Below are 112,061 nucleotides of genomic sequence, written 5' to 3' on the forward strand. Positions count from 1 at the left end.
GTTTCCAGTTGGCGCCCAACCAGCAGTACGGCAACCGGCTGGTGGTCGACCTGGTGGACGAGAACGGTACGCGGGTTGAGCAGGCCACCCGTCCCACGGTCACCCACGAGTCGTCCGGCAAGCGGGACATCATTGTGGTGGTGGATGCCGGCCATGGGGGGGAAGACCCTGGCGCCCGTGGCCCTCGGGGCACCCGGGAGAAAGACGTTACCCTGCGCCTGGCCAAGACCCTCGCGGATCGCATCAATGGGATGCCCGGTTACACCGCCAAGCTGACCCGCACGGGCGATTACTACATTGGCCTGCGGGAGCGCACCGTCCTCGCCCGCAAGTACAGCGCCGATTTGTTTGTGTCCGTTCACGCCGATGCGTTTCGGGACCCGGAACCCCGTGGCGCTTCCGTGTTTGCCTTGTCTCAACGGGGTGCCACCAGTGAGACCGCCCGCTGGCTGGCCCAGACCGAAAACCGCTCCGATCTGATTGGCGGTACCGGTGGCGTGTCCCTGGACGGTCGGGACGAAATGCTCGCGGGTGTCCTCCTGGACCTGTCGATGACGGCAAGCATCAACGCCAGCCTGAACGTCGGCGGGGACGTGTTGAACTATCTGGACGACGTGGCACGTCTGCACAAATCCCGGGTGGAGCAGGCCGCATTCGTGGTTCTTAAGTCGCCAGACATTCCGTCGATTCTGGTGGAGTCCGGGTTTATCTCCAACCCCACCGAGGAGCGGGCGCTCGGGTCGGAGCAGTATCGCCGCAAGATCGCCGGTGCTATTGCCAGCGGCATTGATCGTTACTTCCGCAAGACCCCGCCACCGGGCACGCTGCTGGCCTGGAAGAAGCGGCAGGGTCAGGCCGATGCCAGCGTCAGCCAATACCGCATTCAGCGGGGCGATACGCTGTCCCAGGTGGCCAGGGACAACCAGGTGTCCGTGAACGAGCTCATGCGATTTAACGGGCTGGACGACGACCGTGTTATGGTAGGGCAAACCCTTCGAATCCCCGCGTCCTGATCCACTAAGGTTGTTCTGAACATGCCCCACATTCATTTGCTTTCCCCCCGCCTGGCGAACCAGATTGCGGCGGGGGAAGTGGTGGAACGTCCCGCCTCCGTCGTCAAGGAACTGGTTGAAAACGCCCTGGATGCCGGCGCGTCCCGGGTGGACGTGGACATTGAGCAGGGCGGCGCCAAGCTGATCCGCGTCCGGGACGACGGTTCCGGCATCGAGGAAGACGACCTGCCGTTGGCGCTCAGCCGCCATGCCACCAGCAAGATCACTAGCCTGGACGATCTCGAGGCGGTGGCTTCCCTGGGCTTTCGGGGTGAGGCCCTGGCCAGTATCTGCTCGGTCTCCCGCCTGAGCCTGACCTCCCGGACGGCGGACCGGGAAGCCGCGGCCCGGGTAGAAGTAGAAGGCCGGGATATGGACGCTCGCATTTCCCCGGCAGCCCATCCGGTGGGCACCACGGTGGAAGTCCGCGACCTGTTTTTCAACACGCCGGCCCGGCGCAAGTTCCTTCGCACCGAAAAAACCGAATTTAACCACGTGGAAGAGTGCCTCCGGCGCCAGGCCCTGAGCCGGTTTGATACCGGGTTTACCCTGCGCCACAACCAGCGGGTGGTGCAGAGCCTGCGGCCGGCGGCTTCTCCGGTGGATCGTGAGCGGCGCATTGGGGCGCTGTGCGGGCAGCAGTTCATCGACAACGCGGTGGTTATTGATGCCGAGGCCACCGGCCTGCGCTTGTGGGGCTGGGTAGCGCTGCCCACGTTTTCCCGCAGCCAGGCGGACCTGCAGTATTTCTTTGTCAACGGCCGGGTCATCCGGGACAAGCTGGTGGCCCACGCCGTGCGCCAGGCGTACCGGGACGTGCTCTACAACAACCGGCATCCGGCTTTTGTACTGTATCTGGAGGTGGATCCGGCCACCGTGGACGTGAACGTGCACCCGACCAAACACGAGGTGCGGTTCCGGGACAGCCGGCTGGTGCATGACTTTATTTTCCGGACCCTGCACCGGGCGCTGGCGGACGTGCGGCCGGACGATCAGTTCCGGGGTGCCGTGGCCCAGTCCATGGTCCGGGAGTCGGCGGTGGCCCCTGATGTCGCCGGCACACAGGCTGCGGGCGCCTGGGCGCCGTCGCCAGGCGCCGGCGCGGGTTATGGCCCGTCCGGGTTCGGCGGTGCCCGGCCGGCACCGGCACAGGAATGGCGGGCCAGCGACCAGATGGCGTTTTACCAGTCGTTGAACGGGGGCGGAGGCGTTGCGGAACCGGCAGGCGCCGGCGCCACCGAAACGGCTCAATCGCCGGTCGCGCCGTTTTCACCGGCACCCGGCGTCACGCCGCCAGCGGACAGCGGCGATGAGCCGCCCCTCGGTTACGCCATCGCCCAGCTCCATGGCATTTACATTCTCGCCCAGGGCCGGGCCGGGCTGATTGTGGTCGACATGCACGCCGCCCACGAGCGCATTACTTACGAACGCATGAAGCGGGCGCTGGCGGAGCAGGACCTGAAAAGCCAGCCGCTGCTGGTGCCGGTCTCCCTGGCGGTGAGCCAGAAAGAGGCCAGCCTCGCGGAAACCCACGGCGACGAGCTGCGCCAACTGGGTCTGCACGTGGAGCGCCTGGGGCCTGAGACCCTGGCAATTCGGCAGATGCCAGCGCTGCTGCGGGGCGCGGATGCCGAGCAACTGGTGCGGGATGTGCTGTCGGATCTGATCGAGCACGGCCAGAGCGACCGGGTGGAGGCGGTCATTCACGAGCTTCTGGGGACCATGGCGTGTCACGGCTCGGTGAGGGCCAACCGCCAGCTCACCATTCCCGAGATGAACGCGCTGCTGCGGGACATGGAAGCCACCGAACGCAGCGGCCAGTGTAACCACGGCCGGCCAACCTGGACGTTGGTCACCCTGGCCGAACTGGACAAGCTGTTCCTCCGTGGCCGCTGAGCCGAGCGCCGGCAACCCGTCCCTGCCGCCTGCGATTTTCCTGATGGGGCCGACCGCGTCCGGCAAGACAGACCTGGCCATGGCCCTGTGCGAACACCTGCCCTGTGACATCATCAGCGTCGATTCGGCGATGATCTACCGGGGCATGGACATCGGCACCGCCAAGCCGACGGCGGAGGAACTGGCCCGGGCGCCGCACCGACTGATCGACATCTGCGACCCGGCCGATACCTATTCCGCCGCCGATTTCCGCCGGGATGCTCTCGCGGAGATGGCCCGCAGCGCGGCGGCCGGGCGCATACCGCTCCTGGTCGGCGGCACCATGATGTACTACAAGGCGCTGCTGCACGGCCTGTCCGGCCTGCCGGCGGCGGATGCGTCGGTACGAGCGACCCTGCAGGCGGACGCGGCCCGGCGTGGCTGGAGCGCGCTGCATGAAGACCTGGCCAGGGTAGATCGGGTGGCCGCGGAGCTCATCCATCCGAACAACCGGCAACGTCTGCTGCGGGCGTTGGAAGTCATCCACTTGACCGGTCGGCCAATCTCAGAGCTGTGGCGGGCGGAGGGCACGGTCGAGGATTACACCTATTTCACCCGCTGGCAGGCAGACGACGGGGCAGGCCTGCCGTATACTGTGACGCAGCTCGCGCTTGCGCCCGGCGAGCGGCATGTGCTCCATGAGCGCATTGGCCAGCGTTTTCTGGCCATGCTCAACGCCGGGTTCCTGGCCGAGGTGAGAGGGCTGATGGCCCGGGGTGACATGACTCCGGAACTTCCGTCCATGCGCTGTGTCGGATACCGGCAGGCGTGGTCGCACCTGGCTGGAGAGACGGACTACGATGAGTTTGTCCGCAGGGGCATGGCCGCCACCCGGCAACTGGCCAAACGACAGCTGACCTGGCTGCGCAAGTGGGACCAAGTCCACTGGCTTGACAGCACGGGCAGCGGGGTGCTTGAGAAAGCCTTGAAAAAAGTCGGGCCACGCACCACATTGATTTCTGGACAATGACGATCTGCATCCACTAAAAACAGGAGAACACACATGTCAAAAGGGCACTCATTACAAGACCCTTACCTGAACGCCTTGCGCAAGGAACGCATTCCGGTTTCCATCTTCCTGGTCAACGGCATCAAGCTGCAGGGCCAGATTGAATCCTTTGACCAGTTTGTGATCCTGCTGAAGAACACGGTCAGCCAGATGGTGTACAAGCACGCGATCTCCACCGTCGTGCCTGCCCGCAACGTTCGTCTGCCGCAGCAAAGCCCGGTAGGCGAGGGTGAGTCCGAAGACTGATCCACCCGGCTGATTGGGGTTTTGTCACCCGCGATTCCAAGGGCCTGCCCTGGCCTGAGGAGCGCGGGTGTTTCTTTTTCTGACGACGATTATTACGTGATCGGGGAGTGCGCCAACTTTGTTCGAACGTCCTGATGTGGGAGAACGGGCGGTACTGGTCCACATCGAGTTCACCGCCCACGACGATGTGGAAGACCCGGGCGAGTTCCGGGAACTGGTGACGTCCGCCGGCGTCGAGCCGGTCGCGCTGGTGACCGGTACTCGCAAACACCCCAGCCCCCGGCTGTTTGTCGGCGAGGGCAAGCTGGAGGAAATTCGCGATGCGATGGTCGCCCACGAGGCCGACGTTATTCTGTTCAACCACGCCCTGAGCCCGAGCCAGGAGCGGAACATTGAACGGGAGCTCAAGTGCCGGGTGCTGGACCGGACCGGTGTCATCCTCGATATCTTTGCCCAGCGCGCCCGCACCCACGAGGGTAAACTTCAGGTCGAACTCGCCCAGCTGGAGCACATGTCCACCCGCCTGGTGCGGGGCTGGACCCATCTGGAGCGGCAAAAGGGCGGCATCGGCCTGCGCGGGCCCGGCGAGACCCAGCTCGAGACCGACCGTCGGCTGCTTCGGGAACGCATCAAGTCCATCCACAAACGCCTTGAGAAAGTGCGCCGCCAGCGCAATCAGGGCCGCCGCGCACGGCACCGGGCCGATATCCCCACGGTGTCCCTGGTGGGCTATACCAACGCCGGCAAATCGACGATGTTCAACCGGCTGACCGCCGCTACGGTCTACGCCGCCGACCAGCTGTTTGCCACCCTGGATCCGACCCTGCGCCGGCTTGAACTTCCGGACATCGGGCCGGTCGTATTGGCGGATACGGTGGGATTCATCCGGCATTTGCCCCATAAATTGGTGGAAGCCTTCCGGGCGACCCTGGAGGAAACGGCTGACGCCACGATCCTGCTGCACGTGATCGACAGCCACGACCCCCGGCGGGACGACAACATCGAGCAGGTGGAAAGCGTCCTCGCGGAAATCGGTGCGGATGAAATTCCGGTGCTCCAGGTGTTCAACAAGATTGATCTGTTGGACGGTTTTGAGCCCCGGGTCGACCGCAACGAAGAGGGCGTGCCGGTGCGCGTGTGGGTCTCGGCGGTAACCGGCGCCGGGCTGCCTCTGCTGTTTGACGCCATTGCCGAGCGGCTGGCCGAAGACGTCGTGCACCACTGTGTGGTGTTGGGCCCGTCCGATGGCAAGCTGAGGGCGCTCCTGCATGAGGCCGGTGCGGTGCTTGGTGAGCGGTATCGGGACAACGGCGACGTGGCGTTGGACGTGCGTCTGGAGAACCGGGACTGGCAACAGCTGCTGAGCCGGGCCGGCCTGGCGGAATCCCGGGTACGGCTGGAGCCGCCGGGCGCCTGACCCCTGCTATTGCCGGGGCCGGGATAAATCCCTAGTATTTGCAGCCATTCGACTTATAAAGAAACGGAGAGCGCTATGGCCTGGAACGAACCGGGTGGGAACCGCAACGACAACGATCCCTGGGGTAACGGGGGTGGTCGTCGGGGCAATGATCAGGGGCCACCAGACCTCGATGAGGCCCTGAAAAAAGGCCTCGATAAGCTCAACAAGATGCTGGGGGGCAAGGGCTCCCGCTCCGGCGGTGGCGGCGATGGCCAGTCCTCCGGCGGCAGTGCCGGCGGTTATGGCGCGATCCTGGCGCTGGCGGCCATCCTGGTGGTGGGCTACGTGATCTACCAGTCGTTCTACACTGTGGACGAACAGGAACGGGCCGTGGTGCTCCGCTTTGGCGAATACTCCCGCACCGAAGACCCCGGCCTGCGCTTCAAAGTGCCGCTGATTGACGACGTCTACAAGGTCCGCTTCACCAGCGTGCGCACCGCCGAATCCCAGGGCCAGATGCTGACCCAGGACGAAAACCTGGTGTCCGTGGACCTGCAGGTGCAGTACCGGGTCAGCAATGCCCGGGACTATGTGCTGAACGTGCGGGATTCCAACGAAGCCCTGGCGTTCGCCACCGACAGCGCCCTGCGTCACGAAGTGGGTAACGCCACCATGGACCAGGTGCTGACCGAGGGCCGCGCCGAGCTGGCCCGCAACGTGGAACGCCGCCTCCAGGCGTTCCTGGAAGACTACGGCGCGGGCCTGCAGATCATTCGCGTGAACGTGGAAAGCACCCAGCCCCCCGAACCGGTGCAGGATGCCTTCCGGGAAGTGCAACGGGCCCGGGAGGACGAGCAGCGGCTGATTGAAGAGGCCGAGACCTACACGAACAAGGTGGTGCCGGAAGCCCGCGGCCAGGCCAAACGAATGATCGAAGAAGCGCGGGCGTACAAGTCCCGCGTGGTGGAGACCGCCCAGGGTGAAACGGCCCGGTATCTGGACCTGCTGTCTGCCTATAACACGGCGCCGGCCGTCACCCGGGAGCGCATGTACCTGCAGGCCATCGAGAACGTGATGTCCAATACCTCCAAGGTGTATGTGGATACCAAGTCTTCCAACAACATGATGTACCTGCCGCTGGACAAGCTGGCCTCCGGCCGCAGCGCGGCGTCTGCCAGCACCGATGGCATCTCGGGCTCCGGAACCGGCAACAGCGTGGACGTCCAGAACCTGACCGACCAGGTGCTGCGTGAACTGCGCGCCCGCCAATCCACCAATTCCAGGACGGGGAGATAAGCAATGGGTCCGAAAAGCATTATCGGCCTGGCAGGGGCCTTGATCGTTGTTCTCGTGGTGACCTCCAGCGTCTACATCATCCCCGAGACCCATCGCGGCGTGCTGCTGCGCTTCGGCCAGCTGATTGAGACCAACATCGGCCCCGGTATCCACTTCAAGGTGCCGGTGGTGGACAAGGTCCGCCAGTTTGACGTGCGGGTGCTGACTCTGGATCTGCCGTCCCGGCAGTACCTCACAGTCGAGAAAAAGCCGCTGGACGTGGACTCGTACGTCGCCTGGCAAATTGAGGACGTCGACACCTTCTACCGGGCCACCGGTGGCAACGAATTCAGCGCCCAATCTCTGCTGTCGTCCCGCATCGACAACGGCCTGCGCAACGAGTTTGGTGTCCGCAACATGCACGAGGTGGTCACTGGCCAGCGGGACGAGTTGATGCACCAGCTGCGGGATGAGGTAAACCAGACGTCCGTGAAGGAGTTTGGCATCCGCGTTCTGGACATCCGCGTGAAGGCCATTGAGCTTCCCCAGCAGGTGAGCGAGAACGTCTATCGACGGATGGCCACCGAGCGCCAGAAGCTGGCCCAGGAATTCCGGTCCCGCGGTCAGGAAAAGGCCGAAGGCATTCGAGCCGACGCCGACCGCCAGAAGACTGTGATCCTGGCCGAGGCCTTCTCCCAGTCCGAGAAGACCCGGGGTGAGGGTGACGGCCAGGCGGCGCGGATCTACGCCGAGTCCTACAGCAAGGACCCCGATTTCTACAGCTTCTACCGGAGCCTGACCGCGTACCAGAAGGCGTTCTCCAGCAAGGACGACATCATGGTGATCGATTCGGACAGCGACTTCCTCAGGTTCCTGAAAGATCCGAAGGGCGCCACCAACTGACGGCGGCCCCGCGTCAAAAACCGGAATACGCCCGTATTCCGGTTTTTTTGTGCCTGACAACCGTGTAGAATTTGGCCGGTTTTGTTCTGGCAATACCCGATATCAATCGAATCTCAACTCCTGCGCACCTGCCGCGGCTTCCGCCTGGGGCGGGCCGCGACAGCCAATGGAATCTCATGACAGTATCTGATCGCTGGTTACTGCCGGACGGGGTGGAGGATATCCTGCCGCCGCTGGCCGGACGGATCGAATCGCTTCGGCGGGATGTGATGGACACCTGCCAACGGTGGGGCTACAAGCTGGTGATCCCGCCACTCATCGAATACCTCGAATCCTTGTTTACCGGCACCGGCCACGATCTGGAACTGCAGACCTTCAAGCTCACCGACCAGCTCACCGGGCGGATGATGGGTGTGCGGGCGGACATGACGCCGCAGGCGGCCCGCATTGATGCCCATACGCTTGCCGAAGAAGGCATCACCCGGCTGTGCTACGCGGGCCATGTGCTCCATACCCGCCCGCGCCACATGCTGGCCAGTCGGACGCCGATCCAGGCCGGCTGCGAGTTGTTTGGCAGCCGTTCCGAATCGGCAGACCTGGAAGTGATCAGCCTGATGCTGGAAACCCTCCGGCTCGCCGGGCTTCCGCGCATTCACCTGGACCTCGCCCACGTGGCCATCTACCAGAGCCTGATGGACGCGGCGGATTTTGACCGGGACACCGAGGCGGCGATTTTTGACGCCATGGCCCGCAAATCCGTGCCCGAACTGGACCAGTTGCTGGGCCACTGTCAGGCCGGGTCAGCGGGAGCGCGCCTGCGCCAACTGGCGCGGGTCAGTGGCGGCGCCGCCGCTCTGGCCGACGCCCGCGCCATTCTTGAGGGCGCGTCAGAGGCTCTGGACGCGGCGCTGGCGCAGCTTGAGCGGGTCTTCGAATTCATTGCGGCGCGCTACCCGGAAGTCAGCGTCGGCTTCGATTTCTGCGAACTCCGGGGCTACAACTACCACACCGGTCTGGTGTTCGCCGCCTACGTGCCCGGGCACGGCGACGCGGTGGGCAAGGGCGGCCGCTACGATGCCATCGGCGGCGATTTTGGCCGCGCCCGGCCGGCCACCGGTTTTAGCCTGGACATCCGCGCACTGGTCGCCCTGGGCACCCGCCCGTCGCCGGCCAGCCCCGCGGTCTGGGCGCCGAGCAGCGATGATCCGTCCCTGGCGGGCGTGATCGCGGGGCTGCGTCTCACCGAGACGGTGGTGCAGGCGCTCCCGGAGGACGAAGGCTGCAACCCCGCCGACCGGGGCTGCGACCGTCAATTGGTAATGAAAGATGGCCAGTGGGTCGTCGAGACCCTGGACTGAACTGAGAGAGCATCATGGGCAAGAACGTAGTTGTGCTGGGCACCCAGTGGGGTGATGAAGGCAAGGGCAAGATCGTGGATCTGCTGACCGAAAATGTGTCCGCGGTGGTGCGGTTCCAGGGCGGTCACAACGCCGGTCACACCCTGGTGATCGAGGGCCGCAAGACCGCGCTTCACCTGATTCCCTCCGGCATCCTGCGACAGGACGTGCAGTGCCTGATCGGCAACGGCGTGGTGCTGTCCCCGGAGGCGTTGCTCAAGGAGGTCCGCGAGCTGGAAGCGAACGGGGTAGCCGTGCGCGAACGCCTGAAGATCAGCCTGGCCTGTCCGATTATCCTGCGCACCCACGTGCGCATTGATCAGGCCCGTGAGCGCGCCCGGGGCAACGACAAGATCGGTACCACCGGCCGTGGCATCGGCCCGGCCTACGAAGACAAGGTGGCACGCCGTGGCGTGCGCCTGGGTGATCTGTGCAACGCCGGCGCCTTCGAGGCCCAGGTCCGCGAAATCATGGGCTATCACAATTTCGTGCTGTCCGAGTACTACAAGGAAGAGCCGGAGGACATTGACGCTGCCCTCGCCGAACTGAACAAGATGGGTGAAGAAATCCTGCCCATGGCGGCGGACGTCACCGACATTCTTCACGACCTGCGTAAGCGGGGCGAACACATCATGTTCGAGGGCGCCCAGGGCTCCCTGCTGGACATCGATCTGGGCACCTACCCGTACGTGACCTCCTCCAACACCACCGCCGGCGGCACCGCCACCGGTTCCGGTTTTGGCCCGCTGTTCCTCGATTACGTGCTGGGCATCACCAAGGCCTACACCACCCGGGTGGGTTCCGGTCCGTTCCCGACCGAGCTGTTTGACGACATGGGCAAGCACCTGGCGGTCAAGGGCAACGAAGTGGGCACCACCACCGGCCGCGCCCGTCGCTGTGGCTGGTTCGACGCCGTGGCTCTGCGCCATGCCATCCAGATCAACAGCGTATCCGGCATCTGCCTGACCAAGCTGGACGTGCTGGACGGACTGGAGACGGTGAAAGTCTGCGTTGGCTACAAAACCCCGAACGGCATGATTGGCCGCCCGCCCATCGGCTGTGAGCACTTTGCCGAGATCGAGCCGGTGTACGAGGAGCTGCCGGGCTGGAGCGAAAGCACCGTCGGCCTGACCTCCCTGGACCAGTTGCCGGAGAACGCCAAGGCGTACATCCGTTTCCTGGAGGAACAGATCGAAGCCCCCATCGACATCATTTCCACCGGCCCGGACCGGGTGGAAACCATCATCCTGCGGCATCCGTTCGGCGCCTGAGACGAAAAAGCACTAGCCTTGGCGTCCCCATCGGCGCCGGGGCTGGTAGCCTTCTGTCTGTTCCCGTTGTTAGGGCTTGGTCGCAATCACCGTCGCCCGAACCGGCCCCGGATAGCCTTCAATGGTGCGAGTCGGGTCTGCTGGATCCAGAAAGTCTTTCAGCGAGTTGAATCGCATCCAATCGGTGCTGCGCTGTTCGTCCGTGGTGGTGGCGGTCACGTCGACCACCCGGGCGTCCCGAAAGCCGGTGCGCTGGAGCCAGCGCAGCAAGGTATCGCAGCTGGGCAGGAACCAGACGTTGCGCATCTGCCCGTAGCGGTCCTCGGGCATCAGGCTGTAGCCTTCCGGCCCCTCCACCACCAGGGTTTCCAACACCAGCTCGCCGCCCCGCCTCAGGGTGCCTTTCAGCTCCAGCAAATGGTCCAGCGGTGAGCGGCGATGGTACAACACGCCCATCGAAAACGTGGTATCGAAGGCTTCCAGGTCGGCGGGCAGGTCTTCCATTCGCACGGGTAGCAGGTCTACGGGCACCGTTCCTAGCGCCGGCTCCAGGTAACGTTTCACCGCCAGGAACTGGCACAGGAACAGCAGCCCCGGGTCAATGCCGATTACCCGCCGGGCGCCGGCGCCGAACATGCGCCAGCAGTGGTAGCCTGAGCCGCAGCCCACGTCCAGCACCTGCCGTCCCGTCAGATCCGACAGGTGTGGTGCCACCCGGTCCCACTTCCAGTCCGAGCGCCATTCAGTGTCGATGTCCACATCAAAGAACCGGAAGGGCCCCTTGCGCCAAGGCATCAGCCCCCGGAGCGCCGCTTCGAGCTGCTCGTGGGTGTCCGGCGCGAGGGCGTCTGCGGCCATCAGCGTGACGGCGGCGCGGTTCAGCCCGGGCGCGGACTGTGGGATGTCCGGGAGGCTGCGCAGGGCCGCGTACCAGCGGGACAGGTCGCCGTGGGGGCGGTGTTCGAATCGGTCGGTCAGTTGCGCCTGGAGGCGGTCGGCCCAGTCGGCCAGGCCCGTCTCGCGCAGCTGGGACAGGATCGAGCCAAAAACCTCGGGCCATTGGAATTCGGGATGGTCAAACATAGGGCGTTACGGGTTTTTCAGGGCGAGGATGGACACGAAATTGAAGCACTGGTACCAGAGCACTACCTGGTCAAACCCCGCCTCCAGCAGCCGTGCGCGGTGGGTGGCCAGGGTTTCCGGAATCAGCACGTTTTCGATGGCGGAGCGCTTCTGGCTGATTTCCAGGTCAGAGTAGCCGTTCGCCCGTTTGAACTCGTGGTGCAGGGTGGTCTGGATGGCCTGTTCGGCGTCCGACTCGAAACGCAGCTTTTCCGAGAGAATCAGCACGCCGCCGGGGCGGGTGGCGCGGGCAATGCGGGCCAGCAGCCCCGAGCGCTCGGCCGGTGGCACAAACTGCAGGGTGAAGTTCAGGGTGGTCACCGAGGCGTCGCTCAGTTCGGTGGTCAGGATGTCCTCGCAGCGCAGGGTGACCGGTAGGGGCGAATCGTCCAGGGCGATGTAGTGCTGGCAGCGCTCGATCATCGCCGGGGAGTTGTCCACGCCCACCAGGGTGCAATCCGCCGAACCGATGCCGTGGCGCATCGCCAGGGTGGAGGCGCCGAGGGAGCAGCCCAGATCGTAGCAGCGGGAGCCGGGCTGGGCGTACTGGCCGGTGATCACCTCGATCATGGGAATGATGGTGGTGTAGCCGGGCACGGAGCGCCGGATCATGTCCGGGAAAACCCGGGCAACGGCGGCATCGAAGCGGAAGTCCTCGGGGTTACGCTCGGTGGCGAACAGTCGATCGGTCATGGGGACCGGCGGGGTGCTGTTGTCGGGCTGTTTTGATGTCGGGGCTTTCTCGGTCATGAGTGGCTCAGTCTGTACGGATCCGATGTTGGGTCTGGTGGCTCTCGGGGCCGGGCGCGCGGCTCAGTACTGGCCCGGCACGCTGATGGCCGGTGCCTGCAGCGCCGCCATCTGTTCCCGGAGCGACAGGATCTGGTCCGACCAGAATCGGGGCTGGCCAAACCAGGGGAAGAAACGAGGGAAAGCCGGGTCTTCCCAGCGCCGGGCCAGCCAGGCGCAGTGGGCGATTTGCCGGTAGCAGCGCAACGGTTCAATCAGGTGGCGCTCCCGGCGGTTGAATTCCCGAAACAGTTCATAACCTTCCAGCAGTTCGCCAAGCTGGGCGCCGCGTTCGTGGTCGTCGCCGTTGAGCAGCAGCCACATGTCCTGAATGGCCGGACCGTTCTGGCAGTCGTCGAGATCGACAAACAGCATCTGCTCGTCCCGGCACAGGATGTTGCCTGCATGGCAGTCGCCGTGCAGGCGCAGGGTGTCGACGGGCCCGGCGTCCGACAGCCGGGCGGCGCACAGGTCCCGGAGCTGGGGCATCAGGCTGTCCCAGGCTGGGCGTAGGTCGTCGGGAATCCAGCCGCCATCAACGAGCAGGTGATTGTGGGCGTCCAACCCCTCCAGTAGAGACAGCGTTGGCCGCTGGGCGAATGCGCGGCGGTCGCCGATGTTGTGGATCTGGCCCAGCCATTGCCCAAGCCGGTACAGGGTGTCCGGCAGGCTGGTGTCCGGCGCCTGGCCACCGCGCTGGGGAAACACCGCAAACCAGAATTCGCCGTCGTGGCCCAGGGTGTCGCCGCCGGCGAGGGGCTGGGGCGCAACCACCGGGATGTCCGCGGCCTGAAGTTCCAGCGTGAAGGCGTGTTCTTCCCGGATCGCCGCTTCCGACCAGCGCCCGGGACGGTAGAACTTGGCGATGACCGATGGTCCGTCGTCGATGCCGATCTGGTACACGCGGTTCTCGTAACTGTTGAGAGCAAACAGCCGGCCACTGACGGCCAGCCCGGCTTGCTCAAGGGCGTCCAGGATGCGATCCGGCGTGAGGCTGGTGTAGGGGTGCGTGCTGGCGCCCGCGTCGGATGGCCCAGTGGCGGGCGGGGCGGTGTCAGGGTATCCGGCGTGCTCGACCATGGCGGGTTCAAACCTGGGAGAATTTCGGGAATTATACGTGTTTGAGGCCGGCGGCGTAACGGCTCCGGATCGAACGGGAGATGGAATGACTGAGGTATTGAGCGCGCAGACGGTGGTGATTGGTGCGGGCGTGGTTGGGCTGGCGACCGCCCGGGCGCTGGCGATGGCCGGCCGTGATGTACTTGTGCTGGAGGCGGGTGACCGTTTTGGCGAGGGCATTTCGTCCCGGAACAGCGAGGTGATTCACGGCGGACTGTATTATCCGGAAGGGTCCCTGAAGGCCCGTCTGTGCGTGGACGGCCGCCGCGCCCTGTACCAATTCTGCGATGAGAAACACGTTGGCCACCGCCGCTGCGGCAAGTGGGTGGTGGCGACCGACGCGGGCCAGTTGCCGTCACTGGAGCGCGTGCAGCGGTCCGCCGCGGGCAACGGTGTGCCCCTCGACTGGGTGGAGGGGGCGGTCCTGGCCCGGGCGCTACCAGACGTTCAGGCCCGGGCGGCGCTCTGGTCGCCTGAAACCGGCATCGTGGACTCCCATGGCCTGATGCTGGCCCTTCTGGGGGATCTTGAGCGCTACGGCGGGCAACTGGTGTTGAGGGCGCCGGTGAGGGGGGCCGAGTCGGACGGCGGTGGGCATTTACTTGAGGTGGGCGGTGATATGCCATGTCGGCTCAGGGCCCGGGAGGTCATCAACGCAGCGGGGCTTGGGGCGCCGGCCCTTGCCAGCGTCTGGCAGGGGTTGCCGCCATCGAGCCGCCCGCGGCAATGGCTGGCCCGTGGCGTGTATTTCACCTATCAGGGGCGGCATCCGTTTACGACGCTGGTGTACCCGCTGCCGGAGGAAGGTGGATTGGGGGTTCATCTGACCCTGGATCTGGCGGGGCAGGCGCGGTTTGGGCCGGATGTTGCCTGGATTGAGACGGAAGATTACACCGTTGATCCAGCACGGGCCGACGCCTTTGCGACGAGCGTTCAACGCTGGTGGCCCGGTCTGGACCCGGCCCGGCTGCTGCCAGCCTATGCCGGTATCCGGCCAAAACTGGCGGGCCCGGGCAGTGGCTTCATGGACTTCCGGATCGACGGTCCGTCAGAGCACGGCCTGCCGGGCCTGGTGCATCTGTTCGGCATTGAATCGCCGGGCCTGACCGCGTCCCTGGCACTGGCCCGGACGGTGGTGGATACCCTGGGCTGATCCCCGGTGTGGGCGGTCAAGACGGCGTTCTGGCCAGCGCCCAGAGTTCCACCGAGTCCGCTCCTGAGGCTAGCAGTGTCGCGGCCATCGCCCGGGCTGTTGCCCCGGTGGTGACAACGTCGTCCAGCAGGGCAACGTGACCAGTCACCGGGCCGGTGGCGGCGTAGACCCCCTCCAGATTGCGCAACCGCCCGGCCCGGTCCAGGCCGCGCTGGCTCTCGGCCGCCCGCACGCGTGTCAGAGCGCCGGCATTCACCGGCAGGTTCAGGCGCTGGCCGATCTGTTCGGCGATGTCCTGGGCCTGGTTGAAGCCCCGCCGGCGCCGCCGGGCCGCAAACATGGGCGCCGGGATGATCTGCTCCGGGGGTTCCGCCCCGGGCAGGTCCAGCATCGCTTCCAGAAAATCCGCCAGACCGGCGATCAGGGGGCGGCCGAACGCCAGTTGATTGCGGTATTTGTAGCGGCCGAGCAGGCCATCCATCGGATACTGGTATCGCCACGGGATGTGGGCCCGGTGAAACGGGGGCGGTTGGCGCAGGCACTCTCCACACCGCTGCCCATCGCGGGCCCGGGGCAAGGGCAGGGCGCATTGGTGGCAGCAGGTTTCGTTGATCGGCAGGTCGCTCCAGCAGCCGTCGCAGAGGCCCTCACGGGCGCCGTGGGCGAGGCAGGCAACGCACTGGTCGGCGCGGGTCCCTCGGTTAACCTTTGGTCCAATCCAGGTTGACAGCATGGCCAGTCCCTTTATCATCGGTTCATCCGTAAACCAAAAAGCCTGCAAAGGTTAACAGGACCCGGCCATGACCGCGAACGACACCCGTCACGATTGGACACTCCAGGAAGCCCGCGCGCTGTTCGAGCTGCCCTTCAACGACCTGCTGTTCCGCGCCCAGACGGTGCACCGCCAGCATTTCGACGCCAATGAAGTGCAGGTGAGCACCCTGCTGTCCATCAAAACCGGCGCCTGTCCGGAGGACTGCAAGTACTGCCCCCAGAGTGGGCACTACAACACCGGCCTCGAGAAAGAGAAGCTGCTGGAGATTGAGAAGGTGGTGGCGGAGGCACGGGCCGCCCGCGACAAGGGCGCGTCCCGGTTCTGCATGGGGGCCGCCTGGCGCAGCCCTACCCGCAAGGACATGCCCTACGTGCTGGACATGGTCCGCCAGGTGAAGTCCCTGGGGCTGGAAACCTGCATGACCCTGGGCATGCTGGACGCGGGACAGGCCCAGGAGCTGGCGGATGCCGGGTTGGACTACTACAACCACAACCTGGACACCTCCGAGAAGTTCTACAACCACATCATCACTACCCGGACCTATCAGGACCGCCTCGACACGCTGGACCACGTTCGTCAGGCCGGCATGAAGGTTTGCTGCGGAGGCATTCTCGGCATGGGCGAGGATGAGGACGACCGGGTTGGCCTGCTGGTCCAACTGGCGAACCTGCCCCAGCATCCGGAGAGCGTGCCGGTGAATATGCTGGTGAAGGTCAAGGGCACGCCGCTGGAATCCGTGGACGATATGGACCCGTTCGATTTTGTCCGAATCATCGCGGTGGCGCGGATCATGATGCCCCGGTCACACGTGCGCCTGTCGGCCGGGCGCGAGCAGATGAACGATCAGATGCAGGCCCTGTGCTTCTTCGCCGGCGCCAATTCGATTTTCTACGGCGAAAAGCTGCTGACCACCACCAACCCGGAGGCGGACGCGGACCGCCAGCTGTTCCGCCGGCTGGGGATTCGCCCTGAGCAGCGCCAACAGTGCGCGACTGAGGCTCAGGAAGAGGCGGAGATTGCCGAAGCGGTGCAGCACGAAGCCACCCGGGACCTGTTCTACGACGCCACCCGCGCGTCCGCCTGAGTGGTTGACGCCCGTGCGTGATTTTGCCACTGAGCTTGAGGCCCGGAAGGCCGAGGGCCTGTACCGTGTCCGCCGGCAGGTCTCCGGGCCCCAGCAGCCCCGTTTAACGGCGGACGGCGAGCGGCGGCTGTCGTTCTGCAGCAACGACTACCTCGGCCTGGCGAATCACCCAGCCACCCGGGACGCGCTGGTGTCGGCGCTGTCGGAGACCGGGCTGGGCGGTGCGGCGTCGCACCTGATCTGCGGCCATCACGACGCGCACCATCACTTGGAGGAACGGCTCGCCGCGTTCACCCGGCGCGAGTCGGCCCTGCTGTTTTCAACCGGCTACATGGCCAATCTCGGGGTGATCTCGGCCCTGGCCGGCCGGGGCGACACTGTTTTTTCCGACCGGCTCAATCACGCGTCCATTATCGATGGCTGCCTGCTGAGCCGGGCCACCGTTCAGACCTATCCCCATGGCGATGTCGCCACGCTGGCGGCGAAGCTGTCCGCAACGCCGGGCCACAAGCTTGTGGTGACCGACGGGGTGTTCAGCATGGACGGGGATGTGGCACCGCTGAAAGAACTGGCTCGGGTGTGCCGGCGGTACGATGCGCTGCTGATGGTGGACGACGCCCACGGGCTGGGCGTGCTGGGGCCCCAGGGGCGCGGCAGCGTGCTGGCCGAGGGGCTGTCCACGGACGACGTGCCGCTTCTGGTCGGTACCCTGGGCAAGGCGGTGGGCACCAGCGGCGCGTTTGTGGCCGGCTCCGCCCTGATGATGGATTACCTGGTGCAGAAGGCCCGGACCTATATCTACACCACCGCCATGCCGCCGGCGCTGGCACGGGCCACGGCCGCCAGCCTGGACGTGATCGAGCAGGGGGATGAGCGGCGCATCCATCTGCGGGCTTTGACGACGCGGTTTCGGGAGGGCGCCCAGGCCCTCGGGTACACTCTGATGCCCTCGAACACCCCAATTCAGCCAATCCTGGTGGGCGGCAATGAGGCGGCGCTCGCCCTGAGCCAGGCGCTAGAGGCGAAGGGGCTGCTGGTTACCGCCATTCGACCGCCCACTGTCCCCGTGGGCGAGGCCCGCCTCCGGGTGACCCTGAGTGCCGCACACACTGAGGCGGACGTAGACACGTTGCTGGCCGCCCTGGCCTCTGTGGCGCCGCCATCACCGTCAACCCTCTCAACCCTTTCGATGCCCATCCGGAGTGTGAGCTGATGGCCAGAAAAACCTACTTTGTGACCGGCACCGACACCGGGGTGGGCAAGACGCTGGTGTCGGCGGCGATCCTTGAGTGCGCCCGTGACATGGGCAAACGCACCCTCGCGATGAAGCCGGTGGCGTCCGGATGCGACGATACTCCGGAGGGCCTGCGCAATGAAGACGCACTTGCCCTGCAGGCGGCAATGACCGAATCCCTGTCTTATGAGCAGGTCAACCCGATTGCCCTGGCGCCCGCCATCGCGCCGCATGTGGCCGCACAGCAGGCGGGCCGGGCATTGAGCGCCGAAAGGCTGGTGGGGTTTGCTCGAGGCCTGCAAATTCGTCCGGCGGACCTGATGCTGATTGAGGGGGCCGGCGGCTGGCGGGTGCCGCTGAACGACCGGGAGACCTACGCGGCGGTGCCGGCGGCGCTGTCGCTGCCGGTGATCGTGGTGGTGCCCCTGCGGCTGGGATGCATTAACCATGCGCTGCTGACCGTCGAGGCCATCCGTGCGGATGGCCTGACGGTGGCGGGCTGGGTGGCCAATCGTCCGGACAGTGCTGTTATGGCGTGCGAGCAGGACACGCTGAACTACCTGATCACGCATCTGCGGGCGCCGTGCCTGGGGGTGTTGCCCTGGGCGGAGGAGGCCGCGCCCGAGGAACTGGCCCGGTATCTGAATATCGAACCTCTGTTTGAAAATTGACCAGAACTATGGCTTACTAGCGTCAATATCCCATCGATAGAGACAGGCCGATGATTTCCAATACACTAGGTATCGGTGTTCAGGGTGTGCAGAACGGCATGGCGGGCATGGAAGGTGCGGCGCGCCAGATTGCCCGCGCCGGCATTGACGGTCCACGGGGCAGCGCAGAGCAACCGTCGGGCGGACTGATTGAGCCCATTGTGGATCTGAAGCTGTACCAGCGCAGCGTTGAAGCCTCCGCCCAAGTGGTCCGCACCGCGGACGAAACCCTGGGCAGCCTGCTGGACATCATGGCCTGAGCCCCGGCTCGTGAACGCACCCCAATCTCTGTCGTCGCTGCCACCCCAGGCTCCGACCCTTTCCCGTTCCACTGCGCCCGCACGGCCAGGATCGTCTTCGCCAGATCCGTCGCCGGGCGCAAGCCCATCCAGCCGGCTGGCGGAATCCGACCTCAAGATGCTGTCCCAGCTCAAGGCCCGGGACCGGGAGGTTCGGGCTCATGAGGCGGCGCATCAGTCCGTCGGTGGCTTGTACGCGGGTTCTGCCTCGTTTACCTACCAGAAGGGTCCGGACGGCAATCAGTACGCCATTGGTGGTGAAGTGCCGGTGGACGTCTCTCCCGTTCCCGGGGACCCCCAGGCCACCATCGACAAAATGATGACCATCCGCGCCGCGGCGCTGGCGCCGGCTCAGCCCTCGGGCCAGGATCGAGCCGTCGCGGCAAAAGCCGTCCAGGCCCTGTTCAAGGCCAGGGCCGAACAGGCCAGTGGCGAGTACGGCTCCGTCTCTCGGCTGTCGCTGGATCGCGCGGACGGCCCAACCCTGACCGTGCGGGCCTGACGCCTCGCACCGGCGACAGGCGTTTTTCCGCGCGCATTCTTTCTCGATTCCCCCCCCCACGAGTTCGTTCATCCCCGATTTGGGTCCGTCACCGCCGGTAAGCGCCTGAGGGATGCCCGCTGTCGTAAGGCAATCGGGCGGCGGTGTTCAATGCACAAAATTTTCATCCGCCTATTGACAATTCCGGTGGCGTAAACGTATGTTTCAAACAAGTGTTTAATTCATGCCGGAGCGCCGTTGGTGAGCCGGTTGCTGTGTAAACCCCGTTCCGTGCCGACACTGCCGTCCGGCCGGAGCTGTGAACCGAGGTAGACTCCATGCCGGAATACAAAGCCCCCCTGCGTGACATCAAGTTTGTCATGAACGAACTGCTCAACAGCGAGCAGCACTACGCCAACCTGGCGGGTGCCGAAGACGCCACCCCGGACATGGTGGACGCGATCATCCAGGAAGGTGCGAAATTCTGTGAGCAGGTGCTGTCACCGCTCAATCAGGTGGGTGACCGGGAAGGGTGTACCTGGAGTGAAAACGGCGTGACCACGCCGACCGGTTTCAAAGAGGCTTACCAGCAGTACGTAGAGGGCGGCTGGCCGTCCATGACCGCCGATCCCAACTACGGCGGCCAGGGCCTGCCGCACTCCATCGGTCTGGTCGTCAGCGAGATGGTGGGCACCGCCAACTGGTCCTGGGGCATGTACCCGGGCCTGAGCCACGGCGCCACCAACACCATTGAGGAACACGGCACCGAAGAGCAGAAGCAGGTCTACCTGACCAAACTGATCAGCGGTGAGTGGACCGGCACCATGTGCCTGACCGAGCCGCACTGTGGCTCCGATCTGGGCACCCTTCGCACGAAAGCCGAGCCGAACGCCGACGGCACCTACAGCATCACGGGCACCAAGATCTTCATCTCTGCCGGTGAGCACGACATGGCCGAGAACATCGTGCACATCGTGCTGGCGCGCCTGCCGGGCGCCCCGGAAGGCACCAAAGGTATTTCCCTGTTCATCGTGCCCAAGCAACTGCCCAACGAGGACGGCTCCGCCGGTGAGCGCAATGCCGTCTCCTGTGGCTCCATCGAGCACAAGATGGGCATTCACGGCAACGCCACCTGCGTGATGAACTTTGATGGCGCCAAGGGCTGGCTGATCGGGCCGGAGAACAAGGGCCTTAACTGCATGTTCACCTTCATGAACACCGCCCGGATCGGCACTGCCATCCAGGGTCTGGGTGCCGCGGAACTGGGCTTCCAGGGTTCCCTGGCCTACGCCAAAGAGCGCCTGGCCATGCGCTCCCTGAGTGGTCCCAAGAACCCAGACGCCGCCGCTGACCCGATCATCGTGCACCCGGACGTGCGCCGCATGCTGCTGACCCAGAAGGCCGTCGCGGAAGCATCCCGTGCGCTGATTTACCTGGCCGGCCAGCAGGTGGACATCGTCCACAGCGGCAAGACCGACGAAGACCGCCAGAACGCCGACGCGCTGCTGGGCTTCCTGACGCCGATTGCCAAGGCCTTCCTGACCGAGATTGGCTACGAATCCGCCAACCTGGGCATGCAGGTCTTCGGTGGCCACGGCTTTATCGCGGAGTGGGGCATGGAGCAGAACGTCCGTGACGCCCGTATCGGCATGATCTACGAAGGCACCACCGGCATCCAGGCGCTGGACCTGCTGGGCCGCAAGATCCTGATGACCCAGGGCGAGGCCCTGCGGGTGTTCACCAAGCAGGTGCACGTGTTCTGCAAGGAAAACGCTGAGAACGAACAGCTCAAGCCGTTCCTCGAGCCGCTGGCCGCCATCAACAAGGAGTGGGGCGAGCTGACCACCAAGATCGGCATGGCCGCCATGAAGAACCGTGAGGAAGTGGGTGCCGCCTCCGTGGACTACCTGATGTACTCCGGTTACGCCGTGTTCGCGTACCTGTGGGCGCGCATGGCCAAGGTTGCCCTGGACAAGCTGGTGGAAGGCACCACCGAAGAGAAGTTCTACACCGCCAAGGTGCAGACCGCGCGCTTCTACTTCAGCCGCATGCTGCCGCGGGCCAAAGGCCACGCCGAGGCCATGCTGGCTGGCGCTGACACCCTGCTGGACATGCCGGAAGACGCGTTCGCTCTCTGATCACCGGGGCGCGTATCGGACGGTAAGTGATCCAAAGCCCGCGCTCGTTCCGAGCCGGGCTTTTTTCATGAGTGGGTGGCCCCGGATGGGGTACACTGGCACCCTAAAAATCACAATTCCGCCAGCGGTCCGGCTGGCCGGGCGCCCGTCGCGGCCTTGCCCCACGAGCGACCGAACGACATTTGACAACGAGTTTGGAGAGCTGACATGGCTGATTATCAGGCACCCCTGCGTGACATCCGGTTTGTGCTGAACGAGGTCTTTGACGCCCCGTCCCTCTGGGCGTCCCTGCCCAAGGTGGCCGAGCATGTGGACCCGGAAACCGCCGACGCCATCCTGGAAGAGGCCGGCAAGATAGCCAGCGGCGTTCTCGCGCCGCTGAACCGCGAGGGCGATGAGGAAGGCTCACACTGGAACGACGGTGAGGTGACCGCGCCGGAAGGATTCAAGGAAGCCTATCAGACCATCGTGGAAGGCGGCTGGAACGGCCTGGGTGGCAACCCGGACTTCGGCGGCATGGGCATGCCCAAGACGCTGGTGGCCCAGTTCGAGGAAATGATGCAGGGCGCCAACATGGCGTTCGGCCTGGCGCCAATGCTCACCGCCGGCGCCTGCCTGGCACTGGACGCTCACGGCAGCCAGGAACTGAAAGAGAAGTACTTGCCCAACATGTACTCCGGCGTCTGGTCCGGTGCCATGGACCTGACCGAGCCCCACGCGGGCACTGACCTGGGCATTATCCGCACCAAGGCCGAGCCTAACGCCGACGGTTCCTTCAGCGTGACCGGCACCAAGATCTTCATTACCTGGGGCGAGCACGACATGGCGGAGAACATCATCCACCTGGTGCTGGCCAAGCTGCCGGACGCGCCCAAGGGTCCGAAGGGCATTTCTCTGTTCCTGGTGCCCAAGTTCCTGGTCAATGAGGACGGCTCCCTGGGCGAGCGTAACGCGTTCAGCTGCGGTTCCATCGAGAAGAAAATGGGCATCAAGGGTTCTGCTACCTGCGTGATGAACTTCGACGGCGCCAAAGGCTGGCTGGTGGGGGAGGAGAACAAGGGCCTGGCGGCCATGTTCACCATGATGAACTACGAGCGCCTGGGCGTGGGCATTCAGGGCATCGGCGCTGCCGAGGCGTCGCTGCAGAGCGCCCGTGAGTACGCCCTGGACCGTATCCAGAGCCGGGCGCCCACCGGTGCCCAGCAGCCGGAGAAAGCGGCCGACCCGATCATCGTGCACCCGGACGTGCGCCGGATGCTGCTGACCATGAAGAGCTATGTGGAGGGCGGCCGTGCCTTCTCCACCTACGTGGCCCAGTGGCTGGACATTGCCAAGTTTGCCGAAGACGACGATCGCCGCCGGCACGCCGAGGGCATGGTGGCGCTGCTGACGCCCGTCGCCAAGGCGTTCCTTACGGATCGTGGCCTGGAAGCCTGCATTTTTGGTCAGCAGGTGTTTGGCGGGCACGGATTCATCCGGGAGTGGGGCCAGGAGCAGTTGGTCCGGGATTGCCGGATTACCCAGATCTACGAAGGCACCAACGGTATTCAGGCGCTGGACCTGATGGGTCGTAAGGTCGTCGGCAGCCAGGGCAAGCTGTACGAACTGTTTGCCCATGATGTCGCGAGCTTCCTGGAAAGCAACCAGGACAATGCCGCGCTCAAGCCGTTCCTGGAGCCGTTGGCGGCCGCTGTGGAGCGCCTGGACGATGTGACCGAGCACGTGCTGGCTCAGGCCGGGGACAACCCGGACGCCGTCGGTGCGGCGTCCGTGGACTATCTGGACCTGTTCGGTTACACCGCTCTGGCGTACATGTGGGCCCGCATCGCCGGCGCCGCCGCCAAACAGGCGGAGGGGGACAGCTCCGGTTTCTACACCGGCAAACTCAAGACCGCCCGGTTCTACTACGAGCGCCTGCTGCCCAAGACGGTCTCACTGGCCGAAGGCATTCGCAGCGGCAGTGGCAGCCTGATGGCCCTGGCCGCCGGCGAATTCTGATCGCCGCATAACGCAAACAGGCAGGCCTCAGGGGCCTGCCTTTTTTGTGTCCGGCAACGGTACTGTTATCCGGCGCGCTAGCCGGACCTGAGCCGTTATTTCAGCTTGTCACGAATCCGTTGATAGCCGGTTTTCAGATCTTCACCCAGCTTCTGGGCGGTCTGGCGGGCTTCCTTGGAGGCACTTTCGGCGTCGTGGAGCACCTGGTTCAGCTTGTTCCGGAACTGCTCCCAGTCTTTCTCAAGATCGTCCCATTCGTCCTTGACGTCCTCGCGGGCCAGGTGCATCTGCACACGGGCCTCATCCCGGTACTGCTTGATCTTCTCGGACAGCGTTTTCATGTCGTCTTGCAGGGTCATACCTGTTCCTCCTTGGATTCCCACAATGATCGTACAATGCGCCCTGTGACAAAACGCTGTCAAGAGGGGGAATGATGGGTAAGTTCGGGGTAATGCGGCGTTTTTGACGCAGGTCAGGCGGTGGCGGCCAGCAGAACGGACAGATCCCGCAGGTGGTGCCAGGGAGAGTGATCATCAAAGCCTTTGGCGGCTCGATCCACCTGGCTGCACAGGGCCATGGCCTGGCGTACCTGGGTTGGCTTCAGGCGACGGGCCGCGCGCTCAAGAGCCCGTGCCCGCTGGGGCTGGAACACGCCCCGCTTTTTCAGGAAGGCTCCGGGCGCCTCGCCCTGGCCGGACGCCCTCAGCTCGGCCAGCAGGCCCAGATCCCGATACAGGACGGTCAGCAGCCCAAGGGGGTTTTCCCCTTCCTGCTGAAGCACGCCCAGAATTCGGTTGGCATGGCGGGCATCCCCAACCAGCAGCGCCTGCACCAGCTCGAAGCCGTTGAAACGGGCGCTGTCTTGCACCGCCTGCTCAATGACCCCCTCATCCACCGTGCCCGAGGGCGCCAGCAGGGACAGGCGATCCAATTCCTGACTGGCGGCCAGCAGGTTGCCTTCCAGTCGCTCCGATAACAGGGCAAGCGCTTCGCGGGTCAGGGTCAGGCCCTGGCGGCTGGCCCGTTGCTGCAGCCAGCCGGGGAACTTATCCAAATCAATGGGCCAGACAGGCACGTGGACGCCGTGCTCCTGGAGCTGCTTGTACCATTTCCGGCGGGTTTCGGCAGCATCCAGGCGCGCGCTGATCAGCAGCAGGACAATGTCATCGGCAGGCGAGGCCAGGATGCGCTCAAGCACGTCCCGGCCATTGCCCAGCTTGCCGGTGGGCAGGTGGATTTCAATGCGGCGCTTCTCGGCAAACAACGACAGAGCGTTGCATTCGTCGGCGATGGTGTTCCAGTCGAGGTGCTGGTCTGCGTGAAAAGTGAGCCGGTCCTCATGGCCGGCTTTACGGGCCGCCTGGCGGATCTGATCACAGCATTCCTGCACCAGCAGCGGCTCGTCGCCGGAGACCAGGTACACCGGCGCCAACCGGCTGCCGAGCTGCTGAGTCAGCTGGGCCGGCTGGAGCTTCATGGCGAGGTCTGGCCGGAGCCGTCGCCGGCTGCCTTGGCGTCTGCCTGGCTGGCGGCGTACTCGTCCCGCAGGGACTGGATACGCTGTGCGGTCATCGGCGCCAGCCGGAACAGGACCTGCTGGGCCAGCAGGTCGTTCAGGTTCTGCTCCAGATCCTGCTGCTCCCGCTGCTTGGCCAGCACATTGTTCTCGTCGTAGCGGTAGCGTTCCTTGACCGATAGGGTGGTATCGGCAATCAGAGGTACCTCATCCCGGGTCTTGAGCGAGACCGCCACCGTCTGGGTCAGGATATACTCCGCCGCCGCCGCCCGCGCTGTAATGGCCGAGGCGCGTCGGTCCTGGCGGAAACCGTTCAGGGTCAGGATATAATCCGCGTCTTCCCCCTCGGCGGTTTTGACGCCGCCCAGGTCGAGCTGTTCTTTCAGGGACAGGCACAGGGTCTGGGGCACGGAATCGCAGTTGACCGCCAGCGGCTGGACGGCGGCGGGCACCGGCGAGGTGCCCCGCAGCTGGAAGCCGCAACCGGCCAGCGCTGCCGTGGTTAGCAGGGCAACGGCGGTCAGCAGACGGCGGGCGGACACGATGGCCATGTCAGTTCGCCACCACGTTGACCAGTTTGCCCGGCACCACAATCACCTTGCGCACGGTCTTGTCGTCGATAAACCGCTGCACGTTCTCGTTGGCCAGCGCGAGGGCTTCCAGATCGGCCTTGGCCATGTCGACCGGCACGTCGGCCTTGCCACGAACCTTGCCGTTCACCTGCAGCACCACGGTGATCTGGCTGCGAACCATCGCCTTCTCGTCGGCCACCGGCCACTCCGCGTCCACCACCGGAATCTCGTGACCAAGCACCTGCCAGAGTGCGTGGCAGACGTGGGGCACGATCGGAGAAAGCACCAGCACAGCCGTGTTCAGGGCTTCCTGACGGACGGCTCTGCTCTGGGGCGCGTCGCCTTCCAGTCGGCTCACTTCATTGAGCAGTTCCATGACCGCGGCGATGGCGGTATTGAAGGTCAGGCGGCGGCTGATGTCGTCGCTGACCTTGGCAATGGTCTCGTGGGTCTTGCGGCGCAGGTCTTTCTGGGCATCGTCCAGGGCGGCCACGTCCAGAGTGGGCGCCGGGCCCGCCGCCGCATGCTCGTGCACCAGCCGCCACAGGCGCTTCAGGAAGCGATGGGCGCCTTCCACGCCGCTGTCGGACCACTCCAGGGACTGCTCAGGCGGCGCCGCGAACATCATGAACAGGCGCACCGTGTCGGCACCGTGCTGGTCGATGATCGCCTGGGGATCAATGCCGTTGTTCTTGGATTTGGACATCTTGGTGACGCCGCCGATTTCCACCGGCTGACCGTCAGACTTCAGGATGGCCTGGACCGGTTGGCCCTTGCTGTCTTTCTCAACGGTAACGTCCGCCGGGTTGAACCAGGTCTTGCCACCGTTGGCGTCGTTCCGGTAGTAGGTTTCCGCCAGCACCATGCCCTGGCACAGCAGGCGGTTGAATGGCTCGGAGCTGGTCACCAGGCCCACGTCCCGCAGCAACTTGTGGAAGAAACGGGCGTACAGCAGGTGCAGGATGGCGTGCTCGATGCCGCCGATGTACTGGTCCACCGGCAGCCAGTAGTTGGCGGCGGCCGGGTCCAGCATGCCCTTGTCGTAGTTCGGGCTGCAGAAGCGGGCGTAGTACCAGGACGACTCCATGAACGTGTCGAAGGTGTCGGTTTCCAGGGTCGCGGCCTGGCCGTTAAGGCTGGTTTTGCACCACTCCGGGTCGGCCTTGATGGGCGACTGCACGCCGTCCATCTCCACGTCCTCGGGCAGGCGTACCGGCAACTGGTCGTCCGGCACCGGACGCTCAGTGCCGTCGTCCAGGGTCATCATGGGGATGGGGGCACCCCAGTAACGCTGGCGGGACACGCCCCAGTCCCGCAGACGATAGTTCACCGTGCGCTTGCCGATGCCCTCGTGTTCCAGGAAATCGGCGATGGCCTCGAACGCTTCCTCGCTGGTCATGCCACTGTACTTGCCGGAGGACACCAGCACGCCTTTTTCGGTAAACGCCTGCTCCTGAACGTCGATTTCCCGGCTGTCGTTCGGGGCAATGACCTGCTTGATGGCCAGTCGGTATTTGAGGGCGAACTCGTGATCCCGCTCGTCGTGCGCGGGCACCGCCATGAGCGCGCCGGTGCCATAGTCCGTCAGCACAAAGTTGGCGATCCAGACCGGAATCTCTTCCTGGGTCAGCGGGTGGATCGCCTTGAAGCCGGTGTCGATGCCTTTCTTTTCCATGGTGGCCATGTCCGCCTCGGCCACCTTGCCGTTGCGGCACTCCTCCACGAATTCCGCCACGTCCGGGTGGCGTTCGGCCGCGGCTTTCGCCAGCGGGTGCTCGGCGGCGACGGCCATGTAGCTGACGCCCATCAGGGTGTCCGGACGGGTGGTGTAGACGGTCAGGCCCTCATCGCGGCCCTTGAGCGGGAAGGTCAGCTCGGTGCCCACGGACTTGCCGATCCAGTTGCGCTGCATGGTCTTGACCTGTTCCGGCCAGTCCTCCAGCGTGTCCAGGTCGTTCAGCAGCTCCTCGGCGTAATCGGTGATGCGGATAAACCACTGGGGAATCTTCTTCTGTTCGACGATGGCGCCGGAACGCCAGCCCCGGCCGTCTACCACCTGCTCGTTGGCGAGCACGGTCTGGTCCACCGGGTCCCAGTTCACCGTGGCCATTTTCTTGTAGACCAAGCCTTTCTCGTACAGGCGGGCGAAGAACCACTGCTCCCAGCGATAGTAGTCCGGGTCGCAGGTGGCCAGCTCTCGGCTCCAGTCATAGCCGAAGCCCAGCTGCTTGAGTTGCTTCTTCATGTAGTCGATGTTGGCCCGAGTCCAGGTGGCCGGCGCGGTCTTGTTGGCAATGGCGGCGTTTTCGGCGGGCAGGCCGAAGGCGTCCCAGCCCATCGGCTGCATCACATTCTTGCCCTGCATACGCTGGTAGCGGGAGATCACGTCGCCGATGGTGTAGTTGCGCACGTGGCCCATGTGCAGCTTGCCGCTGGGGTAGGGGAACATCGACAGGCAGTAGTACTTGGGTTTGCCTGGCTCCTCGCGGACCTTGAACGTCTCATTGGCTTCCCAGAAGTCGCGGGCGGTCTGTTCTACGTCGCGGGGCGTGTATTGCTCGTCCATTCCTGCCATTACCCAAGTAACCCTGTGTCGGAAAGTGTTCGAAGGGCGCCCGGTCTCGCTGCTTCGGCCCCGGGGCGCTGTGCCTCGTGACGTCGCCCGGTAACCGGCGCCCGGCGTCACGACTGCGTGAATGCTGATTGCTAAAAAGGGCCGAACATTCTAACGCACCCGGCACGCAACAGGTAGTCTGCCAAATCCCTGCCGCTGTGCCAGACTGTCATTAGGTCCCTTCGGGGACGGTCTCAGCGGCAACGCCACGGCAATGGGAGAATCGCGATGACCCAAACAGAACGCCAACACCTGTCCGGAAAGGCCCTGGAAGCTTACGACCGGATGCTGGCCCGGGTGCAGGCCCGGCTTGAGGAACTCGGTGAGGTCACCGTCCAGAGCCTGGACCGGGAGATCGCTCGAGTGGTAGAGCTGGAGTATGAGCTGGAGGCGTTGACCCGGGAGGAGGCCGATCTGCTGGGGGCCTATCTGAAACGGGACCTGGAGCACCTGCTGAACTTTGTCGACGAAACCGGCGAGGGCCTCAGCGAGTGGCTGCAGCTGGATCTTTCTCTGCTGGAGCACCAGTTGGCCGACAGCCTGCTCTCGGTGGCGGACCGGACCCTGATCGATAACCTGGAGCTTCGGCAGAAGCTGGAGAACGACGACCCGGTGCACTACATCTCGGGCGAGGTGGCCACCGCCGGCATGTTTCGCTGCCTGAACTGCAGCCACATGCTGTGCCTGACCGCCACCAGCCACCTGACGCCCTGCGAGGCCTGCGGTTCCCACTACTACGAGCGGGTCACCGGGCGCTGGCCCCGGCCGTCGGCGGAGCAGGGGGAGGGCCAGGCCGGGGGCTAATCGGCCCGCAGGGGTGGAATCCGCCGCTCCCGCACAAACACCACCAGGATGGCCGCCAGGATCAACACCGGCCAGGAGCCGGTTTCCATGAACGGCGTGTTGCCGGTGGCCGTGCGTATCTCCCCGGTCAGGGTGGCTTTCTCGAAATGGGGCACCCGGCCGGTGATTCGGCCCTTCTCGTCAATGACGGCGGTCACGCCGTTGTTGGTGCCGCGAATCATGTAGCGGCCGGTTTCCAGGGCGCTCATCCGGGCAATCTGCAGGTGCTGCAGAGGCCCGATGGAATCCCCGAACCAGCCGTCGTTGCTGATGGTGACCAGCAAACCGGCGCCCCGGCTGTTAGCGGCCACGAAATCCGGGTAAGCCACTTCGTAGCAGATGAAGGGCCGCACCTTGATGCCGTTGGCTTCCAGGGGCTTCTGGTAGGCCGGGCCCCGGCTGAAGCTGCTCATGGGCAGATCAAAGAAGCCGATCAGCCCCCGCAACACGCTCTCCATGGGGACATACTCACCGAAAGGCACCAGCTTCTGCTTGTAATACATGCCATCGCCGTTGCCGATGGCCATGATGCTGTTGCGGTAGGTGAAACCGTCTTTTTCCTCGCTGTAGCCATACCAGGGAATGCCGGTGATCAGCGTGCTGTGTTCGCCCAACTGCTGGCGGATTTCCTCAATGATCGGACCGGCTTCGTCCTGGGGCAGGGGGATAGCGGTTTCCGGCCACAGGATCAGGTCTTTGTCCCAGTGGTCGGCCGTCATGGTCAGGTAAGTGACAATCTGGTGCTTGAGGAATTCCGGGTCCCATTTGATCAGCTGCGGAATGTTGCCCTGCATGGCGGCAAAGGACACCGGCTTGTCGCTGAGGGTGGTCCAGGCGACGCGATTCAGGGTCGGTGCCGCCAGCCAGGGTGCCAGGGCTAGTACGGCCACCAGCAGGGCGGGGTGGGGGCGTTTCTGCAACGCCAGCCAGAGCACGGCGTAGGCGGCAGCGCCGGTGGCGGTAATCCAAAGGGTGATGCCGTGCACCCCGGTCACCGGCGCCAGCCCGGCCAGGGGGCCGTCGGTGTGCGCCGTGCCGAGGTAGAGCCACGGGAAGCCCGTGAGCAGCCAGCTGCGCAGCCAATCTCCGAGCACCCAGGCCGCGGGAAACAGGATCAGCCGGCGAATCCGGCTGGTGCGGGCCAGCCGGCCCCAGAACCAGAACGTGAGGCCGTGAAACAGGGCCAGGCCCGCCACGAACAGGACCGTCAGCAGAATGGCCACCGGCACAGAGGTGTTGCCGTACTGGCTGATGCTGATGTACACCCAGCTCGCGCCGCTGGCAAACAGGCCCAGACCGGTCAGCCAGCCGGCGCGAAACAGCCGCGCGGAATCCATGGGCACGGTGACCAGCAGAATCACCAGGATCGACACCGGGCCGAGCCACCATTGGTTGAACGGCGCGAAGGTGAGAGTCTGGGCGGCGCCGGCGCACAGCAGCGCCAGCGCGGCCAGCCAGGGGTTTCGATTCAGGGCGGATTCGGGGGCGGAGACCTCAGGCGTCACTTCGGGTTACCTGCAACAGACGGATCACGCGGTTATCGGCGTTGGCAATGGTAAAGCTCAGGCCGCCAAACGCAACCGTTTCGCCCCGTCTGGGCAGGTGTCCGAACTCTTTGAGCACCACGCCGCCGATGGTGTCGAACTCTTCCTCGTCGAGTTCGGTGCGGAAAAACTCGTTGAAGTCTTCCACCGGCGTGACCGCCTTGACCGCATAGATGCCGTCGCCCCGGGCCTTGATGTTGGTCTCTTCGTCGACGTCGTGCTCGTCTTCGATTTCGCCAACAATCTGCTCCAGTACGTCTTCAATGGTGACCAGGCCGGCGGTACCGCCGTACTCGTCCACCACGATGGCCATGTGGTTGCGGTTCTCCTTGAATTCCTTGAGCAGCTGGTTCAAGCGCTTGCTCTCGGGCACGAAGGTTGGCGGCCGCAAGACTTCGCGAATGCGGGTCCAGTTCAGGTCGTTGTTCAGGGCCAGGGGCAGGAGGTCCTTGGCCAGCAAAATGCCGATGACGTCGTCCTGGCTGTCGCCGGTCACGGGGAAGCGGCTGTGGGCGGAATCCATGATCTCGGCGAGAAACTCCCGGGGGTCCTGGGACGCCTTGACGGTGATCATCTGGGAACGGGGGATCATGATTTCGTCGACGCGCATGTCGATGACCTGCATGGCGCCTTCGATGATGCTCATGGCATCGACATCGATGATGTTCTGGGACTCGGCGTCCCGGAGGATTTCCAGCACGTCCTCAACGGACTCCGGCCCGCTGGAGAAGGCCTGGGATATACGTTCCAGCCAGGACTTGCCGCCCTGGCTGCGACTCGACGGATCGTCGCTCATGAGTCTGGTTCCGTTTCCTCTGTCTCATAGGGATTGGGGTAGCCCAGCTGATGCATCAGCCGGATCTCGAGGTTTTCCATGACCTCGGCATCGTCGTCGTCCACATGGTCGTACCCTTGGAGGTGCAACATGCCATGTACGACCATATGCGCCCAATGGGCTTCTGGTGTCTTTCGCTGTTGTTCGGCCTCATGGGCAACAACGGGCGCGCAAATGACGAGATCTCCCGCCAATGGCACCGTTATACCCGCTGGTGCTTCAAATGGGAAGGACAGTACGTTGGTGGGTTTGTCCTTGCCCCGGTACTCGTGGTTCAGGGTCTGGCTTTCCAGGGCGCCGACGATGCGGATGGTGACCTCGGACGGCGAGTCTCCCAGCCAGGCCGCGCCGGCCCAGCGTTCGAACAGGGCAGCCGTTGGTACGCCGTCGCCTTCATAAACGTTCTGCAGATCGACGATCAGCTCGCTCATGGCCGGTTGCCACTGCCGTCGTCAAGGGCATCGTAGGCTTCAACAATGCGCTGTACCAGGGGGTGGCGCACCACATCCCGAGCATCGAACCGGGTGAAGCCAATGCCGGGCACCTTGCTGAGAACGCCGGCAGCGTGGATCAGACCGGAGTTCTGTCCCCGGGGCAGGTCCACCTGGGTGGTGTCGCCGGTGATGACGGCGGTTGAGCCGAAGCCGATCCGGGTGAGGAACATTTTCATCTGTTCCCGGGTGGTGTTCTGGCTTTCGTCGAGAATAATAAACGAGTTGTTGAGGGTGCGACCGCGCATGAACGCCAGCGGTGCAATCTCAATCACGCTTTTTTCGATCAGCCGGGTGACCTGGTCAAACCCGAGCATCTCATAGAGCGCGTCGTACAGAGGCCGCAGGTAGGGGTCCACTTTCTGGGCCAGGTCGCCGGGGAGGAAGCCGAGCTTTTCGCCCGCTTCCACCGCCGGCCGCACCAGCAGGATGCGTTTGACCTGTTCGTCCTTGAGGGCTTCCACCGCGCAGGCCACCGCCAGCCAGGTCTTGCCGGTGCCGGCCGGCCCGATGCCGAAATTGATGTCGTGGGTGCGGATGCTGTGGACGTACTTCTGCTGGTTCCGACCCCGGGGCTTGGCGGTGAGCTTCGGGGTTTTGATGACGGTCACGTGGCCCTCGTCAAAGGGCACGTCGTCCGGCAGGCGCTCCAGCCCGGTCTCGCGGATGAACAGGTGCACGGTGTCCGCCGGGATGTCGTCGGTGGCGTCGGTTTCCCGGTACATGTGCCGGATGACTTCGGTGGCGGCGGCGACGTTTTCGGTAGCGCCCTCTACCCGGAAATGATGCCCGCGCCGGCCCACTTTGACCTCGAGGCGCTTTTCGATCATTTTCAGGTGTTCATCAAACTGCCCGCACAGGGTGGCCAGACGCTTCTGGTCTACCGGGTGCAGGTCGAATTGTCTTGAGTCGTTGGCGTTCAAAACTGCTCCGTTTTGGTTTACTCCCTTTTTTGGGTTCGGGAGTGCGATTTTCTCATGTTCGGCTAACGGACAAGGGAAGGGCGGACGTTCCCCTTTTCATGTTATGTGCAGGCCCGGATACTGAAAAACAAGTAGGTCGGATAAGCCGAGTCAACAAGGGGTCAGATGAGTTTCATCTGACCCCGTTTTCGCCGGTCGGCACCAGAGTCAGAACCTGGGGTCAGATGAAAGCCTTCATCTGACCCCTGATCTCGACCCCCGATCTCGACCCCCGATCTCCAAGTGCCGAATCCAGACGCTTAGGAAACCAGGCTTAAAACAACGCCGAATCAACCGGCACACCGCGTAGGGAATTGGGATACGCCTCCACAATCTCCACATCAATAAAGTGCCCCACCACCTCGGGATTCTCATGGCGGAAGTTGACGATGCGGTTGTTTTCGGTGCGGCCCGCATATTCGCCCGGGTCTTTCTTGGAGAGGCCGGTCACCAGGATGCGCTGGGTGCTGCCCACCATCTTACGGCTGATGTCCATGGCCTGCTGGTTGATGCGCTGCTGGAGGATCGCCAGGCGCTGCTTCTTGACCTCCATCGGAGTGTCGTCCGGCAGGTCCGCGGCCGGGGTGCCGGGGCGGGCGCTGTAGACGAAGCTGAAGGAGACGTCGAAGCCGATGTCGTTGATCAGCTTCATGGTGTCTTCAAAATCCTTTTCGGTTTCCCCGGGAAAGCCGATGATGAAGTCGGAGGAAAAGCTGATGTCCGGGCGGATCTTGCGCAGGCGGCGCAGCTTGGATTTGTACTCCAGCGCGGTGTGGCCCCGCTTCATCGCCGCCAGGATGCGGTCGGAGCCGCTCTGGACCGGCAGGTGCAGGTGGCTGACCAGCTCCGGAACCCGTTCGTAGACGTCGATCAGGGCGTCGCTGAACTCCACCGGGTGGGAGGTGGTGTAGCGGATGCGGTCGATGCCGTCGATGGTGGCGATCAGTTCGATCAGCTCGGCCAGGTCCATGACGTCGCCGTCATGGGTTTCGCCCCGGTAGGCGTTGACGTTCTGGCCCAGCAGGTTCACTTCCCGCACGCCCTGGTCTGCCAGGTGCGCCACTTCGGCGATCACGTCGTCCACCGGGCGGCTGACTTCCTCGCCCCGGGTATAGGGCACCACGCAGAAGGTGCAGTATTTGCTGCAGCCTTCCATGATGGAGACAAACGCGGACGGGCCGTTGGCGCCGGGCTCCGGCAGGTTGTCGAATTTCTCGATTTCCGGGAAGCTGACGTCCACCACGCCCACGCCGTTCCCCTTGGCGCGGACTTCGGTGATCATGTCCGGCAGGCGGTGCAGGGTTTGCGGGCCAAACACCATGTCCACGTAGGGCGCCCGGTCGATAATCGCCTGGCCTTCCTGGCTGGCGACGCAGCCGCCCACGCCGATGATCAGTTCGGGCTTTTTGCTTTTGAGACCTTTCCAGCGGCCGAGCTGGTGGAACACTTTTTCCTGGGCTTTTTCCCGGATGGAACAGGTGTTCAGCAGCAGAATGTCGGCGTCTTCCGGGCTGTCGGTCATTTCGACGGCGTCGCCGGTCTTGAGCAGATCGGCCATGCGGGCGGAATCGTACTCGTTCATCTGGCAGCCGTGGGTTTTGATGTACAGCTTCTTGGCCATGGGTCTCACGAACTCTGGGGTTTGGCGCCGGGGTGCGGGAGCAGTACGTCGGGCGCTGAAAAATGGACTGCGTATTATAACGGCGTGTCTAAAGTTCAACCACCGTTGTCTCGGTAATCCCGGGACGGCTGTGTGTTATTATTCGCGCCTTCGCAAATTTGGTGCATGAAGGGCTGTGGCGGTGGCTTTCCAGAACACGCTGTGATTACTTCCATGTACGCTCTGCTCCGCCATCCATGGCTCCGCAAGGTTTTGGAAAGCCACCGCCACAGCCCTTCCCGAACGCTTCGTTGGCCTAGGTTTTACAAATATGACTCCCGAACGCCTTGCCCGCATCAAGCAGGTTCTCGACACCCGCCAACCCGATCTCCGGGTGCTCACCGATCAGGTCCATAAGCCCCGCAACCTGTCAGCCATTATCCGCTCCTGCGATGCGTTTGGGGTGTCCGACATGCACGTGGTCTGGCCCCGGGAAGGGTTCCGCGCGTTCCGAAAGACGGCGGGCGGCAGTTTTCACTGGGTGACGACCCACACCCATCCGACCATGGATGAGGCCGTGTCGGCGCTTAAGGCGCAGGGCCACAAACTCTATGCGGCTCAGCTGTCTGATCGGGCAGTGGATTTCCGGGATGTGGACTACACCGTGCCCTGTACCATCATCATGGGTAATGAGGTCGACGGCGTGAACCCGGTGACGGCGGCGCAGGCGGATGAGCACATCGTGATCCCGATGATGGGCATGGTGGAGTCGCTGAACGTGTCGTCGGCGTGCTCGATTATCCTGTCGGAAGCCCAGCGGCAGAGAAAGCTCGCCGGGATGTTCGACCACCGGCGTATGCCGGACGAGGAATACCAGCGGCTGCTGTTCTGCTGGTGCCAGCCCACGGTGAAGCGCTACTGCGATGACCGGAACCTGCCGTACCCGCCGATTGATCCCGAGACCGGCGAGCTGGTGGACGGCGTAGGCTGGATGCAGGGGGTTCGGGAGCTGCGGGCGAACCGGCCCCGGTGGCAGGGGCCGGCTGACGGTGAGGTTGAAAACGGGGTCATGAAGACGGGGTCAGATGAGATTCATCTGACCCCTGACTCCGATGTCTGCCGGTGAAACGGGGTCAGATGAGTCTCATCTGAGCCCTGCCCCTTAACCCCACCCCGGGACCCGCCCGCCAAGCTAAACGGCAGAGCGGTCCATCACCCGTTCAGCCAACCAATCACTCCTCCCGAGTCTCCAGATACCGCTGCAACTGCTCCCGCAACGCCTTGGGCAGCCGGGTAATGGTCAGCGCGTCCTTGTCGCGGTCGTAATAGACCGCCTGATTCACCAGATCGGAGGAGAACGACACGCTCATGCCGCCGCCGGAACCGGCGATGCGGACCAGTTTCTTGACCTTGCGGTGGTCCGGATGCAGCACGCCCGTCTCGGGCAGCTCGGTGGTCTGGCTGGCAAACTCCCGGAAGCGTTCCGGCTGGCTCTCATCCAGGTAGCTGGACAGGGCGTTGATGTCCACCGGCTCGCCCAGGGCGTGCTGATCCTTGCAGAATTCGTAGGCCCGGTTGCGCACCTCACCGGCCTTTTCCGGGGCGCTGTTCTTGGCGAAGGCTTCCACCGCGTCCAGGAACGTCACCGTCTCCTTTTCCACATCCACGCTGTTGGTAAACCCGCACAGGCGAATGAACAGGTCACCGGGATCGCCGGTGCCGCGGCCGTGGAGCAGGGTGAGGTAGTTGGCGCCAGGGGAGTCGCCGCGCCAGTCGTCCAGTTCGATGCGCAGGGCCAGGTTGAGGCGGGACAGGCTCAGCACCTCGGTGGTGTCCAGTCGCTGGCTGCCGTCGAAGCGCAAGGCGCTGTCGGTCTCGGCGATGAACAGGTAGACCACCTCGGCGTCGGCGAGGGCGTCGTGCACCACCACCAGGTGGCCATCAAACTCTTCCTGGCTGGTATTGAGCAGTTCCTGCCACTGGCCAAACACGCGGTCGGTGAGGGCGGTGAAGGTCTGCTTCTCTTCCAGGTAATCCTTCAGCCAGGCGCTGAACGGGCACTCGCCAAGGTCCTCGGAGAAGCGGCCGTATTTCTTGCCCGGCTTGCTGTTGAACAGCCGCTTCATCTGTTTGTGCAGCCCTTCGTAGTCGCCGCCGGGTTCCTGCAGAGGTTCCCCGGCCACGAGGCGGGCGGGTTGGCCCGGCTGGTACTGGCTGGCGAAGGCGGTGCGCAGGTGTCTGATGGCCATGGGTGGCGTCTCCGTAGCGTGTGATAGGGCGTTCTGGACGGGCGGGATTCTGCCACAGAAACCTCCGGGGATAAAAAAAGACCCCGAGCCATCGGACGATGACGCGGGGTCCTTTTCAGGCCGACAGGTGTGGCGGCCGTGAGCCGCCGCCGGATCAGAGCCGCTTGCCGGTGGTCAGGCTTTTGAGCAGGCCAGCCACTGCCTCGGGAATGCCGGCGTCGGCGTCCGCCGTGGCGCTTGCGTGGGCGATGTCGGTGCCGAGGTTCACGGCAATGGCGATCAGGCCATGGGCCATCAGCAGCTGAGCCACGCGACGGCGCTCGTCGGCGTCGCCGGTGTTTTCCTCGGAGACCACGACCGCGGTCTTGCCGAGATCAAACAGCGCCCGCTCAACGGCCAGCGCCAGTTTGGGTGCCTGGCTGCCGTTGCAAGCGATGATGACCGGCTTCTGAGCCAGGCGACGAGCCCGCTCGTCTGGGGTCACCGGGTCCAGGGACTCGACGCCATCCGTCCGGCCCTCGATCATGCCGGCGCCGACGGTGACGTTGGTCAGTCGATCGATAACAATGAAGCTGCCGGTGCTGTGCTGGCGCGGGTAGGCGTCGAACGCCACCGGCTGATTCAGGGTGAGCTCACACAGGCCGATCTCGTTCAGGGCCAGTTGGCCCGGTTCAGGGCGTTGCTCCAGGGTATTCACATCGGTCTGGTGGAGGATCGTCTTGACCGTGCCGGAGGTGTAGTTCGGGCCCAGCTTGATGTCATACAGCCGCCCGGTCTCCAGTGGCGCATCCGTCATCCAGACGATGTTGGCCCGGAACCGGTTGGCTACATCGGGCTCGTCGCCGACCTTGACCAGCATGTCGCCCCGGCTGACGTCGATTTCGTCTTCCAGGGTGAGGGTGACCGCCTGATCGATGTAGGCCTGGTCAAGGCTGCCGTCGAAAGTGACGATCTCTTTCACTGTGCTGGTGCGGCGGGACGGCAATGCCATCACCGCATCGCCCGGACGAATGACACCGGAGGCGATGGTGCCGCAGAAGCCCCGGAAATTCAGGTTCGGCCGATTGACGTACTGTACCGGGAAGCGGAAGTGCTCCAGGTTCTTGTCCCGGGACACCTGCACCGTCTCCAGGATTTCCATCAGCGGCTGACCGTCGAACCAGGGCGTGTTTTCACTCCGGCTTACGACGTTGTCGCCTTCCAGGGCCGACATCGGCACGAAGCGGATATCCTTCAGGCCCAGCTTGGCGGCAAACGCCAGGTAGTCGTCCCGGATCTCGTTGAAGCGGTCTTCGCTGAAGTCCACCAGGTCCATCTTGTTCACCGCCACCACGATGTGGCGGATGCCCAGGAGCGAGGCGATGTAGGAGTGCCGCCGGGTCTGGGTCAGTACGCCATAACGGGCGTCGATCATCAGGATCGCCAGTTGCGCGGTGGACGCGCCGGTGGCCATGTTGCGGGTGTACTGCTCATGGCCCGGGGTGTCGGCAATGATGAACTTGCGCTTGTCGGTGGAGAAATACCGGTAGGCCACATCAATGGTGATGCCCTGTTCCCGCTCGGCCTGCAGGCCGTCCACGAGCAGGGCCAGGTCCAGCTTCTCGCCGGTGGTGCCCATTTTGGCGCTGTCGGATTTCAGGCTGGCCAGGTGGTCTTCATAAATCATCTTGGTGTCGTGCAGCAGGCGCCCGATCAGGGTGCTCTTGCCGTCGTCGACGCTGCCGCAGGTCAGAAGGCGCAGCAGTTCCTTGTTTTCGTGCTGTTTCAGGTAGGCCTGAATGTCGTTGGCGATCAGCTCGGACGTGTGGGACATCAGAAGTAACCCTCGCGCTTTTTCTGTTCCATGGAGCCGGCCGAATCGTGGTCAATCACCCGGCCCTGGCGCTCAGAGGTCTTGGTCAGCAGCATTTCCTGGATGATGTCGGTCAGCGTGGCCGCTTCCGACTCCACCGCGCCGGTCAGCGGGTAGCAGCCGAGGGTCCGGAAACGCACGGATTTCATCATCGGTGTCTCGCCTTCTTTCAGCGGCATCCGGTCGTCGTCCACCATGATCAGCGTGCCGTCCCGCTCCACCACCGGGCGTTTGGCGGCGTAATACAGGGGCACGATTTCGATGTTTTCCAGGTAGATGTATTGCCAGATGTCCAGCTCGGTCCAGTTGGACAGGGGAAAGACGCGAATGCTTTCGCCCTTGTTAACCTTGCCGTTATAGATGTTCCAGAGCTCCGGACGCTGGTTTTTCGGGTCCCAGCGGTGGTTTTCGTCCCGGAATGAGTACACGCGCTCCTTGGCGCGGGATTTTTCCTCGTCCCGGCGGGCGCCCCCGAACGCGGCGTCGAACTTGTACTTGTTCAGCGCCTGCTTGAGGGATTGGGTTTTCATGATGTCGGTGTGCTTGGCGCTGCCGTGGGTGAACGGCCCTACGCCCTGTTTCACGCCTTCCTCGTTGATGTGCACGATCAGGTCCAGATCGTGCTCCCGGGCCATCCGGTCCCGGAATTCGATCATTTCCCGGAATTTCCAGGTGGTGTCCACGTGCAGCAGGGGGAAGGGCAGCTTGCCTGGGAAAAAGGCCTTGCGCGCCAGGTGCAGCATGACCGCCGAGTCCTTGCCGATGGAATACAGCATGACCGGGTTGTCGAATTCCGCCGCGACTTCCCGAATGATGTGGATGCTCTCGGCTTCCAGCTGCTTCAGGTGTGTGAGGTTATAGATGCTCATGGTCGTCCATTGCCGTTTGGCCGTTGTGGCTGGAGTCGTTCAGAGCTGAACTATACCAGAGCCATTCACGGCATAAGAAGGCCCGAACCTAGAGCATTGTGTTATAAACCTATAGCGCGTCCATTGATCCGGCGCGGGACACCGTGACGGCCTGGGGAAGTCGGGGGCGGCCCGGCGATGAAGGGGCGGTGTGGCGATTAAGGCAATTTACCGGTTGCTGCAGCTTTCCGTGAGCAGGGTAGAAACGTAGCGGTCCACGTAGTCGAATCCGTTACCCTCGAACTCGGCAAACTGGATGCCGACATGGAACTCGTCCCTCGCGACCCGTCGCAGGTGAACGATATTGCCGTCGGCGACAATGGCGACCGGCTGGGTGGGCAACACCGGCACGGAGAAGCGGGTGCGCACCGGAATCCATTGCCCCGGTACGGGTGCCGCCTGACGCGGCAGCAGTTGTCTGACCGTTTGCATGTTACAGGAGATCATCACGCCGCTGCGGGACAGATTGGCCACCGCGCAGGTGAGGGATTCGCCATCCGGCTTTTCAATGGTGATGTCGGTGGCGACGTCCACGCGCTGCTGGTTGCGAAGATTGGGTTTCGCTGCGAGGTTCTTCATTCTGACTCTTCTGGCGTGGCCCGTCTGAAAAGAAGCGACCTTACCCATTTCATTCCTTCCAGATAAAAAGACTGACAACACCAAAGTTTAGGTGTTTGTTTTGTGTACAGCAAGAGGTCTGTATCCTATAGCGGTGAATTCGTAGCTGAATCCGGCGCCGCCGCTGGGGTAAACTGCGGGGCCGAATTCACCCATTTTCTTGCAACAGGGACGGCGAGGCCGTTCCGGGAATCCTGATCGCATCATGACCGATACACGCCAGATCTCCGTCGATGGAAACGCCAGCAGCACCGGCGGCAAAGTGGGTTTTATCAGCCTGGGTTGCCCCAAGGCCCTGGTGGACTCAGAGCGCATCCTGACCCAGCTTCGCCTCGACGGCTACGACGTCGTCCCCAGCTATGACGACGCGGATATCGTCGTGGTCAACACCTGCGGCTTTATCGACGCTGCCAAGCAGGAGTCACTGGATGCGATCGGCGAGGCGCTGAGCGAAAACGGTAAGGTGATCGTCACCGGTTGCATGGGCGTCGAGGCGGATCGCATCCGGGAGGCCCACCCGGGCGTCCTCGCGGTGTCTGGCCCCCACGCCTACGAGGAAGTGGTCGGTGCCGTCCATCAATATGTGCCTCCGAAAAAGCAACACGATCCGTTTGTCGATCTGGTTCCGCCCCAGGGCATAAAACTCACGCCGCGGCATTACGCCTACCTGAAAATTTCCGAGGGCTGCAACCACCGTTGCACCTTCTGCATCATCCCGTCGATGCGGGGCGATCTGGTGAGCCGTCCGATCGGCGATGTGATGGACGAGGCGCAACGCCTGGTGGATGCCGGCGTCAAAGAGCTGCTGGTGATCTCCCAGGATACGTCCGCCTACGGTGTGGACACCAAGTACCGCACCGGCTTCTGGCAGGGACGCCCGCTGAAAACCAAGATGCAGGCGCTGTGTGAGGCCCTGGGCGATCTCGGCGTCTGGGTACGGCTGCACTACGTGTACCCGTACCCGCATGTGGACGACATCATCCCGCTGATGGCCGAGGGCAAGATCCTGCCGTACCTGGACATTCCGTTCCAGCACGCCAGCCCGAAGGTGCTGAAGGCGATGAAGCGGCCGGCCCACGATAGCAAGACACTGGAGCGGATCCGCAAATGGCGGGAGATCTGCCCGGACCTGACCATCCGGTCGACGTTCATCGTTGGCTTCCCCGGCGAGACGGAGGAGGACTTCCAGTACCTGCTCGACTGGCTGGATGAGGCGCAGCTGGACCGGGTGGGGGCGTTTACCTACAGCGCGGTTGACGGTGCCAAGGCCAACGAGCTTGAAGGTGCGGTTCCTGAGACGGTTAAGGAAGAGCGCCTCGCTCGTTTCATGGAGAAGCAGGCGGAGATTTCAGCGGCCCGCCTGCAGGCCAAGATCGGCAAGACCATCGATGTCCTCATCGACGAAGTGGACGAAGAAGGCGCGATTGGCCGCTCCAAGGCGGATGCGCCGGAGATTGACGGCATGGTGTATCTGAACGGCGAAACCGGTCTGGCGCCGGGCCAGATCGTACAGGCGGTGGTGGAGCACGCCGACGAGCATGATCTTTGGGCTCGGCTGGTTTGATCGAGAGTTGCTGCGTCCGGCGTAATGCCCGCGCCTTTAGATTGTGGGAGAGCGCCCTGGCGGGTGGCGCCTCCCAAAAAACGCTCCTTCGGCCATCCATGGGCGCTTGAGCTCCGCCATCCCTGGCTCCGCACATTTTTGGGAGGCGCCACCCGCCAGGGCTTGTTAGCCCTATCGTGCCTAAATTGTGCGTTGAAGAATGGAACGAGTGCGGACCCGTCCGCGACGTGTTTAGACGGGCAGCCTCAACTTTCTCTATCCAGTGTTCCGTTTCCTGTCTTTCAACTGGCGGTTACTCCGAAGCTCAACCGTGCGGGTGGGTCAGGCCTTCCAAAACTGTGCGGCGCCAGGGATGGCGCCGCTCAAGCGTCACAGGGACGTGCCGAAGGAGCGGGTTTTGGAAGGCCTGACCCACCCGCGCGCCGCAACCAGCCAAAAAGCCCAGTAACAGCCGGCAGGCTGGTATCGAGCCTAAAGGAAAAACGTCAGCCCCCCAGCTTCTTCACCAGAATCTCGTTGAACAGCTTGGGGTTGCCCTGGCCCTTGGAGGCCTTCATCAGCGGTCCCATGAAGCCGCCGAGCATCTTCTTGCGCTTCTTCGGGTCTTCCTCGTTCTGGTACTGGGCCACCTGATCCGGCATGCCGGCCAGCACCTCATCCACCATCGACTCCAGGGCGCCGGTGTCCGACACCTGCTTCAGGCCCTTGGCCTCGATGATCGCGTCCACGTCGTCGTGCTCGCCCGCCCACAGCGCTTCAAACACCTTCTTGGCGCCAGCGGAGGACAGTGTGTTGTCAGCGATGCGAGTGACGAGGGCACCGAGTTGCGCGCCGGTGATCGGGGCCTCGGCCACGGAGGTTTCTTCCGCGTTCAGGCGGGCGGAAAATTCGCCCTGAATCCAGTTGGCGGCCAGCTTGGCGTCCTTGCCGTGCTCCACGGTTTGCTCGAAGAACGCGGCCAGTTTGGCGTCCGCGGCCAGGATGCCGGCGTCGTAGTCGTTCAGGCCGTACTGGTCCTTGAAGCGGGCCTTGCGGGCGTCCGGCAGCTCCGGCAGGCGGCTGCGGGCGTCTTCGATGAAGGCGTCGTCGATCTCCACCGGCAGCAGGTCCGGGCAGGGGAAGTAGCGGTAATCGTTGGCTTCTTCCTTGGTACGCATGGAACGGGATTCGTCGCGGTCGCCGTTGTACAGGCGGGTTTCCTGCACGATGGTGCCGCCGTCTTCCAGGATGTCCATCTGCCGCTCCACCTCGTGGGCGATGGCCTGTTCCATGAACCGGAAGGAGTTCAGGTTTTTGGTCTCGGTGCGGGTGCCCAGGGTGTCCGAGCCTCTCGGCTTCAGGGAGATGTTCACGTCAAAGCGCATGGAGCCCTGGGACATGTCGCCGTCGCAGATGCCCAGCGAGGTGACGATGCTGTGCAGCTTCTTGGCGAAAGCGACGGCCTCCTCGGCGCTGGTCATGTCCGGCTCGGTGACCACCTCGATCAACGGCGTGCCGGCCCGGTTCAGGTCGATGCCGGACATGCCGTGATAATCCTCGTGCAGGGATTTGCCGGCGTCCTCTTCCAGGTGGGCGTGGTGAATGCGCACGCGCTTGGTGCGGCCGCCGGCCAGGTCGATGTCCACGTAGCCGGGGCCGACGATCGGCTCGGCCAGCTGGGTGGTCTGGTAGCCTTTCGGCAGGTCCGGGTAGAAGTAGTTTTTGCGCTCAAACACCGAACGGCGCCCGATCTCGGCGTTGGTGGCCAGGCCGAACATCACCGCGTAGCGGAACGCCTGTTCGTTGGGCACCGGCAGGGTGCCGGGCATGGCCAGATCCACGGCGTTGGCCTGGGTGTTGGGCTCGGCGCCAAAGGCGGTGCTGGAGCCCGAGAAAATCTTGGTCTGGGTGGCGAGCTGAACGTGAATTTCCAGCCCGATCACGATATCCCACTGCATGTGTTCGTCTCCTAGTCCGGGCTTATTGGGGTTCACGCTGGTGCCAGTCGGTCACCTGCTGGAATTGATGCCCCGCATTCAGCAGGCGCGCCTCGGAGAAATAATCCCCGATGATCTGCAGCCCAACGGGCAGGCCGTCCACAAACCCCGCCGGCACGGACATGGCCGGCAATCCCGCCAGGTTGATGGCGATGGTGAACACGTCCTCCAGATACATGGTGACCGGGTCGGTGGTCTTCTCACCCTGACGGAACGCCGGGGAAGGGGTGACCGGGCTCATCAGCACGTCCACCTCTTTGAACGCGTTGATGAAATCCTGCTGGATCAGCCGGCGCACTTTCTGTGCCTTGAGGTAGTAGGCGTCGAAATAGCCGGCGGACAGCGCGTAGGTGCCCACCAGAATCCGCCGTTTGACCTCCTCGCCAAAGCCCTCGGCCCGGGTGCGGGTATACATGTCCATCAGGTCTTTCGGCTCGGCGCAGCGGTAGCCGTAGCGCACACCGTCAAACCGGGACAGGTTGGCCGAGGCCTCCGCCGGGGCAATCACGTAGTAGGCGGCAATGGCCAGTTTGGCGTTCGGCAGGGAGACTTCTTTTACCGTCGCTCCCAGCTTCTCGTATTCCCGCACCGCGTTGCGCACCTGCTCCTCCATGGCGGGGGAGAGCTGGTCGCTGAAATACTCCTTCGGCAGGCCAATCTTCAGGCCCTTGAGCGGCTCGTTCAGGGTGGCGGTGTAGTCCGGCACGTCCCGGTCGATGGAGGTGGAATCCTTCGGATCATGGCCCGCCATCACGTTCAGCATCAGCGCCGCGTCTTCTGCCGTGCGCGCCATGGGCCCGCCCTGATCAAGCGAGGAGGCAAAGGCAATCATGCCGTAGCGGGACACCCGGCCATAGGTCGGCTTCAAGCCGGTAATGCCGCATAACGCCGCCGGCTGGCGAATGGAACCGCCGGTGTCTGTGCCGGTCGCCGCCGGTACCAGGCGCGCTGCTACGGCTGCTGCCGAGCCGCCAGACGAGCCGCCCGGTACCCGCTTGTCACCGCTGGACAGTCCCCAGGGGTTGGTGACCGCGCCATAAAAACTGGACTCGTTGGAAGACCCCATGGCGAATTCGTCCATGTTGGTCTTGCCCAGGCACACCGCGCCGGCGGCCTTGAAATTGGCCGTCACGGTCGCGTCATACGGTGGCACAAAGTTGTCCAGCATCTTCGAACCGCAGGACGTGCGAATGCCGCTGGTGCAGAAAATGTCCTTGTGGGCAAACGGCACCCCGGTCCACACCGTGGCCTTGCCGGCGGCGCGCATCTCATCGGCGGCCTTCGCCTCTGCGAGGGCCTGTTCTTCAGAGATGGTAATAAAACTGTTGTACTTGCCGTCTTCACGCTTGAGACGGTCGAGGAACTGCTGGGTCAGCTCCACGCTGGAAATTTTGCCGCTGTCCAGCTCTCTGGAAAGCTCTGCTACGGATTTGTTATGCATCGTGAATCCTGAAATCGCTGATCGTCAGAAGGCCTGCTTCAACGCCTTATACACGGCCACACCGTGCCGGCGCGTTATTCGATGACCCGGGGAACCAGATACAGCCCATCTTCCGTGGCCGGCGCGATGGCCTGGAACGCCTCCCGCTGGTTGGTCTCGGTGACCACGTCCGGGCGCAGGGTCTGCACCGCGTCCAGCGGATGGGCCATGGGGGCCACCGCCTCGGTATCTGCGGCGCCCAGCTGGTCCACCAGGTCCAGGATATTGCCGAGGTCCTTTTCCAGGGCGGAGACCTGGGCGTCGTCCACCTGAATCCGGGCAAGCACCGCTACTTTTTCGATGTCCTTGCGGGAAATGCTCACGTTGCCTCCAAAAGATGGTGCGTGAAAACTATTTAATAGAGCGGGAGTTCGGCCAAACAGACCGACGTGTCCCTTCAGCGCAATTAGCGCGGTGTTCCGGAAGCGACCATGGGTTCTGGAGGGGCTTGCGGGGCAGGCTGTCCAAAACTGTGCGAAGCCAGGGATGGCTGAGCTCAAGCGTCACAGGGACGTGCCGCCAGGAGCGGGTTTTGGACAGCCTGCCCCGCAAGCCTCTGCGCACCGTTGCTCGTCACACCTGGAACATCGTCTGTAATAAAGCCCGATATAGTACCAGAATCGGCCCACAAGTTGGCCCGCCTGCCGCAGCAAATGTGTGACAACGGTAAGCCGCGGGCCCCGATGGCGCCTTGCCTGAGTAGGTGCTCACTGCTAAAGTTGCCGCATTCTTCTCCGCAACCGCAACGCTCAGGTTGAAACTACACGAATGTTAATCAAACGACTCCGAGGCATCTTCTCCAGCGACCTTTCCATCGACCTGGGTACCGCCAACACCCTGATCTACGTCCGAGAGCGGGGTATCGTCCTGAACGAACCGTCCGTTGTCGCCATCCGCACCAGTGGTTCCCAGAAAATGGTCGCCGCCGTCGGCGCCGAAGCCAAACGCATGCTCGGCCGTACTCCCGGCAATATCACGGCCATCCGCCCGATGAAGGACGGCGTGATCGCCGACTTTGTGGTCACCGAAAAAATGCTCCAGCACTTCATCCATAAAGTGCATGAGAACAGCTTCATTACCCCGAGCCCCCGCGTACTGGTGTGCGTGCCCAGCAAATCCACTCAGGTGGAACGCAAGGCCATTCGGGAATCCGCTCTGGGCGCAGGTGCCCGTGAAGTATTTCTGATTGAAGAGCCTATGGCCGCTGCCATCGGCGCCGGCCTGCCGGTGGAAGAGGCCAGCGGCTCCATGATCGTCGATATCGGTGGCGGCACCACCGAAATTGCCATCATCTCCCTGAACGGCATCGTCTACGCGGAATCGGTCCGGGTGGGTGGCGACAAGTTCGACGAGGCGATTGTCACCTACGTGCGCCGCAATTACGGCAGCCTGATCGGCGACTCCACCGCCGAGCGCATCAAGCACGAAATCGGCTGCGCCTATGAAGGTCTGGAAGTCCGGGAAATCGACGTTCGCGGCCGCAACCTGGCCGAGGGCGTTCCCCGGGCATTCACCCTGAACAGCGAAGAGATCCTCGACGCGCTTCAGGAGTCCCTGGCCCAGATCGTCCAGACCGTCAAGAGCGCCCTCGAGCAGTCCCCGCCAGAGCTGGCCTCCGATATCGCCGAGCGCGGCATCGTGCTCACCGGCGGTGGCGCGCTGCTGCGCGGGCTCGACAAACTCATCAGTGAGGAAACCGGCCTGCCGGTGATCATCGCCGAAGATCCGCTGACCTGTGTTGCCCGCGGTGGCGGCAAAGCGCTGGAAGTGATCGATCGTGGCGGGATCGGGATGTTCTCCCAGGAGGGGTAAGCCCCATGGGGAGGACGTGCCATTAAAACCATCTTCGTGCAGGGGCCGGTGCCCGGCCTCCGTCTGTTCCTGGTGGTGGTCGTGTCGGCGGCGCTGATCGTGGCGGACGGACGCTTTGGCAAGCTGTCCGAGGTTCGCAGTACCCTGGCCACCGGCCTGGCGCCGGTGTACTGGCTGGGCAACGCCCCGGCCAACCTGTCGGACTGGTTTGCCGGCCTGTTTGTCTCCAAGGACGATCTGCAGCAGGAAAACGAGGACCTTAAGGCCCGCCTGCTCATCCTGGAGCGGCGGGCGCTCAAATACGCCGCCCTGGCCTCCGAGAACAATGAGCTCCGTCAACTGCTCAATTCCGCCGAAGTGCTGGACGATCGGGTTATCGTTGGCGAAGTGGTGGGCGTGTCCCCGGATCCGTTTTCCCACGAGCTGGTGATCAACAAGGGCTCCAACGACGGCGTTCGCGAAGGGCTGGCCATTCTGGACGCCCACGGCCTCATGGGCCAGGTGATCCAGACCAGTAAGTTTACGTCCCGGGTGCTGCTGGTGTCTGACAGCAGCCACGCCGTGCCGGTGGAAGTGGTCCGTAATGGCTTGCGGGCCATCCTGCTGGGTACCGGCGACCCGAATACCCTGGATCTGGTGCATGTACCCAATACCGCGGATATCCGGACCGGCGACCTGCTGGTGAGTTCCGGGCTGGGTGGCCGCTTTCCCCGCGGCTACCCGGTGGCGGAAGTGAGCGACATTTCTCAGGAGCCCGGGGACCCGTTCGTGTCCATCAAGGCAACCCCAATGGCGGAGCTGAACCAGAGCCGCATGGTGCTGGTGGTGTTCCCGGCGCCCAAGGCCGACGGCGACCGGTCTGATCCGAACGCGTTCAACGGGGATCTGCCGCCCGCCGAAGGGGAGGCGCCGTAATGCTCTCGGTCATCAGCTACCCCCTCTTTGCGGTGTCCATCCTGCTGGCCCTGGTGTTGAGCATTTCCCTGTTCCCCTTGGACTGGCTCACCTTCCGGCCGGAATGGCTCGGGTTGATGGTGTTTTACTGGACCTTCCGGGCGCCGGGGCGTTTTGGCATCCTCCTGGCCTGGTGTCTGGGGCTGCTGCTGGATGTACTTGAATCGACGCCGCTGGGTGTCAACGGCCTGGCGATGGCGGTGATCGCCTTCCTGGTGCTGACCATGCACCAGCGCCTTCGCATGTACCCGCTGATCCAGCAGTGCCTGATGGTGTTCCTGGTGCTGGGCATCAATCAGATGCTGGTGCATTTTCTCAAGCAGCTGCTGGGCGCTGATAACACCGGTTTCAGCTACCTCTGGCCGGCGGCCACGGGCGCGCTGATCTGGCCGTTCCTCTCCGGCCTGCTGGATAACCTGAATCGGAAGCTGGGCTGATGTGGAGGCAACCCTGATGCCGCTGGTACTCGCCTCCCAGTCACCTCGCCGTGCCGATCTTCTCAAGCAGATGGGGCTCAGCTTTGAGGTTATGCCGGCCGACGTCGATGAAACGCCACGCCCCGGCGAACCGGCCGCGGAGTATGTGGCCAGGCTCGCCTGCGACAAGGCGCGGGCGGTGTCCCAGGCGCGGCCGGAGGCCTGGGTGCTGGGGTCGGATACCTCCGTGGTACTGGGCAATGAGATTCTGGGTAAGCCCGCCGATGCCGACGAAGCCCGCGCCACGCTGGCCCGTCTGTCTGGCCAGACCCACCAGGTGATGACGGCGGTGGCCCTGGCCCGGAGGCAGGATTGCCAGGTCCGGTTGGTGGTCACGGACGTGCGGTTCCGAACCCTGACGGCCGAGGAAATTCACGCCTACGTGAACAGCGGCGAGCCCATGGACAAGGCCGGTAGTTACGGTATACAGGGGCTTGGTGGTATTTTTGTCGAGTCCCTGCAGGGCAGTTACAGCGCGGTGGTCGGTCTGCCTCTGCTGGAAACGGCCGCCCTGCTCGCCAACGCCGGATGCCCGGTCTGGACCCACTGGCCACGCCATCTGGAGAGCTAAACATGAGCGAAGAAATCCTGATTAACGTGACGCCGGTGGAAACCCGGGTGGCCCTGGTCGAGAACGGCATGTTGCAGGAAGCCTACATTGAGCGGACCAGCCGCAAGGGCATTGTCGGGAATATCTACAAGGGCAAGGTCGTGCGGGTGCTGCCGGGCATGGAGGCCGCGTTTGTCGATATCGGTCTGGAGCGGGCCGCGTTTATCCACGCGTCGGATGTGATCACCGGCCAGAACGCCGGCGACGAACTGGCGGACGCCCCCAAAACCATACCGGACATCCGCACACTGTTGCGGGAAGGGCAGTCGCTGGTGGTTCAGGTCACCAAAGACCCCATCGGCACCAAAGGCGCGCGCCTGACCACCCAACTGTCCATCCCGTCCCGCTACCTGGTATTCATGCCCGGCGTCAGCCACATCGGTATTTCCCAACGCATCGAGGACGACGGTGAGCGTGAGCGCCTGAAAACCATCGTCGAGCAGGCATCCCGGGAGGATGAGGACGTAAACGGCGGCTACATCATCCGCACGGCCGCCGAGGCCGCGCCCGCCGACGACCTGATTGCCGATATGGCGTATCTCCACCGGTTGAGCCAGTCGATTGAAGAGCGGGTGGAGCGGGTGCAGGCGCCGGCTGTGGTCTATCAGGACCTGCCGCTGTTTATCCGCACCATCCGGGACCTCGTGCGCCCGCAGACCGAAAAAGTGCGCATCGACAGTCGGGAGAGCTACCAGCGCGTCATCGAGTTCGTGCAGGAGTTCGTCACGGAATTCTCCGATAAGGTGGAGTATTACCCGGGCGAGCGGCCGATTTTCGATCTGTACTCGGTTGAGGACGAAATCCAGAAGGCCCTGAGCCGAAAGGTGCAGCTCAAATCCGGCGGCTATGTGATCATCGATCAGACCGAAGCGATGACCACCATCGACATCAACACCGGCGCCTTCGTGGGGCACCGGAACCTTGAGGAGACCATCTTCAAGACCAACCTCGAGGCGGCTCGCGCGATCAGCCGGCAACTGCGGCTACGCAATCTCGGCGGCATCATCATCATTGATTTCATCGACATGGAAGACCCTGAGCACCAGCGCCAGGTGCACCGGATGCTCGAGAAGATGCTGGAGCGCGACCACGCCAAAACGAAGATCACCGGCGTGTCCGAACTGGGCTTGGTGGAGATGACCCGAAAGCGCACCACCGAGAGCCTTGGACAGGTGCTGTGCGAGCCGTGCCCGATCTGCGATGGCCGGGGTTTCCTGAAAACCGCCGAGACCGTCTGTTACGAGGTGTTCCGGGAAATCCTGCGGGTCAACCGGGCCTACGAGGCGGAAAGCTATCTGGTGATGGCCTCCCAGAGTGTGGTCGACCGCCTGCTCGACGAAGAGTCCGACAACGTTGCCGACCTGGAAACCTTCATCAGCAAGAGCATCCGCTTCCAGGTGGAACCCTTCTACAGCCAGGAGCAGTTTGATGTGGTGCTGCTCTGAGGCGGCCGGCCGCGGACGCTGACGTGCCATGGCTGCCACCGAACCCTCTCCGTCCGGCTGGGCCGCCCGCCTGGCCAGCCTGGTCTGGTGGCTGCTGCTGGCGCTGCTGTTGCTGTTTGCCCTGTACGTGGGCATTGGTCGGCAACTGACCGCCAACATCGACCGGTTCCGCGGGGATCTGGCTGAAGCACTGACCGTCCGTCTCGGCGAGCCCGTTACCGTTGGCCATCTGTCCGCCCGCTGGAACTGGCTTGACCCCACGTTTGAAGCAGAAAACATCCGCGTGGGTGAGCCGGGCGACGGCCGCGCGCCACTGCGGCTGGACAACCTGCGTATCCGCCCATCCTTTCTCGCCTCCCTGGCGCGCCAGCGTCTGGTGTTCGCCGAGTTTCAGGCCGACGGCCTGTCCCTGACGCTCAAACAGAGCGAGCAGCAAGGCCTGTCGATACGGGGGCTGGACGTGCCAACCGATGGCCAGACCCGGCTGGAAGACCTGGTGGCGGTCGCGGGCGAATGGCTGTCCGAGCCGTCGGTGCGCCTGACCCGGGTGCACCTGAGGATTCTGGACGACGCCCGAAATGCCCGTGACCTGGATATTCCCCAACTTGACCTGGTGTACCGCCGTGGCCTGTTTCGGGCCACCGGGCGGCTGTTTCAGGCAGGCACGACCCAGCAACTGGCCCGGTTCGCCCTGGTGGGCCAGCAATTTTTCCGGGGCGGTTTTAACGGACAGGTGTTTGTCGACGTCAATTCCGGTCGGCTGTTTGATGCCCTGGTGGACGGCTATCGGTGGCGCGGCCTCAGCGTGCAGGGCTTTGATCTTGGCGGGCGGGTCTGGCTGACCTTCCGGGACGGGCAACTGGAGCAGGCGAACGGCCAGGTAAAGACCCCGTACCTTCGGCTGGGCAAGGACGGCGAGACCGTGGCCACCCTGGAGGACATCCAGGCGAAGATTGGCTGGCGACGGACCGCGGATACCGGCGCCAGCGGTTTGGCATCCCTGGGTGAGTGGCACCTTCGTGACCTTCAGTGGCAGTGGAACGGAGAGCCGGTGCCGCCGTTCAGCGCCCGGCTGAGCCCGGGCCCGGCCGGTGAGGTCCGGCTGGCAGCGGATGCGGTGCCGCTGGAGCCCCTGCGTCGCCTGCTCACCACGCTGCCGGTGTTGTCGCCGGCGGTGTCGGCGGCGCTCTCCGACTACAAGCCGGCCGGCTACCTGGACGACGCCCGCCTGCGGATTCCGGGCGATGGCGACCCCGGCTTCGACCTGACCGGGGCGCTCCGGGACATTGACGTGCAAGCCCATGGCGGGGCCCCAGGGGTGTCCGGTATCAACGGCCAACTGCAGATGACGGCGGAGGGCGGCTCGGTGCGACTGTCCGACGGAGGTGGGCCAGTTGTCCTGGCGTTCCCGGATCTGTTCCAGGGACCCTGGACCTTTGACCGCCTTACCGGCACGGTCGCCTGGTCCTTTGATGGCCTCACCACCCGCGTCTTCGCGGACAACCTTGCCATGCAGTACCAGAAGGATACCGGGCTGACCGGCGCCTTTGATCTCAAGCTGGTGCAGGGCGGAGAGGACGTCCTGGGCCTGCGGATCGGCGTGGACAACGGCAACGCGGGCATGCTGGCCAGCTTCGTGCCGGTGCATCTGGTGAGCCCGGGCCTGTACCAATGGTTGACGGAATCTATCCAGAGCGCCCGGATTGTGGAGGGCGTCTACTACGGCTTTGGCCAGATTGGCGCCCAGGCACCCCGGGGCAGCTTTGACTCCTCCATGCGCTATCGGTTTGATCAGGCGACGGTTCAGTATGACAAACAGTGGCCGCCGGTGACGGAAGCCCGTGGTGAGGTGACGGTTCACAACGGCGATACCCGGGTGGCCCTGGAAGGCGGCCTCACCGGCGGGCTGACTCTGGACCCGGGGACAGTCACCGTCACGTCCGGCCCGGATGGCGGGGTGGTGGACGTTGATGCCTCCGCGTCGGTCCCGGGGGACGCGGTATCGTTCTGGCTTGATAACAGCCCGCTCGGGGGCATGGCCGGGAACTCGGTCCGGTCACTGACGCTGGACGGTCGGTTCCTGCTGGACTTGTCACTGTCGCTGCCCCTGGCCGAGGGCAAAACGCCTGTCGTTGAGGCTCGGGTACGGCCTCAGAACGCCACGGTTCGCTACCCGGAGGCGGGCCTTGCCTGGCAGTCGGTAAGCGGCGACCTGGTCTATCATTCCCGCCGGGGCTTCTCCGGCACCCCCCTCAAAGCCCGATTTCTCGGAGAGCCGGTGACCGTGTCCTTGCGCTCGGCCAGGGACGGGCTCGAGATTTCCCAGCAGGGGGCCGTGACCCTGCCCCAGGCGTTCCACCAGTGGGGTCTGCCGGGGGACCAGGGCTTCGGCCTGTCCGGCCGGATGCGCTACCGGGCCGGACTGACCGTATCCCGGGGCACCGCCTCGCCGATCACCTTTACCTCGGATTTGTCCGGCGTCGCCGTTGACTGGCCGGAGCCCCTGGGCAAGGCGGCCGCCGAGACGGCTCCGCTGACGGTGACCCTGGACCCGGCCAGCACCGATGGCCTGGCCATCGGTGCCGATTGGGGAACGCGTCTGGCCGCGGACCTGCGCTGGAAAGACACGGGGTTTGATCTGATGGTAAAGCGGCTGGCCCTGGGGGATCGCACCCTCCACCATATCGCCGTTAATGGCCTGTCCCTGCCGGACCGGTGGGTGGTCACCACCGATTCCGCCCGGGCTAAAGGCCGGCTGGTTATCCCCTCGGACGGTGGCCCGGTGGTGGCAGACTTCGAACGGGTGCATCTGCTGCGGGCGAAGTCGGACGCGACCGCCGGCAACGCGCAGGAAGAGTTGTTGACCTTTGAGGACCAGCTGCGGGCGTTCCGTAAGCTGGACATGGGCTCATGGCCGGATGTGAACGTCGCCATCGCCAGCCTGCAGATCAACGACAGCGATCTGGGGCACTGGGCCTTCCAGCTGCGCCCGGAGCCTTACCGGCTGAGGGTGATCAACATGGAGGCCCGGCTCAGTTCCCTGACCCTGCTAGGGGACCTGACCTGGAGCGTGCTCAGGGATCGGGAGATGAGCCGGTTCAAAGGCTCGATCACCGGTGGCCAGTTGGCGGATCTGAACCAGCTGTTTGGCGCGGAGATTCCGCTGACCAACAAGAAAACGGACATTGAGCTAGACATCGACTGGCCGGGCCGGCCTGACGCCTTCAGTGCCCGGAAGCTGAGCGGGTCGGTAAAAGCGAGACTGGACGACGGGGTGATCCTGCAGCAGAGCAACACCGCCCAGGTGTTCCGTATCTTCAACCTGCTCAACGCCGACACGCTGTGGCGCCGCCTCAAGCTGGATTTCTCGGACCTGTACGAGCGGGGGGTGGCCTTTGATGCGCTTTCGGGCAAGGCGCAGATTCTCAACGGTCTGGTCACCCTGGACCCCGAGGTGCAGATTGTCGGCCCCTCGGGCGCGTTCAAGCTCAGCGGCACCACCGATCTGGGCCAGGAAACCCTGGATATGAATCTGGTGGTGGTGCTGCCGCTGACCCAGAATCTGCCCCTGGCGGCGCTGCTGATGGGTGCGGCGGCCCCGGTGGGCGGGGCCCTGTTTGTGCTGGACAAACTGCTGGGTGACCCGCTCAGCAAACTGACCAGCGCCAGCTATGGCGTGACCGGCACCTGGGACGATCCGCAGGTGAAGCTGCGGCGGGTGTTCGACAACGGCCAGTAGCCGCGGACGTTACTCGACCTCGTCGATGCGCTCCCGCAGGTAGCGGAACAGCTTGCGGGCGTGGCCGGTGTTCTTCTGCTTTTCCGCGTCCCGCCGGGCATTTCGGGCCAGGTTGCGCAGGTGCTGAACGTCGGCGGACGGGCAGTAGTCAATGAATTCCGCGACCGCCGCATCGCCCTCGGTGATCATCCGGTCCCGCCAGCGCTCAGCCAGATGGTGACGCCGGGTGTGCTCGGCGCTGCCCGCGTCGAACGCGGACAGTGCCCGGTCCAGCGCCTCCACGTCGTCCTCGTGGCGAATGATCTTGCCGATGTATTGCAGGTGGCGCCGCCGGGCTTCGTTCTGCCGGATGCGGCGGGACTCCACGATGGCCGCCCTCAGCGGCTCGCTGACCGGGAGTCCGTCGAGCTGTTCGTCGCTCAGATCCAGCATGCGTTTGCCCAGATCCTGCAGGGCGTGCATCTCCCGCTTAAGCTGGGACTTGCTGGGGCCCAGATCGTCTGGATGTTCGCTGTCCATGGGGTCTGTCATTGTCGATACCGTTGCGTAAGCGGGTTATTGGTAGAACCAGGTGGCCAGCCCCAGGAACGACAGGAAGCCAACCACATCGGTGACGGTGGTCAGGATGACGCTGCCGGCCAGGGCCGGATCAATGTTGCGGGACTTCAAAAACAGGGGCAGCACGGTCCCCACCAGCGCCGCCGCCAGCAGGTTGATGATCAGCGCCGCGGCGATGATGCCGCCCAGAAGAAGATCCCCGAACCAGAGCGCCGCCGTCACGGCCACCGTCAGCGCCCAGAACACGCCGTTCAGGGCACCCACCAGGAATTCCCGGTTCAGCAGCCAGCCCACGTTGCCGGAACTGATCTGGCCCACGGCCATGCCCCGGATCACCAGAGTCAGCGTCTGGCTGCCGGCGATGCCGCCCATGCTCGCCACGATGGGCATCAGCACCGCCAGGGCCACCACTTTGCTGATGGTGCCCTCGAATAGACCGATCACCGCCGAGGCGATGAACGCCGTAATCAGGTTGATGCCCAGCCAGACGGCCCTTCGGCGCGCGGTTTTCAGCACCGGTGCAAAGGTGTCTTCGTCTTCATCGAGGCCGGCCATGCTCATCAGGGAGTGGTCCGCGTCCTCCCGGATAACGTCGACCACGTCATCGATGGTGATACGCCCGAGCAGCCGGCCCTGGTCGTTGACCACGGGCGCGGAGATCAGGTCATAGCGTTCGAACAGGGTCGCGACCTTGTCATCGGACAAGGTTACTGGAATCGGTTCGATTTCCGTATCCATGACCTCCCGCACGGTGGCGGTCGGGTTCGACACCAGGATGCGACTGATCGGCAGCACGCCAATGTAGTCGTCTTTCCGGCTCACCACCACCAGGCTGTCGGTCATCGGGGGCAGGGTACGGTGCAGCCTCAGGTAGCGCAGCACCACGTCGATGCTGATGTCCGGGCGCACCGTCACGGTGTCCGTGTTCATCAGGCCGCCGGCGGTGTCGTCCGGGTAGGACAGAACGGCCTCGACCCGCTGCCGGTCCTGCTCGTCCATGGCGTCCAGGACTTCCTGAATGACCGTGTCCGGCAATTGCTGGAGCAGGTCCGCGAGGTCGTCGGATTCGAAGTCCTCGAGCAGGCCCGCCAACTCCTGGGCGTTCAACTGGCTGAGAAAATAGCCCCGGATGTCGTCGCTGAGGTATTGCAGGACCTCGCCTTCGAGGTCTTTTTCCACCAGGCTCCAAAGCAGGGCGCGCTGACGCGGCGGCGACGATTCCAGCAGGTGGGCGATGTCGCTGGGGCTGAGGCCGCCGTTAAGGATGCGGGCAACCTGACGCAGGGCACCGCTGTCGAGGGCTTCGTTGAGCGACCGGAGACGCTGTCTGGCCTGGCTCTTTTCGAGCAGGTCGGTCACTCGCCTTCTCCGAAGTAATCGTCAATCAAGGCCACGAGGGCGGCAATGGCGTCGGACTCGTCCGGCCCCTCGGCAATCAGCTCCACGTCCGTGCCTTGGCTGGCGGCCAGCATCATCACCTGCATGATGTTCTTGGCGTCCACTTCCCGGCCGTTGCGGGCAATCCGCAGCTGGCTGTCGAAGCGGGACGCGGTGGCCACCAGCTTGGCGGTGGCGCGGGCGTGCAGGCCGAGTTTATTGATGATGGTAATGGGCCGACGAATCATGGTGCCTCAGATCTCTCCGCGGGCTTGCAAATGGGGCAGCTCGGAGTGGCGGACCTGAACGTTGGCGTACTGCGCCCGGAAATGCGCCCCCAGCTGCTCACAGATGTACACCGACCGGTGCTGGCCGCCGGTGCAACCGATGGAAATGGTCATGTAGGTGCGGTTGCTGTCGGCGAAGGAGGGCAGCCAGCGGTCCAGGAAGCCGGTGATGTCCGAGACCATGTCCCGGGTGGCCGGTTCCCGTTCGAGGAACTCGATGACCGGCGGATCAATGCCGGTGAATTTGCGCAAGCTGTTGTCCCAGTATGGGTTGGGCAGGCAGCGAACGTCGAAGACGTAGTCGGAGTCCAGTGGCACCCCGTGCTTGTAGCCGAACGACTGGAACAACAGGGCCAGCTCCTGACCCTTGCGGCCGGCGACCCGCTGCTTGATCTGGTCGCGCAGCTCGTACATGGACATGCCGGTGGTGTTGACGTACAGGTCCGCCAGCTTGGACAGCGGCTCCAGCAGCGCCTTTTCGTGGCTGATCGCTTCCCGCAGGGAGGTGCGGTCGTCACTGAGCGGGTGCTTCCGGCGGGTGGCGTGGAAGCGCTGCAGCAGGGCCTGTTCGTCCGCGTCCAGATAGATGATCTCGACGTTGACGCCGGTCTGCTGGAGCTGGGCGTAGATCTCACCAAAATTGGCGATTTCGCCGGACAGGTTGCGGGCGTCGATGCTAACCGCCATGCGGTGCAGCCGTCCGGTACTGGCCTGACTGGTGGCTTCCCGGGTCAGCGGGAACAGCAGACCGATGGGCAGGTTGTCGATGCAGTAAAAGCCCAGGTCCTCCAGTACGTGGAGGGCGGTACTTTTGCCGGAACCTGACCGGCCACTGACAATGATCAGCTTCATGTCCGGGACCCTCGTTGGTGGCCGCCTCAGGCGGCGCTGCCCGTCATCCGCTCATACAGCGTCCGGGCACTGTCGCTGGCGCGCAGCTGCTCGCAGAACGAGCGCTGGTTGAATTTCTCGGCGAGCTGGCTCAACAGCTCAAGGTGCTCGCTGGTCGCCTCTTTGGGCACGATCAGGGCAAACACCAGGTCCACCGGCTGGTTGTCGATGGCGTCAAACTCCACGCTTTCCTCAAGGGTCAGCAGGACGCCAATCACCCGGTCCAGGCCCTCAAGCCGACAGTGGGGTATGGCAATACCCTGTCCGATGCCGGTACTGCCCAGGCGCTCCCGGGCCACCAGGTTGTTGAACATCTGGGTATCATCGAGCGTTTCATCACGCTGGTGGATCTGCTCGGCGATGAACTCCAGTACCCGCTTCTTACTGGACGCGGGCACCCGGCACAGGGTCAGCTCGGGCGAGAGGATGGTGTCTATGGTCAGGGATGGGTCGCTCATGGGATCGACTGCAGTCTGGTAAAAAAAGGCTGCGGCACCTCGTCAGTGCCGCAGCGCGTTTTGTCAGCGGATCGAATGGGAAACGGCGGCGCTCAGCGCTGGCCGTTGCCGTGCATCCGCTCCACGTTCTTTTCCTTGTGCTTGAGGACCTGCCGGTCCAGCTTGTCAATCAGGGAATCGATGGCCGCGTACATGTCCTGATCTTCCGCCTTTGCATGGATTTCTCCGCCAGACACATGCATGGTGCCCTCCGCAATTTGCCGCACCTTATCCACCTCCAGGGTCACCTGGCAATTGGAGATGTGATCAAAGTGGCGCTCGAGCTTATTGAACTTTTCGATGACGTAGTCCTTCAGGGAGGGGGTCAATTCTACATGATGGCCTGAAATGTTGAGTTGCATAGGCGTCTCTCCTGTTTTACACCAATCGTTTGCGTTCATTGGAAGGCGGAATGTGCATTGCCTCCCGGTACTTGGCCACGGTGCGTCGTGCCACCTTGATGCCCTGCTCCCCTAGCATGGCTGCAATTTTGCTATCGCTCAATGGCTTTTTTGGGGTTTCCGCGCCGATCAGTTTGCGGATCATCGCGCGGATGGCGGTGGACGAGCATTCGCCGCCCTCATCGGTGCTGACATGGCTGGAGAAAAAGTACTTCAGCTCGAAGATGCCCCTCGGGGTGTGCATGTATTTCTGGGTGGTCACCCGGGAGATGGTGGACTCGTGCATCTCCACTGCCTGGGCGATGTCCGAGAGAATCAGCGGCTTCATGGCTTCCTCGCCATGGTCCAGGAAACCCTGCTGGTGCTCGACGATGCGGGTGGCCACCTTCAACAGCGTCTCGTTGCGGCTTTGCAGGCTCTTGATGAACCACTTGGCTTCCTGCAGCTGGTCCCGAAGGTAGGTGTTGTCAGCACTGGAGTCCGCCCGGCGAATCAGCGCGGCGTATCCGGCGTTGACCCGGATGCGCGGGGCAATTTCCGGGTTCAGCTCCACACGCCAACGGCCCTCGTTCTTGCGCACGATCACGTCCGGAATCACGTAATCCGGTTCGCCCTGGTCGATCACATCTCCCGGGCGCGGGTTCAGGCTGGTAATCAGCGCCAGTACGTCCCGCAACTGGTCTTCCTTGAGGCGGCTGCGGCGCAGCAGTTGCGCGTAATCCCGGTTGCCCAGCAGGTTGATGTAGTGGGTCACCACCAGCCGCGCCTGGGCCAGCCAGGGGGTGTCGGGCGGCAGCTGGTTGAGTTGGATCAGCAGGCACTCCTGCAGGTCACGTGCGAACACCCCCGGCGGATCGAAGTGCTGCAGCCGGCGCAGCACCGCTTCCACCTCGTCCAGCTCAAGGGGATCCTCGTCGGTCTCGTCAGACAGCCCGGCATGGATGTCCTCAAGGGTGCTGGTCAGGTAGCCCCGGTCGTCCACGGCGTCGAGCAGGGAGTGGGCCACGGCCCGGTCCCGGTCACTCATGGGCGTGAGGTTCAACTGCCAGAGGAGATGGTCCTGAAGGGTTTCGGTGGCGGAGTTACGGCTTTCAAAGTCGCCGTTGTCGCCTTCGTCGTCGTTGCGGGACGAGGAGGCCGGCGCGGACTGGTAGATGTCGTCCCAGGCGGTGTCGACAGGCAGGTCATCCGGAATGGTGCTGTCCGCGTTGGATTCCGGCGTCCAGTCTGTGGTGATGTCCTCAGCGCCCCAGTCGTCCTGGGGATCGCTGCCAGTCTCGGTATCCGTCGTTGCGGTTTCCCGCGCCTCGGCGCCGTCGTCCCGGGCGTCATTGCCCTGGCCGTCCTCGTGATCGCCGTGGTCGTCGTCCTCGCTGGTTTCCAGCATCGGGTTGGAGTCGAGGGCCTGCTGGATTTCCTGTTGCAGATCGAGCGTGGACAGTTGCAGGAGCCGGATGGCCTGTTGCAGCTGGGGGGTCATGGTCAGGCTCTGACCCAGCTTTAACTGTAGGGACGCTTTCATCACCATGATTCAGGAACCGTCGCTCGTGGCGCGTATCGTGTTGGAACAAAAGAAAAAAGCCTTTATCTGCCCGTTACTTGGGCAGATAAGCAAGTTCTTTGCCGAGTTTACTGGTTCCGACCCGGCAAGACAATTGGGCCGGTGGTTCAGAGTCGGAATTCGTCGCCTAGATAGACGTCCTTGACCTGCTGATTGGCCAGGATGTCATCGGCGTTGCCGGACGCGATGATGTGGCCGCCGGAGACGATGTAGGCGTTCTCGCAGATGTCCAGGGTCTCGCGCACGTTGTGGTCGGTAATCAGCACGCCGATGCCCTTGTCGCGAAGGTGGCGGATGATGTGCTTGATGTCGCTGACGGAGATCGGGTCCACACCGGCGAACGGTTCGTCCAGCAGAATGAACGCCGGCTCCATGGCCAGGGCGCGGGCGATCTCCACCCGCCGGCGCTCCCCGCCGGACAGGGCCATGCCGACGCTGTCACGGATGTGAGTGATGTGGAATTCTTCCAGCAGTTCCGTCACCCGGGCCTCCCGATCCGCCCGGTTCAACTCCTTGCGGGTTTCCAGAATGGCCATCAGGTTGTCCCGGACGGTCAGTTTGCGGAACACCGAGGCTTCCTGGGGCAGGTAGCCAATGCCGGCGCGGGCTCGCCCATGCATGGGCAGCGGCGTGATGTCTCGGCCGTCGATGGTGATGCGGCCATTATCGGCCGCCACCAGGCCAACAATCATGTAAAAGCAGGTGGTTTTCCCGGCGCCGTTGGGGCCCAGAAGGCCGACGATCTCACCGCTCTGGATTTCCAGGGAGACGTCGATGACCACCTGCTTTTGCTTGTAACTTTTTGCCAGGTTACTGGCCCTGAGGACTGCCATTGGATTCCTGCTTGGTGCTGCGTGGCTGAATGACCATCTCGACCCGGCCACCGTCGCCGGACGTGCTGTTGGGGTTGCCCTGGCCGGTGACCACCCGGTTGGCGGTGTCGTAGTGCACCACATCGCCCTTGAAGACATTGCCGTTCTGGGTGATCACCGCCTGCCGCTCAAGAATCAGCAGCTCATCCTTGGCGGACCAGGTGATGGTCAGGGCCTTGGCGTCGGTTTCTCCCTGGTCATTCTCCGCGGGTTGGCGGTAATGAGCGGGTTTGCCCTCCGCCTCCATTCGGGTCAGGCCCTCGGCGTTCCGATAGAGAACCACTTTGTCGGCGTCCAGGCGGGTGTCGGCCTGGGTCACGATGACGTCGCCGGTGTAGGTGGCGATGCCCTTGTTGTCGTCCAGCCGGGCGTGGTCGGCCTTGACGTTGATGGGCTCGTCCGAGTTCAGGTCGAAGGCGTGGGCGGGCAGGGCGGTCACCAGGGTGGCCGCCGTCAACGCGAGCGCGGGCAACAGGTTATCGAGCGGTTTCATAGCGTCCTTCCACTTGGGCATTCAGCTCCAGGATTCGGTCGTCCAGCCAGGCCTTCATGCCAACCGCGTCGGTGACGCCGGTCGGGTCGGTGAGGGTTACCGGAGCATCGGTATAGAGGATGTGTTTGGCGTTGTCCAGGGTCAACCGGGTGGTGGCCAGTTTGGAGACGCCCGCGGTGGAGTCCCGCACCGCCAGGACGTGACCGATCAGGTGCAGCCGGTCCCGGTCCTGCAGCAGGCGGCCACGATCGGCGGTCACGTGCCACGGCTCGGCAGCCGGGTCGGTGTAGTAGCGGGCCTCGGGGGATTCGATGGTGGTCAGGCTGTTGCTCTCGAACTGCTCAATGCGCGGGCTGTTAAAGCGTATCTTCAGATTGCCGTTGGCGTCGTAGGAGGTGTAGTGGGCGTCCACCACAAAGCCGTCCGGCTCGGAGGGGCCCCGGAGCGCTTCGTTGGCCAGGTTGGTGTCACGGGGCGTCTCACTGCGCCACAGCAGGACGATCGCGGTGCCGATCAGCAGGGCCAGCGCCGGATACCGAACGAACGGGCGGTCGCCCAGCCGCTGCAGGGCCTCCAGAATCGCCATCAGCCCTGAAGCTCCAGATAGGGGGCGAGGGCGTCGTCCAGCCGGCCCTGGGCGGTCAGGATCAGGTCGCACACTTCGCGCACGGCGCCCTCGCCGCCGCCGGCCAGGGTGCAGTAGTCCGCGTGTTCCTGCACCAGCCAGTAGCCGTTCGGTACGGTCAGGCCCAGGCCGGCAAACCGGATGGCGGGAAGGTCCGGCAGGTCGTCACCCATATAGGCGATGTCGTCGGCGGAGATGGGCATGCCGTGGATCAGCTCCTGCAGAGCGACGCGCTTGTCTTCCCGGCCCTGGAGCAGGTGGGTAATGCCCAGGTTAGCCATGCGTCGCTCGGTCAGCGGGGAGCGGCGACCGGTGATGACGGCCACGGTGATGCCGGCGGCCATTAGCTGTTTCAAGCCCAGGCCGTCAAGAATGTTGAAGCCCTTGAGTTCGTCGCCGGTGGCGCTGAAATAGAGCCGGCCGTCGCTCATGATGCCGTCCACGTCAAAGGCGATCAGCCGGATCCGGGCGGCCTTGGCGAGCAGTTCGGGCGACCAGCGTGCATTGAGGGGCGAGGACAACCCCGGTTTCGCTGCCATCACAGCACCCCGGCGCGCAGCAGGTCGTGCATGTTGATGGCGCCCACCAGTTCGCCCTGGTCATTGACCACAGGCAGGGCGTTGATCTTGCGCTCTTCCATAATGTTCAGGGCTTCCGCGGCCAGATGGTCGCCGCCGATGGTCTTGCCGCCCCGGGTCATCACCTGCTCGATGCTGGCGGTACGGATATCGATGGCTTTGTCGAGGGTGCGACGCAGATCGCCGTCGGTGAACACCCCGACCAGCTTGCCAGCGCCATCCACGACCGTGGTCATGCCCAGCCCTTTCCGCGACATCTCCAACAGCGCGCTGCTCAGGGAGGTGCCCTCAGTAACGGTGGGCAGGCGCTCGCCGGTGTGCATGATGTCAGAGACTTTCAGCAGCAGGCGCCGCCCCAGGCTGCCGCCGGGATGGGAGAAGGCGAAATCCTCGGCGCTGAAGCCCCGGGCTTCCAGCAGGGCCACGGCCAGGGCGTCGCCCATCACCAGGGTCGCGGTGGTGCTGGAGGTGGGCGCTAGCCCCAGGGGGCAGGCCTCCATCGCCACGCTGACATCCAGGTTGGCCTCGGCTTCCTTGGCCAGCACAGAATCCGGGTTGCCCGTCATGCTGATCAGCGGGGCGCCCATGCGTTTGATCAGGGGCAGAATGGTGACCAGCTCGCTGGTGTTGCCGCTGTTGGAAATGCCGATCACCACGTCTTCGCCGGTGATCATGCCCAGGTCCCCGTGACTGGCCTCACCCGGGTGCACGAAAAACGCCGGTGTGCCGGTGCTGGCCAGGGTCGCGGCGATTTTGTTGCCGATGTGACCGGATTTGCCCATGCCGGTCACCACCACACGCCCCTTGCAGGCCATAATGACGTCGCAGGCCCGGGTAAACGCGCCATCGATGCGGCTCTCCAGGGCTTCAATGGCTTCCCGTTCCGTACGGATGGTGCGCAGTGCGGAGGTACGGTAATCCGGGCTGGTCGTTGCGGTCATCGGGCTTGCGTCTCCCCTGGTCGTGAACGGCCGGCGCAGCGGCGCGCCATGGGCCTGTGGCTGGTTCATTACAATGGCCGGAAGTATATCATTTTCCGCCTCCATATCCGCCGGGATTGCGTAAAGGATTACGTAAACTTCAGTGAGCGGACGGCAATCGGTCAGCGTATTTGTGCGACAACGTCAGGATAATTGTGTACCCAACCGTTGAGCTTCGTAATGGGTTGGCATAATGTACCGGCTCTCCAGGAAGGACAGACTATGGGTTCCAGCGCATACATCACTCTTGAAGACGTCGTGTTTTCCCGGTCCGGAAGGCGGATCTTTGACGGGCTGTCGCTCTCCATTCCGCGGGGCAAGGTCACCGCGATCATGGGGCCAAGCGGTACCGGCAAGACAACCCTGCTGAAGTTGATCGGCGGCCAGTTGCGGCCTGAATCCGGGCGCATCGTCGTGGACGGCCAGGATGTCCCCAAGCTTCGTCGCGACGCCCTGTACACCCTGCGCCAGCGCATGGGCATGCTGTTTCAGAGCGGCGCCCTGTTTACCGATCTGAGCGTGTTTGAGAACGTGGCCTTTCCGCTGCGTGTGCACACCCGCCTGCCTGAAGACATGATCCGGGACATCGTGTTGATGAAGCTGGAAGCCGTCGGGCTGCGCGGTGCACGTGATCTGATGCCGTCTGAGCTGTCCGGAGGGATGACCCGGCGGGTGGCTCTGGCCAGGAGCATCGCGCTGGACCCGGAACTGATCATGTACGACGAACCGTTCACCGGGCAGGACCCCATTGCCATGGGCGTGCTGGTCAAGCTGATCCGGGACCTGAACCGCAGCATGGGGCTAACCAGCGTGCTGGTGTCCCACGATGTGCCAGAGTCCCTGAGTATCTGCCACTTTGCCTGCATCATTGCGGACGGCAAGGTGATCGGTGAAGGCTCGCCGGAGGAATTGCGGGCGCACCCCTCCGAGCGGGTCCAGCAGTTCCTGCAGGGGCAGCCGGATGGCCCGGTGCCGTTTCACTATCCGGCGGCGGACGCAGCCGCCGATTTCGGTCTGGGAGGATCCGCCCGATGATGGATCGCGTTGCCTCGCTCGGTCGTACCGGGCTCAACATCCTGTCGTCTTTCGGCCGTTCCGGGCAGTTCCTGTTCGGCGTGCTGCGCGGCGCCCCGAACCCCCGGGTCGGTTTTCCGCTGCTGGTGCGTCAGATTTATTCGGTCGGGGTGCTGTCCCTGGCCATTATAGTGGTTTCGGGCCTGTTCATCGGCATGGTGCTGGGCCTCCAGGGCTACACCATTCTGTCCGATTACGGCTCGGAATCGGCGATCGGCCAGATGATTGCGCTGACGCTGGTTCGGGAGCTCGGACCGGTGGTCACGGCGCTGCTGTTTGCCGGCCGGGCCGGTTCGGCCCTGACCGCCGAAATCGGCCTGATGAAAGCCACCGAGCAACTGTCCAGCATGGAAATGATGGGGGTGGACCCGTTGCGCCGGGTGATCGCTCCACGGCTGTGGGCGGGCTTCTACACCATGCCGGTGCTGGCGTTGATTTTCTCGATGGTGGGCATCTGGGGCGGCATGCTGGTGGGCGTGGACTGGCTCGGCGTCTTCGAGGGCTCTTTTTGGGGCAACATGCAGTCCTCGGTGGACTTTGTGGATGATGTCCTGAACGGCGTGCTCAAGAGCGTGGTGTTCGGATTCGTGTGCGCCTGGATTGCGGTGTATCAGGGCTACGACTGCGTGCCCACGTCCGCCGGCATCAGCTCGGCCACCACCAAGACCGTGGTGTATTCGTCCCTGGCCGTGCTTGGGCTGGACTTTGTCTTGACCGCCGTGATGTTCGGCGATTTCTGAATCTGGAGAACGGGAGCCGGCTATGGCACAGAGAACCGTAGAAATCATTGTGGGGCTTTTCATGGTAGCCGGGCTGGCGGCGCTGCTGTTCATGGCGCTCCAGGTCAGCGGCCTGTCGCCGAAGGCGGCCGAAAGCACCTACACGCTGTACGCCAATTTCAACGACACTGGCGGCTTGACACCCCGTGGCCGGGTGTCCATGGCCGGTGTCACCATCGGCACCATCGATGAGATTACCCTGGACCGGAAGACCTTCCAGGCCCGGGTAAAAATGTCGATTCACGGCGACGTGGACAACATTCCGTCCGACAGTGCCGCAGTTATACGTACATCCGGCCTGCTCGGCGAGCAGTACATTGATGTATCCGTTGGAGGTGATCTTGAGTCCCTGAAGGACGGCGACACCTTCTATTCGACCCAGTCCGCGATGAATCTGGAACGGCTCATCAGCAACTTTGCGTCGGGCAAGTGACCGGCGCTGGGCAACGAACAGAGAAGAGGAAAACCCATGCGAGTAACCACCCGGTATGTGATGCTGCTGCTGACGCTGTTGGCGGTCATGTCCGGCCAGGCGCGGGCGGATGAAGCCGACGACCTGAAACAGTACGTGGACACCAATACCCAGCGCCTGGTTGAGAAGCTGAACGAAGAGCGGGGGCTGTACAAAAAGGACCCGGAAGCGTTTTACCAGAGCATGGACGACGCCCTGAGCGATTTCGTGGATTTCCGCCGCATCGCCGCCCGGGTGATGGGGCGGTACGCCCGGCAGGCGTCACCGGAGCAGCGGGATGCCTTTGTCGAGGCGTTTAAACGCAGTCTGTTTGACAGTTATGCCAAGGCCCTGGTCAGCGCCGACAACTTCAAGATCAACGTGCAGGAAGCCACGTTGCTGCCCCAGAACGAGGGCCGCGCGTCGGTGCAGATGGAAGTGGTCAGCGCCTCCGGCAACCGTTACCCGGTGACCTACTCCATGTACCGCCGGGACGACGGCCGCTGGATGATGGAAAACGTGATCGTCGAGGGCGTCAACATCGGCCTGGCGTTCCGGGATCGGTTTGCCCAGGAAATGGAGCAGACCCACGGCCAGGTCCAGGCGGTCATTGATGGTTGGGGCAGCGCCGTTGACGCCCTTGATCTGGACAAAAAGGACAAGAGCGCGTCATGACCGCCGCCACCGCGCAATTGGATAACGGCGTGCTAAAGGTGGCCGGCGCCGTGGACGCCGATTCGGTGCTGGCCCTGCGCGCCCAGGGCGAGGCCGCCATCTCCGGCGCCAACGCCGATCTCGAGGTGGATCTCTCCGGCCTGGAGACCGCCCACAGCGTGGTGCTGTCCATGTTGATGTGCTGGCAGCGCCTGGCGGCCAGCAAGCACCACCGTTTGACCTACACCGGCATGAGCGACCGCCTGCAAGAGTTGGCGGCGCTGAGCAATCTCACCGCGCTGTAACCCGACCGCACGCCTGGCTGGCTGACCCGCGCCGTCGAATTGGTTACAATCTCACCCCCGAAATTGAAAACACCCGAGGATGAGTTATGGATGCCGCAGCAGTCACCGAACTGGTCGAAGATGCCTTCCCGGAATGTGAGGTTCAGGTCCAGGTGGACGGGAACCACTATCTGGTGGTGGTGATAGGTGACGTGTTCGACGGCCTGCCCACCATCAAGCGTCAGCAACTGATCAACAAGGCGCTGTTCCAGCACGTTATGGACGGCACCATTCACGCCCTCCATCCCCGGGCCTTCACGCCGGCCGAATGGGCCCAGCGCCAGAGCTGAGCCGCACCCTCCAGCACACAGGACTTCTATTGTGGATAAACTTCTGATCCGGGGGTGCCAGCCCCTCGACGGCGAAATCCGTATCTCCGGCGCCAAAAACGCCGCGCTGCCGATCCTGGCCGCCACCCTGCTGGCGGACGAGCCGGTGACCATCGGTAACCTGCCGCACCTGCACGACGTCACCACCATGATCGAACTGCTCGGGCGCATGGGGGTGGAACTGACGGTGGACGAAAAGATGAGCGTGGAAGTGCGCGCCAACGCCATCAAGCAGTTCCACGCGCCGTATGAGCTGGTGAAAACCATGCGGGCCTCCATCCTGGTGCTGGGCCCGCTGGTGGCACACTTTGGCGAGGCGGAAGTGTCCCTGCCCGGTGGCTGTGCCATTGGGACACGGCCGGTCAACCTGCATATCCACGGCCTGCAAATGATGGGTGCGGACGTGCGCGTGGAAAACGGCTATATCAAAGCGAAGACTAACGGCCGCCTGAAAGGTGCGCACATCTTCCTGGACACCGTCACCGTGACGGGTACCGAAAACCTGATGATGGCGGCGGCCCTGGCCGACGGCAAAACCATCCTGGAAAACGCGGCCCGGGAACCCGAAGTGGTGGACCTGGCCGAGTGCCTGATTGCCATGGGCGCGGACATCAAGGGCCACGGCACCGCGACCATTGAGATCAACGGGGTGAAGCGGCTGCACGGCTGCCACTACAACGTGCTGCCGGACCGTATTGAAACCGGCACCTACCTGGTGGCGGCGGCAGCCACCGGCGGTCGGGTCAAACTCAAGGACACCCGGGAAGACCTGCTCGAATCGGTCCTGCTCAAGCTGCAGGAGGCGGGTGCCCACATCAGCACTGGCGCCGACTGGATCGAGCTGGACATGAAAGGCAACCGGCCCCGGGCCGTCAGCCTTCGCACCGCGCCCTATCCGGCGTTCCCCACCGACATGCAGGCCCAGTTCGCGGCGATGAATACGGTGGCTGAAGGCACCGGTACTATTGTTGAGACGGTGTTCGAGAATCGCTTCATGCACCTGCAGGAGTTGGGTCGCATGGGCGCGGACATCCGCCTGGAGGGCAACGCCGCCATAATCCGTGGCATCGACCGCCTGACCGGTGCGCCGGTGATGGCGACCGACCTGCGGGCCTCCGCGAGCCTGGTCATCGCCGGCCTGGTGGCGGACGGCGACACGGTGGTGGATCGCATCTACCACATCGATCGCGGCTACGAGTGCATCGAGGAAAAACTTCAGCTCCTGGGCGCCAGCATCCGGCGCCTGCCGGCGTGACAGTCACCCAAGGGAAACCGGACACAGCCATGACCGATTCCATCACCATTGCCCTGTCCAAGGGACGTATCCTTGAGGAAACGCTGCCGCTGCTGGCGGAAGCGGGCATCGAACCGCTGGACGATGTGCAGAAATCCCGAAAGCTGGTGTTTGAGACCACCGATCCGCAGGTGCGGGTGCTGATCATCCGCGCCACCGACGTGCCCACCTACGTGCAGTACGGCGGCGCGGACCTGGGCGTGACTGGCAAAGACGTGCTCATGGAGCACGGCGGTGAAGGCCTGTACGAGCCCCTGGACCTGAACATCTCTTGCTGCCGTCTGATGACCGCTGGCCCCAAGGGCCAGACGCCGCCCGCCGGGCGCATCAAGGTGGCCACCAAGTTTGTGAACCTGGCTCGGCGCTACTACGCCGCCCAGGGCCGCCAGGCCGACATCATCAAGCTCTATGGCGCCATGGAGCTGGCCCCGATCCTGGGCCTGGCGGACGAAATCGTCGACATCGTGGACACCGGAAACACCCTTAAGGCCAACGGCCTGGAGCCGCGGGAACTGATCGATCACATCAGTTCCCGCCTGGTGGTCAACCGGGCCTCCATGAAGATGAAACACGAGCGTATAAACCCCATAATCGAGCAGATGGCGGCCGCCGTCGACAAGCGCCGGGACGCGTAGGCCGGGGGTCAGATGAAACTCATCTGACCCCAAGGTTACTCCTGGAGTTCGAGGCAAGGGGTCAGATGAGCTTCATCTGACCCCAGGTCAACTGGCCCTGGCTTTATCCAAAACCTGGTTCTGGAACACATGACATGACCGACGTAACGATCAAGCGACTGAACGCCTCCCAGAGCGACTTTGACAGCGCCCTGGCCAAGCTGCTGGCCTGGGAGGACAGCGTGGATCATCAGGTGAACGAGTCGGTCCGTCATATCCTGCACGAGGTCAAAACCCGGGGCGACCAGGCCGTGCTGGAATTCACGGAGCGCTTTGACCGGCTTTCGGTGGCCTCCGTGGCCGAGTTGGAAATGGGGCAGGATCGGCTGCAGCAGAGCCTGGCGGCCATTCCCCAGGCCCAGCGCGAAGCCCTGGAACAGGCCGCCCAGCGCATCCGGGACTATCACCAGCGCCAGAACCAGGCGTCCTGGCAGTACACGGATGAGGACGGCACCGTGCTGGGCCAGAAAGTCACCCCGCTGGACCGGGCCGGGCTCTATGTGCCCGGCGGTAAGGCGGCTTACCCGTCGTCCGTGCTGATGAACGCGATTCCGGCCAAGGTCGCCGGGGTGGCCGAGGTGATTATGGTGGTGCCGACCCCGGACGGCGTGGTGAACGAGCTGGTGCTGGCGGCCGCGGCCATCGCGGGTGTTGACCGGGTGTTCACCGTGGGGGGCGCCCAGGCGGTGGCAGCGCTGGCCTACGGCACCGAGACCATTCCCCCGGTGGACAAGATCGTCGGCCCCGGCAACATTTTTGTGGCCACGGCCAAGCGGGAAGTGTTTGGCGTGGTGGGCATCGACATGATCGCCGGCCCGTCCGAAATCCTGGTGATTTCCGACGGGAAGACCGATCCGGACTGGATTGCCATGGATCTGTTTTCCCAGGCCGAGCACGATGAGCAGGCCCAGAGCATCCTGATTAGCCCGGACGCGGCGTTTCTCGATGCGGTTGAAGCCAGTATCAACCGGCTGCTGCCCACCATGGAGCGGGCCGACATCATCCGCACCTCCATGACCGACCGTGCGGCGCTCATTCAGGTCGAGGATCTGGAACAGGCAGCCGAGGTGTCCAACCGCATTGCCCCGGAGCACCTGGAGCTGTCGGTGGAAAACCCGGAGTACCTGGTTGAGCGTATTCGTCACGCCGGGGCCATTTTCATGGGCCGATACACCGCCGAAGCCCTGGGCGACTACTGCGCCGGGCCAAACCACGTGCTGCCCACCAGCGGCACGGCCCGCTTCTCGTCCCCGCTGGGCGTGTACGATTTCCAGAAGCGCTCGTCGCTGATCGGTTTCAGCGCCGAGGGTGCCGACCGGATGGGGCGGGTGGCCTCGGTGCTGGCCCGGGGCGAAGGCCTGACGGCCCACGCCCGGTCGGCGGAATATCGCATCAAGGATTAATGGGCCTGCCGGCCCGGAGCACACCATGAGCAAATTCTGGAGTCCCCTGGTCAACGATCTGGTGCCCTATGTGCCGGGCGAGCAGCCCAAGATCGCCAACCTGGTCAAGCTGAACACCAACGAAAACCCCTTCGGTCCCTCGCCCCGCGTGGTGGAGGCCATCCGGGCCGAAGCCGGCGACAACCTCCGCCTGTACCCGGACCCGGAAGGCGACGCCTTGCGCCAGACCATCGCCGGCTACCACGACGTGCGCCCGGAGCAGGTGTTCCTTGGTAACGGGTCGGATGAAGTCCTGGCCCACGTGTTTTTCGGCCTGTTCCAGCACGGCGAGCCGATTCTGTTCCCGGACGTCACCTACAGCTTCTATCCCGTGTACTGTGGCTTGTATCAGATCGAAGGCGTTCCGGTGCCCCTGACCGATCAATTCGAGATCAATCCGGACGACTACCGCCGGCCCAACGGCGGCGTGATCTTCCCGAATCCGAATGCCCCCACCGGCCGTTTCCTACCGCTCGACCAGGTGGAAACCATTATTCAGGCCAACCCGGATCGGGTGGTGGTGGTCGATGAGGCCTACGTGGACTTTGGCGGTGACTCCGCCATTGCCCTGGTGGATCGTTACCCGAACCTGCTGGTGACCCAGACCCTGTCCAAGGCCCGCTCCCTGGCGGGCCTGAGGGTCGGGTTTGCGGTGGGGCACCCGGACCTGATCGAGGCGTTGAACCGGGTCAAGAACAGCTTCAACAGCTACCCTCTGGATCGCCTCGCCCTGGCCGGCGCCAAAGCCGCGTTCGAGGACGAAGACTGGTTCCGCCACTGCTGCGACGGCGTCATCCGCGAGCGGGAACGGATGACCGCCGCGCTGACGGAGCTGGGCTTTGAGGTATTGCCGTCCCGGGCCAACTTCATCTTTGCCCGGCATCCGGGCCACAACGGCGAGGCGCTGGCGAGCGGCCTGCGATCCCAGGGCATTATCGTGCGGCATTTCAAAAAGCCGCGCATCGACGCGTTCCTGCGCATCACCATTGGTGCCCCGGAACAGAACGACGCGCTGATCCGCGGCGTCGGGTCGCTGCTGTAACGGCCGGCCAGGCGCCCGTTTCTGAACCACCGAACAGGCGAAGAGAGGTCATCATGGCGAGCACTCGCGAGATTCTGGGCACGCTGGACAGCTGGCTTCAGCCCGGAAATTTCCAGGATTACTGTCCGAACGGACTGCAGGTGGAGGGCAAGGCGGCGGTGTCCACCCTGGTGACCGGCGTTACCGCCTCCCAGGCCCTGATCGACGCCGCCATCGAGGCCGGCGCCGACATGATCCTGGTGCACCACGGCTATTTCTGGAAAGGGGAAGACGCCCGCATCCAGGGCATGAAGCGGGCCCGGCTCAAACGCCTGCTGGACAACGACATTAACCTGGTGGCTTATCATCTGCCCCTGGATGATCACCCCGAGTACGGCAATAACCGCCGACTGGCGGATGTGCTCGGTCTGGTTCGCCCGCGCCCGCTGAATGGGCTGGTGTGGGAAGGGGAGCTGCCGGAGCCCCTATCGCCGGAGCAGTTCGGCTTGGCCATCGCCCGGGCGTTGCACCGGGAGCCGCTGCACGTGGGCGGAGGGCCGCAGCAGATCCGTCGGGTCGGCTGGTGCACCGGTGCGGCACAGGGGTATATCCAGACCGCCCTTGAGGCCGGCCTGGACGCTTACATCAGCGGCGAGATCTCCGAGTCCACCACCCACACCGCCCGTGAATGCGGCATTCATTATTACGCCGCCGGCCACCACGCCACGGAACGCTACGGCGTCCAGGCCCTCGGCGATGCGTTGGCGCGGCAGTTTGGCCTCCGCCACACCTTCATCGATTGCGACAATCCGGTCTGACGGGCGGGCCGCTCAGTGGCTGCCCGCGTAGCCCAGGGCCTTGTCCACTCGGTTGAACAGGGTACCGTCGTGCTGCCAGCCGTCCAGGTTTTTCAGGAACTGGTCGGTCAGCGCCCGCTTCCAGCCGATGAAATCGCCGGCCATGTGGGCGGTCATGATCACGTCCTCCCGGTCCCAGAGCGGATGGTCTGAGGGCACCGGTTCCTCCTCAAAGACGTCCAGCGCCGCCCCGGCGATCTGCCCGGCATCCAGCGCCTTGATCAGGTCCTGGGTGTTCACGATCGGTCCCCGGCCGATGTTGATCAGTCGCGCGCCTGGCTTCATGGCGGCGAACGCCTTCTGGTCAAACAGCCCCTGGGTCTGGGGAGTCAGGGGGGCCGCGATCACAACGAAGTCCGCGATGGCCAACTGATCAAACAACTGGTCGTTTCCGTGCACCGCCGCGAAATCCGGGTCCGTCGCCCGGGCATTGCGGGCGATGCCGTGCGCCTCCAGGCCGATGGCTCGCACCAGCCGGCCGATCTGCCGGCCAATAGAGCCGGCCCCCACCACCAGCACCCGTTGGCCCTCCGCCCGCTCCGTATCCCGATGCTGCCAGCGGTGGGCCTGCTGCAGGCGCAGGGAACCGGGGAAATCCTTGGCGAACATGAGGATGGTGCACAGCACGTACTCGGCGATGGTCCGGTCAAAGATGCCCCGGGCGTTGGTGACCACCACGTCGCTGTCGATCAGCGCCGGAAACATCAGGGCATCCACCCCGGCGCTGGTGGCGTGAATCCAGCGCAGCCGGTCCGCCGCCGGCCAGGCTGCCGCCAGGGCCTCGGTCCGGAAGTCGGTGACCATCATGATGTCGGTGCCCGGCAGGGTCTGGCGCAGGCTGTCCTCATCCCAGGCCTGGCGCACCTCGGCCCGCGCGCGGATGGCATCGGTGCCGGGCGGCTCGGCTTCGCCAGGAGCTGTCAGGATGGTAATCACGGGCTGGCGGGGTTTGGTCATGAAGCCTCCGTTACGCGGATGGTCCGGCCTGCGCGGATGGCGCCGGCGCAGGCCAGAAGGAATCTGGATCAGACAACAGTCTGGTAGCCTGAGGATATCGGGTCAATGCCTTGTACCCCCTGGCGATACTGTCTAACCTGCAGAGACAGGTTTCAATTTACGCTGAAGAGGTGTTGTATGGCGGAAGCTCCGAACCGAGAAACCGGCCAGGCCAAGCCGCGGAAGGTAAAATACCGCAAGACAAAGGCGACCTGGAATCCGGCGATGCAGACCATCCCTGTGTCGGGTATCCGCCGCCTGGTGAACATGGCGTCCACCATGAAAGACGTGATTCACCTGTCCATCGGGCAGCCGGACCTGCCCACGCCCAAGCACATCATCGACGCCTATGTGGACGCCCTGAACGCCGGGCAGACGGGCTATACGATGGACGCCGGCCTGCCCGAGCTGCTGGTGGCCCTGCGGGACTATTACGGCCGCCGCTACAATCGCAAGCTGACGCGGGACAACATCCTGATCACCAGCGGCGCCACCGAGGCCATGTACATGGCGCTGTCGGCCACCTCGGCGCCGGGCCGGCAGTTCATCGTCACGGATCCGTCGTTCCTGCTGTACGCGCCGCTGATCCGCATGAATGGGGGTGAGGTGAAGTTCGTGCCGACCCGGGCGGAGAACAACCACCAGCTGGACCCGGACGAAGTGATCCGGGCCATGACATCGCGCACCTACGCGCTCGTGCTCAACAACCCCAATAACCCCACCGGGGCCGTCTACCCCCGCAGCACTGTCGAGACCATTCTCGAGGAGTGCGCCTACCGCGGGGTTCAGGTGTACGCGGATGAAGTCTACGACCACCTGATTTTTGACGACGACGATTTCGCCAGCGTGCTGAACTGCGACATGGACCTGGACAACATCATGTGCATCAGCAGCTTCTCGAAAACCTATAGCATGGCCGGGTTGCGGGTCGGCTGGGTGATTTCCAGCCAGGCCGCCATCAAGTCGCTGCGCCGGCTGCACATGTTCACCACCTCGGTGGCCAATACCCCGGCCCAGTTCGCCGGCGTGGCGGCGCTGACGGGCAGCCAGCAGTGCGTGAAGGATATGGTGGACATCTACCGCGAGCGGCGGGATCATACCGTGAATCTGATCGAGCAGACCCCCTACCTGACCGGCTACAAGCCTGGAGGCGCCTTCTTCGCCTTCCCGGACCTGCCGCCTCACGTGGACGGATCGGACCTGGCCCTACGGCTCCTCAAGGAAACGGGGGTGTGCGTGGTGCCCGGCGATGCGTTTGGCGAGTCCTGCACCAACGCGCTGCGGATCAGCTTTTCCACCACCTGCGAGAACCTGGACCGGGCCTTCGACCGGATCATTCCGTGGATGGCCAAGCAATCGTTCTGAGGACGCACCACCATGTCGGCGCTGGATTCGGTATCCGTGCAGTGCCCTTACTGCTGGGAGATGCTGGAACTGAGCGTCGACCCCAGCGTGCCTGAACAGACCTACGTTGAAGACTGTCACGTCTGCTGCCAGCCGATCCTGCTGACGGTCACCTACGATGACGACCGGGTGCCGTCGGTTGAGGCTCGGGCCGAAAACGAATAGAGGAAGAACGGATGATCCGCATTGCCCTGGTGTTTTGCCTGGCCGCCGTGTCGCTGCTCAGCGGCTGCGCGAGCTTTTCGCCCTACTCGATCTCCGAGGCGGAGATCGAACAGCACCTCAAACAGGTGGTTTCCGATTACGACAAGGAACAGCTCAAGAGCGGGTCGCCCCTGAGCCTTAGCCTGGACGACGCAGACATCACCCTGGGGCCGGACGGCCGGGACGTCGCGGTGATTGATCTGAGAGGTCAGGTCGCGCTGAACGCACTGCTGGCCAAGGTGCCGGTGGATATCGCCCTGAAGGTGGAAGGCGCTCCGGTCTACGACGGCAAGGAAAAGGCCATCTACATACGCCGGCTGCAGTTGCTTGAGAGTTCCATTGATTCGCCGTTCTTCAAGGGGGATCTGGCGCCGGTGTCTCGAACGGTGATGGGCGTGGTGGCGCAGATGCTGGAAACCATGCCGGTCTATCGGCTGGACCAGAGCAGCCTGGCGGGCAAGCTGATGGGCGTGACGCCCATGGACATCCGGGTCGCGCCGGGACGGCTGGAACTGGTCATGTCTGACAAGTAGCATCGCCGGCGCGTTGACGACCGGGCGCTCGCGCCCGGCCATGTGATGCTTCAGGCGGTGGCCTTGAGGGCGTCCTCGAAGATGCCGGTGGCTTCGTCAACCTGCTGCTGATTGACAATCAGCGGCGGCAGCCAGCGAACGATCTCATGATAGGGGCCGCAGCGGAGCATCAGCAGACCCCGTTTTTCGCACTCCTTGAGCAGGTTGGCCGCCCGCTCACCATCCGGGCACTCGCCCCGGTGCATCTCCACACCGAGCATCAGCCCCTTGCCGCGGATGTCCGCCATCTCGGGGTAGTCGTTCTTCAGGGCGTGCAGGTTGTCCCACAAACGCTGGCCCATGGCGGCCGCGTTCTCCACCAGCTTTTCGTCCCGGATCACGTCAATGGTGGCAATGGCCGCCGCTGCGGCGACCGCGTTGCCACCATAAGTGCCCCCCTGCGAACCTGGCCAGCCCTTGGCCATGGTTTCCTCGGACGCCGCCAGAGCGGAAATCGGAAAACCGCTGGCCAGGCCCTTGGCGATCATGATGGCGTCTGGCGTTACCCCGAAATGTTCGTGGGCCCAGAACTTGCCGCTGCGGCCAAAGCCGGCCTGCACCTCATCAAAGACCAGCATAATGCCGTGCCGGTCGCAACGCTCTCGGAGCCCCTGCATGAAGCGGGCGTTGGCGGGCACATAACCGCCTTCGCCCTGTACCGGCTCGATCAGCATGGCGGCGGTCTCCTTCGGCGCCGAATAGGTGACGAAGATGCGATCCAGCTCGCGCAGGCAGAAGTCGGTGGCCTCCTCGACGCTCCAGCCGTAGTGGAACGCGTGGGGGAAGGGCGCCACCACCACGCCACCCATCATGGGGCTGACGCCGGCCCGCAGGGCCACGCTGGAGGTGGTCATGGACAGCGAGCCCATGGTGCGGCCGTGGAAGCCGCCGTGGAAGACAATCACGTTGGGCCGCCCGGTGGCCTGGCGAACCAGGCGAATGGCGCCCTCGGCGACTTCGGTACCGGCGTTGGAGAAGAAGAAGGCGTTCAGCGGGTCCGGGGTCAGCTCACCGAGTTTTTCCGCCAGCTCCGGCAGGCGCGGGTTCATTACCGTGGTGGCCTGGGCGTGGATCATGGTGGCCACCTGTTTCTGGGCGGCCTCGACCACTCGGGGATGGCAGTGGCCGGTACTGGTCACACCGATGCCGGAGGTGAAATCCAGATAGCGCCGGCCCTCCGGATCCACAATATAGGCGCCTTCGCCTTTGGCGGCGACGATGCCGGTGGCCTGCTTGAGCAGGGGCGAAAGCTTGCCTTTGTGCGTGGTCACAGTGCACCTCCGGTTACGGTGTTGTTCTTATGTGCAGCCTAGTCACGCCTCCAGGCGTTTACAAACCGCGTCGCCGATTTCCCGGGTACCGCGTTGCTGGCCCCCGTGTTCCGCCAGGTCGGCCGCCACCGCCTCGAACAATGCCTTGCCCGCCGCGCCCAGGGTCGGGTCCTTGCGGCCGAGCCACTCCAGCATCCGGGCGGTGGTGAACAGCATGGCGGTCGGGTCCGCCAGGCCCTGGCCGGCGATGTCCGGTGCACTGCCGTGGGTAGGCTCGAACATGGAGGGCATGCTCGGATCGGTGGGGTTCAGGTTGCAGGACGGTGCGACCCCCATGCCGCCGGACAGCACCGCCGCCAGATCGGTCAGGATGTCGCCCTGGAGGTTGCTGGCTACCACTACGTCAAACGCCCAGGGGCACTGGACAAACTTCATGCAGGCGGCATCCACCAGTTCATGGTGGGTGGCAACGTCCGGGTAGTCCTGGCTCACCTGCTCGAACACCTCGGTGTACAGATCACCCCAGTAGCGCAATGCATTGCGCTTGGTGATCACGCACACCTGGCTTTCGCAGGTGCTGCCATCCAGATTCCGGAACTGACGCGGTCGGCCCTCCTGTTGGCGCTGCTCGGCCCGCAGCCGGGCCTGGTCAAAGCCGTAGCGGATGATCCGCTCGGTGGCCCGGCGGGTAAACACTTCCATCTGGGTAGCCACCTCGTCCGCGCTGCCGGGGCGCAGACGCCCGCCCTGGCCAACGTACTCGCCCTCGCTGTTTTCCCGGATGACCAGCATGTCGATGTCCCGGGCACGGGGGTCCGCCAGATACTGGCGGGCGCCGGGCAGCAAGCGGGCCGGGCGCTCGCACACCCATTGGTCAAAGTGCTTGCGCATGTCCAGCAGCGGCGCCAGGGAGACGCTGTCCGACAACAGATAACGCGTGGGATCGTCGACCGGACCGGGGTCGCCAAGGGCCCCGAGCAGGATGGCATCAAACGCCTTCAGTTGGGCCAGGGCGTCGTCCGGCCAGGCGCTGCCATGTTGTTCGTGCCACGCGTGGGACGGCCACGGGAATCGGGTCCACTGCAGTTCGAGACCATGCCGGCGCCGCAGCACCTCCAGGCATCGCACCGCTTCGTTGACCACTTCCGGGCCGATACCGTCGCCCGGGGTAATGGCAATGGACGCCGCACGTCGGGTTGGCTGAACCATTCCTGAGACTCCTTTTTGATCGTTTGATCGTACAAGATACACGTCCAGTGTAGTCGCCTGTCAAAGGTCGGGGAGGATTTGTCCGGTTGGTCTGAAAGCCGTTTTACCCGGGCCGACTTCGCCGCTATAGTGACCTCAAAAAGGTGACTTTATAACGACTACCGCATGCCCACAGGATGCGGCCGCCAGACGCCGGGGAGTGGATGTGAATCAGCCAGCTGTACTTTTCGATGAGTCCCACTGTGAACAATGCGCCTGCGGCGACGGACTGGATTTTTCCTTCAGTTTCGCGTTCCAGCCCATTGTGGATGTCGCCAACCGCACGGTCTTTGCCCATGAGGCTCTGGTGCGGGGCACCCAGGGCGAGGGCGCCATGACCATACTGTCCCGGGTGAATGAGAAAAACCGGTACGCGTTCGACCAGATCTGCCGGGTCAAGGCGGTCAAACTGGCGTCCCGGCTCGGTATGGATTCCATGCTCAGCATCAACTTCATGCCCAACGCGGTCTACAAGGCGGAGTACTGCATTCGCACCACGCTGGCGGCGGCGAAAACCTACAACTTTGACACGAATCGAATCATCTTCGAGCTCACCGAGGACGAAAAGCTGACCTCCGTCGAGCACCTGGCCGGCATCATCGAGGCGTACCAGGAAATGGGCTTCAGCACCGCCATCGACGATTTCGGGGCCGGTTATTCCCGTTACAACATCATGATGGCCAGCCCGCCGGATCTTCTGAAACTGGACATGGCGCTGGTGCGGGACGTGCATCGGGAACCGAACAAGCAGGCGGTGGTCGCCGGGATCATCACCATGATGGAACGATTGGGCGGGCGCATTGTCGCAGAAGGGGTGGAAACCGAGGAAGAGTATTACTGGCTCCGCTCCCAGGGCATCACTCTCTACCAGGGCTACCTGTTCGCCCGGCCGGGGTTCGAATGCCTGCCGGAGCCGGAATTTCCCGAATAACCCGACCTACCTGAGCAACGGAGCCGGCCATGCTGTACCGCATCGTCACCGTGATTGGCGCCCTGGTGTTTGTGGTCATCCTCTATGGACTCATCTGGGGGTTTTCCCGGTGGTTCCTCAAACACCACGGCATCTACGATCAGGTCTCGGACCGGGCTACGGTTCTGGCGACCTGGACGTTCGCCGGCGTCAGCGTCGGCCTCGCTATGGTGGTTATGGGCGCGTTCGTGCTCGGCCCCTGGGCCTTCTATCGGACCCTTCGGGGCCACGGCGTTGATGTCTCGGACGCTGCTGCCGTGGGCTGGGGCCTGCTGATTGTGGTGCTGTCCCTCGGCATCACCGCCGCCGGGTTTTTCGCCTTCCTGATGGCGGTGGGCGCCTACTGACCCCCCGCCGCTTCGGTCCGCGCTACTGGCTGATCGTCCGGAGCTGCTCCCGGAACCACACCAACGCCGGTTCCCGCTCGTAGGCGGTGTGCCAGTAAAGGTGAACGTCCAGCGACGGCAGGTCTGCCGGCGGCGCCATGATGGTCAGGTCCGAACGCTCCGCAATGATACGGGCGTAGGTTTCTGGCATCGTCAGCAGCAGATCGGTTTCTTCCACCACCCGGCAGGCGGCAAAATAGTGTTGGCATCGCAGCCGTATGTCCCGGCGGGCGTTCAGGCGGGATAGCTCGAAATCCTCAATCCCCGGGCCTTCCGAGCGCGACGACACCAGCACATGCCGGGCGCCCAGATAACCATCCATAGTCAGCGGCGCGTCCGTCAGCGGGTGCCCTGACCGGGCCAGCACCACCAGCCGGTCCCGCCGCAGCAGCTCGTGGCTGGTCTGTTGGCTCACCGGCAGCAGTACGTCCACCGCGAAATCCAGCTTGCCGGCGGCAAGCTGGGTTTCCATGTCCCGCCGGGGAATGCGCTGGGACACAATCTCTAGCTCCGGATACACCGCCAGCCTGCCCATCAGGCTGGGCAGGAAGGTGGATTCGAGCACATCCCGCAACCCCAGGGAGTAGGTTTTGCGCTGGCGCGCGGGATCAAAGGCATGGAACTGATTGACCGCTGTCTGGATCTGGGTCAGCCCCGGCCGCATGGAGTCCAGGAAACGCCGGGCCAGGGGCGTCGGCACCATCCGGTTGCCTTGGCGGGTAAACAGGGGGTCGTCAAAATGCTCCCGCAGCCGCGAGAGCGAGTGGCTGACCGCCGGCTGGGTCAGGTGCAGGGCTCTGGCCGCACGGGTGAGGCTACCTTCTCGATAGATGGTGTCGAAAACGTGCAGCAGGTTCAGATCCAGACGATTGGTAGCCATGGCCACGATCCCATCGTTGAAAGGCTCTATGAATAAGTCCAGGTTATGATAAACGATAAGAATAATTCAGTCGCGTAATAGTTCCCGCCTGCCTAGACTGGTCCCACGAACGACCCTTCCGCCAGCGCCGGCGGACCAGACTGGAGCCCGACCATGGACTTTGCCATCTCCGAAAAAGGTCAGGAATACCTGGCCCGCGTCCGTCAGTTCATGAAGGACGAGATTTTCCCGATTGAAGCCCAGTATCACCGGGACCTGGCCGCCCAGGACAACCGCTGGGTGGTGCTGCCGGTGATTCGCGACCTCAAGGCCAAGGCCCGGGAGCAGGGCCTTTGGAACCTCTTCTTTCCAGACGACACCTACGGCGTTGGCCTGCTCAATTCCGACTACGCCCTGATCGCCGAGGAAACCGGCCGCAGCTTCATTGCGCCGGAAATCTTCAACTGCAACGCGCCGGATACCGGCAACATGGAAGTGCTGATCCACTACGGCTCAGAGGAGCAGAAAGCCCAGTGGCTGACGCCGCTGCTGAAGGGCGAAATCCGCTCCGCGTTCTGCATGACCGAGCCCGGCGTGGCCTCCTCGGACGCGACCAACATGGCCGCCACGGCGACGGTGGAGGGGGACGAGGTGGTGCTCAATGGCCGCAAATGGTGGAGCACCGGCATTGGCCACCCGGACTGCAAGGTGGCCATCTTCATGGGCCTGACCGACCCGGAGGCCCCCAAACACCGCCGCCATTCCATGGTCCTGGTGCCGCTGGACAGCCCGGGCGTGACCATCGAACGGATGCTACCGGTGTTTGGCGGCTACGATGAGCCCTATGGCCACGGCGAGGTGGTGTTCGACAACGTCCGCCTGCCCAAGACGGCGATTATTGCCGGCCCCGGCCGCGGCTTTGAAATCGCCCAGGGCCGCCTGGGCCCGGGCCGTGTGCACCACTGCATGCGGGCCATCGGCGCCGCCGAGCGCACCCTGGAGCTGCTGATCCGCCGGGCGATGACCCGGGAGGCCTTTGGCCGGCCCATCGCCAAGCTGGGGGGCAACCCGGACATCATCGCCAACGCCCGCATGGCCATCGAACAGGCCCGGCTGCTGACGTTGAAATGCGCCTGGGCGCTGGACACCAAGGGCATCCTGGGCGCGCTTCAGGAGGTGTCGATGATCAAGGCGGTGATTCCGCAGATGCTGCAGACCATTGTCGATCAGGCCATTCAGATCCACGGCGGCGCGGGGGTCAGCGACGACGACTTCCCGTTGACCCAGCTGTTTGCCTATGCTCGAGTGTTACGGCTGGCGGACGGCCCCGACGAGGTTCACCGGGCGATGGTGGCTCGACTGGAGCTGCGCAAGTATAAGGTTTGAGGTTGGCCGGTTTCGATGGCCTGTAAGGTTGGATGGTGACGCGGTGGCGGGGTCTGGCTTCTGAAACCCGCTCCTTCGGCACGTCCATGTGACGCTTGAGCGCCGCCATCCCAGAGCCGCTCATGCACGGAGTCATAGTCAAAACAGCAACCAGGGAGAATCCAAAAAATGACACAACGCATCTTCATCACCGGCGGCGCCTCCGGCCTCGGCCGGGCCATCGCGCTCCGGTATGCCCGCGAGGGCGCCCGGGTCTGCATTGGCGACATCAACCCCGAACAGGGCGCGGCGGTTGAGCAAGAAATCAACCAGGCCGGTGGCGAAGGCCTGTTTTTGGCCTGCGACGTGCGCCGCATCACCGATTTCGAAAAGGTCCGTGACGAACTGATGGCCAAGTGGGGCGGCGTTGACATCGTCGTGAACAACGCCGGCGTCGCCTCCGCCGGCTCCATCGAAGACACCACTCTCACCGACTGGGAATGGATCCTCGACATCAACGTGCTGGGCGTGGTCCGCGGCTGCAAGGCATTTACGCCCCTGTTCAAAGAGCAGGGCGCCGGCACCTTCGTGAACATCGCCTCCATGGCCGGGCTGATGCTGGCACCGCTGATGGACAGCTACAACGTCTCCAAGGCCGGCGTCATCGCCCTGTCCGAAACCCTCAGCCAGGAACTGCGGGACGCCGGCATCCACGTCAGCTGCGTATGCCCGGCCTTCTTCCAGACCAACCTGACCCAATCCATGCGCTCGGACATTCCCGGCATCCAGCAGAACGTCAACAAGCTGATGAAACGCTCCAGCGTCACCGCCGACAACGTCGCCGACGACATTTACCGCAGCGTGCAGGACAAGCAGTTCTGGGTGCTGCCCCACGTTCGCGAGAAACGCCTGTGGCTGATCAAACGCCACGCGCCCTGGGCCTTTGACTGGCTGATGCACCAGGAAAGCAAACGCTGGATGCGCAAGATGGGCGGCAAGGCGGAGGCCTGAGACATAGCCCACAGAGCGCCGTGCAACCCACAACAGGAGACAGCGAATGACACAGATTGACCAGGCCGTGGACATCCGCGAGGGTGAGGCCCTGGACGTGGCGGCGGTTGACCGCTTCATGAAGCAGGCCATCGACGGACTGGCGGGCGAGCCTACGCTGCGCCAGTATCCGGGTGGCGCCTCCAACCTGACCTATCAGGTGGACTACGGCGACCGGTCCTTTGTGCTGCGCCGGCCGCCGTTCGGCCACATTGCCAAGTCCGCCCACGACATGCTGCGGGAAGCCCGGGTGATGCAGGCGCTGAAGCCGGTTTACCCGTACGTGCCATCCATTGTCGCCATCTGTGACGACCACAGCGTGCTGGGGTGTGATTTCTACGTGATGGAGCGGTTGCAGGGCATCATCCTACGCCAGGATTTTCCCGCCGGGTTTGAGCTGAGCGAAGCCGACACTCGCCGCCTGTGCCTGAACGTGATCGACAAACTGGTGGACCTGCACCGGGTAGACGCGAAAGCCGCGGGCCTGGACGCCCTGGGCAAGGGCCCCGGTTACGTGCAACGTCAGATCGGGGGCTGGAGCAGCCGGTTTCGCAAAGCTCGCACGGACGACGTTGGCGATTTCGAAACCGTGATGGCCTGGCTCGACGCCCACCAGCCGGCGGACCTGGCCCAGGTGGTCATCCACAACGATTTCCGCTTCGACAACGTGGTGCTCAACCCGGACAACCCGTTCGAGGTGATCGGCGTGCTCGACTGGGAAATGGCCACCATCGGCGACCCGCTCATGGATCTCGGCAACTCCCTGGCCTACTGGATTGAGGCAGATGACGAAGCCCCTTTCCAGATGCTGCGGCGCCAGCCCACCCACCGCCCGGGCATGCTGACCCGCAAGGAGGTGGTCGCCTACTACATGGAACGCTCCGGCTTCCACGCCGACCGCTTCGACTTCTACGAGATCTACGGCCTGTTCCGCCTGGCGGTGATCATCCAGCAGATCTACTACCGCTTTTACCATGGCCAGACCAAGGACAAGCGCTTTGCTGGCTTTGGCCACGCCGCCAATTATCTGGAGCAGCGCTGCCAGAGGTTGATCCGGGAGAGCGGGCTCTGATGGCCACGATCTACCTGATTCGCCACGGCCAGGCCAGTTTCGGCAAAGACAACTACGACCAGCTCTCGCCCACCGGCTGGGCCCAGGGCCGCGTGCTCGGACGCTGGCTGGCGGGCAAGGTCGCTGCCGGAGCGGCGTTTGGCGGTGGTCTGCAGCGGCACCGGGAAACGCTGGAGGCCCTTGGAGAGGGCTATGGCCAGCCGCTGCCGGCGCTGCAGACACTGCCGGGGCTGGACGAGTTTGACCATATGCAGGTGGTGGAGCGGTTCCGGCCGGAGTGGGCGGATCGGGGCGCCATGGCCCGGGATCTGGCCGCCTCCGGCAAGCCCGCGCGAACCTTCCAGAAAGCCTATGAGGCCGCCATGGTGCGCTGGACGAGCGGCGATCACGACAGTGACTACACCGAAAGCTGGCTCGGTTTCCAGGCAAGGGTGCTGGCGGCGCTGGACGAGCTCGTTGCCCGGGCGGACGGCCAGGATGCCCTGGTGGCCACCTCCGGCGGTCCGATTGCCGTGATCACAAAGCAGCTGCTGGGCCTGTCCGATGACAAGACCCTGGCGATCAACAATGTGATTGCCAACACCAGCGTGTCCCGGGTTCTGTATTCCGGCTCGCGCCGCAGTCTGGCCGTTTTCAACAATTACAGTCACCTGGAAGCGGAAGACCCCGCCCTGGTGACCTTCCGATAGAAAGGAGAACGTTCATGAGCAAGGCCAACCTGTTTGACCTGACCGGCAAAGTCGCCCTGGTGACCGGCGCCAGCCGGGGCATCGGCGAAAGCATTGCCCGCACACTGGCCCAGTACGGGGCACATGTGATTGTCAGCAGCCGCAAGATCGACGGCTGCGAAGCCGTTGCCAGCAGCATCCGCAGCGAGGGCGGCAGCGCCGAAGCGTACGCCTGCCACATCGGCGAAATGGACCAGATTGAAGCGGTGTGGGAACACATTGCCGAGACTCACGGCAAGCTGGACATTCTGGTCAACAACGCCGCCGCCAACCCCTACTTCGGGCCGGTGGAAGACACCGACCTGGGCGCCTTCCAGAAGACCGTGGACGTGAACATCCGCGGCTATTTCTTCATGTGCGCCCGTGGCGCGCAGATGATGAAGAAAAACGGCGGCGGGGCCATCGTCAACGTCGCGTCCGTCAACGGCGTTAACCCCGGCCACTTCCAGGGCATCTACTCGGTGACCAAGGCCGCGGTGATCTCCATGACCCGCTCCTTCGCCATGGAACTTGGCCAGCAGAACGTCCGTGTGAACGCGCTGCTGCCGGGCCTGACGGACACGAAGTTCGCCAGCGCGCTGACCACCAACGATGCCATCAAGAAGCAGGCCATGGCCCACATCCCCATGAAGCGGGTAGCCCAACCGGACGAAATGGCCGGCACGGTGCTGTACCTGGTGTCCGGCGCCTCCAGCTACACCACTGGCGCCTGTATAAATGCCGATGGGGGCTATCTGACCATCTAAAAGGGTAGGAGCCGGGCCGCCCGACGGACGCCCCGGAGATTCGGGTCTACTGCACGGTGCTGCCCGTGGCTGTGCTGGCCCTGGATACGGTGGTGCCGGTCGGCGGCCGGAAGTGCAGGGAATAGAGCACCCGGTCCAGCACAGCCTGCCCGTTCCAGGCCGGGTCGTTGTTGACCATGCCCACCACCGCCCAGGTGGTGTCGTTTTCGTCCCGGGCAAAACCGGCAATGGAGCGAACGTTTTCCAGGTAACCGGTTTTGATGCGGCCCTGGCCGTCCAGGCCGGAGTTGCGTAACCGACGGGCCATGGTGCCGTCCATGGCGATGATCGGCATGGAGGTCATCAGGTCGGCGGCGTAGGGGCTGTTCCAGGCCGCCTGCAGGATGCGCACTTGCTGGCGGGCGGTGATCCGGGCGTCCCGGCTCAGGCCGGCGCCATTATCGATCACCAGTTCGGCGGTGTTGATGCCCTTGCCTTCCAGCCATTCCTTGATCACCCGAATGCCGGCCAGGCGGTCGTCGGCGTCACCTTCCCGGCGGTTTTCCGCGCCCAGGGTCAGCAGCAGCTGGCGGGCCATCACGTTGCTGCTCCATTTGTTGATGTCCCGCACCATGGAGACCAGGTCCGGGGAGGTGGTGCGCATCACCAGGCTGGCGTCCTCCGGGGTGTTGCCGGTCAGGCTGGCGCCGGTGATATCCACGCCGACACCCTTGAGCACGGAGCGGATCAGCGCGGCGGAGTATTGCACGTGGGGCAGCAGCGAGAGATACGCTGTGCTACGGCAGCCTTTGGGCAGGGCGCCGGTCACCCGCACGGTCACCTGGCCGTCGTCGCTAAAGGTGGGCGTCCAGTCAAACCCGCCGCGGCCCGGGCAGCGGCCCTCGGGCAGGGCGGTCACCCGGTTATCGATGCGTACGTCCGGAATCGAGGGGGTGCTCCAGGCCTGGGTGCCGCGCTCGTCCGCCCGCACCTGAAACTGCAGCAGGTTCAGGTTGGTCAGATAAGCGGAGGGCTCCACCAGGAAAGGCGCGTAGGGGTTGTTGCCGTTGTCCTCGAACGCGGGAAAGCCGTCGGGCAACTGAAAGTATTGGCCGTCCAGCACCAGATGCCCATCGATATGGGTGATGCCCATGTCCCGGAGTTCCCGAAGGGTGTCCCAGAGCCGCTCGATGGTCAGCTTCGGGTCGCCGCCGAAGCGCACGTACAGGTTGCCCTTGAGGGTATCGCCCACCATGGTGCCGTCGGTCAGGAAATCGGTGGTCCAGCGATGGGTGGGCCCCAGCACTTCCAGCGCCGCGTAGGTGGTGACCAACTTCATGATCGAACCGGGGCTACGGGGTACGTCAGCGTTTACATACTGGTCGATGCCCGGTCCGTTCAGCGGCACCGCCGCCACGCTCAGAGCGCCGTCGCTGTGCAGGGATTCGGCGGCGTAGGCCGCCATCTGCTGGCTCCACAGACCGTTGGGCAGGTCGTCCTTGCCATCGGCGAGGGCGGCCGGCGCGTTCAGGGCGCCCACAACAACGCCCGCGCCCAACAACAGGGAAGCGGTCGCGCGCGCCAGCCAGCGGTTCCGGATCAAGCGGTCCATAATCGGGCGTTCCTTCGGATTCTTGTTCTGGAACCATAGCGCACGGCGCGGCGTTCCGCCATGCCAGAAAGCTCTACATGACGTTAAAAAATGCCAGTAGAGCTATGGTTTTCTTTAAGTTTTCGTGACCGACTGTAAGCCGGTCCGGCAACCCCTTTTGGAATCATGGGGTTACCGGTGGCCCCGGTCAGTCCCAGGCCGGGGCAAAGCCCGGGTTGGCGATCCGCTCGTTCCGGTCCAGAGCATTGATCGCCTGGATCTCGTCGTCCGAGAGGCGCAGCTTCAGCGCATCCAGATTGGCTTTCTGGTGGCTCGGCCGGGTGGAGGAGGGAATCGGGACAATGCCGCGGGACGCCACCCAGGCAATGGCCACCTGCGCGGGCGTTGCATTGTGGGCGGCGGCGATGCGCTGGAGGGTCTCATCCTCCATTACCTTGCCCACCGCCAGCGGCATGTAGCCGGTCACCGTGATGCCCAGCTTCTGGGCGTGCTCAACCACCGCCCGGTTGCTCAGGAATGGGTGGACTTCCACCTGATTGGTGAAAATCGGCGTGTCCCCGAGGATCTCCCGGGCCTGGTCCATCTGGGCGATGGTGAAGTTGGAAATGCCTATGTGGTCGGTCAGGCCTTCCCGCTGGGCGTCCCTCAGAGCGCCGAGGTATTCCGCCATGGGAACCTCGTCGTCCGGCGACGGCCAGTGAATCAGCGCCAGGTCGACGTGATCGGTCTTGAGGCGGTCCAGGCTGGCCTGCAGGCTGTTGATCAGATCGCTGGCGTGCAGTTTGTCGTGCCAGATCTTGGTGGTGAGGAAAATATCGCGGCGGGGGATTCCGCTGGACGTGATGCCGTCGCCCACGGCGGCCTCGTTGTCGTACATCTGGGCGGTATCAATGTGCCGGTAGCCCAGGGACAGGGCGCTCTTGACCGCGTCCCGGGCGTCGTTGCCCTTGAGACGAAACGTGCCCATACCAATGCTCGGAAGACGGGTGAACGACATACATTCCTCCTTTCGCGGGTCTGTACTGCCTTAGTGGTGCCGCCGGGTTGGTTCTTCAAGTCCGTCGGCTGGTTCTGTCAGCGGCGCGCCGGTATCATGCCGTCGTTTCCGGTTACCCTGAACCGTGCTGGCCATCCAGTCCCCGAAAACGGTTCCGGGAACCCACCCGTGAAACCTGTCTCTGACACCGAGGAGCCTGTGCCATGCTGACCGGACACTGCCTGTGCGGCGACGTTACCCTTGAATACGACGGACCGCTCGGTCCGGTTGCCTTGTGCCACTGTTCGCAGTGCCGACGGGCTCACGGCAGCGCCTTCTCCGCCAGTGCGCCGGTGCAGACCCTTCGCCTGGCCTGGGGTGACCGCGAAGGCCGCATCACCGAGTTTGAATCCAGCCCGGGCAAGTACCGGGCCTTCTGCAACCGCTGCGGCAGCCCGCTGTACAGCCGGGTGGACGCGATTCCCGGCATCACCCGCCTTCGGGTGGGCCTGCTCGATCAGCCCGTTGGCAAATCGGCGGCACAGCACGTCTATGTCGGCTCGAAATCGGACTGGTTCCCGATCACCGACGATTTGCCCCAGTTCGAGAAAACCGAGCGAACCAACGATCCCCACTGATCCGCCCGGCTGCCCTGGCGCGCTGCCTCAGAATCGGTAGCCGACCGAGCCGATGATGGTTCTGCGGGTGCCGATAAAGCAGTCGCCCCGGGCCAGGCAGGCGCTGTAGTATGTCTCGTCCGTCAGGTTGCTGACGTTCAGGGCCAGGTCCCAGGGGCCACGGGTGTAACCCAACATGGCGTCCAGCAGGGTTTCCGACGGCACCCTGAGCTGATCACTGCCGTCCCAGCTCGCGCCCAGGTAGCGCACCCCGGCGCCGGCCCGCAGACCGGGCGCCCCCAGGGCGGAGAGGTCGTGCTGGCTCCACACCGAGGCGGTGTGCTCCGGAATGGTGGCCAGCCGGGCGCCTTCATTAGTGCCCTCAACCACTTCCGTATCCGTATAGGCGTAGTTGGCAATCAGGTCCCACTGCTCCGTCATCGCCACCTTGGCCTCCAGCTCCAGGCCCCGGGCGCGGGTTTCGCCGTTCTGGATCTGGTTCTGCGGGTTGGCCGGGTCCGGCGCCCGCCGGTTTTTCTCGGTCAGGTCGTACACCGTAGCGGTGTACAGGCTGTCGGAACCGTCCGGCTGCACTTTTACCCCCAGTTCCACCTGCTCGCCTTTCAGCGGTTCCCAGGCGTCACCGTAGGCGTTTACCCCGGTGATCGGCTGGAACGACTCGGAATAGCTGACAAACGGCGTGATGCCGTGATCGAACCGATACATCAGCCCGACCCGCCCGGTCACCTCCCGGTCGGTGAACGCGGTGCCGCCCTCGGTCTTGTTGCGGGCGCGGTCCTGGCGAAGCCCCAGCACGGTGATCCAGCGCTCGTTGATGATCATCTGATGCTGGCCGTAGAAGCCGCTCTGGATCACTGTGTTCTCCGGCACCTCGGAATAGGCCGCGTCGGTCAGCCGGGTGTACTGGCCGTACACCGGGTTGAAGACGTTCAGGTCGCCGATGTCGGCGGCGTAGGCGCTGCGCCCGTCGCTGACCGCGTGCTGGTAGTCCCAGCCCAGCAGCAGGGTGTGGTCGATGGTCCCGGTGCTGAACAGCGCCTCGGCCTGGTTGTCCAGAGCCAGGCTGTCCAGCTCCGAGGCTTTGGCGTAGGCCACCCGGGCGATGTCGCCGTTGGCCTTGAGCGCCGGGGTAAACATCGGATAGATAGAGCGGTAGTCCACGTCGCTTTCGGAATAGCGCAGGTTCTGGCGCACCGTCCAGACATCGTTCAACCGGTGGCTGAGCAGGGACGTGACGGCGGCCTCCTCAGTGTCGTAGCGGTCAAAGTCCGGTTCGCTGATGAACAGGTCCGTGGGAATCCGGGGCAGGCCATGAGGCGAGGGCTTGAGGGTTCCCTCAATGGGCAGGAACTGGGCCGTAGTGCCGGTGCTGTCTTTCTGCCGCAGCGCCATCAGCGTCCACTCGGTGGCGTCGGTCGGCCGCCAGGTCAGTGAGGGTGCCACCACGATGCGGTCATCCTGAACCCGGTTCACCTGGGTATCGCTGTCCCGGCCAACCGCCACCAGCCGGTACAGCAGGCTGCCGTCGTCGTTGAGGCGCCCGGTGCTGTCGATGGCGGCCTGGTGGCGGTTGTGGTTGCCAGCCTGCAGTTCCACCCGCGTGCTGTCTGTGTCCCGGGGGCGCTTACTCACCAGGTTGATGATGCCACCGACGTTGCCCTGGCCATAGAGCACCGAAGAGGGTCCGCGCACCACCTCAATGCGCTCCAACAGGAACGGCTCGGTGCGGGGGCTCTGGTAATAGCCAAAGGTCTTTTGCAGGCCGTCCAGATACACCGCCGGATCGCCGCCACGGACCGATTGCCAGTCGCCGCGGCTGTCCAGCCCGTACTGCTCGGCGCCCACCCCGGCGGTGTAACGCAGGGCTTCCTGGACGCTGGTCACACCCTGGTCGTCCATCTGGTCGGCGGTGACCACGGAAATCGCCTGGGGCGTTTCCGTCAGCGGCGTGTTGGTCTTGGTGCCGGCGCGGCTGCGGGTGGCCACGTAGCCGTCCACCGGCGCCGATGGGTCGTCGATGCGATCCCCGGTGACCTCCAGGGGCGCCAGGGTTTGCTGTGCCAGTGCGCTCAGGGGGGTGCCGCAGGCGGTGAGAACGCTTGCCGCAACGGCCGCGCGGGCGCAAGGGGTGGCGAAACGTCGTTGGGAAGTCGTTAGGGGCATGGCGTTGCCTCGTCTCCATTTGAGTGAAAAACGTGCCGGTCAGGGCGGGATGATCGCAAAGGGATATTAATGATAATGATTTAGATTTACAATAAATAGATCGTGACCGGCGGCGGTCCCGTGATCTTCGGGTAAAAGGCGCCGCCGACTCAGAGCAACGGATGAAAAAATGGAGGCACACCGCCGTGGACAAGGAAATCCGGGAAGGGGTAAAGCTCGCCGCGTTGGCCACCTCGCTGGCGGTGGGACTGGCCCTGGCGGCGTTTATGCTTAACGTCGGGGTGGTGGGATAGCGGCCAGCCGCTCCCGTCGATAGATACCGCAGGTGCCGCAGTAGCCCCCGTTCGGCAGGCGGAATTTCAGGCAGCAGCCCCGGCGCTGGGGAATGCCACACGTGCGCCCGCTGAAGGTGGCGGGTATCCAGTCAATGAAGCGATGGGCGTCGGTGGGAAAGGCGGCCAGCCATTGCTGGGCCAATGGGCACAGTGCCTGCGGATCGAGGCGGTTCCACACGGTCGAAAAGGGCGCGCCAAGGGCCAGGCCCACGCTGCTCCAGTAGGCTCCCGGGCTGACGCCGAGGGCGCGCCGGAACACCGGATACCAGGCCCGGGTTGCGCCGGCCAGTGCGTGGACAAACGTGGTTTCGTCGAGCTGTTCGGCGCCGGGGTGGAACCGCCAGTCAGGCTCGCCTCCCGCTGACGGCACCAGACGGATACGGGCCGGATCAGGCTGGGGCGCGTGGCCATCCCGGAACAGACGGAGTACCAGGGGCGCCAGTACCTGCAGACATAGCCCCTGATGCAGCACCGACAGGCGCGCCCGTAGCGCCTGGGTATCCTCTGGCGGAAGCGGGTCCGGATAGCGCCGGGCGTGGTCTGCCAAGCGGGCGGGCTGGGCCAGGATACTCGCCAAGGCGAGCCCCCGAGGCGCGTTATCGTCCGCGCCCGCCCACGGCGGTGTTTCCGCCAGGGCATCGTCCAGTACGTCCCCGGCGGACAGCCCGGCGCCCGCCAACAGAGCCCGGAAGCGATCCGCCCACGCTGACGCCGGCCAGATCATCGGATCAGGCGCGGCCATGGCGGGTCAGCCCCCAGAGAAAATAGCCACCCCCCAACAGGGCCGCCAGAAGCCCGGCGGGCAGTTGAGTCGGGAACATCAGCGTGCGCGAGAGGTAATCCGCCAGGGCCATCAGCACGGCGCCGGCCAGTGCCGCCGTCAGCAGTTGCCGGCCGACGGTCTGCTGGCCCAGCACCCGCGCCAGGTGGGGCGCAATCAGGCCGACAAAACTCAGGGGGCCGACCACGACGGTGGCGGCGGCGGTCAGCAGGGCGGCCAGCAGCAACAGCCCAAGGCGGGCCCTCGCCACGGGCAGCCCGAGGGCGGTGGCGGTGGTCTCGCCCAGGGGCAGCAGGGCGAGGGGGCGCAGTACCGCCAGCAGGGCGACGGCGGCTGCGAGGGCGAGCCCAAGCAGTGCGAGCGCCTCGGTGGCGGTGACCAGCCAGGTGGCGCCGTACATCCAGCTCAGCAGCCGGGAGGCAGCCACGCCGCCGGCAGTCATCACCAGCCGCAGGCCGGCGTCCATGAACACATACAGCGCCAGGCCGCCCAGCAGGAGCTGGTTGCCCGCAAACCGGTGGCGACGGGCCAGCGTCAGCAGCAGGGTGAGCGCGCCTGCGGCGCCGGCGGTGGCCACCAGCAAATGAGTCGTCCGTCCGATATCGACGCCCAGCAACACCACGATCACCATGGCCAGGGCGGCGCCACCGCTGATGCCGAGCATTTCCGGGCTGGCCATCGGGTTGCCGGTCATCCGCTGGATCAGTGTGCCCGCCAGCCCCAGCAGTGCGCCTGCCAGGGCCGCTGCCAGCAACCGGGGGCCGCGCCAGTGCCAGGCTTCTGGCCAGTCCGTCGGTCCGGTCCAGTGCCAGCCGGCCAGCCCCGGGCCCAAGGCCATGGCCAGGATCACCGTGCCCAGCAACAAAAGCGCCAGCCCGCCGACCACCCAGTGGGTCGGGCGGCGCCGTACGGAGAGGCCGCCGGGGCTGGCGGGCTGACCGGGCAGTTGCCGGGTATTGCGCAGGCTGTGCAGGGCCAGAAGAATCACCGGCCCGCCGATCAGGGCCATGGTGGTGCCGGCCGGCACAAGCGACCCGGGCCCCAGGTCCGTGGCGAGTTGGGCGAGGCCGTCCGCCAGTAACAGCAGGCCGCCGCCGAGCAGGGGGCTCCAGAACAGCCGCTGGCCCAGGGTCCGGCCGCCGAACAGGCGGGCTAGAACCGGCGCGGCCAGGCCGACAAAGGCGATCACCCCCACCCGGCTGACCACGGTCGCGGTCAGCACCACCACCAGCACCAGCGCCAGGGCCCGCACACCGGCGACCCGAGCGCCCAGGGCGCGGGCGCTGGTGTCCCCCAGTTGCAGCAGGCGCAGGGGGCGCATCAGCGCGATCATCAGGCCGCCCAGCAGGAGCAGCCGGGGCCAGAGATCGGCCACGCCCTGCCATTGGTTCTGAACCAGTGACCCGGCGCCCCAGATAAACAGGTTGCCCAGCCATTCGCCCCTGATCAGCAGGAACGCCATATTCACCGCGCCGAGGGAGAAGGTGACCACAAGGCCTGCCAGGATCACGCTGACCGGGGAAAACCCGAGCCGCCCGGTCAGCGCCACCACCAGGCCAATCGCCAGCAGGCCCCCGGCCACGGCCGGCAGGTCGGCGCTGATTGCCAGCAGACCGGGTGCATACAAGGTGGCCAGAGTGAGCCCGAGCTGGCAGCCGGCAGCGACCCCGAGGGTGGAGGGGGACGCCAGCGGGTTGCCCAGAATCTGCTGGGTCACCGCGCCGGCCAGGCCCAGCCCGGCGCCCACCAGAATGGCCATGGTCACCCGGGGCGCCCAGCTGAAGTGGGCCAGCACGGAGGTGTAATCCGCCGGGTCGAAGGTCCAGAAGGCCCGGAGCAGATTCAGAGGGCCCGCGTCGCCGGCCCAGGGCAAGGTGATGGCCGCGACGGCCGCCAGCCAGAACAGGGCGGTGGCCCGCAGCGGCGAGTTACGGACAGTGCGTTTCAGGTTCCGGACCTCCGGCGCGGCCGTGGGGTTACTCGACACCATCGTCGCCCCCGGCCAGCAGCCCGTCGGTCAGTGCCCGGGCCAGCCTCTGGATCGGGTACACGCCACCAAACGGCCAGGTCGCTTCGACCGGGTAGACCCGGTGTTTCTGCACCGACGGCAGGTAGGTCCAAAAGGGGCTCTCCGCCAGCGAATCGGCCAGCCCGGGGGGCGTGGGGGCAATCACCGCGAGGCGGGCATCGGGGGTAGCGGCGAGTGCGTCCAGGCCGGTCACCGAGAAGCCCCAGAAGTTGCCCGGGGCCTGCCAGGCGTTGACCAGGCCAAGGCGGTCCAGCACCGTCTGGTACAGGCCGTTCCGGGCGTAGATTCGCACATGGCGGGTGTCCAGGAAGTTGACCAGCGCCACCGGTATACCGGCCAGCCCGGCGTCCGCCAGGCGCGCCCGCTCCTGATCGAGGGTCGCGTTCAGTTCTGCCAGAACCCGCTCGGCGCGGGCGCGGCGGCCCGTCATGTCCGCCAGGGTGCGCAGCTGGCGCGTGGCCCGTTCGAACGGGTCCGCCCCCGGGGTGTACAGGCTGATCACGTAGGTCGGGGCCAGCGCCGCAAGCTGGCTGGCCGCCGGGGCCAATTCCGCGCTGGTGACGATCAGGTCTGGCTTGAGCTCGGCTATCGCTTCCAGGCTGGGGGCCGATCGGCTGCCCACGTTGGCCACGCCGGCGTCCGGCAGGCCCGGGGCCTGCACCCAAGTGCCGTAGCCGTCCCGGTCCGCCACGCCCACCGGGGTAATGCCCAGCAACAGCAGCGCCTCGGTGGCAGCCCAGTTCAGGGCCACGATGCGTGTCGGTGGTGCGCTCAGGGTAAGGGTGCCGGCCTCGTGGGTCCACTGTCGTGGGCCGTCCGGCCAGCGCTCGCCCGCCCGGGCCCCGGCCGGGGCAGCGAGCAGCGCGGCAATGAGCGTCACCATGAGGGCGGCCAACGGTCTCGGCCAAGCAAGGCTCCGGTCAGTGCACATAGGAAATCCACTGCCGGGGCGCTCGCTCCATCACCCCCATGCGTACGCTGAAAATCGCCTCAAGCGTCGGACCGTTCATGATTTCCCGGGCGCTGCCATCCGCCACCACCCGGCCCTCCTTCAGGGCTACCAGCCGGTCGCAGAAACGGGCGGCCAGATCCACGTCGTGCAGAACCACAATCACCGTCAGGTTGTGTCGGCCAGCCAGGTCCCGGACCAGGCGCAGGGTCTCCACCTGATGTTTTACATCGAGGGCAGAGATCGGCTCGTCCAGCAGCAGGCACTGGGTCTGCTGGGCCAGCAGCAGGGCAATCCAGGCGCGCTGGCGTTCGCCGCCGGACAGGGTATCCACGGACCGGTCCGCAAAGGCGGTCAGCCCGGTATCGGCGATGGCCCGGTCAATGCGATGGTGATCGTCAGAGCGATAGCGGGCCAGCGGTCCGCGCCACGGGTAACGCCCCAGGCCTACCAGCTCGCGCACGGTCAGGCCGTCGGTGGCGGGCGGGTGCTGGGGCAGATAGCCGACGATGCGGGCAAACTGGCGGGCGCTCAGGCGGTCCAGGGGCTGCGACTGCAGCCGGACGTTACCCGCGGTGGCGCGCTGATGGCGGCCCAGCACCTTGAGCAGGGTGGATTTGCCCGAGCCGTTGTGGCCGAGCAGGGCGGTGACCTCGCCCTGGCGGAACGTCAGGTCCAGGCCGTGCAGGATGGGGGTCTGGCCAAGGCGGACCTGAAGGTTGGAAACGTCGAAAAAGGCCGGCATGGAGGGCTCCCGATAAACGCGAGCCCGCATGTTAATCTAAATGCGAATTACTATCAATAATGACGTGATGGGTTGGCGTCAGCCCAACGCGTCGGTCGCCTGGCCGGTCTGCACCTGCCATTGGGCCGCGTAGGCACCGCCCAGGGCGAGCAGTTCCCCGTGGGTACCCTGTTCCACCACGCGGCCCTGGTCGATCACGGCAATGGTATCGGCCTCCACGATGGTGGACAGGCGATGGGCAATCATCACCACCGTGCGGTTATGGCCGATGCGCTTCAGGGAGCGCTGGATCGCCGCTTCGGTCTCGTTATCCACAGCGCTGGTGGCCTCGTCCAGCACCAGAATCGGCGGGTCTTTCAGCAGGGCCCGGGCCAGGGACAGGCGCTGGCGTTGGCCGCCGGACAGGCGCACGCCCCGCTCGCCCACCGGGGTGTCCAGTCCCTGGGGCAGGGCCTGGATAAAGCCCCAGGCTTCGGCGGTGCGTGCGGCCTCGATGATGGCCTCGTCGCTGGCGTCCGGCCGGCCGTAGGCCAGGTTCTCCCGGATGGAGCCGTCGAACAGGTAGACGTCCTGGCTGACCAGGCCGATGGCGCCCCGCAGGGATGCCAGCCGCAGGGACCGCACCGGCTGGCCGTCAATGCGGATCTCGCCGCTGTCCGGGTCGTAAAAGCGCAGCAGCAGCTTGATCAGCGTGGATTTGCCCGAGCCGGTGGCGCCCACCAGCGCCAGGGTGTGGCCGGCGGGCACGGACAAATCAATGCCGTCGACACCGGCACCGCTGGCCGGGTAGCGGAAGCGTACCTGGTGAACGTCGACGGCGCCGCGCACCGGGGTGGGCAGGTCCTGGCCACCCTCGTCGGTGACGGTCATCGGTTCCGCCAGTAGGTTCAGGATGCGCCGGGTGCTGGCCATGGCCCGTTCGAACAGATCGATCACCTCCGCCAGCCCGGTGAGCGGCCACAGCAGGCGCTGGGTCAGGAACACCAGCACGCCGTAGGCGCCCACATTCAGGGAGCCGTCCAGGGCTTTCAGGCCGCCCACGGTAAAGGTGGCCAGAAAACCGGCCAGGATGGCCATGCGGATCACGGGAATGAACGCGGAGCTGATCCGGATGGCCTTGCGGTTGGCGTCCACGTACGCTTCGCTGGCGGCCCGCAGGCGCTCGGCTTCCCGCTGCTCGGCGGTAAAGCTCTTGATAGTGGCGATGCCGCCAAGGTTATTGGCCAGCCGGCTGGACAGATCACCGACTTTTTCCCGCACATCCGCGTACAGGGGGCCGGCCTTGCGCTGGAAATAGAAGGCGCCCCAGATGATCAGGGGAATCGGAGTGAAGGCCAGCATCGCCACCGTGGGCGAGAGAATGAAGAATACCGCGCCTACCGCCACCACGGTCACCAGCACCTGAATCATGGCGTTGGCGCCGCCGTCCAGGAAACGCTCGAGCTGGTTGACGTCGTCGTTCATGGTGGCCACCAGCTGGCCGGAGCTGCGGTCTTCAAAAAAACGCATGTCCAGGCGCTGGGCGTGCTCGTAGGCGTCCTGGCGCAGGTCGGACTGCAGGCGCTGGGCCAGATTGCGCCACTGGATCTGGTACAGGTACTCAAACAGGGACTCGCCAGCCCAGATAAAGAACGTCAGCACCGCCAGCACGCCAATCTGCTCCCGGGCGGTGGTGAAGCCGAGCCCGGCCACAAAACTCTGCTCCTGATTGACCACCACGTCGATGGCCACACCGATCAGGATTTCCGGGGCAATGTCGAACAGCTTGTTGACGATGGAGCAGGCGGTGGCGGAGGCGATACGGCGGCGATAGCCCCGGGCGTAGCGAAGCAGCCGGCCGAGGGCGGCAAAGCTGCTGGTGGTGTTTATTCGCTGGCTGGACATCGTCGGCGCGGGCTCCTTCGGAAGGGTCGGGTCATTTTCGGTTGCGCTGCGGCAACGCTCATCAGGCCTGCGAGGGTAGCGGATTACCACACATTATGAAATAGAATCATTATCATTTGGAGGGTGGCCGCTGGACGTTACGCTGCAGCCACCGGTCGAGATGGTCGGCAAAGGCCTTGCGATCGCCCTGGCCGAACGGCGCCGGCCCGCCGGTGACCTGCCCGGCGCTGCGCATCTCTTCCATGAAGTTGCGCATGGCCAGTCGTTGGCGGATGTTCTCCCGGGTAAACGCCTGGCCCCTGGGGTTGAAGACGTCCGCCCCTTTCTCAATGGCTTCCGCCGCCAGAGGGATGTCCTGGGTCACCACCAGGTCCCCCGGAGCCATCTGGTCGATGATGTCGTTGTCCGCCACATCGAATCCCTGGGGCACCTGCCGGCGGCTGATGTAGGGGCTGGGGGGCAGGTTAATGGCGTGGTTGGCGATAAAGGTGGTCTGCACCTGCCAGCGGGTGGCGGCACGGCAGAGGATTTCCCGGATCGGGACCGGGCAGGCATCGGCGTCAACCCAGATAGGCATGGGGCATCTCTCACTGAAAACGGAGCTATAGTGTAACGGCAGGGGCGCCGCTGGGGATACCGCGGGCCCCATGACCTGTTGCGGCAAAGGAGGCCCCTATGGCAGGAGACGACGTACCGGCACCGGCGGAACGGAAACCCGAGCTGCACCAGGAACTGCCGGTTGATTTTCCCGATCCGTTTTTCCGGGGGCTGCACCGGGTCATCCGCTTTGCCATTCGGGTACTGGCGGTGCTGATGGTCGCGGTCATCCTGTGGGGCGTCGGGGACGTCATCTACATCATCTACGAGCGCCTGGTCACGCCGCCGCTGCTGCTGCTGACCATCAACGACATTTTCTACACCTTCGGCGCCTTCATGGCGGTGCTGATCGCGGTGGAAATTTTCATCAACATCCGGCTGTATCTCGGCACCAATGTGTTTCCCGTTCAGTTGGTGGTGGCGACGGCGCTGATGGCCATCGCCCGGAAAGTCATCGTGCTGGATTTCGACACGCTGACCCCCACCTACCTGCTGGGCATTGCGTCAATCACCCTGGCCCTGGGTGTGACTTACTGGCTGCTGCGCCAGGGCCACGCTCAGCAACAGTGGGATGACTAGCCCCCGGGCGTTTGAAAGGCCTGGAGGGTGGCGAGGTCGAGTCCGTAGTAATCGGCCAGGGCAGTGTATACCTCCGGCTGCCGGTGCTTCAGGTCCGCAGGCGTCTGGAAGAAAGCCTCCGTGAGCACCGCGAAAAACTCCGCCGGTTCGGTGCCTCCGTAAGGGTCCAGCCACGGCTCGATACCCCGGTCCAGATCGTGCTGGAGCTGGTCCCAGGCCCGGGTCATCACCTGCTGCCAGTGGCGGGCCTGGTCCGCCGGCAGGGGTGGGGCGCCGTCGGCGCTGCCGTCCAGGTAATCCAGCTGATGGGCGAATTCGTGCAGCATCACGTTGTGGGGGCAGTGCGGGTCGGTGGCGGCCTGCTCGCATTCCGGCCAGGCCAGCACCACCTGACCGTGGCCGGAGGCTTCGCCGGCCCGGATTTCCTCGCTTTCGGTCACCACCATCTGATCGTCTTCCTCGTATTCCGTTCTGACCTGGTACACGTCCGGGTAGACCAGCACGCTGCGTACCTCGTCGTACAGGGACTGGCTTCGGTTCAGAATCAGCAGGCAGGCGTGGCCGGCGATGGTTAAGCGCACCCGGTCATCCACCGTAAACCCGTCACAGCCGTAGAAGGTCTTTTCCTCCAGGAACAGCTGAACATGCTGTTCCAGGCGGTGCTGCTGTTCTCCGGACAGCCGGCGATAAAGCGGAACCTGTTCCCGAAGCAGCCGGCGCCAGCCCTCGGGGAACGGGTGCCGAAGCGCGCGCTGGCGCTGCCAGTCCCGGTAAAAAAACAGGTAGAACACCGAGGCGCTGATCAGCGCCAGCCCGGCGAGCGTGACAACGGTGGGGGTCAGCATGGGCAACGGCCTCCGGGCCTCAGGGTTTGATGCCGAGCCGCTTGAGCAGCCGGCTGAAGTTGCCACGGTCCAGGCCCAGGGCCCGGGCCGTGGCGGCCTGGTTGCCGTCGTTGGCCGAAAGGGCGCGGCGGACGGTGTCGGCCTGGAAACGGTCCGTGGCTTCCCGCAGCGTTAATCCCTCAGCGGCGGTGGGCGTGGGCGAGCCCGCAGCGAGTGGCGTGGGGGCCATGGCCGGCGTTTCGCCCAGGGTATCCGATGGTAGCCCCAGGTCGGCCTTGTGCAGGGTCAGCACCCGGTTGACGGCATCCTCACCCGGCGGGCGAACCCGCAGCACCGATCGGCTGATCAGGTGTTCCAGCTCCCGAACGTTGCCGGGCCAGGGGTAGGCCGTCAGGGCGGCTTGAGCGTCGGCGGACAGCCGCAAACCCGGCAGGCCAAACCGGCGCCGGTTCTGTTCGAGGAAATAACCGGCGAGGATCAGGATGTCCCGGCCCCGTTCCCGCAGCGGGGGTACCTCAATGGGGTAGACGCTGAGCCGGTGGTAAAGGTCCGCCCGGAAGCGGCCGGCAGCCACGGCTTTTTTCAGGTCCCGGTTGGTGGCTGCGATGATGCGCACGTCCAGCTGGTGATAGGCGTCGCTGCCGACCCGCTGGATTTCTCCACTTTGCAGGGCCCTCAGCAGCTTGGGCTGGGCGTCCAGGGGCAATTCCCCGATCTCGTCCAGAAACAGCGTGCCGCCGTTGGCCAGCTCGAATTTGCCGGCCCGGTCGCCCACTGCGTTGGAAAAGGCGCCCCGGGCGTGGCCGAAGAGCTCGCTCTCCACCAAATTCTCCGGTAAGGCCGCGCAGTTCACGTACACCAGCGGCTGGTCGTGCCGGGAAGAGTGCCCGTGGATGCGCCGGGCCACCAACTCTTTGCCAACGCCCGTTTCCCCGGTGATCAGAACGGTCAGATCAGAGCTCGCCACCCGGTCAATTTCCGCCCGGAGCGAGTCCATGGGGACGCTGCGCCCGATCAGTTCCAGCCGGGTCTGCTCGGCAACCATGGTGCGGGCGATCAGCTGTTCCCGCTGGGCCCGGGCCTGGAGGCTGTCAATCAGGTTGGCGATCTTGATGGTGGCTTCCGCCAGGCGCAGGAAGGTGCGCAGCTCCGCCGGGTCCAGGTGGTCGAACACGCCCGGGCGCATGGCGTCGAGGGTGAGCACCCCCCAGGGAGTGTCGTCCAGGTAAAGCGCCACCCCCAGGCAGTCGTGCACGTGAATGTCGCCGTCCAGGTTGTCCACCAGCCCATCGTAGGGGTCGGGCAGTTCGGAATCGGCGGGAAACCGAACCGGTTCCCGGCTCATCAGGATGCGGGCCAGCCGGGGGTGTTCATCCACCTCAAAACGGCGGCCCAGGGTGTCATCGCTGAGGCCATTCACGGCCAGGGGGCGCAGTTGCTGATCCTTGAGCCGAAGCAGGGCCACCGCGTCGCAGGGGAAGTGGCGTCGGACGCCGTCCACCAGGCGGGTGTAGCGTTCCCGCGGCGGCATTTCCCGGGACAGGTCGGCCAGGATGGCGAGAAACACGTCGGTGCCGGTCGGTGTTGTCATACGTACACTGTTGTCATAAATACACGCTTGGTATCAAATTGACATCGTCTGGTTGATGTCAATTTAACACCGTATCGGTCTAGGTAACAAGAAATCAATAACTTAAAAGTGGCACGCATTCTGCTACATCCGGGTATACCGTTCCCAAACCGAGGAGATGCCCATGCTGTCACCGGCCAGTCGTTCCATCATTGAAGCCACCCTGCCTGCCGTCAAGGCCCACGCCAACGACATCACAGGGGTGTTCTACCCGCTCATGTTCGAGCGTTACCCCGAGGTCAAAGCCTACTTCAACCAGACCCACCAGGAGCAGGGTACACAGCGCCAGGCCCTGGCCAACGCGGTAGTGGCCTACGCCAGCAACCTGGATCGCCTGGAAGCGCTGGGCGACGCGGTCTCCCTGATCGTGAACAAGCACGTGTCGCTGGACATCCGGCCGGAGCATTACCCGATTGTGGGTGAGTGCCTGCTGGCGGCGGTCAAGCAGGTGCTGGGCGATGCCGCCACCGATGAGGTGCTGGCCGCCTGGGGTGAGGCCTACCAACAGCTGGCGGACATCCTGATCAGCGCGGAAGAGGGCCGTTACCAGCAGAACGCCGCCAAGCCCGGCGGCTGGCGCGGCGAACGGGCCTTTGTGCTGGTGCGCAAGGTGCCGGAAAGCCACGAGATCATCTCGTTCTATTTCGAGCCGGCGGACGGCGGTGCCGTGGCGGACTTCCAGCCCGGCCAGTTCATCGGCCTGATCCTGGACATCGATGGCCAGCAGGTGCGTCGCAACTATTCCCTGTCAGACCGTCCGGGCCGGCCTTACTATCGCATCAGCGTCAAGCGCGAGCCCAACGGTGTGGCCTCCAACTTCCTGCACGATCGCCTGAGCGTGGGCGACACGGTGAGCATGACGGCCCCGGCCGGTGACTTTGTGCTCCGGGACAGCGAGCGCCCGCTGGTTCTGCTCAGCGGCGGCGTCGGCATCACCCCGACCCTGGCGATGCTGGAGCCGGCCCTGGAACGTGGCCGCCCGGTGCACTTCCTGCACGGTGCCCGCAACAGCGAGGCCCAGGCGTTCCGGGATCACCTGGCGGCGCTGGAGCAGGCCCACGACAACCTGCAGGTCACCGTTTGCTACAGCGAGCCGCTGCCGGCGGATGCCGACAAGCCCTCCGGCTTCTTCGACGGGGATCGCCTGGCCAGCCTGCTGCCGGAAAACCGGGACGTGGACGTGTATTTCCTGGGCCCGAAGCCGTTCATGCAGGCCTGCTTCCGCAACCTGAATGAGCTGGAGATTCCGACCAGCCAGATCCACTACGAGTTCTTCGGCCCGCTTCAGGCCCTGGCCTGATCGCCGTCGCCCCGGGACGCAGGCTGGCTCCCGGGGCGCCCCCCGCCGGTGCAGGGCAGTTGAAGCCCGCAGGCCCGGTCCCCCATCAGGAACGCCTGGTTGATCGCCACGGCGTCTTTCAGGAACTGCCACAGCAGTTTCACCCGCAACAGGTTCCGCTGCTCGGTCCGGGCGGCAATCCAGAACGAGCGAACAATGTCGATGTCGGGCTCAAGCAGGGGCACCAGCTCAGGGTCCTGGCTGGCCATAAAGCACGGCAATATGCCGGCGCCCATGCCGGATCGGATGGCGTGCAGCTGGGTGATGATGCTGGTGCTGCGCAGGGAGAAGTCCGGGCGGTCCGGCAGTTGCGCAATGATCGGGTCCAGATAGCACAGCTGATCGCTGAAGATGAGATCGTCCACGTACCCGATCAGCGGCAGGGTGGCCAGCTCATCGAGGGTGCCTGGCGTTTTGCGTTTTTGCAGGAAGTCCCGCTGGCCGTACAGGGTCAGGCGATAGTCACACAGCCGTGAAATGACCATTTCGGCGTTCGCCGGCCGCTCCACCGTAATGGCCAGGTCCGCTTCGTGGCGACTGAGGTTGACCACCCGGGGCAGCGGTAACAGCTCCACCGTCACGTCGGGATGGCGATCGGTAAAGGCACTCAACAGGGGCGTGATCACGTAGGTGCCGAAGCCTTCGGTAACCCCCAGGCGGATGGCGCCGGACACCTGCAGGTTCTGGTTGCTGACGCTGTCCAGTGCGCCGGCGGCCTGATGTTCCATGGTTTCGGCGTAGCACCGGAGCTGCTGGCCGGCGTCGGTCAGTCGGTAGCCGTGGGTGCTGCGCTCAAACAGTTGGGTGTTCAGGCTGTTCTCAAACCGTCGGATCCGGCGCGACACCGTGGAATGGTCTATATTCAAACGACGGGCCGCATCGCTCAGCCGCTCAGTGCGGGCGACCTCCAGGAAAATTTGCAGGTCCTGCCAGTTCAACATACGGCGGCTTCCGTTTTGCAAAATTGCACATCCAATGTGCGGTTCTGCGTGTTGTCTGTCAACGGGAACGATGTTTAGACTGACTTGACGCGTACGTAAACGTCGATGCGCGACCTGATAAGCGATAACAACGACAAGCAGAGGAGGTCAGGTATGTCGGTGAGAGAGATTCCGTTACTGATTGATGGCAAGCCGGTTCGCTCGGAAAGCGCCGAGTGGCGGGATGTGGTCAATCCCGCGACCCAGGACGTGGTCGCGCGGGTACCGTTCGCCACCGTTGCCGAGGTAGACCGTGCCGTGGCCTCCGCCAAGGCCGCCTTCGCCACCTGGCGCAACGTGTCCCTGGCCCAGCGCATGCGCATCATGCTGCGCTTTCAGGCGCTGGTGCGGGAGAACGTGGAAGAGCTGGCGGCGCTGATTACGGAAGAACACGGGAAAACCCTGCCGGACGCCGAAGGCGAAGTGGGCCGTGGCCTTGAAGTGATTGAACACGCCTGTTCCATCACCTCGCTGCAGCTGGGCGAAATCGCCGAGAACGCCGCCAGCGGCGTCAACGTCTATTCCCTGCACCAGCCCCTGGGCGTGGGTGCTGGCATCACGGCCTTCAATTTTCCCGTCATGTTGCCCTGTTTCATGTTTCCGCTGGCCATTGCCACCGGCAATACCTTTGTACTGAAGCCCTCCGAGCAGGACCCAAGTTCGACCATGCGTCTGGTTGAACTGGCCTATGAGGCCGGTGTACCAGCAGGCGTGCTGAACGTGGTGCACGGCGGACCGGACGTGGCCAACCGCCTGTGTGACCACCCGGACATCAAGGCCCTGTCGTTCATCGGCTCCACCCATGTGGGTACCCACATTTACGAGCGCGCCGGTGCAGCCGGCAAGCGGGTGCAATCCATGATGGGCGCCAAGAACCACTGTGTGATCCTTCCGGACGCCAACCGCAGCCAGGCCATCAATAACATGATTGGCTCCGCCTTCGGGGCCGCCGGTCAGCGTTGCATGGCCAACTCCGTGCTGGTGCTGGTGGGCAAGGCCCGGGAATGGCTTCCGGAAATCATTGAGAAATCCCGTCAGCTCAAGGTCGGCCCAGGTACCCAGAGGGATGCGGATCTTGGACCGCTGGTGTCGCCCCAGGCCCGCAGGCGGGTGCTCGGGCTGATTGATACTGGCGAGAAGGAAGGCGCCACACTGGCGCTGGACGGCCGGCAGTGCACGGTGGATGGCTACCCGGACGGTAACTTCGTGGGGCCAACCCTGTTCAGCGGCGTCACCGCGGACATGACCATCTACCGGGAAGAGGTTTTCGGGCCGGTGCTGTGTGTGGTGGAAGTGGAGACCCTCGACGAGGCCATTGCGTTCATCAACCGCAACCCCAACGGCAACGGCACCTCCATTTTCACCGGCTCTGGCTGGGCCGCCCGCAAGTTCGAGAACGAAATCGACGTGGGGCAGGTGGGTATCAACGTGCCCATTCCCGTGCCCGTGGCGTTCTTCAGTTTTACCGGTTCCCGGGCATCGAAGCTGGGGGATCTCGGCCCCAACGGCAAGCAGGCCATCCAGTTCTGGACCCAGACCAAGACGGTCACCGCCCGATGGTTTGAGCCGGACAACGAATCCAGTGAGGTCAATACAACGATTTCGATGAAGTAACCGTCGAAAAAACGCGTGCCGGGCAACCGGCATTTGGGTTCATCTTCACGTTCCACCAACGTCCAACAAGAAAGGAAGAGAAACCATGGGATATAACAAGAAAGTCTCCGCCGTGCTCACCACCGGCGTCGCCGCGCTGGCGCTGTCAACCTCCATCCAGGCGGCCGGGCCGGGCAAGCTGGATGTGGCCAGTACCTTCAACCGCAACATCTTCATCGGCGAAGGCGCGGTGCGCTTCGCCAAGGAACTGGAAACCGTCACCGACGGCAAGGTCAAGCTGGACGTGCACGATCCCGGCGACCTGGTACCGGCCTTCGAGGTCTTCAACTCCGTGTCGTCCGGTGCGATTCCGGCCGGCTGGGACTGGATTGGCTATTGGGCCGGTACGGTGCCGGTGACCAACCTCTACGGCGCCCTGCCGTTCGGCCCGACGCCGGAAGCGTTCATGTCCTGGATGTGGGCCGGCGACGGCACCAAGATCCTGCAGAGCGCCTACGACCAGTACAACGTGAAGGTGCTGCCGTGCTTCATTTCCCCGCAGGAGACCGGCGGCTGGTACAACAAGGAAATCAACAGCATCGAGGACTTCAAAGGTCTTCGGATGCGGATTTCCGGCCTCGGCGCCAAGGTGCTTAACAAGTTCGGGGCGTCCACCCAGCTGATTCCCGGCGGCGAAATCTACCTGGCCCTGGAGCGGGGGCGGATCGACGCCACCGAATTCTCGGTGCCCCAGGTGGACCAGCTGATGGGCTTCGATGAAATCGCCAAGTACTACTACTTCCCGGGCTGGCACCAGTCTGCCAGCTGGTTCTCCTTCCTGATCAACAAGGATGTGTGGAACCAGTACGACGACGCCACCAAGGCCAAGTTCGAGACCGCCTGCCGGGCCACCCTGCAGTGGTCCATGGCGGAGGCCCCGGCCGAGCAGATGCGCGTGGTGCACAAGCTCGAAGCCAAGGGCGTTCAGGTCAAGCGCTTCCCGGACAGCGTGCTGAAGGAACTGCATAAGGGGTGGGACGAAGTACGCGAAGAGGAAATGAAGAACAACCCGCTGTTCAAGCAGGCGTATGAGTCGCTGATGGAGCACACCAAGCTGGTCAACGACTGGTATCAGCTCCAGGCCATTCCTAAGGAGTAATCCCGTCAATCCGGCGCCGGTGGTGGCTTGCCCGCCACCGGCATTTCCTTCCTGCTCCAGCCTGATGGACGTGTCCGCAGTATGAACACCACTTCCGGTACTACCCATGAGCCTCTGCCGCCCTGGCGTCGGAGCCTCGCCCATGTGTTATCCACGCTGGCCACACCTCTCATTGCCCTGGGCTCCTGGCTCGGGCGGGTGTCGAGCTGGCTGGTGATCATCATCGTCTTCGTGGTGCTGACCACCGTGATCATGAACGCCGTCGGCGTGAACGAACTGTTCCGCTGGGACGGCAAAATCTTGCTGCTGGGGGATGCGCTCACCATCAACTCGGTGACCGAATTCCAGTGGCACCTGTTCGGGCTGCTGACGCTGGTTGGCGGCAGCTACGCCCTGCATTCGGACACCCACGTGCGAGTGGACATGCTGCACGCGCGCCTGGGGCCCAACGGCAAGCACTGGGTGGATATCATCGGCCACCTGGTGTTCCTGATCCCGTTTTGCCTGTTGGTGGCCTGGTATTCCCTGCACTTCGTCGAGATGTCGTACATTTCCCACGAACAGTCCAACTACGGCGGCCTGACCGACCGGTACCTGATCAAAGGCGCATTGCCAACCGGGCTGGTGCTGCTGGCACTGAGCGCCCTCGGCCAGGTGTTCCGGCGCCTGGCGTGCATTCTCGATCCGTCCCATAACGTCGAGGAGGCGTCCCATGCTGGATGAATACGGCCTTGCCATTGCCATGGTGGTGTCGCTGCTGGTGGGGATTTTCAGCGGCTACCCGGTGGCCTTCCTGCTCGGCGGCATCGGCATCGCCTTTGCTTTTATCGGCGGCGTACCGCTGCCGTTCCTGGGTACCATCTCGTCCCGTATCTACGGCGGCGTTGTGGAAAACTGGCTGCTGATTGCCATTCCCCTGTTCGTGTTCATGGGCCTGATGCTCGAGCGATCGGGGGTGGCCAAGAACCTGCTGATGACGCTGCAACGCCTGTTTGGGCGGGTGCGGGGCGGTCTGGCCATTTCGGTGGCGCTGCTGGGGGTGGTGATGGCCGCCAGCACCGGCATCATTGGGGCCTCGGTGGTCATGCTGGGCCTGCTGGCGCTGCCGGTCATGATGCGTCAGGGGTATAAGCCGGAGATGGCCTATGGCGTCGTTGCGGCGTCCGGCACCCTGGGTATCCTGATTCCGCCGTCGATCATGCTGGTGCTGATGGGCTCCATCATGAACCTGTCAGTGGGCGCCCTGTTCAAGGCGGCGCTGATTCCCGGCCTCCTGCTCGGCGGTCTGTACATGGCGTACCTGCTGATTACCGCGATGATCAAGCCGGAGTGGGCGCCCCTGGCCCATGAGGGTGACAACCCGGTGCCCACGGAAGATCAATCGCCCCTGGTGATTGCGCTGTTGCGGGATCTGGCCGGGCCGGTAGTACTGATTGTCGCGGTGCTGGGATCCATCATGGCGGGCATCGCCACCCCCACCGAGGCAGCGGCAATCGGCGCCGCCGGCTCTCTGTTCCTGGCACTGATGCTGCGCCAGCTCAATGTGGATGTGGTCCGCCAGGTCTGCCGGGACACCTCGAAGATCTCCGCGATGATCCTGTTCGTGGTGATTGGCGCCACCTGCTTCAGCGTGATCTTCAAGCACCTGGGCGGCGCCGACATGATCGTGGACATCATCACCGGTACCGGCCTCGGGCCCTACGGCCTGCTGCTTCTGCTGATGGGGTTGATCTTCGTACTGGGCTTTTTCCTGGAGTGGATTGAGATCAGCTTTGTGGTACTGCCGCTGCTGGTGCCGGTGGTGGACGGCCTGGACTTTGCCGGAGTAAGCAGCTCGGGCCTGCTGGTGTGGTTCGCCATTCTGGTGGCCATCAACCTGCAGACCAGCTTCCTGACGCCGCCCTTCGGCTATGCGCTGTTCTACCTGAAGGGCATTGCCGCCGGTAACGTCAGTATCGGGGTCATCTATCGCTCGATCATTCCGTTTGTGCTGTTGCAACTGACCGGGCTGATCCTGTGCATTGTGTTCCCGTCCATCGTTCTGTGGCTGCCGGGACTGACCGAATAGGGTAAGGTAGCGGGCTGGACTGATTGACCGATTAAGGAGACCCGTCTTGTCTGATCTGGCCCGCTACGAAAGCTTTGCCGTTGAGGTCAACAACCACATCGCCCACGTGCAGTTCTGCCGACCGGACGCCCTGAACACCATGAACCGGGCGTTCTGGCTGGAACTGCCCCGGTGCGTGCAGGACATCGAGGCGAACACGGACGCCCGCGTCATTGTGCTGTCGTCCACCGGCAAGCACTTCTCGGCGGGTATGGACCTGAGTGTCTTTACCGATCCCAAATCCGTGCCCATGAGCGGCGACCCGGGCCGGATGGCGGAGAATCTGCGCCGCGTGGTGCTGCAACTGCAGGATACCCTGACGGCCCTGGAAAATGTGCGTCTGCCGGTGCTGGCGGCGGTGCAGGGTGGCTGCATCGGCGGGGCCCTGGATCTGGTCTGCGCGGCGGACAGCCGTTACTGCACGGCGGATGCCTACTTCACCATCAAGGAAACCGAACTGGGGATGACCGCGGATGTGGGCACCCTGCAGCGGCTGCCCAAGCTGATGCCGGAAGGCGTGGTGCGGGAACTGGCCTACACCGGCCGGAAGTTCGAGGCGGCGGAAGCCCATCGCCTCGGTTTTGTGAACGCGGTGTACGACACCCAGGAGGCCATGCTGGCGGGGGTGATGGCGATTGCCGCACAGATCGCCGCCAACTCGCCGCTCGCGGTCACCGGCTGCAAGGAAATGATTCACTTTGCCCGGGATCATTCGGTGGCGGACAGCCTCAAGTACATGGCGACCTGGCAATCGGGCATGTTCCGGCCCACGGACATGATGAAAAGCTTCCAGGCCAAGGCCCAGAAGCAGGCCCCGCAGTACGACGATCTGTTCCCGGTGCGGGACCTGTTCAGCGACTGACCCGTTCCGACGCCGGGCCCGCCCGGCGCTTTCCGATCTTTGCGTTTGAATCCCGTTATCCAGGCGGCCGAGCGGCCGCCTGTTGTCGTTCAGGAGAGACACTTTGCTCGAGAGTTACCTGACCGGTCTGCTGGTGTGTGGCGGTATCATCGTCGCCATCGGCGCCCAGAATGCCTATGTGCTCAGCCAGGCGATCCGTCGGGAACACCATTGGTGGTCGGCCGGGCTTTGCATGGCGTGCGATGTGCTGCTGTTTACCCTCGGTATGTTCGGCGTCAGCGCCGCGCTCATGGCCATGCCGGAAGCGCTGTCGGTGCTGCGCTGGCTGGGGGTGGCTTTCCTGGGTTGGCTGGCGGTACAGGCGCTGGTGCGCGCCGGCCGGGGCCGGGCGGCGCTGAAAGCGGATGACACCGTTCGCCGCAGCCTTCGGGGAGTCTTGCTGACGACCCTGGCGGTGACGCTGCTCAACCCGCAGGTTTACCTGGATACGCTGCTGCTGATTCCGGCGGTGGGCGCCCAGCAGGAGAGCGCGGCAACCTTCGTGGCGGGCGCCAGCAGCGCGTCGATTCTCTGGTTCGGCGGGCTGGCCTGGTTCGGCTCGGCGCTGGCGCCGCTGCTGTCACGTCCCGTTGCCTGGCGGGTGATTGACGGGCTGATCGGCCTGATGATGGCGGCTATCGCCCTGCAGCTTGCGATTGGCGGGCTCTAGCGGGCCGCTGTCTGACGGGAAAATGCCATCTCGCTGGGGGATCTCTCGGTCAGGCGGAACGGCGGTCCGGTGCCTTGGCTTCTACCTCGTCCAGGAAATTCCGAACGTCCTCAAAGGCCTCCCGGGCCTCCGGTAACAGGTCCACAAACAGCTGCCACACGTGCACCATGCCCGGCCAGGTGTGCAGGGTGACCTGGGAGCCGGCGGCCCGAGCGCGGGCGGTATAGCGCCGGGCGTTGTCCAGCAGCATCTCCGAGGCGCTGGCCTGGATCAGCGTCGGCGGCAGGTTGGCCAGGTTGCCCCGCAGCGGTGATGCCACCGGGTGGGTCGGGGACACCCGGAACGCGGCCAGGGTGCCCCACCACAGCACCGGCAGCGGCAACTTCGAAAGACCGCCGAATACCGGGCCCAGCAGCGGGTCGGTGGCAATGTTGCCCCGGTTGCTGGGGGCCGTGAAGGTCAGGTCCGTGGACGGCGAGAAGGCAATCGCCGCGTCCGCCGGGCGCAGGCCCCGGTCCCGGGCCCAAGCCAGCAGGCCAAGGGTGTGGCTGCCGCCCGCCGAATCCCCGGCAACCACCAGGAACGCCAACGGTTCCGGGCCATCCGGCCCGTTCTCCAGAATCCAGCGATAGGCGTCACGGCAGTCGCGCACGCCGTCAATGTACCGATGCTCCGGCATCAGCCGATAGTCCACGGCGAACACCGCCGCGTTGGCGGCGTTCGAGAGCGCGTCCGTAATGCCCCGGTGGCTGCGCGGACTGCCCACGGCCCAGGCGCCCCCGTGGATATACAGCAGCCGCCGGCGGGTGTCCGCACCGGGTGCGATCACCCATTCGCCCCTGGGCAGGGGGTTGCTCCCTGGCGCGTTGCTGTCGCCCCGGGCCTGGCTGCGGTCCGGCGCACGTTCCTGTTGCACCGGATCCGTGTTGCCTGGGCGCGCGCCCTGGGGCCGTATGTCCGACGTCAACGGCAGATCGTCGCTGATGTGATCCAGGTGTTCACGGGTGGCGAGCAGGCGGGCCCGGCCCTTGAGGCCCCGGGTCGCCCGGCCCATCTGCTTCAGGCGGCTCAGCACGGCCTCGTGGCCGTCGCTGGGCAACTGGTCCAGCACCGGATGTTCGGTTTCATCCAGGTGGGACAGGTCCTCGGCCCGGAACAGCAGGAAGGTGGCGGCGAGCACCAGCAGGAGCAGGGCGATAATCAGAGTGATCCAGAGCATGATTTATCCAGAATCCGGTATAAGGGCTATCCTGACATCATAGCGGGCAGATAGCCCGACCGCGCCAGCGTGCGAGCTTCGCCCACGAATGTCACAGAAGGAGAGGCGCCTTGCAAATAGCCTATCGGGCCAGGGACTTCACCGAAGCGCATATTATCGCCGGTCTGTTGCAGGCCCATGGCATTGACGCCCACGTGGGTGGGCATTATCTCCAGGGGGCCCTGGGTGAGATTGGCGCGTCCGACTTTTCAACCGTGCACGTGGACGATGACGATTTCCTTCGCGCCCGCGAACTGGTTGGCGAGTACGAGCAGAGCCGCCCTGCCGAGGCGGCGCCCCGGGTGCCCCAGGAGCGGCCGGACCGTTACGCCCGCTGGTTTCTCCTGGCGCTGGCGGTTACCTTGTGGTGTCTGCTCGTGCCGGACTGAGGTTCGGCCTTTTCGTCATTGCCCCGCCCGGCACCATTCACGATTGACCAAAAACGCGCGTCGTTCACGCAAGAGAGGAGGCAAAGCTGTCCATGTCTGGAATTGTCGTTATTACCGGTGCAAATCGTGGTATCGGGTTGGAGCTGGCCCGATGGTATGCCCGTGAAGGGCTGTCTGTGGTCGGCGCCTGCCGGCAAACCTCGCCGGAACTGGCCGAGGTGGCCGAGGTGGTTGAGGGCGTTGACGTCACCACCGATGTGGGCGTGCAGCGCCTGGTTGACGCGCTGGGTGAACGTACCGTGACCCTGCTGATCAATAACGCCGGCCTGCTGAAAGATGAACAGCTCGGTACTGTGGACTACGACGCCATGCGGGCGCAGATGGAAATCAACGCCTATGCCCCGCTGAGGGTGACCGAGGCGCTGTTGCCACGGTTGGCAGCCGGCAGCAAGGTCGCCAATATCACCAGCCGGATGGGTTCCATAGAGGACAACGACGCCGGTGGACGCTACGGGTACCGGGCGTCCAAAGCGGCGCTGAATGCCATCGGCAAGTCCCTGGCCATGGACCTCAAGCCGCGGGGCATTGCCGTTGCCCAGCTCCATCCCGGTTACGTGAAAACCCGCATGGTGAACTTCGGTGGCCTGATCGAGCCCGAGGTGGCCGCCCGCGGCCTGGCCGAACGTATCGCCGCACTGACCCTGGAAAATACCGGGTCTTTCTGGCACAGCAACGGGGAGCGCCTGCCCTGGTAGCTTGCATCTTCGGATTTAGAGTGTTATCAATTAAATCGTGCACGAGGTAATTGGAGGTTGCCATGAGCGAGACGGTCCATCAAAAAACCGGGGATGAGCTTGCCGCCGGAAACGGTGGTCTCGAACTGCTGACGCTCGACCGGCAGATGTGCTTTGCGCTCTATTCGGCCTCGCTGGCGATGACCAAACTGTACAAGCCGCTGTTGCAG

Annotated in this window: 108 protein-coding genes and 1 pseudogene (2 of these 109 running past the window's edge); 60 read left to right on the forward strand and 49 right to left on the reverse strand. The window is 64.3% G+C overall.

The features are described 5' to 3' along the window. From V3388_RS04125 to V3388_RS04165, 9 genes are all read left to right on the forward strand, one after another. Nucleotides 1–1,013, forward strand: the 3' portion of a protein-coding gene (locus tag V3388_RS04125; RefSeq protein WP_336366252.1) for an N-acetylmuramoyl-L-alanine amidase. It extends 343 nt beyond the left edge of the window; only the last 1,013 of its 1,356 coding nucleotides appear in the window; the start codon falls outside the window, past its left edge; it ends in the stop codon at nt 1,011–1,013. A 21-nt stretch (nt 1,014–1,034) separates the two neighbouring features. Continuing rightward, nucleotides 1,035–2,948, forward strand: coding sequence for a DNA mismatch repair endonuclease MutL (mutL, locus tag V3388_RS04130; RefSeq protein ID WP_336366253.1), 1,914 nt, complete (start codon nt 1,035–1,037; stop codon nt 2,946–2,948). A 43-nt stretch (nt 2,949–2,991) separates the two neighbouring features. Beyond that, nucleotides 2,992–3,957: a tRNA (adenosine(37)-N6)-dimethylallyltransferase MiaA gene (miaA, locus tag V3388_RS04135; RefSeq protein WP_336366461.1), complete on the forward strand. Its 966-nt coding sequence runs from the start codon at nt 2,992–2,994 to the stop codon at nt 3,955–3,957. 33 nt (nt 3,958–3,990) lie between these two features. Then, the gene (gene hfq / locus V3388_RS04140) at nt 3,991–4,242 is read left to right on the forward strand and encodes an RNA chaperone Hfq (protein WP_336366254.1); all 252 of its coding nucleotides are present in this window, start codon (nt 3,991–3,993) and stop codon (nt 4,240–4,242) included. A gap of 118 nt (nt 4,243–4,360) precedes the next feature. After that, a complete protein-coding gene (gene hflX / locus V3388_RS04145; RefSeq protein ID WP_336366255.1) occupies nt 4,361–5,659 on the forward strand; it encodes a ribosome rescue GTPase HflX in 1,299 nt (432 codons plus the stop codon). A gap of 75 nt (nt 5,660–5,734) precedes the next feature. Further along, nucleotides 5,735–6,937: an FtsH protease activity modulator HflK gene (gene hflK / locus V3388_RS04150; RefSeq protein WP_336366256.1), complete on the forward strand. Its 1,203-nt coding sequence runs from the start codon at nt 5,735–5,737 to the stop codon at nt 6,935–6,937. A 3-nt stretch (nt 6,938–6,940) separates the two neighbouring features. Continuing rightward, nucleotides 6,941–7,819, forward strand: a complete 879-nt coding sequence (gene hflC / locus V3388_RS04155; RefSeq protein WP_336366257.1) for a protease modulator HflC — start codon at nt 6,941–6,943, stop codon at nt 7,817–7,819. A 176-nt stretch (nt 7,820–7,995) separates the two neighbouring features. Continuing rightward, nucleotides 7,996–9,177: an ATP phosphoribosyltransferase regulatory subunit gene (locus V3388_RS04160; RefSeq protein WP_336366258.1), complete on the forward strand. Its 1,182-nt coding sequence runs from the start codon at nt 7,996–7,998 to the stop codon at nt 9,175–9,177. 14 nt (nt 9,178–9,191) lie between these two features. After that, nucleotides 9,192–10,487, forward strand: a complete 1,296-nt coding sequence (locus V3388_RS04165) for an adenylosuccinate synthase (protein ID WP_336366259.1) — start codon at nt 9,192–9,194, stop codon at nt 10,485–10,487. A 69-nt stretch (nt 10,488–10,556) separates the two neighbouring features. Here V3388_RS04165 and cmoB read toward each other — a convergent pair whose 3' ends face one another. The 3 genes from cmoB to V3388_RS04180 form a co-directional block, all read right to left on the reverse strand. Further along, nucleotides 10,557–11,570 carry a tRNA 5-methoxyuridine(34)/uridine 5-oxyacetic acid(34) synthase CmoB gene (cmoB, locus tag V3388_RS04170; protein ID WP_336366260.1) on the reverse strand — a complete coding sequence of 338 codons (1,014 nt, stop codon included), beginning with the start codon at nt 11,568–11,570 and terminating at the stop codon, nt 10,557–10,559. A gap of 6 nt (nt 11,571–11,576) precedes the next feature. After that, nucleotides 11,577–12,302, reverse strand: a complete 726-nt coding sequence (gene cmoA / locus V3388_RS04175; protein WP_336366462.1) for a carboxy-S-adenosyl-L-methionine synthase CmoA — start codon at nt 12,300–12,302, stop codon at nt 11,577–11,579. 120 nt (nt 12,303–12,422) lie between these two features. After that, on the reverse strand, nt 12,423–13,478 hold the full coding sequence (locus tag V3388_RS04180; RefSeq protein WP_336366261.1) for a serine/threonine protein kinase: 1,056 nt from the start codon (nt 13,476–13,478) through the stop codon (nt 12,423–12,425). An 85-nt stretch (nt 13,479–13,563) separates the two neighbouring features. On the opposite strand from V3388_RS04180, the gene V3388_RS04185 reads away from it, so the two are divergent. Next, nucleotides 13,564–14,670, forward strand: a complete 1,107-nt coding sequence (locus V3388_RS04185) for an NAD(P)/FAD-dependent oxidoreductase (RefSeq protein ID WP_336366262.1) — start codon at nt 13,564–13,566, stop codon at nt 14,668–14,670. A gap of 16 nt (nt 14,671–14,686) precedes the next feature. On the opposite strand, the gene V3388_RS04190 is transcribed toward V3388_RS04185, so the two are convergent. Continuing rightward, nucleotides 14,687–15,421, reverse strand: a complete 735-nt coding sequence (locus V3388_RS04190) for a ComF family protein (protein WP_336366263.1) — start codon at nt 15,419–15,421, stop codon at nt 14,687–14,689. Nucleotides 15,422–15,470: 49 nt separating this feature from the next. Here V3388_RS04190 and bioB point away from each other — a divergent pair, with 49 nt between their 5' ends. The 7 genes from bioB to V3388_RS04225 all read left to right on the forward strand — a co-directional run bounded on the left by bioB (nt 15,471) and on the right by V3388_RS04225 (nt 23,389). After that, on the forward strand, nt 15,471–16,529 hold the full coding sequence (bioB, locus tag V3388_RS04195) for a biotin synthase BioB (RefSeq protein ID WP_336366264.1): 1,059 nt from the start codon (nt 15,471–15,473) through the stop codon (nt 16,527–16,529). Between the two features lie 13 nt (nt 16,530–16,542). Continuing rightward, a complete protein-coding gene (gene bioF / locus V3388_RS04200) occupies nt 16,543–17,742 on the forward strand; it encodes an 8-amino-7-oxononanoate synthase (protein ID WP_336366265.1) in 1,200 nt (399 codons plus the stop codon). Further along, a complete protein-coding gene (gene bioD / locus V3388_RS04205) occupies nt 17,742–18,434 on the forward strand; it encodes a dethiobiotin synthase (protein ID WP_336366266.1) in 693 nt (230 codons plus the stop codon). Before bioF ends, bioD begins: the two co-directional genes overlap by 1 nt. Before the next feature lie 50 nt (nt 18,435–18,484). Continuing rightward, nucleotides 18,485–18,733 (forward strand): flagellar biosynthesis protein FlgE, encoded by a 249-nt coding sequence (locus tag V3388_RS04210; protein WP_336366267.1) that lies wholly within the window; start codon nt 18,485–18,487, stop codon nt 18,731–18,733. 157 nt (nt 18,734–18,890) lie between these two features. Beyond that, entirely contained in the window at nt 18,891–19,274 is a 384-nt protein-coding gene (locus tag V3388_RS04215) for a putative metalloprotease CJM1_0395 family protein (RefSeq protein WP_336366268.1), read from the forward strand. Nucleotides 19,275–19,591: 317 nt separating this feature from the next. After that, nucleotides 19,592–21,391: an acyl-CoA dehydrogenase C-terminal domain-containing protein gene (locus V3388_RS04220; RefSeq protein WP_336366269.1), complete on the forward strand. Its 1,800-nt coding sequence runs from the start codon at nt 19,592–19,594 to the stop codon at nt 21,389–21,391. A 207-nt stretch (nt 21,392–21,598) separates the two neighbouring features. Further along, entirely contained in the window at nt 21,599–23,389 is a 1,791-nt protein-coding gene (locus V3388_RS04225) for an acyl-CoA dehydrogenase C-terminal domain-containing protein (RefSeq protein ID WP_336366270.1), read from the forward strand. A gap of 95 nt (nt 23,390–23,484) precedes the next feature. Here V3388_RS04225 and V3388_RS04230 read toward each other — a convergent pair whose 3' ends face one another. The 4 genes from V3388_RS04230 to leuS all read right to left on the reverse strand — a co-directional run bounded on the left by V3388_RS04230 (nt 23,485) and on the right by leuS (nt 28,043). After that, nucleotides 23,485–23,748, reverse strand: coding sequence for a hypothetical protein (locus V3388_RS04230; protein ID WP_336366271.1), 264 nt, complete (start codon nt 23,746–23,748; stop codon nt 23,485–23,487). A gap of 113 nt (nt 23,749–23,861) precedes the next feature. Next, nucleotides 23,862–24,866: a DNA polymerase III subunit delta gene (gene holA, locus V3388_RS04235; protein ID WP_336366272.1), complete on the reverse strand. Its 1,005-nt coding sequence runs from the start codon at nt 24,864–24,866 to the stop codon at nt 23,862–23,864. After that, nucleotides 24,863–25,456, reverse strand: a complete 594-nt coding sequence (locus V3388_RS04240; RefSeq protein ID WP_336366273.1) for an LPS-assembly lipoprotein LptE — start codon at nt 25,454–25,456, stop codon at nt 24,863–24,865. Before V3388_RS04240 ends, holA begins: the two co-directional genes overlap by 4 nt. A 1-nt stretch (nt 25,457) precedes the next feature. Further along, the gene (gene leuS / locus V3388_RS04245; RefSeq protein ID WP_336366274.1) at nt 25,458–28,043 is read right to left on the reverse strand and encodes a leucine--tRNA ligase; all 2,586 of its coding nucleotides are present in this window, start codon (nt 28,041–28,043) and stop codon (nt 25,458–25,460) included. A gap of 276 nt (nt 28,044–28,319) precedes the next feature. Between leuS and V3388_RS04250 the strand changes: the two genes are divergently transcribed. Continuing rightward, nucleotides 28,320–28,895, forward strand: coding sequence for a zinc ribbon-containing protein (locus V3388_RS04250; protein WP_336366275.1), 576 nt, complete (start codon nt 28,320–28,322; stop codon nt 28,893–28,895). Here the strand turns inward: V3388_RS04250 and lnt are convergent. From lnt to miaB, 5 genes are all read right to left on the reverse strand, one after another. Beyond that, nucleotides 28,892–30,439, reverse strand: a complete 1,548-nt coding sequence (lnt, locus tag V3388_RS04255) for an apolipoprotein N-acyltransferase (protein WP_336366276.1) — start codon at nt 30,437–30,439, stop codon at nt 28,892–28,894. The two genes, V3388_RS04250 and lnt, sit on opposite strands and share 4 nt — an antisense overlap. Next, a complete protein-coding gene (locus V3388_RS04260; RefSeq protein WP_336366277.1) occupies nt 30,429–31,274 on the reverse strand; it encodes an HlyC/CorC family transporter in 846 nt (281 codons plus the stop codon). The genes lnt and V3388_RS04260 overlap by 11 nt, the downstream gene beginning before the upstream one ends. Continuing rightward, the gene (gene ybeY / locus V3388_RS04265) at nt 31,271–31,744 is read right to left on the reverse strand and encodes an rRNA maturation RNase YbeY (protein ID WP_336366278.1); all 474 of its coding nucleotides are present in this window, start codon (nt 31,742–31,744) and stop codon (nt 31,271–31,273) included. Before ybeY ends, V3388_RS04260 begins: the two co-directional genes overlap by 4 nt. Next, nucleotides 31,741–32,727 carry a PhoH family protein gene (locus tag V3388_RS04270; RefSeq protein WP_336366279.1) on the reverse strand — a complete coding sequence of 329 codons (987 nt, stop codon included), beginning with the start codon at nt 32,725–32,727 and terminating at the stop codon, nt 31,741–31,743. Before V3388_RS04270 ends, ybeY begins: the two co-directional genes overlap by 4 nt. A gap of 313 nt (nt 32,728–33,040) precedes the next feature. After that, nucleotides 33,041–34,387, reverse strand: coding sequence for a tRNA (N6-isopentenyl adenosine(37)-C2)-methylthiotransferase MiaB (gene miaB / locus V3388_RS04275; RefSeq protein ID WP_336366280.1), 1,347 nt, complete (start codon nt 34,385–34,387; stop codon nt 33,041–33,043). A 310-nt stretch (nt 34,388–34,697) separates the two neighbouring features. On the opposite strand from miaB, the gene trmH reads away from it, so the two are divergent. Continuing rightward, the gene (trmH, locus tag V3388_RS04280) at nt 34,698–35,492 is read left to right on the forward strand and encodes a tRNA (guanosine(18)-2'-O)-methyltransferase TrmH (protein WP_336366281.1); all 795 of its coding nucleotides are present in this window, start codon (nt 34,698–34,700) and stop codon (nt 35,490–35,492) included. Between the two features lie 106 nt (nt 35,493–35,598). Here trmH and V3388_RS04285 read toward each other — a convergent pair whose 3' ends face one another. From V3388_RS04285 to V3388_RS04300, 4 genes and pseudogenes are all read right to left on the reverse strand, one after another. Continuing rightward, a complete protein-coding gene (locus V3388_RS04285) occupies nt 35,599–36,615 on the reverse strand; it encodes a nucleoid-associated protein (protein WP_336366282.1) in 1,017 nt (338 codons plus the stop codon). Nucleotides 36,616–36,769: 154 nt separating this feature from the next. Further along, entirely contained in the window at nt 36,770–38,428 is a 1,659-nt protein-coding gene (gene cysN, locus V3388_RS04290) for a sulfate adenylyltransferase subunit CysN (RefSeq protein ID WP_336366283.1), read from the reverse strand. Continuing rightward, nucleotides 38,428–39,345: pseudogene (gene cysD, locus V3388_RS04295) on the reverse strand (sulfate adenylyltransferase subunit CysD); the annotation flags it as partial. The pseudogene cysD and the gene cysN, both read right to left, overlap by 1 nt. 198 nt (nt 39,346–39,543) lie before the next feature. After that, entirely contained in the window at nt 39,544–39,954 is a 411-nt protein-coding gene (locus V3388_RS04300; RefSeq protein WP_336366284.1) for a PilZ domain-containing protein, read from the reverse strand. A 244-nt stretch (nt 39,955–40,198) separates the two neighbouring features. On the opposite strand from V3388_RS04300, the gene rimO reads away from it, so the two are divergent. Further along, on the forward strand, nt 40,199–41,557 hold the full coding sequence (gene rimO, locus V3388_RS04305; protein ID WP_336366285.1) for a 30S ribosomal protein S12 methylthiotransferase RimO: 1,359 nt from the start codon (nt 40,199–40,201) through the stop codon (nt 41,555–41,557). A gap of 485 nt (nt 41,558–42,042) precedes the next feature. Here rimO and gatB read toward each other — a convergent pair whose 3' ends face one another. The 3 genes from gatB to gatC all read right to left on the reverse strand — a co-directional run bounded on the left by gatB (nt 42,043) and on the right by gatC (nt 45,336). After that, a complete protein-coding gene (gene gatB, locus V3388_RS04310; protein ID WP_336366286.1) occupies nt 42,043–43,494 on the reverse strand; it encodes an Asp-tRNA(Asn)/Glu-tRNA(Gln) amidotransferase subunit GatB in 1,452 nt (483 codons plus the stop codon). Between the two features lie 22 nt (nt 43,495–43,516). Beyond that, a complete protein-coding gene (gatA, locus tag V3388_RS04315) occupies nt 43,517–44,974 on the reverse strand; it encodes an Asp-tRNA(Asn)/Glu-tRNA(Gln) amidotransferase subunit GatA (protein ID WP_336366287.1) in 1,458 nt (485 codons plus the stop codon). A gap of 74 nt (nt 44,975–45,048) precedes the next feature. Then, nucleotides 45,049–45,336 (reverse strand): Asp-tRNA(Asn)/Glu-tRNA(Gln) amidotransferase subunit GatC, encoded by a 288-nt coding sequence (gatC, locus tag V3388_RS04320; protein WP_336366288.1) that lies wholly within the window; start codon nt 45,334–45,336, stop codon nt 45,049–45,051. Nucleotides 45,337–45,781: 445 nt separating this feature from the next. On the opposite strand from gatC, the gene V3388_RS04325 reads away from it, so the two are divergent. The 6 genes from V3388_RS04325 to V3388_RS04350 are packed head-to-tail and all read left to right on the forward strand — an operon-like array spanning nt 45,782 to nt 54,049. Then, entirely contained in the window at nt 45,782–46,825 is a 1,044-nt protein-coding gene (locus V3388_RS04325) for a rod shape-determining protein (RefSeq protein ID WP_336366289.1), read from the forward strand. 36 nt (nt 46,826–46,861) lie between these two features. Next, entirely contained in the window at nt 46,862–47,740 is an 879-nt protein-coding gene (mreC, locus tag V3388_RS04330; RefSeq protein ID WP_336366290.1) for a rod shape-determining protein MreC, read from the forward strand. Beyond that, the gene (mreD, locus tag V3388_RS04335) at nt 47,740–48,216 is read left to right on the forward strand and encodes a rod shape-determining protein MreD (RefSeq protein ID WP_336366291.1); all 477 of its coding nucleotides are present in this window, start codon (nt 47,740–47,742) and stop codon (nt 48,214–48,216) included. Before mreC ends, mreD begins: the two co-directional genes overlap by 1 nt. A gap of 13 nt (nt 48,217–48,229) precedes the next feature. Next, nucleotides 48,230–48,826: a Maf family protein gene (locus V3388_RS04340; protein WP_336366463.1), complete on the forward strand. Its 597-nt coding sequence runs from the start codon at nt 48,230–48,232 to the stop codon at nt 48,824–48,826. Nucleotides 48,827–48,828: 2 nt separating this feature from the next. After that, a complete protein-coding gene (gene rng, locus V3388_RS04345; protein ID WP_336366292.1) occupies nt 48,829–50,310 on the forward strand; it encodes a ribonuclease G in 1,482 nt (493 codons plus the stop codon). A 28-nt stretch (nt 50,311–50,338) separates the two neighbouring features. After that, entirely contained in the window at nt 50,339–54,049 is a 3,711-nt protein-coding gene (locus V3388_RS04350) for a YhdP family phospholipid transporter (RefSeq protein WP_336366293.1), read from the forward strand. 9 nt (nt 54,050–54,058) lie between these two features. On the opposite strand, the gene yjgA is transcribed toward V3388_RS04350, so the two are convergent. From yjgA to V3388_RS04410, 12 genes are all read right to left on the reverse strand, one after another. Continuing rightward, nucleotides 54,059–54,568 (reverse strand): ribosome biogenesis factor YjgA, encoded by a 510-nt coding sequence (yjgA, locus tag V3388_RS04355; RefSeq protein ID WP_442915604.1) that lies wholly within the window; start codon nt 54,566–54,568, stop codon nt 54,059–54,061. A gap of 36 nt (nt 54,569–54,604) precedes the next feature. After that, nucleotides 54,605–55,966 (reverse strand): magnesium transporter, encoded by a 1,362-nt coding sequence (mgtE, locus tag V3388_RS04360; RefSeq protein ID WP_336366295.1) that lies wholly within the window; start codon nt 55,964–55,966, stop codon nt 54,605–54,607. Beyond that, the gene (locus V3388_RS04365) at nt 55,963–56,232 is read right to left on the reverse strand and encodes an HPr family phosphocarrier protein (protein ID WP_336366296.1); all 270 of its coding nucleotides are present in this window, start codon (nt 56,230–56,232) and stop codon (nt 55,963–55,965) included. Before V3388_RS04365 ends, mgtE begins: the two co-directional genes overlap by 4 nt. A gap of 6 nt (nt 56,233–56,238) precedes the next feature. Continuing rightward, a complete protein-coding gene (gene rapZ / locus V3388_RS04370) occupies nt 56,239–57,123 on the reverse strand; it encodes an RNase adapter RapZ (RefSeq protein ID WP_336366297.1) in 885 nt (294 codons plus the stop codon). A 26-nt stretch (nt 57,124–57,149) separates the two neighbouring features. Then, nucleotides 57,150–57,620, reverse strand: a complete 471-nt coding sequence (gene ptsN / locus V3388_RS04375) for a PTS IIA-like nitrogen regulatory protein PtsN (protein WP_336366298.1) — start codon at nt 57,618–57,620, stop codon at nt 57,150–57,152. A gap of 92 nt (nt 57,621–57,712) precedes the next feature. After that, nucleotides 57,713–58,021 (reverse strand): ribosome hibernation promoting factor, encoded by a 309-nt coding sequence (gene hpf / locus V3388_RS04380; RefSeq protein ID WP_336366299.1) that lies wholly within the window; start codon nt 58,019–58,021, stop codon nt 57,713–57,715. A gap of 16 nt (nt 58,022–58,037) precedes the next feature. Further along, nucleotides 58,038–59,582: an RNA polymerase factor sigma-54 gene (locus V3388_RS04385; protein WP_336366300.1), complete on the reverse strand. Its 1,545-nt coding sequence runs from the start codon at nt 59,580–59,582 to the stop codon at nt 58,038–58,040. A 146-nt stretch (nt 59,583–59,728) separates the two neighbouring features. Next, nucleotides 59,729–60,454, reverse strand: a complete 726-nt coding sequence (gene lptB, locus V3388_RS04390) for an LPS export ABC transporter ATP-binding protein (RefSeq protein ID WP_336366301.1) — start codon at nt 60,452–60,454, stop codon at nt 59,729–59,731. Next, nucleotides 60,432–60,986: a lipopolysaccharide transport periplasmic protein LptA gene (gene lptA / locus V3388_RS04395; protein ID WP_336366302.1), complete on the reverse strand. Its 555-nt coding sequence runs from the start codon at nt 60,984–60,986 to the stop codon at nt 60,432–60,434. Before lptA ends, lptB begins: the two co-directional genes overlap by 23 nt. Then, nucleotides 60,970–61,572 (reverse strand): LPS export ABC transporter periplasmic protein LptC, encoded by a 603-nt coding sequence (gene lptC, locus V3388_RS04400; protein WP_336366303.1) that lies wholly within the window; start codon nt 61,570–61,572, stop codon nt 60,970–60,972. Before lptC ends, lptA begins: the two co-directional genes overlap by 17 nt. Further along, nucleotides 61,572–62,150 carry a KdsC family phosphatase gene (locus V3388_RS04405; protein ID WP_336366304.1) on the reverse strand — a complete coding sequence of 193 codons (579 nt, stop codon included), beginning with the start codon at nt 62,148–62,150 and terminating at the stop codon, nt 61,572–61,574. Before V3388_RS04405 ends, lptC begins: the two co-directional genes overlap by 1 nt. Next, nucleotides 62,150–63,130, reverse strand: coding sequence for a KpsF/GutQ family sugar-phosphate isomerase (locus V3388_RS04410; RefSeq protein WP_336366305.1), 981 nt, complete (start codon nt 63,128–63,130; stop codon nt 62,150–62,152). Before V3388_RS04410 ends, V3388_RS04405 begins: the two co-directional genes overlap by 1 nt. Before the next feature lie 261 nt (nt 63,131–63,391). Between V3388_RS04410 and V3388_RS04415 the strand changes: the two genes are divergently transcribed. From V3388_RS04415 to V3388_RS04465, 11 genes are all read left to right on the forward strand, one after another. Continuing rightward, complete coding sequence (locus V3388_RS04415) at nt 63,392–64,204, forward strand: ABC transporter ATP-binding protein (RefSeq protein ID WP_336366306.1); 813 nt, start codon at nt 63,392–63,394, stop codon at nt 64,202–64,204. Further along, on the forward strand, nt 64,201–64,983 hold the full coding sequence (gene mlaE, locus V3388_RS04420; RefSeq protein ID WP_336366307.1) for a lipid asymmetry maintenance ABC transporter permease subunit MlaE: 783 nt from the start codon (nt 64,201–64,203) through the stop codon (nt 64,981–64,983). Before V3388_RS04415 ends, mlaE begins: the two co-directional genes overlap by 4 nt. A 22-nt stretch (nt 64,984–65,005) precedes the next feature. Then, a complete protein-coding gene (gene mlaD / locus V3388_RS04425) occupies nt 65,006–65,455 on the forward strand; it encodes an outer membrane lipid asymmetry maintenance protein MlaD (RefSeq protein WP_336366308.1) in 450 nt (149 codons plus the stop codon). A 36-nt stretch (nt 65,456–65,491) separates the two neighbouring features. Then, a complete protein-coding gene (locus tag V3388_RS04430) occupies nt 65,492–66,148 on the forward strand; it encodes an MlaC/ttg2D family ABC transporter substrate-binding protein (RefSeq protein ID WP_336366309.1) in 657 nt (218 codons plus the stop codon). Further along, nucleotides 66,145–66,432: an STAS domain-containing protein gene (locus V3388_RS04435; protein WP_336366310.1), complete on the forward strand. Its 288-nt coding sequence runs from the start codon at nt 66,145–66,147 to the stop codon at nt 66,430–66,432. The genes V3388_RS04430 and V3388_RS04435 overlap by 4 nt, the downstream gene beginning before the upstream one ends. 86 nt (nt 66,433–66,518) lie before the next feature. Continuing rightward, nucleotides 66,519–66,761, forward strand: coding sequence for a BolA family protein (locus V3388_RS04440; RefSeq protein WP_336366311.1), 243 nt, complete (start codon nt 66,519–66,521; stop codon nt 66,759–66,761). A gap of 31 nt (nt 66,762–66,792) precedes the next feature. Next, complete coding sequence (murA, locus tag V3388_RS04445; RefSeq protein WP_336366312.1) at nt 66,793–68,055, forward strand: UDP-N-acetylglucosamine 1-carboxyvinyltransferase; 1,263 nt, start codon at nt 66,793–66,795, stop codon at nt 68,053–68,055. Between the two features lie 29 nt (nt 68,056–68,084). Next, nucleotides 68,085–68,729 carry an ATP phosphoribosyltransferase gene (hisG, locus tag V3388_RS04450; RefSeq protein WP_336366313.1) on the forward strand — a complete coding sequence of 215 codons (645 nt, stop codon included), beginning with the start codon at nt 68,085–68,087 and terminating at the stop codon, nt 68,727–68,729. 134 nt (nt 68,730–68,863) lie between these two features. Then, the gene (gene hisD, locus V3388_RS04455; protein WP_336366314.1) at nt 68,864–70,171 is read left to right on the forward strand and encodes a histidinol dehydrogenase; all 1,308 of its coding nucleotides are present in this window, start codon (nt 68,864–68,866) and stop codon (nt 70,169–70,171) included. 25 nt (nt 70,172–70,196) lie between these two features. Then, nucleotides 70,197–71,252: a histidinol-phosphate transaminase gene (gene hisC, locus V3388_RS04460; protein ID WP_336366315.1), complete on the forward strand. Its 1,056-nt coding sequence runs from the start codon at nt 70,197–70,199 to the stop codon at nt 71,250–71,252. 53 nt (nt 71,253–71,305) lie between these two features. Continuing rightward, nucleotides 71,306–72,049 carry a Nif3-like dinuclear metal center hexameric protein gene (locus V3388_RS04465; RefSeq protein ID WP_336366316.1) on the forward strand — a complete coding sequence of 248 codons (744 nt, stop codon included), beginning with the start codon at nt 71,306–71,308 and terminating at the stop codon, nt 72,047–72,049. Nucleotides 72,050–72,061: 12 nt separating this feature from the next. On the opposite strand, the gene V3388_RS04470 is transcribed toward V3388_RS04465, so the two are convergent. Further along, nucleotides 72,062–73,045, reverse strand: coding sequence for a D-2-hydroxyacid dehydrogenase (locus tag V3388_RS04470; protein WP_336366317.1), 984 nt, complete (start codon nt 73,043–73,045; stop codon nt 72,062–72,064). A gap of 177 nt (nt 73,046–73,222) precedes the next feature. Between V3388_RS04470 and V3388_RS04475 the strand changes: the two genes are divergently transcribed. From V3388_RS04475 to V3388_RS04485, 3 genes are read left to right on the forward strand one after another with little or no spacing between them, the layout of a single operon-like run. After that, nucleotides 73,223–74,449, forward strand: a complete 1,227-nt coding sequence (locus V3388_RS04475) for a pyridoxal phosphate-dependent aminotransferase (protein ID WP_336366318.1) — start codon at nt 73,223–73,225, stop codon at nt 74,447–74,449. Between the two features lie 12 nt (nt 74,450–74,461). Beyond that, entirely contained in the window at nt 74,462–74,653 is a 192-nt protein-coding gene (locus V3388_RS04480; RefSeq protein ID WP_336366319.1) for a CPXCG motif-containing cysteine-rich protein, read from the forward strand. A gap of 11 nt (nt 74,654–74,664) precedes the next feature. Continuing rightward, the gene (locus V3388_RS04485; protein WP_336366320.1) at nt 74,665–75,225 is read left to right on the forward strand and encodes a DUF1439 domain-containing protein; all 561 of its coding nucleotides are present in this window, start codon (nt 74,665–74,667) and stop codon (nt 75,223–75,225) included. Between the two features lie 50 nt (nt 75,226–75,275). On the opposite strand, the gene V3388_RS04490 is transcribed toward V3388_RS04485, so the two are convergent. Continuing rightward, nucleotides 75,276–76,535, reverse strand: a complete 1,260-nt coding sequence (locus tag V3388_RS04490) for an aspartate aminotransferase family protein (protein WP_336366321.1) — start codon at nt 76,533–76,535, stop codon at nt 75,276–75,278. Between the two features lie 42 nt (nt 76,536–76,577). Next, complete coding sequence (locus V3388_RS04495; protein WP_336366322.1) at nt 76,578–77,744, reverse strand: isocitrate/isopropylmalate dehydrogenase family protein; 1,167 nt, start codon at nt 77,742–77,744, stop codon at nt 76,578–76,580. Between the two features lie 205 nt (nt 77,745–77,949). Between V3388_RS04495 and V3388_RS04500 the strand changes: the two genes are divergently transcribed. Beyond that, entirely contained in the window at nt 77,950–78,714 is a 765-nt protein-coding gene (locus tag V3388_RS04500) for an EAL domain-containing protein (RefSeq protein WP_336366323.1), read from the forward strand. A 29-nt stretch (nt 78,715–78,743) separates the two neighbouring features. Beyond that, nucleotides 78,744–79,100 carry a hypothetical protein gene (locus V3388_RS04505; RefSeq protein WP_336366324.1) on the forward strand — a complete coding sequence of 119 codons (357 nt, stop codon included), beginning with the start codon at nt 78,744–78,746 and terminating at the stop codon, nt 79,098–79,100. Between the two features lie 22 nt (nt 79,101–79,122). On the opposite strand, the gene V3388_RS04510 is transcribed toward V3388_RS04505, so the two are convergent. Next, nucleotides 79,123–80,019 (reverse strand): LysR family transcriptional regulator, encoded by an 897-nt coding sequence (locus tag V3388_RS04510; RefSeq protein WP_336366325.1) that lies wholly within the window; start codon nt 80,017–80,019, stop codon nt 79,123–79,125. Between the two features lie 153 nt (nt 80,020–80,172). Between V3388_RS04510 and V3388_RS04515 the strand changes: the two genes are divergently transcribed. From V3388_RS04515 to V3388_RS04535, 5 genes are all read left to right on the forward strand, one after another. After that, complete coding sequence (locus V3388_RS04515; RefSeq protein ID WP_336366326.1) at nt 80,173–81,384, forward strand: acyl-CoA dehydrogenase family protein; 1,212 nt, start codon at nt 80,173–80,175, stop codon at nt 81,382–81,384. A 168-nt stretch (nt 81,385–81,552) separates the two neighbouring features. Continuing rightward, complete coding sequence (locus V3388_RS04520; RefSeq protein ID WP_336366327.1) at nt 81,553–82,374, forward strand: SDR family oxidoreductase; 822 nt, start codon at nt 81,553–81,555, stop codon at nt 82,372–82,374. Nucleotides 82,375–82,420: 46 nt separating this feature from the next. Then, the gene (locus V3388_RS04525) at nt 82,421–83,485 is read left to right on the forward strand and encodes a phosphotransferase family protein (RefSeq protein WP_336366328.1); all 1,065 of its coding nucleotides are present in this window, start codon (nt 82,421–82,423) and stop codon (nt 83,483–83,485) included. Next, nucleotides 83,485–84,174 (forward strand): histidine phosphatase family protein, encoded by a 690-nt coding sequence (locus tag V3388_RS04530; RefSeq protein ID WP_336366329.1) that lies wholly within the window; start codon nt 83,485–83,487, stop codon nt 84,172–84,174. Before V3388_RS04525 ends, V3388_RS04530 begins: the two co-directional genes overlap by 1 nt. A gap of 14 nt (nt 84,175–84,188) precedes the next feature. Continuing rightward, nucleotides 84,189–84,959 carry an SDR family oxidoreductase gene (locus V3388_RS04535; protein WP_336366330.1) on the forward strand — a complete coding sequence of 257 codons (771 nt, stop codon included), beginning with the start codon at nt 84,189–84,191 and terminating at the stop codon, nt 84,957–84,959. A gap of 46 nt (nt 84,960–85,005) precedes the next feature. On the opposite strand, the gene dacB is transcribed toward V3388_RS04535, so the two are convergent. Both dacB and dkgB read right to left on the reverse strand, forming a co-directional pair. Continuing rightward, nucleotides 85,006–86,550, reverse strand: coding sequence for a D-alanyl-D-alanine carboxypeptidase/D-alanyl-D-alanine endopeptidase (gene dacB, locus V3388_RS04540; protein WP_336366331.1), 1,545 nt, complete (start codon nt 86,548–86,550; stop codon nt 85,006–85,008). Nucleotides 86,551–86,737: 187 nt separating this feature from the next. Further along, nucleotides 86,738–87,547 (reverse strand): 2,5-didehydrogluconate reductase DkgB, encoded by an 810-nt coding sequence (gene dkgB, locus V3388_RS04545; RefSeq protein WP_336366332.1) that lies wholly within the window; start codon nt 87,545–87,547, stop codon nt 86,738–86,740. Nucleotides 87,548–87,750: 203 nt separating this feature from the next. On the opposite strand from dkgB, the gene V3388_RS04550 reads away from it, so the two are divergent. After that, a complete protein-coding gene (locus V3388_RS04550; protein ID WP_336366333.1) occupies nt 87,751–88,164 on the forward strand; it encodes a GFA family protein in 414 nt (137 codons plus the stop codon). Between the two features lie 27 nt (nt 88,165–88,191). On the opposite strand, the gene V3388_RS04555 is transcribed toward V3388_RS04550, so the two are convergent. Then, complete coding sequence (locus V3388_RS04555) at nt 88,192–90,327, reverse strand: TonB-dependent siderophore receptor (protein ID WP_336366334.1); 2,136 nt, start codon at nt 90,325–90,327, stop codon at nt 88,192–88,194. Between the two features lie 161 nt (nt 90,328–90,488). On the opposite strand from V3388_RS04555, the gene V3388_RS04560 reads away from it, so the two are divergent. Then, complete coding sequence (locus V3388_RS04560) at nt 90,489–90,620, forward strand: hypothetical protein (RefSeq protein ID WP_336366335.1); 132 nt, start codon at nt 90,489–90,491, stop codon at nt 90,618–90,620. Here V3388_RS04560 and V3388_RS04565 read toward each other — a convergent pair. The 6 genes from V3388_RS04565 to V3388_RS04590 form a co-directional block, all read right to left on the reverse strand. Continuing rightward, nucleotides 90,598–91,404, reverse strand: a complete 807-nt coding sequence (locus tag V3388_RS04565) for a (2Fe-2S)-binding protein (RefSeq protein ID WP_336366336.1) — start codon at nt 91,402–91,404, stop codon at nt 90,598–90,600. The two genes, V3388_RS04560 and V3388_RS04565, sit on opposite strands and share 23 nt — an antisense overlap. Then, nucleotides 91,391–93,433: a Fe(3+)-hydroxamate ABC transporter permease FhuB gene (fhuB, locus tag V3388_RS04570; RefSeq protein WP_336366337.1), complete on the reverse strand. Its 2,043-nt coding sequence runs from the start codon at nt 93,431–93,433 to the stop codon at nt 91,391–91,393. Before fhuB ends, V3388_RS04565 begins: the two co-directional genes overlap by 14 nt. Then, complete coding sequence (locus tag V3388_RS04575; RefSeq protein WP_336366338.1) at nt 93,420–94,355, reverse strand: iron-siderophore ABC transporter substrate-binding protein; 936 nt, start codon at nt 94,353–94,355, stop codon at nt 93,420–93,422. The genes fhuB and V3388_RS04575 overlap by 14 nt, the downstream gene beginning before the upstream one ends. Nucleotides 94,356–94,392: 37 nt before the next feature. Further along, a complete protein-coding gene (locus V3388_RS04580; protein ID WP_336366339.1) occupies nt 94,393–95,166 on the reverse strand; it encodes an ABC transporter ATP-binding protein in 774 nt (257 codons plus the stop codon). A gap of 78 nt (nt 95,167–95,244) precedes the next feature. Continuing rightward, a complete protein-coding gene (locus V3388_RS04585; RefSeq protein ID WP_336366340.1) occupies nt 95,245–97,050 on the reverse strand; it encodes an ABC transporter ATP-binding protein in 1,806 nt (601 codons plus the stop codon). Between the two features lie 112 nt (nt 97,051–97,162). Next, nucleotides 97,163–97,627 carry a YaiI/YqxD family protein gene (locus V3388_RS04590; protein WP_336366341.1) on the reverse strand — a complete coding sequence of 155 codons (465 nt, stop codon included), beginning with the start codon at nt 97,625–97,627 and terminating at the stop codon, nt 97,163–97,165. A gap of 98 nt (nt 97,628–97,725) precedes the next feature. Between V3388_RS04590 and V3388_RS04595 the strand changes: the two genes are divergently transcribed. Next, nucleotides 97,726–98,226 carry a phosphate-starvation-inducible PsiE family protein gene (locus tag V3388_RS04595; protein WP_336366342.1) on the forward strand — a complete coding sequence of 167 codons (501 nt, stop codon included), beginning with the start codon at nt 97,726–97,728 and terminating at the stop codon, nt 98,224–98,226. Here V3388_RS04595 and V3388_RS04600 read toward each other — a convergent pair. Together V3388_RS04600 and norR are read right to left on the reverse strand one after the other, a co-directional pair. Continuing rightward, entirely contained in the window at nt 98,223–99,071 is an 849-nt protein-coding gene (locus tag V3388_RS04600; RefSeq protein WP_336366343.1) for a zinc-dependent peptidase, read from the reverse strand. The two genes, V3388_RS04595 and V3388_RS04600, sit on opposite strands and share 4 nt — an antisense overlap. 19 nt (nt 99,072–99,090) lie before the next feature. Then, nucleotides 99,091–100,662, reverse strand: coding sequence for a nitric oxide reductase transcriptional regulator NorR (gene norR / locus V3388_RS04605; RefSeq protein WP_336366344.1), 1,572 nt, complete (start codon nt 100,660–100,662; stop codon nt 99,091–99,093). 163 nt (nt 100,663–100,825) lie between these two features. Between norR and hmpA the strand changes: the two genes are divergently transcribed. Next, nucleotides 100,826–102,001, forward strand: a complete 1,176-nt coding sequence (gene hmpA, locus V3388_RS04610; RefSeq protein WP_336366345.1) for an NO-inducible flavohemoprotein — start codon at nt 100,826–100,828, stop codon at nt 101,999–102,001. Here hmpA and V3388_RS04615 read toward each other — a convergent pair. Further along, nucleotides 101,986–102,981 (reverse strand): LysR family transcriptional regulator, encoded by a 996-nt coding sequence (locus V3388_RS04615; RefSeq protein ID WP_336366346.1) that lies wholly within the window; start codon nt 102,979–102,981, stop codon nt 101,986–101,988. The genes hmpA and V3388_RS04615 overlap by 16 nt on opposite strands. A gap of 153 nt (nt 102,982–103,134) precedes the next feature. Between V3388_RS04615 and V3388_RS04620 the strand changes: the two genes are divergently transcribed. The 6 genes from V3388_RS04620 to V3388_RS04645 all read left to right on the forward strand — a co-directional run bounded on the left by V3388_RS04620 (nt 103,135) and on the right by V3388_RS04645 (nt 109,450). Then, nucleotides 103,135–104,634, forward strand: coding sequence for a CoA-acylating methylmalonate-semialdehyde dehydrogenase (locus V3388_RS04620; protein WP_336366347.1), 1,500 nt, complete (start codon nt 103,135–103,137; stop codon nt 104,632–104,634). Nucleotides 104,635–104,719: 85 nt separating this feature from the next. Then, nucleotides 104,720–105,772 carry a TRAP transporter substrate-binding protein gene (locus V3388_RS04625; RefSeq protein WP_336366348.1) on the forward strand — a complete coding sequence of 351 codons (1,053 nt, stop codon included), beginning with the start codon at nt 104,720–104,722 and terminating at the stop codon, nt 105,770–105,772. A gap of 81 nt (nt 105,773–105,853) precedes the next feature. Beyond that, nucleotides 105,854–106,495: a TRAP transporter small permease subunit gene (locus tag V3388_RS04630; protein ID WP_336366349.1), complete on the forward strand. Its 642-nt coding sequence runs from the start codon at nt 105,854–105,856 to the stop codon at nt 106,493–106,495. Continuing rightward, nucleotides 106,485–107,840, forward strand: coding sequence for a TRAP transporter large permease (locus V3388_RS04635; protein WP_336366350.1), 1,356 nt, complete (start codon nt 106,485–106,487; stop codon nt 107,838–107,840). Before V3388_RS04630 ends, V3388_RS04635 begins: the two co-directional genes overlap by 11 nt. A 46-nt stretch (nt 107,841–107,886) precedes the next feature. Further along, nucleotides 107,887–108,741 carry a crotonase/enoyl-CoA hydratase family protein gene (locus tag V3388_RS04640; RefSeq protein ID WP_336366351.1) on the forward strand — a complete coding sequence of 285 codons (855 nt, stop codon included), beginning with the start codon at nt 107,887–107,889 and terminating at the stop codon, nt 108,739–108,741. A 103-nt stretch (nt 108,742–108,844) separates the two neighbouring features. Then, the gene (locus V3388_RS04645; protein ID WP_336366352.1) at nt 108,845–109,450 is read left to right on the forward strand and encodes a LysE/ArgO family amino acid transporter; all 606 of its coding nucleotides are present in this window, start codon (nt 108,845–108,847) and stop codon (nt 109,448–109,450) included. A gap of 49 nt (nt 109,451–109,499) precedes the next feature. Here the strand turns inward: V3388_RS04645 and V3388_RS04650 are convergent, their stop codons facing one another. Further along, nucleotides 109,500–110,669 carry an alpha/beta hydrolase gene (locus tag V3388_RS04650; protein WP_336366353.1) on the reverse strand — a complete coding sequence of 390 codons (1,170 nt, stop codon included), beginning with the start codon at nt 110,667–110,669 and terminating at the stop codon, nt 109,500–109,502. 110 nt (nt 110,670–110,779) lie between these two features. Between V3388_RS04650 and V3388_RS04655 the strand changes: the two genes are divergently transcribed. The 3 genes from V3388_RS04655 to V3388_RS04665 all read left to right on the forward strand — a co-directional run. Next, nucleotides 110,780–111,097, forward strand: coding sequence for a putative signal transducing protein (locus tag V3388_RS04655; RefSeq protein WP_336366354.1), 318 nt, complete (start codon nt 110,780–110,782; stop codon nt 111,095–111,097). Between the two features lie 86 nt (nt 111,098–111,183). Then, a complete protein-coding gene (locus tag V3388_RS04660) occupies nt 111,184–111,852 on the forward strand; it encodes an SDR family oxidoreductase (protein ID WP_336366464.1) in 669 nt (222 codons plus the stop codon). Nucleotides 111,853–111,914: 62 nt separating this feature from the next. Continuing rightward, nucleotides 111,915–112,061, forward strand: the beginning of a protein-coding gene (locus tag V3388_RS04665; RefSeq protein ID WP_442915605.1) for a MarR family winged helix-turn-helix transcriptional regulator. It continues 393 nt past the right edge of the window; the window shows 147 of its 540 coding nt (coding positions 1–147); its start codon is at nt 111,915–111,917; its stop codon lies off the right edge, out of view.

Origin of the sequence: Marinobacter sp. C2H3, assembly GCF_037080155.1 — a bacterium.
In the GTDB taxonomy this organism is placed as follows: domain Bacteria; phylum Pseudomonadota; class Gammaproteobacteria; order Pseudomonadales; family Oleiphilaceae; genus Marinobacter.

Bases quoted from the DNA above. Each gene is read 5' to 3' on its own strand.
- V3388_RS04535 (WP_336366330.1), top strand. From the start codon at position 84,189: ATGAGCAAGGCCAACCTGTTTGACCTGACCGGCAAAGTCGCCCTGGTG.
- V3388_RS04530 (WP_336366329.1), top strand. From the start codon at position 83,485: ATGGCCACGATCTACCTGATTCGCCACGGCCAGGCCAGTTTCGGCAAA.
- bioB (WP_336366264.1), top strand. From the start codon at position 15,471: ATGACCGCGAACGACACCCGTCACGATTGGACACTCCAGGAAGCCCGC.
- V3388_RS04160 (WP_336366258.1), top strand. From the start codon at position 7,996: ATGACAGTATCTGATCGCTGGTTACTGCCGGACGGGGTGGAGGATATC.
- bioD (WP_336366266.1), top strand. From the start codon at position 17,742: ATGGCCAGAAAAACCTACTTTGTGACCGGCACCGACACCGGGGTGGGC.
- gatA (WP_336366287.1), bottom strand. From the start codon at position 44,974: ATGCATAACAAATCCGTAGCAGAGCTTTCCAGAGAGCTGGACAGCGGC.
- hpf (WP_336366299.1), bottom strand. From the start codon at position 58,021: ATGCAACTCAACATTTCAGGCCATCATGTAGAATTGACCCCCTCCCTG.
- hfq (WP_336366254.1), top strand. From the start codon at position 3,991: ATGTCAAAAGGGCACTCATTACAAGACCCTTACCTGAACGCCTTGCGC.
- dacB (WP_336366331.1), bottom strand. From the start codon at position 86,550: ATGGACCGCTTGATCCGGAACCGCTGGCTGGCGCGCGCGACCGCTTCC.
- V3388_RS04555 (WP_336366334.1), bottom strand. From the start codon at position 90,327: ATGCCCCTAACGACTTCCCAACGACGTTTCGCCACCCCTTGCGCCCGC.
- V3388_RS04485 (WP_336366320.1), top strand. From the start codon at position 74,665: ATGATCCGCATTGCCCTGGTGTTTTGCCTGGCCGCCGTGTCGCTGCTC.
- hmpA (WP_336366345.1), top strand. From the start codon at position 100,826: ATGCTGTCACCGGCCAGTCGTTCCATCATTGAAGCCACCCTGCCTGCC.
- cysN (WP_336366283.1), bottom strand. From the start codon at position 38,428: ATGTCCCACACGTCCGAGCTGATCGCCAACGACATTCAGGCCTACCTG.
- rapZ (WP_336366297.1), bottom strand. From the start codon at position 57,123: ATGAAGCTGATCATTGTCAGTGGCCGGTCAGGTTCCGGCAAAAGTACC.
- lptA (WP_336366302.1), bottom strand. From the start codon at position 60,986: ATGAAACCGCTCGATAACCTGTTGCCCGCGCTCGCGTTGACGGCGGCC.
- ybeY (WP_336366278.1), bottom strand. From the start codon at position 31,744: ATGAGCGAGCTGATCGTCGATCTGCAGAACGTTTATGAAGGCGACGGC.
- V3388_RS04300 (WP_336366284.1), bottom strand. From the start codon at position 39,954: ATGAAGAACCTCGCAGCGAAACCCAATCTTCGCAACCAGCAGCGCGTG.
- V3388_RS04325 (WP_336366289.1), top strand. From the start codon at position 45,782: ATGTTAATCAAACGACTCCGAGGCATCTTCTCCAGCGACCTTTCCATC.
- dkgB (WP_336366332.1), bottom strand. From the start codon at position 87,547: ATGTCGTTCACCCGTCTTCCGAGCATTGGTATGGGCACGTTTCGTCTC.
- hflC (WP_336366257.1), top strand. From the start codon at position 6,941: ATGGGTCCGAAAAGCATTATCGGCCTGGCAGGGGCCTTGATCGTTGTT.
- V3388_RS04620 (WP_336366347.1), top strand. From the start codon at position 103,135: ATGTCGGTGAGAGAGATTCCGTTACTGATTGATGGCAAGCCGGTTCGC.
- V3388_RS04410 (WP_336366305.1), bottom strand. From the start codon at position 63,130: ATGACCGCAACGACCAGCCCGGATTACCGTACCTCCGCACTGCGCACC.
- ptsN (WP_336366298.1), bottom strand. From the start codon at position 57,620: ATGAGCGACCCATCCCTGACCATAGACACCATCCTCTCGCCCGAGCTG.
- V3388_RS04495 (WP_336366322.1), bottom strand. From the start codon at position 77,744: ATGGTTCAGCCAACCCGACGTGCGGCGTCCATTGCCATTACCCCGGGC.
- V3388_RS04480 (WP_336366319.1), top strand. From the start codon at position 74,462: ATGTCGGCGCTGGATTCGGTATCCGTGCAGTGCCCTTACTGCTGGGAG.
- V3388_RS04225 (WP_336366270.1), top strand. From the start codon at position 21,599: ATGGCTGATTATCAGGCACCCCTGCGTGACATCCGGTTTGTGCTGAAC.
- mlaD (WP_336366308.1), top strand. From the start codon at position 65,006: ATGGCACAGAGAACCGTAGAAATCATTGTGGGGCTTTTCATGGTAGCC.
- yjgA (WP_442915604.1), bottom strand. From the start codon at position 54,568: ATGGACAGCGAACATCCAGACGATCTGGGCCCCAGCAAGTCCCAGCTT.
- V3388_RS04630 (WP_336366349.1), top strand. From the start codon at position 105,854: ATGAACACCACTTCCGGTACTACCCATGAGCCTCTGCCGCCCTGGCGT.
- V3388_RS04350 (WP_336366293.1), top strand. From the start codon at position 50,339: ATGGCTGCCACCGAACCCTCTCCGTCCGGCTGGGCCGCCCGCCTGGCC.
- V3388_RS04385 (WP_336366300.1), bottom strand. From the start codon at position 59,582: ATGAAAGCGTCCCTACAGTTAAAGCTGGGTCAGAGCCTGACCATGACC.
- fhuB (WP_336366337.1), bottom strand. From the start codon at position 93,433: ATGGTGTCGAGTAACCCCACGGCCGCGCCGGAGGTCCGGAACCTGAAA.
- rimO (WP_336366285.1), top strand. From the start codon at position 40,199: ATGACCGATACACGCCAGATCTCCGTCGATGGAAACGCCAGCAGCACC.
- mlaE (WP_336366307.1), top strand. From the start codon at position 64,201: ATGATGGATCGCGTTGCCTCGCTCGGTCGTACCGGGCTCAACATCCTG.
- V3388_RS04625 (WP_336366348.1), top strand. From the start codon at position 104,720: ATGGGATATAACAAGAAAGTCTCCGCCGTGCTCACCACCGGCGTCGCC.
- V3388_RS04550 (WP_336366333.1), top strand. From the start codon at position 87,751: ATGCTGACCGGACACTGCCTGTGCGGCGACGTTACCCTTGAATACGAC.
- V3388_RS04560 (WP_336366335.1), top strand. From the start codon at position 90,489: ATGAAAAAATGGAGGCACACCGCCGTGGACAAGGAAATCCGGGAAGGG.
- V3388_RS04635 (WP_336366350.1), top strand. From the start codon at position 106,485: ATGCTGGATGAATACGGCCTTGCCATTGCCATGGTGGTGTCGCTGCTG.
- gatB (WP_336366286.1), bottom strand. From the start codon at position 43,494: ATGCAGTGGGATATCGTGATCGGGCTGGAAATTCACGTTCAGCTCGCC.
- V3388_RS04615 (WP_336366346.1), bottom strand. From the start codon at position 102,981: ATGTTGAACTGGCAGGACCTGCAAATTTTCCTGGAGGTCGCCCGCACT.
- V3388_RS04505 (WP_336366324.1), top strand. From the start codon at position 78,744: ATGCTGTACCGCATCGTCACCGTGATTGGCGCCCTGGTGTTTGTGGTC.
- cmoB (WP_336366260.1), bottom strand. From the start codon at position 11,570: ATGTTTGACCATCCCGAATTCCAATGGCCCGAGGTTTTTGGCTCGATC.
- V3388_RS04650 (WP_336366353.1), bottom strand. From the start codon at position 110,669: ATGCTCTGGATCACTCTGATTATCGCCCTGCTCCTGCTGGTGCTCGCC.
- miaA (WP_336366461.1), top strand. From the start codon at position 2,992: ATGGGGCCGACCGCGTCCGGCAAGACAGACCTGGCCATGGCCCTGTGC.
- hisG (WP_336366313.1), top strand. From the start codon at position 68,085: ATGACCGATTCCATCACCATTGCCCTGTCCAAGGGACGTATCCTTGAG.
- V3388_RS04440 (WP_336366311.1), top strand. From the start codon at position 66,519: ATGGATGCCGCAGCAGTCACCGAACTGGTCGAAGATGCCTTCCCGGAA.
- V3388_RS04210 (WP_336366267.1), top strand. From the start codon at position 18,485: ATGATTTCCAATACACTAGGTATCGGTGTTCAGGGTGTGCAGAACGGC.
- V3388_RS04600 (WP_336366343.1), bottom strand. From the start codon at position 99,071: ATGCTGACCCCCACCGTTGTCACGCTCGCCGGGCTGGCGCTGATCAGC.
- V3388_RS04465 (WP_336366316.1), top strand. From the start codon at position 71,306: ATGGCGAGCACTCGCGAGATTCTGGGCACGCTGGACAGCTGGCTTCAG.
- hisD (WP_336366314.1), top strand. From the start codon at position 68,864: ATGACCGACGTAACGATCAAGCGACTGAACGCCTCCCAGAGCGACTTT.
- V3388_RS04415 (WP_336366306.1), top strand. From the start codon at position 63,392: ATGGGTTCCAGCGCATACATCACTCTTGAAGACGTCGTGTTTTCCCGG.
- leuS (WP_336366274.1), bottom strand. From the start codon at position 28,043: ATGGACGAGCAATACACGCCCCGCGACGTAGAACAGACCGCCCGCGAC.
- V3388_RS04365 (WP_336366296.1), bottom strand. From the start codon at position 56,232: ATGATTCGTCGGCCCATTACCATCATCAATAAACTCGGCCTGCACGCC.
- V3388_RS04580 (WP_336366339.1), bottom strand. From the start codon at position 95,166: ATGCCGGCCTTTTTCGACGTTTCCAACCTTCAGGTCCGCCTTGGCCAG.
- V3388_RS04260 (WP_336366277.1), bottom strand. From the start codon at position 31,274: ATGAGCGACGATCCGTCGAGTCGCAGCCAGGGCGGCAAGTCCTGGCTG.
- V3388_RS04180 (WP_336366261.1), bottom strand. From the start codon at position 13,478: ATGGTCGAGCACGCCGGATACCCTGACACCGCCCCGCCCGCCACTGGG.
- hisC (WP_336366315.1), top strand. From the start codon at position 70,197: ATGAGCAAATTCTGGAGTCCCCTGGTCAACGATCTGGTGCCCTATGTG.
- mutL (WP_336366253.1), top strand. From the start codon at position 1,035: ATGCCCCACATTCATTTGCTTTCCCCCCGCCTGGCGAACCAGATTGCG.
- holA (WP_336366272.1), bottom strand. From the start codon at position 24,866: ATGAAGCTCCAGCCGGCCCAGCTGACTCAGCAGCTCGGCAGCCGGTTG.
- V3388_RS04240 (WP_336366273.1), bottom strand. From the start codon at position 25,456: ATGGCCATCGTGTCCGCCCGCCGTCTGCTGACCGCCGTTGCCCTGCTA.
- V3388_RS04220 (WP_336366269.1), top strand. From the start codon at position 19,592: ATGCCGGAATACAAAGCCCCCCTGCGTGACATCAAGTTTGTCATGAAC.
- V3388_RS04565 (WP_336366336.1), bottom strand. From the start codon at position 91,404: ATGGCCGCGCCTGATCCGATGATCTGGCCGGCGTCAGCGTGGGCGGAT.
- mreD (WP_336366291.1), top strand. From the start codon at position 47,740: ATGCTCTCGGTCATCAGCTACCCCCTCTTTGCGGTGTCCATCCTGCTG.
- lptB (WP_336366301.1), bottom strand. From the start codon at position 60,454: ATGGCAGTCCTCAGGGCCAGTAACCTGGCAAAAAGTTACAAGCAAAAG.
- V3388_RS04405 (WP_336366304.1), bottom strand. From the start codon at position 62,150: ATGGCAGCGAAACCGGGGTTGTCCTCGCCCCTCAATGCACGCTGGTCG.
- V3388_RS04470 (WP_336366317.1), bottom strand. From the start codon at position 73,045: ATGACCAAACCCCGCCAGCCCGTGATTACCATCCTGACAGCTCCTGGC.
- V3388_RS04590 (WP_336366341.1), bottom strand. From the start codon at position 97,627: ATGCCTATCTGGGTTGACGCCGATGCCTGCCCGGTCCCGATCCGGGAA.
- V3388_RS04525 (WP_336366328.1), top strand. From the start codon at position 82,421: ATGACACAGATTGACCAGGCCGTGGACATCCGCGAGGGTGAGGCCCTG.
- rng (WP_336366292.1), top strand. From the start codon at position 48,829: ATGAGCGAAGAAATCCTGATTAACGTGACGCCGGTGGAAACCCGGGTG.
- V3388_RS04435 (WP_336366310.1), top strand. From the start codon at position 66,145: ATGACCGCCGCCACCGCGCAATTGGATAACGGCGTGCTAAAGGTGGCC.
- V3388_RS04230 (WP_336366271.1), bottom strand. From the start codon at position 23,748: ATGACCCTGCAAGACGACATGAAAACGCTGTCCGAGAAGATCAAGCAG.
- V3388_RS04285 (WP_336366282.1), bottom strand. From the start codon at position 36,615: ATGGCCATCAGACACCTGCGCACCGCCTTCGCCAGCCAGTACCAGCCG.
- V3388_RS04475 (WP_336366318.1), top strand. From the start codon at position 73,223: ATGGCGGAAGCTCCGAACCGAGAAACCGGCCAGGCCAAGCCGCGGAAG.
- V3388_RS04215 (WP_336366268.1), top strand. From the start codon at position 18,891: ATGCTGTCCCAGCTCAAGGCCCGGGACCGGGAGGTTCGGGCTCATGAG.
- V3388_RS04250 (WP_336366275.1), top strand. From the start codon at position 28,320: ATGACCCAAACAGAACGCCAACACCTGTCCGGAAAGGCCCTGGAAGCT.
- cmoA (WP_336366462.1), bottom strand. From the start codon at position 12,302: ATGACCGATCGACTGTTCGCCACCGAGCGTAACCCCGAGGACTTCCGC.
- lptC (WP_336366303.1), bottom strand. From the start codon at position 61,572: ATGGCGATTCTGGAGGCCCTGCAGCGGCTGGGCGACCGCCCGTTCGTT.
- trmH (WP_336366281.1), top strand. From the start codon at position 34,698: ATGACTCCCGAACGCCTTGCCCGCATCAAGCAGGTTCTCGACACCCGC.
- V3388_RS04515 (WP_336366326.1), top strand. From the start codon at position 80,173: ATGGACTTTGCCATCTCCGAAAAAGGTCAGGAATACCTGGCCCGCGTC.
- V3388_RS04510 (WP_336366325.1), bottom strand. From the start codon at position 80,019: ATGGCTACCAATCGTCTGGATCTGAACCTGCTGCACGTTTTCGACACC.
- V3388_RS04585 (WP_336366340.1), bottom strand. From the start codon at position 97,050: ATGTCCAGCCAGCGAATAAACACCACCAGCAGCTTTGCCGCCCTCGGC.
- V3388_RS04190 (WP_336366263.1), bottom strand. From the start codon at position 15,421: ATGATAAAGGGACTGGCCATGCTGTCAACCTGGATTGGACCAAAGGTT.
- V3388_RS04575 (WP_336366338.1), bottom strand. From the start codon at position 94,355: ATGGTGACGCTCATTGCCGCGCTGCTCGCTGCCCCGGCCGGGGCCCGG.
- V3388_RS04185 (WP_336366262.1), top strand. From the start codon at position 13,564: ATGACTGAGGTATTGAGCGCGCAGACGGTGGTGATTGGTGCGGGCGTG.
- V3388_RS04595 (WP_336366342.1), top strand. From the start codon at position 97,726: ATGGCAGGAGACGACGTACCGGCACCGGCGGAACGGAAACCCGAGCTG.
- norR (WP_336366344.1), bottom strand. From the start codon at position 100,662: ATGACAACACCGACCGGCACCGACGTGTTTCTCGCCATCCTGGCCGAC.
- V3388_RS04430 (WP_336366309.1), top strand. From the start codon at position 65,492: ATGCGAGTAACCACCCGGTATGTGATGCTGCTGCTGACGCTGTTGGCG.
- miaB (WP_336366280.1), bottom strand. From the start codon at position 34,387: ATGGCCAAGAAGCTGTACATCAAAACCCACGGCTGCCAGATGAACGAG.
- V3388_RS04165 (WP_336366259.1), top strand. From the start codon at position 9,192: ATGGGCAAGAACGTAGTTGTGCTGGGCACCCAGTGGGGTGATGAAGGC.
- V3388_RS04520 (WP_336366327.1), top strand. From the start codon at position 81,553: ATGACACAACGCATCTTCATCACCGGCGGCGCCTCCGGCCTCGGCCGG.
- hflK (WP_336366256.1), top strand. From the start codon at position 5,735: ATGGCCTGGAACGAACCGGGTGGGAACCGCAACGACAACGATCCCTGG.